This is a genomic window from Mesorhizobium sp. P2_E6 (assembly GCF_056403835.1).
The window spans coordinates 111038-221297 of the sequence record NZ_JBFUEQ010000008.1 but is presented as its reverse complement, the minus strand read 5'-3'; the positions used below and the strand labels follow the sequence as shown (position 1 = coordinate 221297).

Annotated in this window: 115 protein-coding genes (2 of these 115 cut by a window edge); 45 read left to right on the top strand and 70 right to left on the bottom strand. The window is 62.9% G+C overall.

Annotated features, from left to right (window positions below):
- From AC1D08_RS21465 to AC1D08_RS21445, 5 genes are all read left to right on the top strand, one after another.
- On the top strand, positions 1-996 hold the 3' portion of the coding sequence (locus AC1D08_RS21465; RefSeq protein ID WP_477228218.1) for a cytochrome b. It extends 306 nt beyond the left edge of the window; only the last 996 of its 1302 coding nucleotides appear in the window; the start codon falls outside the window, past its left edge; the stop codon is at positions 994-996.
- 28 nt (positions 997-1024) lie between these two features.
- Positions 1025-1882, top strand: coding sequence for a cytochrome c1 (locus AC1D08_RS21460; protein WP_477228217.1), 858 nt, complete (start codon positions 1025-1027; stop codon positions 1880-1882).
- A 130-nt stretch (positions 1883-2012) separates the two neighbouring features.
- On the top strand, positions 2013-2708 hold the full coding sequence (locus AC1D08_RS21455; protein ID WP_477228216.1) for an acid phosphatase: 696 nt from the start codon (positions 2013-2015) through the stop codon (positions 2706-2708).
- Between the two features lie 181 nt (positions 2709-2889).
- A complete protein-coding gene (locus AC1D08_RS21450) occupies positions 2890-4035 on the top strand; it encodes an alpha-hydroxy acid oxidase (RefSeq protein ID WP_477418812.1) in 1146 nt (381 codons plus the stop codon).
- A 9-nt stretch (positions 4036-4044) separates the two neighbouring features.
- The gene (locus AC1D08_RS21445; protein ID WP_095090850.1) at positions 4045-4590 is read left to right on the top strand and encodes an adenine phosphoribosyltransferase; all 546 of its coding nucleotides are present in this window, start codon (positions 4045-4047) and stop codon (positions 4588-4590) included.
- 121 nt (positions 4591-4711) lie between these two features.
- Here AC1D08_RS21445 and AC1D08_RS21440 read toward each other — a convergent pair whose 3' ends face one another.
- The 7 genes from AC1D08_RS21440 to AC1D08_RS21410 form a co-directional block, all read right to left on the bottom strand.
- Entirely contained in the window at positions 4712-5182 is a 471-nt protein-coding gene (locus AC1D08_RS21440; protein ID WP_477289521.1) for a MaoC family dehydratase, read from the bottom strand.
- Entirely contained in the window at positions 5179-5649 is a 471-nt protein-coding gene (locus tag AC1D08_RS21435) for a MaoC family dehydratase (protein WP_477228213.1), read from the bottom strand. Before AC1D08_RS21435 ends, AC1D08_RS21440 begins: the two co-directional genes overlap by 4 nt.
- Positions 5650-5773: 124 nt before the next feature.
- A complete protein-coding gene (gene corA / locus AC1D08_RS21430) occupies positions 5774-6748 on the bottom strand; it encodes a magnesium/cobalt transporter CorA (protein WP_457153933.1) in 975 nt (324 codons plus the stop codon).
- Between the two features lie 213 nt (positions 6749-6961).
- Positions 6962-8065 (bottom strand): redox-regulated ATPase YchF, encoded by a 1104-nt coding sequence (gene ychF / locus AC1D08_RS21425; protein WP_095090854.1) that lies wholly within the window; start codon positions 8063-8065, stop codon positions 6962-6964.
- 98 nt (positions 8066-8163) lie between these two features.
- Complete coding sequence (pth, locus tag AC1D08_RS21420; RefSeq protein ID WP_477423922.1) at positions 8164-8886, bottom strand: aminoacyl-tRNA hydrolase; 723 nt, start codon at positions 8884-8886, stop codon at positions 8164-8166.
- A gap of 23 nt (positions 8887-8909) precedes the next feature.
- A complete protein-coding gene (locus tag AC1D08_RS21415; protein ID WP_184874668.1) occupies positions 8910-9551 on the bottom strand; it encodes a 50S ribosomal protein L25/general stress protein Ctc in 642 nt (213 codons plus the stop codon).
- Positions 9552-9716: 165 nt separating this feature from the next.
- The gene (locus tag AC1D08_RS21410) at positions 9717-10751 is read right to left on the bottom strand and encodes a class I SAM-dependent methyltransferase (RefSeq protein WP_477423920.1); all 1035 of its coding nucleotides are present in this window, start codon (positions 10749-10751) and stop codon (positions 9717-9719) included.
- A 292-nt stretch (positions 10752-11043) separates the two neighbouring features.
- On the opposite strand from AC1D08_RS21410, the gene AC1D08_RS21405 reads away from it, so the two are divergent.
- On the top strand, positions 11044-13050 hold the full coding sequence (locus tag AC1D08_RS21405) for a putative bifunctional diguanylate cyclase/phosphodiesterase (protein WP_095090858.1): 2007 nt from the start codon (positions 11044-11046) through the stop codon (positions 13048-13050).
- A 56-nt stretch (positions 13051-13106) separates the two neighbouring features.
- On the opposite strand, the gene AC1D08_RS21400 is transcribed toward AC1D08_RS21405, so the two are convergent.
- Positions 13107-13535 carry a MarR family winged helix-turn-helix transcriptional regulator gene (locus AC1D08_RS21400; RefSeq protein WP_457155356.1) on the bottom strand — a complete coding sequence of 143 codons (429 nt, stop codon included), beginning with the start codon at positions 13533-13535 and terminating at the stop codon, positions 13107-13109.
- A gap of 153 nt (positions 13536-13688) precedes the next feature.
- On the opposite strand from AC1D08_RS21400, the gene AC1D08_RS21395 reads away from it, so the two are divergent.
- On the top strand, positions 13689-14552 hold the full coding sequence (locus tag AC1D08_RS21395) for an alpha/beta fold hydrolase (protein WP_477423918.1): 864 nt from the start codon (positions 13689-13691) through the stop codon (positions 14550-14552).
- 62 nt (positions 14553-14614) lie between these two features.
- On the opposite strand, the gene AC1D08_RS21390 is transcribed toward AC1D08_RS21395, so the two are convergent.
- Together AC1D08_RS21390 and AC1D08_RS21385 are read right to left on the bottom strand one after the other, a co-directional pair.
- Positions 14615-15364: an SDR family oxidoreductase gene (locus AC1D08_RS21390; RefSeq protein ID WP_457151550.1), complete on the bottom strand. Its 750-nt coding sequence runs from the start codon at positions 15362-15364 to the stop codon at positions 14615-14617.
- Between the two features lie 227 nt (positions 15365-15591).
- Positions 15592-16836 carry an MFS transporter gene (locus AC1D08_RS21385; RefSeq protein ID WP_457151549.1) on the bottom strand — a complete coding sequence of 415 codons (1245 nt, stop codon included), beginning with the start codon at positions 16834-16836 and terminating at the stop codon, positions 15592-15594.
- Positions 16837-16988: 152 nt separating this feature from the next.
- On the opposite strand from AC1D08_RS21385, the gene AC1D08_RS21380 reads away from it, so the two are divergent.
- A complete protein-coding gene (locus AC1D08_RS21380) occupies positions 16989-17867 on the top strand; it encodes an AraC family transcriptional regulator (protein ID WP_457151548.1) in 879 nt (292 codons plus the stop codon).
- Between the two features lie 22 nt (positions 17868-17889).
- On the opposite strand, the gene AC1D08_RS21375 is transcribed toward AC1D08_RS21380, so the two are convergent.
- A complete protein-coding gene (locus tag AC1D08_RS21375; protein WP_457151547.1) occupies positions 17890-18864 on the bottom strand; it encodes an AraC family transcriptional regulator in 975 nt (324 codons plus the stop codon).
- Between the two features lie 125 nt (positions 18865-18989).
- On the opposite strand from AC1D08_RS21375, the gene AC1D08_RS21370 reads away from it, so the two are divergent.
- The gene (locus tag AC1D08_RS21370) at positions 18990-19886 is read left to right on the top strand and encodes an SDR family oxidoreductase (RefSeq protein WP_457151546.1); all 897 of its coding nucleotides are present in this window, start codon (positions 18990-18992) and stop codon (positions 19884-19886) included.
- 18 nt (positions 19887-19904) lie between these two features.
- On the opposite strand, the gene AC1D08_RS21365 is transcribed toward AC1D08_RS21370, so the two are convergent.
- The 8 genes from AC1D08_RS21365 to AC1D08_RS21330 all read right to left on the bottom strand — a co-directional run bounded on the left by AC1D08_RS21365 (position 19905) and on the right by AC1D08_RS21330 (position 26330).
- Positions 19905-20840 (bottom strand): ribose-phosphate pyrophosphokinase, encoded by a 936-nt coding sequence (locus AC1D08_RS21365; RefSeq protein WP_019860650.1) that lies wholly within the window; start codon positions 20838-20840, stop codon positions 19905-19907.
- Positions 20841-20995: 155 nt separating this feature from the next.
- On the bottom strand, positions 20996-21595 hold the full coding sequence (locus AC1D08_RS21360) for a hypothetical protein (protein WP_457151545.1): 600 nt from the start codon (positions 21593-21595) through the stop codon (positions 20996-20998).
- A 43-nt stretch (positions 21596-21638) separates the two neighbouring features.
- Positions 21639-22790 carry a M24 family metallopeptidase gene (locus tag AC1D08_RS21355; protein WP_378982130.1) on the bottom strand — a complete coding sequence of 384 codons (1152 nt, stop codon included), beginning with the start codon at positions 22788-22790 and terminating at the stop codon, positions 21639-21641.
- On the bottom strand, positions 22790-23584 hold the full coding sequence (pgeF, locus tag AC1D08_RS21350; RefSeq protein ID WP_457151544.1) for a peptidoglycan editing factor PgeF: 795 nt from the start codon (positions 23582-23584) through the stop codon (positions 22790-22792). Before pgeF ends, AC1D08_RS21355 begins: the two co-directional genes overlap by 1 nt.
- Positions 23585-23716: 132 nt before the next feature.
- Entirely contained in the window at positions 23717-24805 is a 1089-nt protein-coding gene (locus AC1D08_RS21345; RefSeq protein ID WP_457151543.1) for a class I SAM-dependent methyltransferase, read from the bottom strand.
- The gene (gene lgt, locus AC1D08_RS21340) at positions 24802-25689 is read right to left on the bottom strand and encodes a prolipoprotein diacylglyceryl transferase (RefSeq protein WP_457151542.1); all 888 of its coding nucleotides are present in this window, start codon (positions 25687-25689) and stop codon (positions 24802-24804) included. The genes AC1D08_RS21345 and lgt overlap by 4 nt, the downstream gene beginning before the upstream one ends.
- Positions 25690-25770: 81 nt before the next feature.
- On the bottom strand, positions 25771-26073 hold the full coding sequence (locus tag AC1D08_RS21335) for a type II toxin-antitoxin system RelE/ParE family toxin (protein WP_457151541.1): 303 nt from the start codon (positions 26071-26073) through the stop codon (positions 25771-25773).
- Positions 26070-26330, bottom strand: a complete 261-nt coding sequence (locus AC1D08_RS21330) for a type II toxin-antitoxin system ParD family antitoxin (protein WP_457151540.1) — start codon at positions 26328-26330, stop codon at positions 26070-26072. The genes AC1D08_RS21335 and AC1D08_RS21330 overlap by 4 nt, the downstream gene beginning before the upstream one ends.
- 161 nt (positions 26331-26491) lie before the next feature.
- Here AC1D08_RS21330 and AC1D08_RS21325 point away from each other — a divergent pair, with 161 nt between their 5' ends.
- The 3 genes from AC1D08_RS21325 to AC1D08_RS21315 all read left to right on the top strand — a co-directional run bounded on the left by AC1D08_RS21325 (position 26492) and on the right by AC1D08_RS21315 (position 28129).
- Positions 26492-26794: an accessory factor UbiK family protein gene (locus AC1D08_RS21325; RefSeq protein WP_184874869.1), complete on the top strand. Its 303-nt coding sequence runs from the start codon at positions 26492-26494 to the stop codon at positions 26792-26794.
- Between the two features lie 324 nt (positions 26795-27118).
- The gene (locus AC1D08_RS21320) at positions 27119-27619 is read left to right on the top strand and encodes a type III secretion system chaperone family protein (protein WP_477423914.1); all 501 of its coding nucleotides are present in this window, start codon (positions 27119-27121) and stop codon (positions 27617-27619) included.
- Positions 27620-27769: 150 nt separating this feature from the next.
- Positions 27770-28129 (top strand): tRNA-binding protein, encoded by a 360-nt coding sequence (locus tag AC1D08_RS21315; RefSeq protein WP_457151538.1) that lies wholly within the window; start codon positions 27770-27772, stop codon positions 28127-28129.
- Positions 28130-28273: 144 nt separating this feature from the next.
- On the opposite strand, the gene AC1D08_RS21310 is transcribed toward AC1D08_RS21315, so the two are convergent.
- The 4 genes from AC1D08_RS21310 to AC1D08_RS21295 all read right to left on the bottom strand — a co-directional run bounded on the left by AC1D08_RS21310 (position 28274) and on the right by AC1D08_RS21295 (position 32279).
- Entirely contained in the window at positions 28274-29296 is a 1023-nt protein-coding gene (locus AC1D08_RS21310; protein WP_457151537.1) for a glycosyltransferase family 4 protein, read from the bottom strand.
- A gap of 278 nt (positions 29297-29574) precedes the next feature.
- Complete coding sequence (locus AC1D08_RS21305; RefSeq protein ID WP_095090872.1) at positions 29575-30990, bottom strand: ATP-binding protein; 1416 nt, start codon at positions 30988-30990, stop codon at positions 29575-29577.
- A gap of 49 nt (positions 30991-31039) precedes the next feature.
- Positions 31040-31759, bottom strand: coding sequence for a response regulator (locus AC1D08_RS21300; protein ID WP_457151536.1), 720 nt, complete (start codon positions 31757-31759; stop codon positions 31040-31042).
- A complete protein-coding gene (locus AC1D08_RS21295) occupies positions 31746-32279 on the bottom strand; it encodes a MarR family winged helix-turn-helix transcriptional regulator (protein WP_167392346.1) in 534 nt (177 codons plus the stop codon). The genes AC1D08_RS21300 and AC1D08_RS21295 overlap by 14 nt, the downstream gene beginning before the upstream one ends.
- Positions 32280-32527: 248 nt before the next feature.
- Between AC1D08_RS21295 and AC1D08_RS21290 the strand changes: the two genes are divergently transcribed.
- From AC1D08_RS21290 to AC1D08_RS21280, 3 genes are all read left to right on the top strand, one after another.
- On the top strand, positions 32528-33421 hold the full coding sequence (locus AC1D08_RS21290) for a branched-chain amino acid aminotransferase (RefSeq protein WP_095090875.1): 894 nt from the start codon (positions 32528-32530) through the stop codon (positions 33419-33421).
- A gap of 145 nt (positions 33422-33566) precedes the next feature.
- Positions 33567-33884: a hypothetical protein gene (locus AC1D08_RS21285; protein WP_095091700.1), complete on the top strand. Its 318-nt coding sequence runs from the start codon at positions 33567-33569 to the stop codon at positions 33882-33884.
- A gap of 139 nt (positions 33885-34023) precedes the next feature.
- Positions 34024-34662, top strand: coding sequence for an MBL fold metallo-hydrolase (locus AC1D08_RS21280; protein WP_457154591.1), 639 nt, complete (start codon positions 34024-34026; stop codon positions 34660-34662).
- Positions 34663-34832: 170 nt separating this feature from the next.
- Here AC1D08_RS21280 and AC1D08_RS21275 read toward each other — a convergent pair whose 3' ends face one another.
- From AC1D08_RS21275 to AC1D08_RS21265, 3 genes are all read right to left on the bottom strand, one after another.
- A complete protein-coding gene (locus tag AC1D08_RS21275) occupies positions 34833-35261 on the bottom strand; it encodes a BA14K family protein (RefSeq protein ID WP_457154592.1) in 429 nt (142 codons plus the stop codon).
- 188 nt (positions 35262-35449) lie between these two features.
- Complete coding sequence (locus AC1D08_RS21270) at positions 35450-35662, bottom strand: cold-shock protein (RefSeq protein WP_013530020.1); 213 nt, start codon at positions 35660-35662, stop codon at positions 35450-35452.
- Between the two features lie 343 nt (positions 35663-36005).
- Positions 36006-36218: a cold-shock protein gene (locus AC1D08_RS21265; protein WP_006202520.1), complete on the bottom strand. Its 213-nt coding sequence runs from the start codon at positions 36216-36218 to the stop codon at positions 36006-36008.
- Positions 36219-36727: 509 nt separating this feature from the next.
- Here AC1D08_RS21265 and AC1D08_RS21260 point away from each other — a divergent pair.
- Complete coding sequence (locus tag AC1D08_RS21260; protein WP_457153414.1) at positions 36728-37138, top strand: Kazal-type serine protease inhibitor family protein; 411 nt, start codon at positions 36728-36730, stop codon at positions 37136-37138.
- Positions 37139-37197: 59 nt separating this feature from the next.
- Here the strand turns inward: AC1D08_RS21260 and AC1D08_RS21255 are convergent, their stop codons facing one another.
- The 5 genes from AC1D08_RS21255 to AC1D08_RS21235 all read right to left on the bottom strand — a co-directional run bounded on the left by AC1D08_RS21255 (position 37198) and on the right by AC1D08_RS21235 (position 38588).
- Complete coding sequence (locus tag AC1D08_RS21255; RefSeq protein WP_095091701.1) at positions 37198-37422, bottom strand: hypothetical protein; 225 nt, start codon at positions 37420-37422, stop codon at positions 37198-37200.
- A 99-nt stretch (positions 37423-37521) separates the two neighbouring features.
- Entirely contained in the window at positions 37522-37659 is a 138-nt protein-coding gene (locus AC1D08_RS21250; protein ID WP_164482279.1) for a hypothetical protein, read from the bottom strand.
- 41 nt (positions 37660-37700) lie between these two features.
- Positions 37701-37967 (bottom strand): hypothetical protein, encoded by a 267-nt coding sequence (locus AC1D08_RS21245; RefSeq protein WP_457153413.1) that lies wholly within the window; start codon positions 37965-37967, stop codon positions 37701-37703.
- Positions 37964-38233 carry a hypothetical protein gene (locus AC1D08_RS21240; RefSeq protein ID WP_095090880.1) on the bottom strand — a complete coding sequence of 90 codons (270 nt, stop codon included), beginning with the start codon at positions 38231-38233 and terminating at the stop codon, positions 37964-37966. The genes AC1D08_RS21245 and AC1D08_RS21240 overlap by 4 nt, the downstream gene beginning before the upstream one ends.
- 148 nt (positions 38234-38381) lie before the next feature.
- On the bottom strand, positions 38382-38588 hold the full coding sequence (locus AC1D08_RS21235; protein ID WP_023809797.1) for a cold-shock protein: 207 nt from the start codon (positions 38586-38588) through the stop codon (positions 38382-38384).
- 784 nt (positions 38589-39372) lie between these two features.
- Here AC1D08_RS21235 and AC1D08_RS21230 point away from each other — a divergent pair.
- Positions 39373-41007 carry a tetratricopeptide repeat-containing sulfotransferase family protein gene (locus AC1D08_RS21230; RefSeq protein ID WP_477228195.1) on the top strand — a complete coding sequence of 545 codons (1635 nt, stop codon included), beginning with the start codon at positions 39373-39375 and terminating at the stop codon, positions 41005-41007.
- A gap of 232 nt (positions 41008-41239) precedes the next feature.
- Here AC1D08_RS21230 and AC1D08_RS21225 read toward each other — a convergent pair whose 3' ends face one another.
- From AC1D08_RS21225 to AC1D08_RS21175, 11 genes are all read right to left on the bottom strand, one after another.
- A complete protein-coding gene (locus AC1D08_RS21225) occupies positions 41240-41593 on the bottom strand; it encodes a DUF1428 domain-containing protein (RefSeq protein ID WP_457153411.1) in 354 nt (117 codons plus the stop codon).
- 103 nt (positions 41594-41696) lie between these two features.
- Positions 41697-42119, bottom strand: a complete 423-nt coding sequence (locus AC1D08_RS21220) for a VOC family protein (RefSeq protein ID WP_457153410.1) — start codon at positions 42117-42119, stop codon at positions 41697-41699.
- Positions 42120-42276: 157 nt separating this feature from the next.
- On the bottom strand, positions 42277-42459 hold the full coding sequence (locus tag AC1D08_RS21215; protein WP_095091704.1) for a hypothetical protein: 183 nt from the start codon (positions 42457-42459) through the stop codon (positions 42277-42279).
- Positions 42460-42592: 133 nt separating this feature from the next.
- Complete coding sequence (locus tag AC1D08_RS21210) at positions 42593-42892, bottom strand: HigA family addiction module antitoxin (protein ID WP_457153409.1); 300 nt, start codon at positions 42890-42892, stop codon at positions 42593-42595.
- Positions 42893-42900: 8 nt separating this feature from the next.
- Complete coding sequence (locus AC1D08_RS21205; protein ID WP_095090884.1) at positions 42901-43182, bottom strand: type II toxin-antitoxin system RelE/ParE family toxin; 282 nt, start codon at positions 43180-43182, stop codon at positions 42901-42903.
- Positions 43183-43282: 100 nt separating this feature from the next.
- On the bottom strand, positions 43283-44809 hold the full coding sequence (locus AC1D08_RS21200; RefSeq protein ID WP_457152797.1) for an ABC-F family ATP-binding cassette domain-containing protein: 1527 nt from the start codon (positions 44807-44809) through the stop codon (positions 43283-43285).
- A 253-nt stretch (positions 44810-45062) separates the two neighbouring features.
- Positions 45063-45968, bottom strand: coding sequence for a DMT family transporter (locus tag AC1D08_RS21195; RefSeq protein WP_457152798.1), 906 nt, complete (start codon positions 45966-45968; stop codon positions 45063-45065).
- A gap of 122 nt (positions 45969-46090) precedes the next feature.
- Positions 46091-46426: a hypothetical protein gene (locus tag AC1D08_RS21190; RefSeq protein ID WP_457152799.1), complete on the bottom strand. Its 336-nt coding sequence runs from the start codon at positions 46424-46426 to the stop codon at positions 46091-46093.
- A gap of 72 nt (positions 46427-46498) precedes the next feature.
- Complete coding sequence (gene uvrB, locus AC1D08_RS21185) at positions 46499-49522, bottom strand: excinuclease ABC subunit UvrB (protein ID WP_457152800.1); 3024 nt, start codon at positions 49520-49522, stop codon at positions 46499-46501.
- A gap of 128 nt (positions 49523-49650) precedes the next feature.
- On the bottom strand, positions 49651-51297 hold the full coding sequence (locus AC1D08_RS21180; RefSeq protein WP_457152801.1) for a DUF2778 domain-containing protein: 1647 nt from the start codon (positions 51295-51297) through the stop codon (positions 49651-49653).
- 213 nt (positions 51298-51510) lie between these two features.
- Complete coding sequence (locus AC1D08_RS21175) at positions 51511-51864, bottom strand: hypothetical protein (RefSeq protein ID WP_457152802.1); 354 nt, start codon at positions 51862-51864, stop codon at positions 51511-51513.
- Positions 51865-51895: 31 nt separating this feature from the next.
- On the opposite strand from AC1D08_RS21175, the gene AC1D08_RS21170 reads away from it, so the two are divergent.
- The 3 genes from AC1D08_RS21170 to AC1D08_RS21160 are packed head-to-tail and all read left to right on the top strand — an operon-like array spanning position 51896 to position 56365.
- Positions 51896-52681 carry a protein-L-isoaspartate O-methyltransferase family protein gene (locus AC1D08_RS21170; protein ID WP_457152803.1) on the top strand — a complete coding sequence of 262 codons (786 nt, stop codon included), beginning with the start codon at positions 51896-51898 and terminating at the stop codon, positions 52679-52681.
- Positions 52682-52730: 49 nt separating this feature from the next.
- Positions 52731-55433 carry a spermidine synthase family protein gene (locus AC1D08_RS21165; RefSeq protein WP_477415970.1) on the top strand — a complete coding sequence of 901 codons (2703 nt, stop codon included), beginning with the start codon at positions 52731-52733 and terminating at the stop codon, positions 55431-55433.
- Positions 55433-56365 (top strand): hypothetical protein, encoded by a 933-nt coding sequence (locus AC1D08_RS21160; RefSeq protein ID WP_457152968.1) that lies wholly within the window; start codon positions 55433-55435, stop codon positions 56363-56365. Before AC1D08_RS21165 ends, AC1D08_RS21160 begins: the two co-directional genes overlap by 1 nt.
- 7 nt (positions 56366-56372) lie before the next feature.
- On the opposite strand, the gene AC1D08_RS21155 is transcribed toward AC1D08_RS21160, so the two are convergent.
- Entirely contained in the window at positions 56373-57299 is a 927-nt protein-coding gene (locus tag AC1D08_RS21155; RefSeq protein ID WP_477415974.1) for a LysR substrate-binding domain-containing protein, read from the bottom strand.
- A 101-nt stretch (positions 57300-57400) separates the two neighbouring features.
- Here AC1D08_RS21155 and AC1D08_RS21150 point away from each other — a divergent pair, with 101 nt between their 5' ends.
- Complete coding sequence (locus tag AC1D08_RS21150) at positions 57401-58606, top strand: clavaminate synthase family protein (protein ID WP_457152970.1); 1206 nt, start codon at positions 57401-57403, stop codon at positions 58604-58606.
- A 16-nt stretch (positions 58607-58622) separates the two neighbouring features.
- Here AC1D08_RS21150 and AC1D08_RS21145 read toward each other — a convergent pair whose 3' ends face one another.
- Positions 58623-59879, bottom strand: a complete 1257-nt coding sequence (locus AC1D08_RS21145) for a hypothetical protein (protein WP_477228187.1) — start codon at positions 59877-59879, stop codon at positions 58623-58625.
- 152 nt (positions 59880-60031) lie between these two features.
- Here AC1D08_RS21145 and AC1D08_RS21140 point away from each other — a divergent pair, with 152 nt between their 5' ends.
- Both AC1D08_RS21140 and AC1D08_RS21135 read left to right on the top strand, forming a co-directional pair.
- A complete protein-coding gene (locus tag AC1D08_RS21140) occupies positions 60032-61090 on the top strand; it encodes a CapA family protein (RefSeq protein WP_457152972.1) in 1059 nt (352 codons plus the stop codon).
- Positions 61091-61157: 67 nt separating this feature from the next.
- Positions 61158-62129, top strand: coding sequence for a hypothetical protein (locus AC1D08_RS21135; protein WP_477423911.1), 972 nt, complete (start codon positions 61158-61160; stop codon positions 62127-62129).
- Between the two features lie 14 nt (positions 62130-62143).
- Here AC1D08_RS21135 and AC1D08_RS21130 read toward each other — a convergent pair whose 3' ends face one another.
- Positions 62144-62638: a YegJ family protein gene (locus AC1D08_RS21130; RefSeq protein WP_477423909.1), complete on the bottom strand. Its 495-nt coding sequence runs from the start codon at positions 62636-62638 to the stop codon at positions 62144-62146.
- Between the two features lie 446 nt (positions 62639-63084).
- On the opposite strand from AC1D08_RS21130, the gene AC1D08_RS21125 reads away from it, so the two are divergent.
- From AC1D08_RS21125 to AC1D08_RS21115, 3 genes are all read left to right on the top strand, one after another.
- Complete coding sequence (locus AC1D08_RS21125; protein WP_095090895.1) at positions 63085-63327, top strand: DUF1344 domain-containing protein; 243 nt, start codon at positions 63085-63087, stop codon at positions 63325-63327.
- A gap of 201 nt (positions 63328-63528) precedes the next feature.
- Positions 63529-65151, top strand: coding sequence for an FAD-binding oxidoreductase (locus AC1D08_RS21120; protein WP_457153640.1), 1623 nt, complete (start codon positions 63529-63531; stop codon positions 65149-65151).
- A gap of 18 nt (positions 65152-65169) precedes the next feature.
- Positions 65170-65793, top strand: coding sequence for a hypothetical protein (locus AC1D08_RS21115; protein WP_477415984.1), 624 nt, complete (start codon positions 65170-65172; stop codon positions 65791-65793).
- Positions 65794-65878: 85 nt separating this feature from the next.
- On the opposite strand, the gene AC1D08_RS21110 is transcribed toward AC1D08_RS21115, so the two are convergent.
- From AC1D08_RS21110 to AC1D08_RS21095, 4 genes are all read right to left on the bottom strand, one after another.
- Positions 65879-66400, bottom strand: coding sequence for a hypothetical protein (locus AC1D08_RS21110; RefSeq protein ID WP_457153642.1), 522 nt, complete (start codon positions 66398-66400; stop codon positions 65879-65881).
- Positions 66401-66566: 166 nt separating this feature from the next.
- Positions 66567-67565 (bottom strand): alpha/beta fold hydrolase, encoded by a 999-nt coding sequence (locus AC1D08_RS21105; protein ID WP_457153643.1) that lies wholly within the window; start codon positions 67563-67565, stop codon positions 66567-66569.
- Between the two features lie 15 nt (positions 67566-67580).
- Positions 67581-68711, bottom strand: coding sequence for a hypothetical protein (locus tag AC1D08_RS21100; protein ID WP_477423907.1), 1131 nt, complete (start codon positions 68709-68711; stop codon positions 67581-67583).
- Positions 68712-68718: 7 nt separating this feature from the next.
- Entirely contained in the window at positions 68719-69153 is a 435-nt protein-coding gene (locus tag AC1D08_RS21095) for a DUF4383 domain-containing protein (protein ID WP_095792823.1), read from the bottom strand.
- Positions 69154-69996: 843 nt separating this feature from the next.
- On the opposite strand from AC1D08_RS21095, the gene AC1D08_RS21090 reads away from it, so the two are divergent.
- Positions 69997-70935: a YegS/Rv2252/BmrU family lipid kinase gene (locus AC1D08_RS21090; RefSeq protein WP_095090902.1), complete on the top strand. Its 939-nt coding sequence runs from the start codon at positions 69997-69999 to the stop codon at positions 70933-70935.
- Positions 70936-71015: 80 nt separating this feature from the next.
- Here the strand turns inward: AC1D08_RS21090 and AC1D08_RS21085 are convergent, their stop codons facing one another.
- From AC1D08_RS21085 to AC1D08_RS21075, 3 genes are read right to left on the bottom strand one after another with little or no spacing between them, the layout of a single operon-like run.
- Entirely contained in the window at positions 71016-71933 is a 918-nt protein-coding gene (locus tag AC1D08_RS21085) for an NAD(P)-dependent oxidoreductase (protein ID WP_477423905.1), read from the bottom strand.
- Positions 71930-73141 (bottom strand): mandelate racemase/muconate lactonizing enzyme family protein, encoded by a 1212-nt coding sequence (locus AC1D08_RS21080; protein WP_457153759.1) that lies wholly within the window; start codon positions 73139-73141, stop codon positions 71930-71932. Before AC1D08_RS21080 ends, AC1D08_RS21085 begins: the two co-directional genes overlap by 4 nt.
- Positions 73138-74754 carry a GMC family oxidoreductase gene (locus AC1D08_RS21075; RefSeq protein ID WP_477423903.1) on the bottom strand — a complete coding sequence of 539 codons (1617 nt, stop codon included), beginning with the start codon at positions 74752-74754 and terminating at the stop codon, positions 73138-73140. The genes AC1D08_RS21080 and AC1D08_RS21075 overlap by 4 nt, the downstream gene beginning before the upstream one ends.
- Positions 74755-74956: 202 nt before the next feature.
- Here AC1D08_RS21075 and AC1D08_RS21070 point away from each other — a divergent pair, with 202 nt between their 5' ends.
- Both AC1D08_RS21070 and AC1D08_RS21065 read left to right on the top strand, forming a co-directional pair.
- Positions 74957-75898, top strand: a complete 942-nt coding sequence (locus tag AC1D08_RS21070) for a phosphoribosylaminoimidazolesuccinocarboxamide synthase (RefSeq protein WP_477423901.1) — start codon at positions 74957-74959, stop codon at positions 75896-75898.
- Between the two features lie 91 nt (positions 75899-75989).
- Entirely contained in the window at positions 75990-76385 is a 396-nt protein-coding gene (locus tag AC1D08_RS21065) for an acyl-CoA thioesterase (RefSeq protein ID WP_095090906.1), read from the top strand.
- Positions 76386-76641: 256 nt separating this feature from the next.
- Here AC1D08_RS21065 and AC1D08_RS21060 read toward each other — a convergent pair whose 3' ends face one another.
- Positions 76642-77010, bottom strand: a complete 369-nt coding sequence (locus tag AC1D08_RS21060) for a winged helix-turn-helix transcriptional regulator (protein WP_167392347.1) — start codon at positions 77008-77010, stop codon at positions 76642-76644.
- Between the two features lie 89 nt (positions 77011-77099).
- Between AC1D08_RS21060 and AC1D08_RS21055 the strand changes: the two genes are divergently transcribed.
- Positions 77100-77705, top strand: a complete 606-nt coding sequence (locus tag AC1D08_RS21055; RefSeq protein ID WP_095090908.1) for an NADPH-dependent FMN reductase — start codon at positions 77100-77102, stop codon at positions 77703-77705.
- A 55-nt stretch (positions 77706-77760) separates the two neighbouring features.
- Here the strand turns inward: AC1D08_RS21055 and AC1D08_RS21050 are convergent, their stop codons facing one another.
- On the bottom strand, positions 77761-78174 hold the full coding sequence (locus AC1D08_RS21050; RefSeq protein WP_457153637.1) for a winged helix-turn-helix transcriptional regulator: 414 nt from the start codon (positions 78172-78174) through the stop codon (positions 77761-77763).
- A 97-nt stretch (positions 78175-78271) separates the two neighbouring features.
- Between AC1D08_RS21050 and AC1D08_RS21045 the strand changes: the two genes are divergently transcribed.
- Positions 78272-79252, top strand: coding sequence for a quinone oxidoreductase family protein (locus tag AC1D08_RS21045; protein WP_457153638.1), 981 nt, complete (start codon positions 78272-78274; stop codon positions 79250-79252).
- 42 nt (positions 79253-79294) lie between these two features.
- On the opposite strand, the gene AC1D08_RS21040 is transcribed toward AC1D08_RS21045, so the two are convergent.
- Complete coding sequence (locus tag AC1D08_RS21040) at positions 79295-81328, bottom strand: ABC transporter ATP-binding protein/permease (protein WP_457153639.1); 2034 nt, start codon at positions 81326-81328, stop codon at positions 79295-79297.
- Between the two features lie 425 nt (positions 81329-81753).
- Between AC1D08_RS21040 and AC1D08_RS21035 the strand changes: the two genes are divergently transcribed.
- From AC1D08_RS21035 to AC1D08_RS21025, 3 genes are read left to right on the top strand one after another with little or no spacing between them, the layout of a single operon-like run.
- Positions 81754-82308 (top strand): winged helix-turn-helix transcriptional regulator, encoded by a 555-nt coding sequence (locus tag AC1D08_RS21035; protein WP_095090912.1) that lies wholly within the window; start codon positions 81754-81756, stop codon positions 82306-82308.
- The gene (locus tag AC1D08_RS21030; RefSeq protein ID WP_457154050.1) at positions 82305-83429 is read left to right on the top strand and encodes an HlyD family secretion protein; all 1125 of its coding nucleotides are present in this window, start codon (positions 82305-82307) and stop codon (positions 83427-83429) included. Before AC1D08_RS21035 ends, AC1D08_RS21030 begins: the two co-directional genes overlap by 4 nt.
- A gap of 7 nt (positions 83430-83436) precedes the next feature.
- On the top strand, positions 83437-84999 hold the full coding sequence (locus AC1D08_RS21025) for a DHA2 family efflux MFS transporter permease subunit (RefSeq protein ID WP_457154051.1): 1563 nt from the start codon (positions 83437-83439) through the stop codon (positions 84997-84999).
- A gap of 50 nt (positions 85000-85049) precedes the next feature.
- Here AC1D08_RS21025 and AC1D08_RS21020 read toward each other — a convergent pair whose 3' ends face one another.
- From AC1D08_RS21020 to AC1D08_RS21000, 5 genes are all read right to left on the bottom strand, one after another.
- Positions 85050-86360 (bottom strand): hemolysin family protein, encoded by a 1311-nt coding sequence (locus tag AC1D08_RS21020; RefSeq protein WP_457154052.1) that lies wholly within the window; start codon positions 86358-86360, stop codon positions 85050-85052.
- A 157-nt stretch (positions 86361-86517) separates the two neighbouring features.
- Positions 86518-87225, bottom strand: coding sequence for an LssY C-terminal domain-containing protein (locus AC1D08_RS21015; RefSeq protein ID WP_477423898.1), 708 nt, complete (start codon positions 87223-87225; stop codon positions 86518-86520).
- 85 nt (positions 87226-87310) lie between these two features.
- A complete protein-coding gene (locus tag AC1D08_RS21010) occupies positions 87311-88117 on the bottom strand; it encodes an extensin-like domain-containing protein (protein WP_457154807.1) in 807 nt (268 codons plus the stop codon).
- A gap of 117 nt (positions 88118-88234) precedes the next feature.
- On the bottom strand, positions 88235-89254 hold the full coding sequence (locus AC1D08_RS21005) for an extensin-like domain-containing protein (protein WP_457154808.1): 1020 nt from the start codon (positions 89252-89254) through the stop codon (positions 88235-88237).
- 189 nt (positions 89255-89443) lie between these two features.
- Entirely contained in the window at positions 89444-89869 is a 426-nt protein-coding gene (locus AC1D08_RS21000; protein WP_184874603.1) for a DUF3775 domain-containing protein, read from the bottom strand.
- Positions 89870-90014: 145 nt separating this feature from the next.
- Here AC1D08_RS21000 and AC1D08_RS20995 point away from each other — a divergent pair, with 145 nt between their 5' ends.
- Positions 90015-90551 carry a tetratricopeptide repeat protein gene (locus tag AC1D08_RS20995; protein ID WP_095090919.1) on the top strand — a complete coding sequence of 179 codons (537 nt, stop codon included), beginning with the start codon at positions 90015-90017 and terminating at the stop codon, positions 90549-90551.
- Between the two features lie 306 nt (positions 90552-90857).
- Positions 90858-91331, top strand: a complete 474-nt coding sequence (greA, locus tag AC1D08_RS20990) for a transcription elongation factor GreA (RefSeq protein ID WP_095090920.1) — start codon at positions 90858-90860, stop codon at positions 91329-91331.
- 49 nt (positions 91332-91380) lie between these two features.
- On the opposite strand, the gene AC1D08_RS20985 is transcribed toward greA, so the two are convergent.
- Genes AC1D08_RS20985 through rfaD form a run of 4 tightly spaced genes read right to left on the bottom strand, consistent with a single transcriptional unit; the run spans position 91381 to position 94490 of the window.
- A complete protein-coding gene (locus AC1D08_RS20985; RefSeq protein WP_477300443.1) occupies positions 91381-91602 on the bottom strand; it encodes a hypothetical protein in 222 nt (73 codons plus the stop codon).
- Positions 91580-92563: a lipopolysaccharide heptosyltransferase I gene (gene waaC / locus AC1D08_RS20980; protein ID WP_457153560.1), complete on the bottom strand. Its 984-nt coding sequence runs from the start codon at positions 92561-92563 to the stop codon at positions 91580-91582. Before waaC ends, AC1D08_RS20985 begins: the two co-directional genes overlap by 23 nt.
- Positions 92560-93567, bottom strand: coding sequence for a lipopolysaccharide heptosyltransferase II (waaF, locus tag AC1D08_RS20975; protein WP_457153559.1), 1008 nt, complete (start codon positions 93565-93567; stop codon positions 92560-92562). Before waaF ends, waaC begins: the two co-directional genes overlap by 4 nt.
- On the bottom strand, positions 93540-94490 hold the full coding sequence (rfaD, locus tag AC1D08_RS20970) for an ADP-glyceromanno-heptose 6-epimerase (RefSeq protein WP_095090923.1): 951 nt from the start codon (positions 94488-94490) through the stop codon (positions 93540-93542). Before rfaD ends, waaF begins: the two co-directional genes overlap by 28 nt.
- Positions 94491-94654: 164 nt before the next feature.
- Between rfaD and AC1D08_RS20965 the strand changes: the two genes are divergently transcribed.
- The 4 genes from AC1D08_RS20965 (at position 94655) to AC1D08_RS20950 (ending at position 98155) form a co-directional block, all read left to right on the top strand.
- On the top strand, positions 94655-95287 hold the full coding sequence (locus AC1D08_RS20965; protein ID WP_457153558.1) for a LysE family translocator: 633 nt from the start codon (positions 94655-94657) through the stop codon (positions 95285-95287).
- Between the two features lie 140 nt (positions 95288-95427).
- Positions 95428-96921, top strand: coding sequence for a D-glycero-beta-D-manno-heptose-7-phosphate kinase (gene rfaE1, locus AC1D08_RS20960; RefSeq protein WP_457153557.1), 1494 nt, complete (start codon positions 95428-95430; stop codon positions 96919-96921).
- Positions 96922-96928: 7 nt separating this feature from the next.
- Positions 96929-97501 carry a D-sedoheptulose-7-phosphate isomerase gene (locus AC1D08_RS20955; protein WP_457153556.1) on the top strand — a complete coding sequence of 191 codons (573 nt, stop codon included), beginning with the start codon at positions 96929-96931 and terminating at the stop codon, positions 97499-97501.
- Positions 97502-97513: 12 nt separating this feature from the next.
- Positions 97514-98155: an HAD-IIIA family hydrolase gene (locus tag AC1D08_RS20950; protein ID WP_457153555.1), complete on the top strand. Its 642-nt coding sequence runs from the start codon at positions 97514-97516 to the stop codon at positions 98153-98155.
- Positions 98156-98242: 87 nt separating this feature from the next.
- Here AC1D08_RS20950 and AC1D08_RS20945 read toward each other — a convergent pair whose 3' ends face one another.
- Together AC1D08_RS20945 and AC1D08_RS20940 are read right to left on the bottom strand one after the other, a co-directional pair.
- Positions 98243-99037, bottom strand: coding sequence for a glycosyltransferase family 2 protein (locus tag AC1D08_RS20945; RefSeq protein ID WP_477423895.1), 795 nt, complete (start codon positions 99035-99037; stop codon positions 98243-98245).
- A 247-nt stretch (positions 99038-99284) separates the two neighbouring features.
- Positions 99285-99764, bottom strand: coding sequence for an Lrp/AsnC family transcriptional regulator (locus tag AC1D08_RS20940; RefSeq protein ID WP_095090929.1), 480 nt, complete (start codon positions 99762-99764; stop codon positions 99285-99287).
- 251 nt (positions 99765-100015) lie between these two features.
- Here AC1D08_RS20940 and trxB point away from each other — a divergent pair, with 251 nt between their 5' ends.
- A complete protein-coding gene (trxB, locus tag AC1D08_RS20935; protein WP_457152230.1) occupies positions 100016-100990 on the top strand; it encodes a thioredoxin-disulfide reductase in 975 nt (324 codons plus the stop codon).
- Between the two features lie 79 nt (positions 100991-101069).
- A complete protein-coding gene (locus AC1D08_RS20930; protein WP_184874593.1) occupies positions 101070-101966 on the top strand; it encodes a LysR family transcriptional regulator in 897 nt (298 codons plus the stop codon).
- 45 nt (positions 101967-102011) lie between these two features.
- Here AC1D08_RS20930 and AC1D08_RS20925 read toward each other — a convergent pair whose 3' ends face one another.
- From AC1D08_RS20925 to AC1D08_RS20915, 3 genes are all read right to left on the bottom strand, one after another.
- Positions 102012-102509 carry a methyltransferase family protein gene (locus AC1D08_RS20925; RefSeq protein ID WP_457152231.1) on the bottom strand — a complete coding sequence of 166 codons (498 nt, stop codon included), beginning with the start codon at positions 102507-102509 and terminating at the stop codon, positions 102012-102014.
- Positions 102510-103230: 721 nt separating this feature from the next.
- Complete coding sequence (locus AC1D08_RS20920; protein WP_457152232.1) at positions 103231-105282, bottom strand: elongation factor G; 2052 nt, start codon at positions 105280-105282, stop codon at positions 103231-103233.
- Positions 105283-105477: 195 nt separating this feature from the next.
- Entirely contained in the window at positions 105478-107007 is a 1530-nt protein-coding gene (locus AC1D08_RS20915) for a putative bifunctional diguanylate cyclase/phosphodiesterase (protein WP_457152233.1), read from the bottom strand.
- 262 nt (positions 107008-107269) lie between these two features.
- Between AC1D08_RS20915 and AC1D08_RS20910 the strand changes: the two genes are divergently transcribed.
- Positions 107270-107665, top strand: a complete 396-nt coding sequence (locus AC1D08_RS20910) for a (R)-mandelonitrile lyase (protein WP_457152234.1) — start codon at positions 107270-107272, stop codon at positions 107663-107665.
- Positions 107666-107746: 81 nt separating this feature from the next.
- Here AC1D08_RS20910 and AC1D08_RS20905 read toward each other — a convergent pair whose 3' ends face one another.
- Positions 107747-108949, bottom strand: a complete 1203-nt coding sequence (locus AC1D08_RS20905; protein WP_477396078.1) for a pyridoxal phosphate-dependent aminotransferase — start codon at positions 108947-108949, stop codon at positions 107747-107749.
- A 203-nt stretch (positions 108950-109152) separates the two neighbouring features.
- On the opposite strand from AC1D08_RS20905, the gene AC1D08_RS20900 reads away from it, so the two are divergent.
- Both AC1D08_RS20900 and AC1D08_RS20895 read left to right on the top strand, forming a co-directional pair.
- Positions 109153-110049, top strand: a complete 897-nt coding sequence (locus AC1D08_RS20900) for an EAL domain-containing protein (RefSeq protein WP_457152236.1) — start codon at positions 109153-109155, stop codon at positions 110047-110049.
- Positions 110046-110260 carry the 5' portion of an EAL domain-containing protein gene (locus AC1D08_RS20895; RefSeq protein WP_457152237.1) on the top strand. It continues 634 nt past the right edge of the window, so only the first 215 of its 849 coding nucleotides appear in the window; its start codon is at positions 110046-110048; the stop codon falls past the right edge of the window. Before AC1D08_RS20900 ends, AC1D08_RS20895 begins: the two co-directional genes overlap by 4 nt.

The following is a 110260-nucleotide window of genomic DNA, read 5'->3' as shown; positions in this document are numbered from 1 at the left end:
TTCTTCTTTATGGCCGTTTATATCCACATCTTCCGTGGCCTTTATTACGGCTCCTACAAGGCGCCGCGCGAGCTGCTGTGGATCCTCGGCTGTATCATCTACCTCCTGATGATGGCGACGGCCTTCATGGGCTATGTGCTGCCGTGGGGCCAGATGAGCTTCTGGGGCGCCACCGTCATCACCGGCTTCTTCAGCGCAATCCCGCTGGTCGGCGAATGGATCCAGCAACTGCTGCTCGGCGGTTTCGCCGTCGACAACCCGACACTGAACCGCTTCTTTGCGCTGCACTACCTCTTGCCGTTCATGATCGCCGGCGTCGTCGTGCTGCATGTCTGGGCGCTGCATGTCGTCGGCCAGTCGAATCCGACCGGCATCGAGGTCAAGTCGAAGACCGACACCGTCGCCTTCACCCCTTACGCGACCATCAAGGACGCGTTCGGCATGATCGTGTTCCTGTTCTTCTTCGCCTATTTCGTCTTCTACATTCCGAATTTCCTTATGGCGCCCGACAATTACATCGTGGCCAATCCGCTGAAGACACCGGCGCATATCGTGCCTGAATGGTACTTCCTGCCGTTCTACGCGATCCTGCGCGCCATCACTTTCAACATCGGGCCGATCAATTCCAAGCTCGGCGGCGTGATCTGCATGTTCGGCGCCATCGTCATGCTGTTCCTGGTGCCGTGGCTTGACACCTCGAAGGTGCGGTCGGCGGTGTACCGGCCCTGGTACAAGCTGTTCTTCTGGCTGTTCGTGGCCGATGCCATCCTGCTCGGCTGGCTGGGCTCGCAGCCGGCGGAAGGCAGCTACGTGTTCATGGCGCAGATGGCGACACTGTTCTACTTCGCCTTCTTCCTGGTCGCGCTGCCGGTGCTCGGCCTGATCGAGACGCCGCGGCGGCTGCCGAATTCGATCACCGAAGCGGTGCTCGAGAAGAACAAGGGTGGCGGTCATCATCCTGCGGGGGCTACGGCCGCGCCGGAAACCAAGGGCTGAGCGGGTAGAGAATCTAAGGGGATTTGGCATGAAGAAGATTCTCACCTCGCTGGCGTTGCTCGGCCTCGTGGTTGTTGGCACCGGGGCGATCGCCGCCGAGGAGGCACACAACGCGGCCGCACCGACGCATTTCCCGATCAACGAGCCGAAGGAGATGGACTGGAGCTTCGCCGGGCCGTTCGGCACCTACGACAAGGCGCAGCTGCAGCGCGGCCTGAAGGTCTACAAGGAAGTCTGTTCGGCCTGCCATTCGATGAATTTGGTGGCGTTCCGCACGCTGTCGGACCTCGGCTATTCGGACGCGCAGATCAAGACGCTGGCGGCCGAGTACACCATCCATGACGGCCCGAACGACGCCGGCGACATGTTCGACCGCCCTGGCAAGCCGTCCGACCACTTCCCGCCGCCATTCGCCAACGAGGAAGCCGCCGCTGCCTCGAATGGCGGCGCTGCCCCGCCCGACATGTCGCTGCTGGCCAAGGCGCGCGGCGTCGAGCGCGGCTTCCCGCGCTTCGTCTTCGATATCTTCACGCAGTATGCCGCGGGCGGCCCCGACTACATCCATTCGCTGCTGACGGGCTACGACCAGACGCCGCCGGCCGGAATGGTCATCCCGGAAGGCACCCACTACAATCCGTACTTCATGTCGGGCGTGTCGCTGAAGATGCCCAAGCCGCTGTCCGACGGCCAGGTGACCTATGACGACGGCGCGCCGCAGACCATCGACCAGTATTCCCGCGACGTCTCTGCCTTCCTGATGTGGGCGGCCGAGCCGCATATGGAAGACCGCAAGAAGACCGGCTTCCGCGTGCTGGTGTTCCTGCTTTTGTTCGGTGCGCTGGTCTATCTCACCAAGCGCAAGGTGTGGGAAGGCGTGGCGCACTAAACCGCGCACAGCCATACGATCAAAAAAGGGCGCCGAAAGGCGCCCTTTGCATTTGGGGAGGCCTGTGGTGTCACATGGCCGTCACCGCATCCGGCGATCCTGTGCCGCTCTCACCAAAGGATCGCCCCCCATGAAAAGATACGCATCGCTCGCGGCAGGCTTGCTGCTGCTCATCCTCGGCTCGGCCGCGCAAGCAGAAGACGCCCAGCCCTTCATCACCAACAAGGATGTCGACCTGACGATGATCCTGCCGCCGCCGCCGGCAAACGATTCGGCGCAGACCAAGGCCGAACTTGGCGAGGTGCTGACGCTGCAGGTGACGCGCACGCCCGAAATGGTGGCCAGCGCTGTTGCCGACGCCGAGGAGAATGTCTGGCGCTTCGCCAATGTGATGGGGCCGAAGTTCAACAAGGAAACACTGCCGAAATTCAGTGCTTTCTTCGATCGCGTGGTGGCCACCGAAGGCGCCGTCGTCGATCCGGCCAAGGATGTCTGGAAGCGCCCGCGTCCGCACCAGCTCAGCGACCTCGTCAAGCCCGCGGTCAAGCTGTCCAGCTCCGGTTCGTGGCCTTCCGGCCACGCCACCGTCGGCACCATGATGGGCATCATCCTGTCTGACATGGTTCCGGAAAAGCGCGCCGAGATCATGGCGCGTGCGGCTGAATACGCCCACAATCGCGAGGTTGGCGGTATCCATTACGCGTCCGATGTTGAAATGGGCAAGATTTCCGGCAGCGTGATCGCCGCCGTCTTGCTCAACCGGGACGACTTCAAGGCCGAATACGACGTGGCCAAGGCCGAGCTTCGTTCCGATCTCGGCATGTAATTTTTCGCTAGCTGCCGGTTTCCGACGAAAGGGGCGCTTCGGGCGCCCCTTTTTGTGCTGGCGATTGTAGCTCGTGGGACGGCTCGGCAATTAGGCCGTTGGCACGGAGACAACAGGTTGATATTCGACGCACCAAACGGTGGCGAAGCGATTGCCACGATATGACGTCTGGAAATCAATGATGCGGCTCAGCGACTGTCACAATTTTTCCGATTTCCGCCGCATGGCGCAACGGCGGCTGCCGGGGCCGATCTTCGACTATATCGACGGCGCGGCGGACGACGAGGTCACCTATCGCCGCAACACCGAAAGCTTCGATGCCTGCGATCTGGTTCCCAACGTCCTGCGCGGCGTCAGCGAGATCGACATGTCGGTGACGGTGATGGGTCAAAAGCTGGCGATGCCGGTCTATTGTTCGCCGACCGCCTTGCAGCGGCTGTTCCATCATCAGGGCGAGCGCGCGGTCGCCAAGGCCGCGGCCAAATACGGCACGATGTTCGGCGTCTCCTCGCTTGGCACCGTCAGCCTCGAGGAGGCGCGCGGGATCAGCAGCGGCCCGCAGGTCTACCAGTTCTATTTCCATCGGGATCGCGGCCTCAACCGGGCGATGATGCAGCGAGCAAAGGAGGTTGGCGTCGAAGTGATGATGCTGACCGTCGACAGCATCACCGGGGGAAACCGCGAACGCGACAAACGCACCGGCTTTGCCATCCCCTTCAAGCTCAACCTGGCCGGGATGCTGCAGTTCGCGATCAAGCCGGCCTGGGCGATCAATTATTTCACCCATGAGGGGTTCAAGCTGCCGCAGCTGGACGAGCATGTCGACATGGGCGGCGGCACCATGTCGATCAGCCGTTACTTCACCGAAATGCTCGACCCGTCGATGACGTGGGACGATGTCGCAGAGATGGTCAGGCTGTGGTCGGGTCCGTTCTGCCTCAAGGGCGTCATGTCGGTGGAGGACGCCAAACGCGCCGTCGAGATCGGATGCAGCGGCATCGTGCTGTCGAACCATGGCGGCCGGCAGCTGGATGGCTCGCGAGCGGCGTTCGACCAGCTTGCCGAGATCGTCGACGCGGTCGGCGACAAGATCGACGTCATCATGGATGGCGGCGTGCAGCGCGGCACGCATGTGCTGAAGGCGCTGTCGCTCGGCGCCAAGGCGGTCGGCGTCGGCCGCTACTATCTGTTCCCGCTCGCGGCGGCCGGCCAGCCGGGCGTCGAACGGGCGCTCGAACAGATGCGGGTCGAGATCGAGCGCGGCATGAAGCTGATGGGCTGCAGTTCGATCGAACAATTGTCGCGCAAGAATCTCCGTTTCAGGTAATCTCGACCCATGAAATCCTCCCTCGAAGACTCACTGCTTGCCGCGATCCGTACCATTCCGGATTATCCCAAGCCCGGCATCCTGTTTCGCGACATCACCACGCTGCTCGGCAATGCGCGCGCCTTCCGCCGCGCCATTGACGAGCTGGTGCATCCCTATGCCGGCCAGAAGATCGACAAGATCGCCGGCATCGAGGCGCGTGGTTTCATCCTTGGCGGCGCCGTCGCCCATCAGCTCTCGGCCGGTTTCGTGCCGATCCGCAAGAAGGGCAAGCTGCCTTTCGAGACCGTGCGCGTCGCCTACAGCCTTGAATACGGGCTCGACGAGATGGAGATGCACAAGGACGGCGTTTCTCCTGGCGAGAAGGTGATCCTCGTCGACGATCTGATCGCCACGGGCGGCACCGCGGAAGCGGCGGTCAAACTGCTGCGGCAGATCGGCGCCGACATCCTTGCAGCCTGCTTCGTCATCGACCTGCCGGATCTCGGCGGCCGCGCCAAGCTCGAAGCGCTCGGCGTGCCGGTGAGGACGCTGATCGGATTCGAGGGGCATTGAGGGGACCTCTTGCCTTCTCCCCTTGTGGGAGAAGGTGGCCGAGCGAAGCCCGGTCGGATGAGGGGTGTTCCAGGGAGCACCGACGTCTTCTCCCACAAGGGAGAAGGGAGAAGCGCCGGGCTTACTCCACCTTCACCAGCACTGCGCTTTCGAACTCCAGCACCTTGTCGCCGGTCGAATCGAAGGCCTCGCAACGCAACGCCAGCAGCCGCCAGCCGGGGCGTGAGGCGATCGGCCGGTGGGAAAGTGCCGTACGCGTGAAGGTGATCGTTTGCCCGGCATAGACCGGCTTCAGCCATTTCAGGTTCTTAAAGCCAGGCGAGGGGCCGAATTCCGGCACCGGGCCGGGCCCGCTCCACGCAGCGATCTCGGCGTCCATGCTGCTTGCCAAATTGAGTTTCATCCAGGTCGCGGCCGTGTGCCAGCCCGACGCGCAGAGCCCGCCGAGCACGCTCTTCTTGGCTGCTTCCTCGTCGATATGAAAAATTTGCGGGTCGTATTTCCTGGCGAACGCCTTGATCGCCTCTGGCTCGAATGTGTGCGAGCCGAGCGTAACGGTAGTGCCGATGCGGAAGAATTCGTCCAGTGTCATGCTGCGCTCCCGGTAGCGTCTCGCGTGAGGAACATGACGGAGTTTTCGAGCTCGAAGACGCTTTCGCCGCGCTGGTTGAGCAGTTCGCTGCGCATGGTGACGAAGCCGAGCTGCGGCTTCGACCGCGACAGGCGCTTGGTGAGAACCACCAGGCTTCCTGTCAGCGTGTCACCGGCCAGCACCGGCTTCTTCCATTTCACCTGATCGACCCCGGGCGATCCCTGGCAGGTGGAGTCGAGCAGGAAAGCATCGCACAGCATGCGCATGAACATGGCTGAGGTATGCCAGCCCGAAGCGGAGAGGCCGCCGAGGATGCTCGCCTTGCCGGCTTCCTCATCGAGATGCATGGGCTGCGCGTCGAATTCGCTGGCGAATTCGATGATTTCGGCGGCGCTCACTTGCTTGCTGCCGAGGTCGAACAAGGCGCCCTCGACAAAGTCCTCATAGGCCCAGGTTTTTGCAGTCATGGTCTGGAATCCGGTTCATAGACCCACGATTTCGGATCGGGGTTTCCGGATGCAGGCAGGCCGCCGTTTGGTCAAGAGATTTCTATAGCGCCACGTCACGGCCACGTGGCCTTTGGCGGACGGGTCAAAGCCAGCCGCGGCGGCGGAAATACCAGAAGGGCAGGATCGCCGACAAGATCATCAGGCCGATCGCGAAGGGATAGCCGAGCTGCCATTTGAGCTCGGGGATGATGTCGAAATTCATGCCATAGATCGAAGCCACCAGCGTCGGCGGCAGGAAGATGACGGCGGCGACCGAGAAGATCTTGATGATGGCGTTCTGCTCGATCGAGATCATGCCGAGCGTGGCATCGAGCAGGAAGCTGATCTTCTGCGACAGGAAGGTGGCGTGGTCGGCTAGCGACAGCACGTCGCGCAACAGCGTCTTGATGCGCGCCTTGGTGTCCTTGCTCATCTTGGTCCGGGTCGAGGCGTGGGCGAAGAAACCGGCCAAGCGCTGCAGCGAGATCAGGCTGTCGCGGATCGAGGAGGCGATGTCCTCCTTGCGGCCGATGGCTTTCAGGAGTTCCTGGAAATCGCGATTGCGCTTGGAAACCTTGGTCGACCGCGCCTCGAAGATATCGCGCGAAATCGCCTCGATGTCGCGGCCGGCGCGCTCCAGGATGTCGGCGAGGCGATCGACGATCGCCTCCAGCAACCCGATCAGAATGGTGTCGCCGCTGGTGCAGCCGGTTGCCACTTTTTCGGCGCGTTGCGGAAAGGTCTTGAATGCCTTCGGTTCGTGATAGCGCACGGTGATCAGCCGGGAGCCGGCGAGCACAAAGGTGACCGGCGACATCAGGGGATCGTCAACCTCGGTCTGGGCGGGCAGGGTGGCGGTCATGAAGTAGGCGCCGTCCTCGACATAGAGGCGGCTCGAAATCTCGATCTCCTCCATCTCCTCGCGCGTCGGAATGGCGACGCCGAGCCAGCTTTCGATCGCCACTTCCTCTTCCCTGGTCGGGTTGAGCAGGTCGGCCCAGACGACGTTCTCGCCGTTTGCCAGGAGATCGTCGATGACGCGCAGGCGGTCATTGTCCACGACGAAGGCCTTGATCATCGCCGGGTCTCCCTTGTTGGGGCCAAAGGGTGCGTTCGGATTGAAGCTCGTGTCGGATGGCACGGCGGTCCGGCGCGTGCACCTGCCGCTTAGTCCTGTGGCGTGACAAAATCAAGACAAGCAACTGGCGGGCGAATGACTCCGGCGGCTCGGAAGAACTCTTAGAGCTGCCGGTACCGGAAGGGCTTGCCGCCAAGCGTGATCTTCACAAAATCAGGTGTTGAACTTGAACAGCAGGACGTCGCCGTCCTGGACGACATATTCCTTGCCTTCGTCGCGCGCCTTGCCGGCTTCCTTGGCCGCCACTTCGCCGCCCAGCGTGATGAAGTCGTTGTAGGCGATGGTCTGGGCGCGGATGAAGCCGCGCTCGAAATCGGTGTGGATGACGCCTGCGGCCTGCGGTGCCTTGGCGCCCTTGTGCACGGTCCAGGCGCGCGTTTCCTTGGGGCCGGCGGTGAAATAGGTGATCAGCTGCAACAGCTCGTAGCCGGCGCGGATGACCTTGTTCAGGCCGGGCTCGTCGAGGCCGAGCGAGGACAGGAATTCCATCTCCTCCTCGTCCGACAACTGGGCGACTTCCGCTTCGATCGCGGCCGAGATCACCACGGTGCTGGCGCCTTGCGCTGTGGCCATCTTTTCCACGGCCCTTGTGTGCTCGTTGCCGGTGGCGGCGTCCGCTTCGGCGACGTTGCAGACATAGAGCACGGGATGCGAGGTCAGAAGGTTCAGCCCCTGCAGGATGCGCAGGTCGTCCGCCGAAATACCCTTGAGCAGGATGCGGGTCGGCTTGCCGGCCTGCAGCAGCTCCAACGCCGCCTCCATCAGCGGCAGCACGGTCGTCGCTTCCTTGTCCTTGCTGCCGGCGCGCTTGCGGATCTGCACGATGCGCCGCTCGAGGCTGTCGAGATCGGCGAGCATCAGCTCGGTCTCGACCGTCTCGGCGTCGGCGACGGGGTCGATGCGGCCCTCGACATGGGTGATGTCGTCATCCTCGAAGCAGCGCAGCACGTGCACGATTGCGTCGACCTCGCGGATGTTGGCGAGGAACTGGTTGCCCAGGCCTTCGCCCTTCGAGGCGCCGCGCACCAGGCCGGCAATGTCGACGAAGGAGATGCGGGTCGGGATGATCTCCTTCGACTTGGCGATCGCCGCGATCTTCTGCAGGCGCGGATCGGGCACCGCCACCTCGCCGGTGTTCGGTTCGATGGTGCAGAACGGATAGTTGGCGGCCTGCGCCGCCGCCGTCCTGGTCAGCGCGTTGAAAAGCGTCGACTTGCCGACATTGGGCAAGCCAACGATGCCGCATTTGAAACCCATTTTGTCCGGTCCTATCGGGAAATCGAAATTTGATCAGGGCTATGGGCGATAGGGGTGATCAACGTCAAGCCCTGTAACGCCGCACGCTCCTGCTGCGTTCACTCCTTGCCGAAGAGTTTCTTCAGCATCGCGGCCATCGGGCCGCTTTCCGGCAGCTTGACTGCCGGCTGCTGCGGGCGAGCCTGGCGGACGTGACTTTGCTGCTTGGGCGCCGGCTGCTTTGGCGCCTGCTTTTCCGGCTCCGGCGCGGCCTTACCCTGGACGGCGAGGCTGGCCTTGTTCATGAAGCCGGATTCGTCGCCCTTGACGAGCATGGCGGCGTTGTCGGCGATCGCGTCGAGCAGCGGTTCCAGCCATTCGCGGTCGACCTTGGCGAAATCGCCAAGCACGTGATACTGGACCATTTCCTTGACGCCGGGATGGCCGACGCCGATGCGCACGCGGCGATAGGCGTTGCCGACATGGCCGTCGATCGAGCGGATGCCGTTATGGCCGCCGGCGCCGCCGCCGGTCTTGATGCGCAGCTTGCCCTCGGCAAGGTCGATCTCGTCGTAGAAGACGGTGAGCGCGGAAAGCTTGAGCTTGTAGAAGCGCAGCGCTTCGCCGACCGACTGGCCGGACAGGTTCATGAAGGTCTGCGGCTTGATCAGGACGATCTTTTCGCCGCCAAGCGTGCCTTCGCTAATCAGGCCCTGGAATTTCTTCGACCAGGGCGAAAAGGAATGGCGGCGGACGATTGCGTCCGCCGCCATGAAGCCGACATTGTGCCGGTTGTTGGCGTATTTCGCACCCGGATTGCCGAGACCTGCAAACAGCAGCATCGCCTGCTCCGGGCGTGAAAGAGTTACTTCTCTTCGGCGGCAGGGGCCGCTTCAGGGGTCGCCACTTCAGCCGTAACTTCCGTCTCCGGCTTCATCGCCGACGAACCGGCAATGGTCGCGATGGTGAAGTCGCGGTCGGAGATGACAGGCTTCACACCGGCCGGCAGCTTGACCGCCGAGATGTGGATCGAGTCGCCGATGTCGGCGCCGGTGAGATCGACGGTGATGAATTCCGGGATCGCATTGGCCGGGCAGTGGAACTCGACTTCGTGACGCACGATGTTGAGCACGCCGCCGCGCTTGATGCCGGGCGACTTGTCCTCGTTGATGAAGTGGACAGGCACGTCGACATTGACCTCGGTGTCCTTGCCGATGCGCAGGAAGTCGACATGGACAGGGAAATCCTTGACCGGGTCGAGCTGAAAGTCCTTCGGCAGGACCTGGATCTTCTTGCCGTCGACATCGATCGTGGCGATCGTGGTCAGAAACCCGCCGCCATGGATCTTGTAGTAGATGTCCTTGTAGGTGAGCGCGATGGCCAGGGGAGGCTGCTTGTCACCATAAATTACTGCAGGCACTTTACCGTTGCGGCGAACTGCACGGGCGGACCCCTTACCGACCTGTTCGCGTGCTTCGGCCTTGAGCTCGTAAGTGTCGTGGCTCATGGCATTTCCTTTCGGTTTGTTCTGGAGCGTTCGCGGCCGGCAACGTGCTTGGCCGTAAACGTCGAAAGCCGCCGGGTGAGGCGGCTTTCCGCCGCGTTGCCTCCAAGGGTGTCTACGCGGGTGGCGGCTCTATAGCGGAAGGTGGCCGGAGGTGCAAGCCAAAGGCTAGCCGCGCTTTTCGATGACGGCGTACAGCACGTTGCGGTTCTCGCCAAAGAACACCTTGGCCTCGACGGTGTTGCGGTCGACGCTGGCATTGACGATGTTCCACATGTCGACTTCCGAGCGCAGCAGCAACACCCAGTCCATGAACGTCTCACGGTACCCGGCGTCAGGATTGCCCTCCGCGTAGTTCGCGAACAGGAACGTCCCGTTCGGCTTCAACATCTGCAGGCAGGTCTTCGTGAGTTTCACGGCAACGTTGTGCGCAAGGTAGTCGTAAAGGCCTGAGGCGTAGATCAAGTCGAACTGGCCCAGCTTGTGGCCCCTCGTGAGCACGGTGCGCACCGAGCCGTCGATGGCTTCGATCGCGGTGCCCTGGAAGTCGCGCGAAATCAATCCGACGCTCTGGGGATCCTGATCGAGCGCAACCCAGCGCTTGAGACGGCCCTCCGCCAGGGCGACTGAGCGATTGGCCTCACGCAAATGGCCGGCCGCGATCGCCAGGACCTCGGTTTGCGGTCCGTTCTTGGCCGCAGACTCGTCGACATATCGGGTCAAAAGATCGCGTCGTTCCCGTGCCGCGACGCACGACGGCACGTCCTGGGTATGGGTATAGAGCGCCTTGCCGGTCTCCGAGGCGTTTGCCACGCTCTCGGCCACGTGCGGATCACAATAGATGTAGTCGAGCAACTCCGCGTCGCCAGAATACCCCCTGGGCTTGCTGAAGGACCACCGTGTCAGGGGATCCTCGAGAAAATACTCCAGGACCGGGTGGCCCTGCACCACCGGTATCAATGCTTGCCAAACGTCGGGATGCATCTTGGAACGCGTCGCGTTGAGGTGCGACATCAGGCGACGAATGATCTCGGCAGGGTCTTTTCGTTGTTCGATTTGCTGCTGTGTCGCGCTGAGAATGAGCGCCAGCTCCGCGCGAGCGTTTTCGAACTCTTCGCCATGATGCTCGATCGTTCCTCGACGGAGACTGCTGGCGATCATCTTGGCAGTAATCAGGCTTTTGCCATCAAACACGGTTTGCAACCCATCACTCCATAGTTAACAGTCAGTTAACTTATTGCGTAGAATGCTCCATTTGCCAATGGCGGGTCGGGCGCATTTTATCGGTATGATTAATTTCCCGCAAACCATGTTCATTCGTTAGGCCGCTTCTGGGGCCGATTCCTCGTTCGAGTTAACGGAAACTTGTCTTGCTCGATTGCATTTGTTGGCCCGGCGTCGCAATCGCGTCGCGTCCAAGGAGCCGGCCTGCGTGAGGGCAGAAGCTAGAGATGAGTTCGGCATACAAGATCCCCTTCAAACGGGGTTCGTTGTGATGGACGAACGCGTGGCATCCGTATTTGCCGATGCGGCTGATGCGGAACCGTACGAACCGCGTTACGAACTGGCGTCCGACGAGCTTCGCAGCCTTTACCGGACGGAAGCCCAGGTGACGCGAAGAGGGGAAGCCAGGCCCGGGCTTTGGATGGCCGTTGCCATCTATGTGCTGTTTTCGGCAACTGACCTGCTGCTGATCCCGGATGTGGCCGCCTACACGATCACGGCGCGCTTCGCGGTCGGACTGACCGCGCTTTTGATCCTGGAAATGCAGCTTCGCCATGGCGTCGGGACGGAATGGCTCGACATCACTTGCGCCGGGGCCATTATCTTTGGCTATGTCGGCTGGTTGTCCCCAGCGGTTATGGGTGCGGACAAGGAAAGCGTCTCTTATTATATGGTCTTCGGCACCATCTTCATGATGAGTGCCAATCTCTTCTTTACGTTCAGATTCAAAGTTTCTATTATAACGTCAACTATAATCCTATGCATATTGTATGTCGTAAACTACTTTGTGCCTTCCACGCTAACATACAAGTTGGTGTTTGGAACGTTCTACATTTCCTGCTTCACATTCACCTCATATGTGAACTGGAAACTGAATGAGGAGCGCTACAACGTCTTCCTGAACGCGCTGGAAGCCAAAATTCAGCACAACGAGGCGACCGAACGAGGCAAGGCTCTGCTGAGACTGTCGCGGACCGATCCGCTTACGGGTCTCGAAAATCGGCGGGCGATCGACGAAAAGCTGCGGGATTACTGGAGCGACTGGCAACGGGTTGGCACCAGTTTTGGGGCGATCCTCATCGACGTGGACTTCTTCAAAAAGTTCAATGACTGCTACGGCCATCAGGAAGGCGACCGCTGCCTGATCCATGTCGCCAATGCCCTTAGCGAAATGATCAAGCAGTATAGTGGCTCGATCGGTCGCTATGGCGGGGAGGAATTCATTGTCCTGGCTCGAGTGGAGAGAAAAGAACAGATCATGGATCTGGCCGAAGCCATTTGCAGTACGGTGGAGGGCTTGGCGCTTACCCACGAGCTGCGGCGAGACGGCGTCTCGATTGTGACAGTGAGCGTTGGCGCTGCATTCACCAGGACGCAGACTGGCGCCAAGCTGGAGAAAATCATCCACGAAGCCGACCGCGCGCTCTATCTGGCAAAAGCCGGTGGTCGAAATTGCGCTCGGCTGTTCGATCCGACCGATCCCCAGAGCAGCGACGAAAGTGAGAACATCGCGGCCTTGCTGAAGATCGCGATTGGCCAGAATCTCGTTTCGCTCGTTTATCAACCTATCCAGGATGTCAAATCGGGCCGGGTCGAAGCCGTAGAGGCTCTGATGCGCCTCAGAATGCTGGACGGTACGTCGGTTCCGCCGAGCCTGTTCATTCCCGTTGCGGAACGAACCGGCGCGATCCTGGAACTCGGGCGCTGGGCAATAAGGACAGTGTGCTCCGAGCTTCTGGCGGACGACCACGTCCGTGTCGTCAGTGTCAACGTCTCTCCAATTCAGCTCAAGACACCTGGCTTCGCAACGTCCGTCGCGACCATTTTGGGCGAGACCGGCGTCGCCGGCAGCAGGCTGGCCTTCGAAATCACCGAAGGACTGGAAATGGAGATGCACTCGGACATTCTTCGCTGCATCAGCGACCTGAAGCTGCTCGGCATCAAGATATGGCTCGATGATTTTGGGACCGGCTTTGCCGGCCTGTCGTGGCTTCGTCTCATCGATTTCGACACGGTGAAGATCGACCGCTCGTTTCTGCACGACTGCAGCGCCCCGAACGGCAAGGCAATGCTCCAGGACATTATTACCCTGGTCCGAAATCGCGGCCACAAAATCCTGGTCGAAGGGGTGGAAACGGACGAGCAGATGGCCCTTATGCGCGAATTTGGCATAGACAAGGTCCAGGGCTTCCATGTCGGCCGTCCCGCTCCCGCCGCAAGTTTCCAGGCAAAGCGGACCCTGCGCAAACGCCCATTCACCGTGCTTAAATCCGCATGATAGCCGTGCCGGCGCCGGCACTGTGGTTTTTGGCCTAGACTGTTGTTGGCGGCTGGCTATTGGTCGCCGGTCAACGCGTCACGCAGCGCCTGAATCTGCCGGTTCAAGGCGTCAAGCTGTGCCAACGTCATGCCCGAGCGCTCGATCAAGGTCTCATTCAGGCAGTTGCACTGGACAAGCAGCGCGCGCCCGGTTGCGGTCAGATCGACCTGCACCTGGCGCTCGTCGACCTGGCTGCGCTGTCGCCTCACCAGCCCAGCCTGTTCCATCCTCTTCACCAGCGGTGTGACGGTGCTCGATTCCAAGGCGAGCCGGTGTGCGATGGTGCCGACCGACATGCCGTCGGCCTCTGCCAGCGCGTTGAGTACGAGATATTGCGGATAGGTGATGCCCATCTCGTCCAGCATCGGCTTGTAGGTGCGATTGATCGCCATGCTGGTGGCGTAGAGCGTGAAACAGAGCTGATTTTCCAACGGGAGAGGCACGGCGGATTCCTTCTTGCCAATACAGGCACCAAAGTCTGTACCACGAAAAATGATATCGCGATACATATTTCCATGGACAAGCGGTTTGGGCTACGCTAGGCATGTGGACATCGCGATATTGTTTATCGCGACAACAATCGAAGGAAGATTGAGATGAACCAGGCCTTGCAATCCAAGCCCAGCACCGGCAGCGGCACGATCACCACCAAGGACGGAACGCAGATCTACTACAAGGACTGGGGAACCGGTCAGCCCATCGTCTTCCATCACGGCTGGCCGTTGAGCAGCGACGACTGGGACGCCCAGATGCTGTTCTTCCTGTCCAAGGGCTACCGCGTCATTGCCCATGATCGCCGCGGCCATGGCCGCTCGACCCAGACGGATATCGGCAACGAGATGGACACCTATGCCGCCGATGTCGCAGCACTGGCGGCGCATCTGGACCTCAAGGACGCCATCCATGTCGGCCACTCGACCGGCGGCGGCGAGGTGGCACGGTACGTCGCCCAGTATGGTTCGGGAGGTCGTGTCGCCAAGGCGGTGCTGATCGGCGCGGTGCCGCCGATCATGCTCAAGACCCCGGCCAATCCCGGCGGCCTGCCGATCGAGGTTTTCGATGGTTTCCGCTCCGCCCAGGCAGCCAACCGCGCCCAGTTCTTCCGCGACGTTCCGGCTGGCCCGTTCTACGGGTTCAACCGTCCGGGCGCGGAAGTCTCGCAAGGTGTCATCGACAATTGGTGGCGCCAGGGCATGATGGGCGGCACCAAGGCACACTATGATTGCATCAAGGCCTTCTCGGAGACCGACTTTACCGAGGACCTGAAGACAATCGACGTGCCGGTGCTGGTCATGCACGGTGACGACGACCAGATCGTCCCAATCGCCGACTCGGCACTGCTGAGCATCAAGCTGCTGAAGAAGGGCGAGCTCAAGGTCTACAAGGGCTTCCCGCATGGCATGGCCACGACCCATGCCGACATCATCAACGCCGACCTGCTGGCCTTCTTCAAGGCGTAGGATATTTCGACGTCACAGACAAAAGCACCCGCCATCTGGCGGGTGCTAAGGCCCTGCCGATCTCAGGCGATGCTCAAGCCGCCGTCGATCAGCATTTCCGCACCGACCATGAACGGGCATTCGTCCGAAGCCAGAAACACCACCGCATTGGCAATTTCCTCGGCGGTTCCGAAACGGCCCGCGGGGACCAGGCCGACCACCGCTTTCGCACGGGCCTTCGCCGCTGCCGGATCCAACCCAAGTTTGTCATTGAGCGGCGTGTCGATCGGGCCCGGGCTGATTACATTGGCGCGAATGCCGCGCCCTATCAGTTCGCCCGACAGCGTCCGCGCCAGCGAAATCATGCCAGCCTTGGCCAGCGAATAGACATGCGTTCCTGCCATTCCCATATGCGCGTTGACCGAGCCGCTGAGGATGATCGATGACGGGTTCGAAAACAGGGGAACGAGCGCCTTGACCAGGAAGTACGGTCCCTTGAGGTCGACATTGATGCTCCTGTCGAACGCTGCCTCGGTCCAGTCGCCAAGCGGCCGCAGATCGGCGATGCCGGCGTTGAGGAAGAGAGCGTCGAGCTTGCCGAAGGTTTCGCCGATCCGCCCGGCAATGTCGCTTTGGGCGGCGGCATCTCCGGCGTCGGAGGCGATGACAAGCACATCGCTGCCCAAGATGTTGCGCGCCTCCTCGAGACGGCCCGCATTGGTGCCGGTAATGGCGACGCGCGCGCCTTCCTCAATGAAACGTTGCGCCGTCACCAGGCCGATGCCGCTGGTGCCACCCGTAATCAGCGCGACCTTGTCTTTAAGCCTGGACATAACAGATTGCCTTTCCTGACGCGGAGCGCTGCGCACTGATCAGTCGCGCCGAGCCCGGTACTTTACTTTCAACGTGAAAGCGTCCGCTGACCCAGCCTTGCCGTCGGCGCCATTTGTTGCACGTGTTTCGAACAACAACAGGCCTATATCCCGCGAATGACGAAAGAATCATTGAGGGCGTGGCAGCTGCCACGCCCTCACGTCAAAATCCTGAAGACTGGCTGATATCAGCTGATCGCCGCCTCCGCCTTCCTGGCTTCCCGCATGTTCGGCAGGAACACCGTCAGCAGGCCGAGCAGTGGCAGATACGAGCAGATCTGGAAGACGAACTCGATGCCCTTCATGTCGGCGACAACGCCAAGCACGGCGGCCGCGATGCCGCCCATGCCGAAGGCGAAGCCGAAGAAGATGCCGGCAATCATGCCGACACGTCCCGGCACCAGCTCCTGCGCAAAGACGACGATGTTGGAGAAGGCCGACGACAGGATCAGGCCGATCAGCACCGTCAGCACCATCGTCCATTCGAGGTTGGCGTAGGGCAGGGCCAGCGTGAAGGGCAGCACGCCGACGATCGAGAACCAGATCATCGCCTTCTGCCCGTAGCGGTCGCCGAACGGGCCGCCAAGCAGGATGCCGAGTGCCGAGGAGCCGAGGAACAGGAACAGCATGACCTGCGACATCTGCACGGAAACGCCGAATTTATGGATGGAATAGAAGGTGTAGTAGCTGGCGAGGCTGGCGATGTAGGCGTTCTTGCTCAACACCAGCAGGGTCAGCACGATCAATGCATTCATCACCTTGCGGCGCGGGAAAGGCGAGACGAAGGTTGCCGTCTTGCGGTTGCCCTGTGCGGCACGCAGGCGGCTGTACCAGCCGCCGACCTGCCACAGCACGATGATGCCGATCAGCGAGCCGACGGCGAACCATGAGATGCTGGTCTGGCCGAACGGCACGACGATGAAGGCAGCCAGCAGCGGTCCCATCGACTGGCCGAAATTGCCGCCGACCTGGAACAGCGACTGCGCGAGGCCGAAGCGGCCGCCGGACGCGAAGCGGGCGATGCGCGAGGATTCCGGATGGAAGATCGCCGAGCCGATGCCGATCAGCGAGGCGCCGATCAGCAGCAGAGAATAGTGCCCGGCATAGGCGAGCACGACCAGGCCGATCAACGACGACGCCATGCCATAGGGCAGCGAATAGGGCATCGGCCGCTTGTCGGTGACCATGCCAATCACTGGCTGCAGCAGCGATGCGGTCACCTGGAAGGTGAAGGTCAGGAGGCCGATCTGCCAGAAGTCGAGGCCGTAATTCTCTTTCAGCAAGGGATAGATGGCCGATAGCAGCGACTGCATGATGTCGTTGATGCAGTGGCAGAAGCTTACCGCCAGGATGACGGTGAAGGCCGTTGCCTGGGCTGAAGCGTGACTGACGGTCGCTGGTGGCGCGACGCTGGCGGCTGTTGTATCGGTCAAGGTAGGCTCCGTGGTCTTTTTGGCGGGCACGCCCGCAGGCAGTTCTGGCGGACGCTCCTGCAGACCGCCTTAGGACGGTTGCCTTATAAGCTGCTTGCGGCGCGACTTCTTTCGTGGTTTGGTCCAATAGTTTCGCAAGTGGGCCATACCCAATGCCGCACGGCAGGGAAATCTTTCACGCGGGCAATGCCAACCTCGAGCAATTGCACGAGCGCCGCTGGCTGTGGCTGGAGCAAGCAGTCGGGCCGGCGGTGGCGCTGCCGACCGAATATCCCGACGGCTACCATGTGCCGCAACATCGCCACAGCCGTAACCAGCTGCTGCACGCGCTGGTCGGCGTCGTGCTGGTGACGACGCGGCATGGGCGCTGGATGGTGCCGCCCGATCACGCGATGTGGATTCCGGCCGGCACCGAGCATTCGGTCGAGATGCTGGGCGATGTCTCGATGCGTTCGGTTTATGTCATGCCCCAGGCTATTCCGGGGCTGCCGGAAGGCTTGCGTGTGGTCGGTGTCACCGACCTGATGCACAGCCTGATCGTGGAGTCCGAGAAGCTGCCGCAGGGCGGCGTGCTGGAAGGCCGTGGCGGGCTGATCATGAATCTCCTGCTGCATGAAATCCCGACCCTGCCGGAACGGCCGCTCGGCCTGCCGTTCCCGTCCGATCCCAGGCTGGCGGCACTCTGCCGGCGCTTCGTGGCGGCCCCTTCGCCGCATGCGACGATCGACGAATGGGCTGACGCCGCCGGCATGAGCCGCCGTTCCTTCACCCGCGCCTTCCAGCGTCAGACCGGCCTGTCGCTGTCGACGTGGCGGCAGCAGGCCTGCCTGTTCGCAGCACTGCCACGGCTGGCCGATGGGGAACCAATCACCAGGGTGGCACTCGATCTCGGCTATGACAGCGTGCCGGCCTTCATCACCATGTTCAAGCGCATGCTGGGCGCGTCGCCGCGCGGCTACATGCGCGGTGCGCGTGACAGCGGCGAAGGCATACGTCGGCCAAGCGCTGCGCTTCGATTGGAAAGTCCATGATCTCGGCGTTATGCGCGGCCCTTCAGCCCGCGACCGGCTCGGGCAGGCTGGTGCGGATGATCTCTTCGCCATGCGGGGCGGAAGTCGGTGGCCGGCCACGGCTGTGTTGGCGCGGCGAACAGCCCATCACCCGCTTGAAGGCGGTGCTGAAGGCGCTTTCCGATTCGTAGCCGAGCGACAGTGCAATGACGGAAACAGGATCGCTGGAACTCGCCAGCCTGTCGCCGGCCAAGAGCATGCGCCAGCGCGTCAGGTAGTCCATGGGGGAAGCGCCGACCATCGCCTTGAATTTCAGCGCAAAGGTCGACCGCGACATGCCGGCGCGCTCGGCCAGCGCCTGCAGTGTCCAGCCATGCGCCGGGTCTTCATGCATGGCGCCGATCGCCGCGCTGATCTGTTTGTCGGCCAGCGCAAACAGCCAGCCGACGCCGCCCCTCAAGCCCTCGGCCATATGCAGGCGCAAGGCCTCGATCAGGATCATGTGGGCCAGATGCTCGACGATGAGAAAGCCACCCGGCCGCCGCTCGCGCAATTCCTGCATCATCCGCTCCACCGGCCAGCGCAGCGCCGAATGATCGGAGTCGCTGCGGATGTGGACGATCGGCGGCAGCATCCGCAACAGGATGCCGGCATGGTTCCCGGATAGGGCAAAGCGGCTGCTGACGAGAAGGAAATCGCCGCCGCCATTATGCAAGGTGATGCCACCGGTGCGGGCGGGGGAAAAGATGGTGCGGGCATCGACCGATGGCAGCTCCATGTCGCTGGCAAGGCGGAAAGGACGCCCGCGCGGCAGTAGGAAACAGTCACCCGTCTCCAGCCGCACCGCATCCGCGACGCTGTCCACGGACAGCCAGCATCGGCCCGACACCACGGCACCGCATTTGATGGCTGCCTGCTGGTCTGGGAACTGGATCGACCAGTCGCCACCGGCCTCCAGCCCGGCGGACAGGTAATTGCGCGGCTTCAGCAGCGACAGCACGTCTGAGAGCGGATCCATAAGCATTCCGGACGATTGCAAAGATAATACGGACTTTACAGCATAGATCGTATTTTCTCAATCCCGTATCTCCATCGGCAACGGGCTGTCCATACGGCCCTTGAGCAAACAAAGGAGAAATCGCGATGCGTGTATTTGTCACCGGTGCCACCGGTTTTGTCGGTTCAGCGGTTGTGCGGGAGCTCGTTGGAGCGGGCCATCAGGTGCTTGGCCTCGCCCGCTCGGATCCAGGCGCTAGGTCGGTTATCGCTGCGGGCGCCGAGGCGCATCGTGGCGATATCGAGGACCTGGAGAGCCTGCGCAGTGGAGCGGCCCTTTCGGATGGCGTCATCCACACCGCCTTCAACCATGACTTCTCGAAATTCGCGGCGAATTGCGAGGCGGACCGGCGCGCCATCGAGACGCTCGGGGCGGAACTCGAAGGCTCAGAGCGGCCCTTGCTTGTCACCTCCGGACTGGCGCTGCTGACGCCGGCCGGTCACGTGGCGAGTGAGAACGACGCGCCTGTTCCTCCATCCGCTTCCTATTCCCGTGCTTCGGAAGTGACGGCCGAAACGCTTGCGGCACGCGGAGTGCGCGCCTCGACCGTGCGTCTTTCGCCCTCGGTCCACGGCGACGGCGATCATGGCTTCGTTCCGATGCTGATCGCGATCGCGCGTCAAAAAGGCGTTTCGGCCTATCTTGGCGATGGGGCGAACCGCTGGCCTGCAGTGCACCGGCTCGATGCAGCCACCCTCTTCAGGCTGGCGCTCGAGAAGGGGGCCGGAGGAGCCAGGTACCACGGCGTTGCCGATCAGGGTGTGCCGACACGGGAGATCGCCGAGATCATCGGCCGCCGGCTGAATCTGCCGGTGGTCTCCAAAACCCACGAGGAAGCAGCCGACCATTTCGGCTTCCTCGGCCACTTCTTCGGCATGGATTGGCCTGCTTCCAGCGAACAGACCAGGCAGGCGCTGGGATGGCAGCCGACGCAGCCGGGGTTGATTACCGACCTCGAAGGCCCGAGTTATTTCGAGGTTTGAAGCTGTTTCGAGACAGGCCTAGTCGAACAGGCTCGACACCGATTCCTCGGTCGCCGTGCGCGAGATGGCTTCACCCATCAGGTCGGCGATCGAGATGACGCGGATGTTGGGAGCGTCGAGCACGCCTTGCGTCGGCTGGATGGAATCGGTGATCACCAGTTCCTGCAGCTTCGAGCCGCTGATGCGGGCGACGGCGCCGCCCGACAGGACACCGTGGGTGATGTAGGCGGTGACGCTGGTGGCGCCGTTGGCCAGCAGCGCATCGGCGGCATTGCACAGCGTGCCGCCGGAATCGACGATGTCGTCGATCAGCAGGCAATCCTTGCCGGCAACGGCGCCGATGATGTTCATCACTTCCGATTCGCCCGGACGTTCGCGGCGCTTGTCGACGATGGCCAGCTGCGCGTCGAAGCGCTTGGCCAGCGCACGGGCGCGCACCACGCCGCCGATATCGGGCGACACCACCACGACATTGCCGAGCTGCTTGTACTTCGCCTTCACGTCGCGGGCCATGACCGGCACCGAAAACAGATTGTCGGTCGGGATGTCGAAAAAGCCCTGGATCTGGCCGGCATGCAGGTCGAGCGTCAGAACACGGTCGACGCCGGCGCGGGTGATCATGTTGGCGACCAGCTTGGCCGAGATCGGCGTACGGCCGGAGGCGCGGCGATCCTGCCTGGCGTAGCCGAAATAGGGAATCACCGCCGTGATGCGCTTGGCCGATGAGCGCATGAAGGCATCGATCATGATGAGCAGTTCCATCAGGTGATCATTGGTCGGGAACGAGGTCGACTGCAGGATGAAGACATCCTCGCCGCGCACATTTTCCTGGATTTCGACGAAGATTTCCTGGTCGGCGAAGCGCCTGACACTGGCCTTGCCCAGCGGGATGTTGAGATAGCGGGCGACCGCTTCGGCCAGCACCCTGTTGGAATTGCCCGCGAAGAGTTTCATACACCGTTCCTGGTGGAGGATGGAGAGATCAGACAGACTCTCCTGCACCTTTTAACCGGGCTTTTAGCGGCCCGCGCCGGTATTGCAAGCGCCGAGATCGGGAATCCGCCGGCTAATCTCAAGAAAGCCTCGCGCCATCGCCAGCGGGCAACACCTCAGCCCGCCTTGCCGCCGAGCCAGGCCGCGAACTGGTCGATGGTCTGGTCGGCGATTGCCTGCATAGTCGCCGGTGAGACCCCTTTCCAGCTATCGCCGCCCCCGCTGTCGCCGGATTTTGTCGAAGCTGCCTTCTGCTGGCCGTTGATGCGGTGCAGCCGGTTGCCGGCCGGGTCGTAGACGTCCCAGACATAGATGACGGTGGTGTCCTTGCCTTCCGATATCGCCGAGAAATAACCCTTCAGCACATGGGTCGCGGTCTGGTCGGTGCTGCCGGCAAGCGTGATGCCACGTTGCCTGGCGCGCGTCTGCAATTCCGCCGTCAGCGGCGTGGCGGCCTCCACCGAAGCACCGACGATCGGCGCGATCTGCAGGCGGGTCTTCGACAGGATGGCAGCACTTTGGGCTGGTGTGACCGGCGTGGTGGTGGTTGCGGGATTGCCCGCAATGGCGGTGGCGGGGTCGGCGCCGGGCGTCGACGGCGTCGAGGTCGCCGGCGGGGTGATGGCTGACGGTTCGAGAACGTCCTTTGCGTTGGTGCAGGCGGCAAGAGCCAATGCCACAAGCAATGACACGGTCGTCACATGCGATCGTCTCATTTGCCTTCTAACTCCTTGGCGAAGCACGCCTCCCATTGTGGATTCACTGTACGATCAAGTCGAGATCATGGCGGGACAGCGGCTTCGGCTGGGATTCGGTGGTCAGGTAGGTGCGGCCAAGCGTCATCGCCGTCTCGGTGTCGGAATCCATGATGATCATGTGGGCGAACAGCGTCATGTTCGGCGCGATCGGCTCGGGGTTGCCCTGGTAGAACATCGGCATGTCCATCCAGGACGGTGTGAAGCGGGCGCCGACCGAATAGCCGCAGGCGTTCAGCCGGTGCTTGGTCAGGCCGTGCGCCTCCATGGTGCGGGCATGGGCGTCGAACACGTCGCCGAAGCTGTTGCCAGGCGTCATCGCCTTCTCGACGGCCAGAAGTGCTGCGCGGGCGGCGTCGAACAGCTCCTGATGGCGCTTCGAGACCTTGCCGGTGAGCACCGTGCGCATCATCGGCGCATGGTAGTGGTTGAAGACGCCGGCCCATTCGAGCGTCAGCTGGTCGTTCTTGGTGAGCTTGCGGCGGCCGGACTTGTAGCGGCACAGCAGCGCATCGACGCCGGAGCCGATGATGAACTCGTTGGCCGGATAGTCGCCGCCACCGGCAAAGATCGCCCCCTGCATGGCTGCCAGGATCAGCGCTTCGTCGCCGCCCTGCTTGATCAGCGGCAAGGCTGCGTCGAGCGCGTCGTCGGAAAGGTTGGCGGCCTTCTCGGCCTTGGCGATTTCGGCCGGGCTCTTGAACAGGCGCAGCCGGCCGACGATGCCGGACGCGTCGGCGATCTGGCCAAAGGTCTGTAGCTGTTCGTCCAGTCGCCGGCCATTGTAGGCGGTCAGCCCGTGGGTGTCGTATTCGACGCCGATGCGGGCGCCGAGCAGGTCGAGCTCGTTGAGCAGATTGCGCAGGTCGACCGCCGGATTGGCGCCGTTGCGATCGGTCCACAAGACGATGTTGTCGATGATCGAGGTCTGGCGCGCCTGGCGCAGGTCGGCCGACCGGGTCAACAGCACCATCGAACCATCGGCCTTGACCACCAGGCACTGGAAGAAGCAGAAGCCGAACGTGTCGTAGCCGGTCAGCCAGTACATGCTTTCCTGCGCGAACAGCAGGATAGCGTCGAGCTTCTTCTCGGCCATCTCGATCATCAGCCGGTCGCGCCGCGCATCAAATTCCGAACGTTCAAAATGCAGCGCCATTATTGCTTCTCCAAAACGATTGCCGAAACCTGCCGGCCGTAATCGGGCTCCTTGCGGTGCGTGGTGCGCCGGTAGGAGTAAAACAGATCTTCCTCGGCATAAGTGCAGCGGCCGAGGCCCTCGGCCGTCACGCCGGCCTTAGCCAGCCGGTCGACCGTGTAGCGATTGAGGTCGAACATCGCATGGCCGGCGTTGGCGGAGGGCACGAAATAGCGGATGGTCTCAGCGTCGGCCTCGACGAAACGGGCGACGAATTCCGGCCCGACCTCATAGTTTTCAGGGCCGATCGAAGGGCCGAGCACGGCAACGATGTTTTCGCGGCTGGCGCCGAGGCTTTCCATGGCGAGGATGGTGTTTTCCAGCACGCCGGTGAAGGCGCCTTTCCAGCCGGCATGCGCGGCGCCGATGATGCGCGCCCGCGCATCGGCGAACAGCACCGGGCCGCAATCGGCGGTCGAGGCACCGATGGCAATGCCCGGCCGGTCGGTGACGATGGCGTCGGCCTTGGGCCGCTCGCCGGCAAAGGGCTCGCGCACGATGATGACATCGGGCGAATGGACCTGCCAGGCAGTCAGCAGATGGCTCGCCGGCACGCCCATCCAGGCGGCGACACGGCTGCGGTTCTCGGCGACCAGCGCCTGGTCGTCATTCGATCCGGTGCCGATGTTGAGGCCCTGGTAGATGCCGCTGGAAACACCGCCGACGCGGGTGAAATAGCCGTGGCGGATGCCATGCGCCTGCGCCTTGTCCAGCAGGGCCGACCGAACGGGATCCGGTTTGGTCTGATTCAGCATGCGGGCGTTGTTGTCCGTGTGGGCGGTTTCGTCAAGGAGAAGTGCTTTTCGACAAGAAGGCGGGGCAGAGTTCGGCTGGCGGTTCGAACGCTGTTTGCCGGACGGGAGATTGGGAGAGGCGGCAGTGAAAAGTCAATCCGCCGTGGCAAAGGGCCGGACGGCCATGTCGCGCGGCAGCACGGCAAGCACCTTGAACAGCTCGCCCATGGCTTGCGCGCCGGCGAGGCGTTCGACGTCGTCGGCGATCTTGTCGCGCGCCGTCTGGTCGGCATCGGCGCCGAGCCGGCCGGCACGCTCGAGAATGCCCATGCCGAGCAGGAAGCCGCCTTGCGTCGACAGATGGGCGTCGAGCCCATGCGCGCGGACGGTTGCGGCAAGAGCGGCGAAATCGACATGGGTCGTCAGGTCGGCCTCGCCGGGATTGGCCAGCACATCTTCGTGATCGTGCCTGCGCAGAGCCTGCAGCGTGTCGCCGACACCTGGCCGGAGGTGGCCATAGTCCACGAACAGGCCGGCTCCGCCATGCGTAATTATGCGTTCGGCAATGGTCGCCATCAGGGCCGCGCGTGCCGGCGCGACCTCGACGATCGCGCCTTGCGGCGCGTCGGTGGCGTCGTCAGGCAGCAGCGTCGGGTCGACCGAGCCGGCGCCGGCGAAGAAGCGCAGCTCACTGGTCTCGTCCAGACCGACCACGCGTTCGCGCCAGCCGGCGCCGGCGCGGACGAACTGGCGGATGGGCACGGCATCGAACAATTCGTTGCCGACGATGAACAGCGGCTGTTGCGGCAGCGTGTCGATGGTTTCGTGCCAATCGATCGCGGACGGCGTCGTGCCAAGCGTCTGTTTCTGGACCTCTGTCAGGCGTGGGCTGGTTTCGATCATCGCAAAGCCGGCTCCTTTGGCCAGATCAGGATCAAGTCGCGACAGCGTGCGCAGCATGTCCTTCATCAGCGTGCCGCGGCCAGGACCGATCTCGGCGATGGTGACCGGCAGCGGCCGGCCGCTGGCAAGCCAGGCCTGGTAGAGCCAGATGGCAACGAGTTCGCCGAACATCTGGCTGATCTCCGGCGCGGTGACGAAGTCGCCGGCCGCGCCAAAGGGTTCGCGCGTCGTGTAGTAGCCGTCCACGGGGTCGAACAGGCACATCGCCATGTATTCGTTGACGGGAAGCGGCCCCGACGCCTCGATAAGGCCGACGATGCGGGTCTTCAGCCGTGTCATGCCGGCTGCGGTTGTGGCACCGACTTGGCGGTAACCATCGCCCAGATGCCGACCAGCACCATCGGCGACGACAGGATCATGCCCATGGTCAGCCAGTTGGTGCCAAGGAGATAGCCGAGCTGCTGGTCGGGCTCGCGGAAGAATTCGACGAAGATGCGCGACAGGCCGTAGCCGCAGATGAAGGCGCCGCCGACGAAGCGCGGCGTCTTCAGCTTGAGGCGCGAATGGGTGAGGATGCGCAGGACGAGGAACAGCACCAGACCTTCGAGAAGGGCTTCGTAGAGCTGACTCGGATGGCGTGGATCCAAGCCAGCTGGACAAACTGCCAGCGCCTGCTGAATTCGGTCGTTGCAAAAGACAACGCCCCATGGAACGTCGGTCGCCCGTCCCCAGAGCTCCGCATTGATGAAATTGGCGACGCGCACCAGGCCAAGGCCGACCGGCACGCCGGCCGCCACCACGTCGAACAGCGACCAGGTGCGGATGCCGCGCTTGATGGAAAACAGCGTCATGGCGAGGATGACGCCGAGCAGGCCGCCATGGAACGACATGCCGCCCTGCCAGACCGCGAAGATGTCGAGCGGGTGGGCGATGTAGCGCGGCAGGTCGTAGAACAGCACGTAGCCGGTGCGGCCGCCCAGCACGACGCCGATGGCCGCCCAGACGATGAAGTCGTCGAGGTCCTCCGGCTTCATCGGCAGGACGCCGTTCGGCCACAGCCTCGCATTGGCGGCGAGCCGCTTGGCGTACCACCAGGCGAACAGGATGCCGACGATGTAGCCGACGCCGTACCAATGTACCGCCAGCGGCCCGATCTGGATGAGGATCGGGTTGATGTTGGGGAAGGGCAGGGAGGCCAGCGGCAGCAGGAAATTGTCGTTCAACAGGGAACTCTCGGTTGCGATCGTATTTGGGCGCGGACCATGCGGCAGGGTTTTGGCAGGGTCAAGGCAAGGCGGACGTCGTCAATTATCTGGGAACAGGATCGCCCCAAGGTCCATCGCGCCGTGCAGGATATGCAGTATCTCTACTGTGTCTGAGCCGACGCGATAGAAAATCAGATAGTTGCCATGGACGCGCCGACGAATGCCTGTGGATCGATGGGGCTCAAGAAGTGGATATCGCTCCGGCATTGCGCGCAATTCCATGCAATCGCGGCGCAATTCTTGAATGAATGTTATGGCACGAAACGGGTTGTCGAGTGCGATGTGGTCGCCAATGGCTTCAAGGTCTGCCTCAGCCTGGCTGGTGAAGACCAGCCGTTTCACTTGCTCTTCTCTACCATTGCCCTGTATTTGGCCTCCAGTCGATCAAGCACTTCGTCGGCCGGCTTTATCCGTCCGGCATCGGCATCCGAAATGCCTTTGGCGAGGGCTGCGTCGAGGGCGGCAAGGCGCTTCTCCCGCTCTTCGACGAGGCGAACACCCTCACGCAGCACTTCACTCTTCGAATTGTAGCGACCGGTGCTGACAAGCTGGTTCACGATCTCTTCGAGACGGTTGCCCAAGTCTGCGCTAATGGCCATGACGGTACTCCTGCAAAACCATTGGAATAATAATAGTTATTGATCGGGCTTGCCAGTAATTTTGGATAAGGTGTGTCCGACTTGATGCCTCACCAGGCCTCAACGTTCTTGCATTCCGCGCGCAGCACCACTACGTCAATTCGAGCAAGCGAGGATTTGCCATGTCGACCGGACCGAACCGCATTCTCGATGAATTCGCCAAGCTGATGACCGATGCCGCAGGGGCCGCCCAAGGCGTGCGCCGCGAGGTCGAGACCGCCTTCAAGGGCCAGGCCGAACGCATCCTCAACACCATGGATGTGGTGCAGCGCGAAGAGTTCGAGGCGGCGCGCGAGATGGCCGCCAAGGCCCGGGAAGAAAACACCCGCCTTGCAGAGCGTATCGAGGCGCTCGAGGCCAAGCTTGCCGAATTGAGCGGACAGGCCGCACCGGCGGCGGCGGCAAAGCCCCGCGCAAAAAAATAATCATTAAACTTTTCCACATAGCCCGATCCTGAAAAGCGCTTTGCCGTGAATCGCTTAACGGCGTTGCATGAATCTTTGTGACAGCGGCTTTCCACATGCGAATGACGCAGTGCGAAAAATTGGGCTGTTCACGCGACTCCCGATCAATAGACTGAATTTGTTGCATGATTCGGAGCAGGGTCATGTGGCCGGGCGGTGGGGTCCGGTCTGGGGGTCTTTGCGTCGAGAAGTCCTGGCCGTCCGAGTTCTAGACAAGATTGTTCGTTGTGTGTGCCCTCCCGCGGAGCGTGTGGCGGCGCTCCTCAGAACGACAGGAAGCATTCCATGGAACTTCTCGAACTCGAATTCTCCCGCGAAATCCATCCGGTGGATGTTATCGAGCAGGTGGCCCACAACAACGACTGGTCCTTTGAGCGGGCCGGTGATGACGAGATTTCGATCTCGGTTGCCGGCAGCTGGACCGACTATCACGTCTCCTTCTCGTGGATGGAGGATTTCGAGGCGCTGCACCTGGCCTGCGCCTTCGACATCAAGGTGCCGGAGGCCCGCGCACTGGAAGTGATGCGGCTGCTGTCGCTCATCAACGAACAGATGCTGTTCGGCCATTTCGACCTCTGGGAGCAGGAAGGCGCGATCATGTTCCGCCAGTCGCTGCTCCTGGCCGGCGGTGTCGAGCCGTCGAGCCAGCAGGTCGAGGTGCTGCTGTCGTCGGCGCTGGAAGCCTGCGAATGCTATTTCCAGGCGTTCCAGTTCGTCGTCTGGTCGGAAACCTCGGCTAAGGACGCGCTGGCTGGCGTGCTGTTCGAGACCTACGGCAACGCCTAGAGCCCGTTCCACCCCGATGGAATCGGGATGGGGCTCTATCTCATTGTTTGAGCATCATCTCTGGACAAACGGCTTCCGTTTGTCCGAGAAAACTGGGGTCCACTTTTCGGGATCATGCTCTAGAGCGACGGCAAGGCAGACAAGACAGAGATGAGTTCGAGCAGCGAGCGCAAGCCCGACATCAGTTTTGCCGACTTCGATCGTGTCGACATTCGCGCCGGCACGATCGTCGAGGCCGAGCCGTTTCCCGAAGCGCGCAAGCCGGCATTCAAGCTTAAGATCGATTTCGGCGCCGACATCGGCATCAAGAAATCCTCGGCCCAGATCACCAAATACTATACGCCCGAGACGCTGATCGGCCGGCAGGTGTTCGCGGTGGTCAATTTCCCGCCACGCCAGATAGGCCCGTTCATGTCGGAAGTGCTGACGCTCGGCTTTCCCGACGAAGAGGGTGCCGTGGTGCTCGGCGCCATCGAGCGCCGGGTGCCGGATGGCGGGCGGCTTTTTTAGGGCGTGCTGATATTCAGGTGAGGCCGGCTTGCGAACGGCGGTCTCCAGCGCTTCCGGTGCTCACGCACCAAACGGCTCTCGGAGCCCGCCATTCTCAGCTCGGCCTGATCTGAATCTCGACACATCCTGAGGCCGCGATACTTCTCAGGCAGCCAGTTTCCGCGGCATGCCCAGCGCTTCCTCGACCGTGTCGAGAAACAGTTCGGCGCAGGCTTTCCAGCTGTAGCGCATGGCGCGTTCGCGCGCCTCGGCGCGGTCGACGTTGAGGGCGGCGAGTGCTGCCTCGCGCAGGTCGGTCGACACCGCGCCGCCAAAGCCGTCGCCGACGATGTCGATCGGACCGGTCACCGGATAGGCGGCGACCGGCGTGCCGCTGGCCAGCGCCTCGATGATGACATTGCCGAACGTGTCGGTGCGGCTGGGGAAGACGAAGACGTCGGCCGAGGCGTAGATCTCGGCCAGTTCGTCATTGGGACGATGGCCAAGGAAATGCGCTTGCGGATATTTTGCCTTCAGCTTGGCCAGTTCCGGACCCTCGCCGACGATCACCTTGCTGCCGGGCAGATCGAGGTCGAGAAAGGCCGAGAGGTTCTTTTCGATGGCGACACGGCCGACGCAAAGGAAGATCGGGCCGGGAAAGCCGAGATCCTTCTTCTTGTCCGGTCGGAAATGGCCGGTGTCGACGCCACGTGTCCAGGGGCGAAGCTTGTTGAAGCCACGCGAGGCAAGATCGTCGGCGAGCGACTGCGTGGCGACCAGCGTGCCCTGGCCGGAATTGTGGAAATCGCGCAGCCAGCGATAGGCCCAGCTTTCTGGCACCGGCAGGCGGGCGCTGAGATATTCCGGAAAACGGGTGTGATAGCTGGTGGTGAACGGCCGGCCGGCATTGCGGCAATAGCGTCGCGCCATGATGCCCAGTGGTCCCTCGGTGACGAGGTGGATATGGTCTGCCTTGCCGGCTTCGATCAGGCGCGCGACATGGCCGGGCGTGGTCAGCGCCAGCCGGATGTCGGGGTAGGTCGGCAAGGGCAACGTGCGAAAGATGTTGGGTGTCAGGAAATCCACCGCGACATCGAAGGATTTCAGCGTCTCGGTCAGCCGTTCCAACGTGTGGACGACGCCATTGACCTGTGGGCGCCAGGCGTCGGTGACCATCAATATGCGCATGGCGGCCCTTTGCTCGAAAGGTCGACGGTTGCCTTGAGACGATGCCGGAACGGCGACCAGCCTGCGGCTCTCGCTTCGCTCCAGCGCACCCGGGCGGGCACGGGATCGAAGTGAGGCGGCAAGGCCGAATCAAGTGAAGTCGCGCGCTTCATGCGCGCTCTTCACCATGGTTTCATGACGGGCGGATGAAGCAGTCGTCTAGCTAAGCATGATATCTCGATAAACAGTTTCCGTTTGTCCGAGAAAGCCGGTTTCCATTTTTCGAGATCATGCCCCGATCAGGCCGGAACCTTGATGACGGCGCGCAGGCCGCCGAGCGGGCTGTCGTCGAGGGTGATGTCGCCGCCATGGCTGCGGGCGATATCGCGGGCAATCGACAGGCCGAGCCCCGTGCCGCTGGCATCGAGGTTGCGAGCTTCGTCGAGCCGCACGAAGGGCTTGAAGACGTCTTCGCGCCTGTCGAGCGGGATACCAGGGCCATCGTCGTCGATGGTGACCAGCAGCGAGCCGCGGCCATGGTTGGCGTTGACCTCCACCGTCCTGGCATAGCGGAAGGCGTTGCCGATGACGTTGGACAGCAGCCGGGCAAAGGCGTTCGGCCGCACATGCACATCACGGTCGCCAACTAGCGTCGTCGACAGCTTGCGCTTGCGCAATCCGGCTTCCTCGTCGAGCTTCTGGAAATAGGCCTCGAGATCGAACCGCCCGGCATCCTCGGAAGCTTCGCCACGGGCAAAGGCGAGGTAGCCTTCGAGCATCGACTGCATATCGTCGATGTCCTGGTCGAGCGCCGCCTTGGTCTCGGCCTTGCCGCCGGCCAACGCCAGTTGCAGCTTGAAGCGGGTGAGAATGGTTCGCAGGTCATGGCTGACGCCGGTCAGCATGGCGGTGCGTTGCTCGATCTGGCGTTCGATGCGCTCGCGCATCTGAATGAAGGCAAAGCCGGCGCGGCGAACCTCCTCGGCGCCGCGCGGCCGGAAATCGCGCGGCATCGGCCGGCCCTTGCCGAAGCTTTCGGCCGCCTCGGCGAGCGTCAGGATGGGCCGGATCTGGTTGCGCAGGAAGGGGATGGCGATCATCAACAGCACCAGCGAGGTGCCGACCATCCAGATCAGGAAGATGTGAGTGTTCGAGGCATAGGCCTGACTGCGGCGCACGAAGACGCGCAGCACCTTGCCCTCAAGCTGGACGCGCACCTCGACGATGTTGGAATTGCCGACCGTGTCGATCCAGAACGGGCGGTTGATCTGGCGGGTGATTTCGGCCGAGAGAACATCGTCGAGGATCGAGAAGAAGGGTTTGGGCCCGGGCGCGGGCAGCGGGTCGGGCGGCAAGAGGTCGACCTTCAACTGCATGCGGTCCTGGGCGATCCGGATGATGTTGGCGTAGTCGGCGTCGTGCGGATAGGTTTCGATCATGTCGATGATGGCGGCGATGTCGCGTACGGTGGCCTGCGATAGACGCTGCGTCACGGTTGCCCAATGGCGTTCCATGAAGACGAAGGCGACCACCGATTGCAGCAGGATCATCGGCGCGATGACGATGATCAGCGAGCGGGCATAGAGCCGCTTCGGCATATACAGCGAAACGAGGCGCCAGAACCGGTTCCAGGCACGCGGCACCGCCTTGAGCGTGCGCGCGGCGCGTGCGCTCAAGCCGTTATTGCCCGGCTGTTGCAGTTCCGTGGTTGCCATTCGCTCTTTTCGCTTGCCCGCAACCGTTCGACCGGCCGCAGGCGGCATTCTATTCCACGCTGAGCCGATACCCAATACCGCGCACGGTCTGCAGCCACACCGGATTGGACGGATCGCGCTCGATCTTGCGGCGCAGCCGGTTGATCTGGACGTCGATGGTGCGCTCGCCGACTTCCGAATCGTCGCCGACAAGCTCGTGGCGGGGGATCGTCTCGCCTGCTCGCGCGGCGAAGATCGCCAGGATCTCCTGCTCGCGGTCGGTCAGCTTCAGCGCCTCGCCGCCGCGCTTCAATTCGCGCCTGGCTATCTGGAACGTGTAAGGGCCGAAGACCAGTTGCTCGACCTTCGGCGTTGTCGCCGGACCGCCGCGGCGCAGGATGTTGTTGATGCGCAGGATCAGCTCGCGCGGATCGAAAGGTTTCGGCAGATAGTCGTCGGCGCCGGCTTCGAGGCCGGTGATGCGGCTGTCGGTTTCCGACAGCGCTGTCAGCATCAGGATCGGCACGTTCTTTTCGGCGCGCAGCGACTTGGTCAGGTCGACGCCCGTTTCACCGGGCATCATCACGTCGAGGATCAGAAGATCGAAGTCGAGGCCGGCAAGCTTGCGCCTGGCTTCGCCGGCATTGCCGGCGACGGTGACGCGAAAGCCGTTTTCGGTCAGATACTGCTTGAGAAGATTGCGGATGCGGGTGTCGTCGTCGACGACGAGCAAATGCGGCGCGTCGTCGTCCGGTGCGGCCGCCTGATCGACCCTTTCAGTGCTCTCCATGGCTTTTCCCTGACATTTTTGCGGACCCAACGTCGATCTGCGCTCTCAGTTCCGGATTGACCATCGCTTCGAGGAACCGTTCAACCAGGGTCCGTTCGGTTATCCCGGAATCTCCCAATGCAGCATGGATGCGGCGCGACTGTGGCCGCGCCAGCGCCAGCGCCAGCGCGCGGCCCTTGGCGGTCGGATAAAGCTCGCGCTGCCGGCGGTCGCGCGGACCTTGCAACTGCACGACATGGTCGGTGTCGATCAACTGCTTGAGCACTCGCGCCAAGCTCTGCTTGGTGATCTTCAGCACGTCGAGCAGTTCGGCAACCGTCAGGCCCGGCCTGCGGTTGACGAAATGCAGCACCCGGTGGTGGGCGCGGCCGAAGCCGTAATCGGCCAGGATCTGATCCGGATCGGAGGTGAAGTCCCGATAGGCGAAGAAGAGCAGTTCGATGATGGCGAAATCGATGCCGTCCTCGTCGGTGATTGCCGTCCTGATCGGTTTCCCGGCTGCGTGGCTTCGATCCGTCATCATTTCTCCGCTTGAAAGAGAGATTATGTCAGTACTATTGACGTAATTTCCCTGCAATGGTAATTTTTGACAAGCTTTTGGGCGGATTGCGAACGAAAAGGCAAGAGAGGCCGGTTTTTCCGGAACTTCCTGAGTTTGCCAGAGCGCAATTATCCGCCTACGCTCCAGCATAAAGGCCGCCTTGCGCGACCGACACGAAACACACAACGATACAACACTATGCGGGCTGCCGCCCGCGGGAGGTTACCATGGCATCCGTTCCCTTCGATCAACTGGACGGCTTCATCTGGATGAATGGCGCGTTCGTCCAATGGGGTGACGCCAAGATCCACGTCCTGACCCATGGCCTGCACTACGCCAGCGCCGTGTTCGAAGGCGAGCGCGCCTATGGCGGCGAGATCTTCAAGCTCAACGAACACACCGAGCGCCTGCATGAATCGGCGCGCCTGCTCGGCTTCAAGATTCCCTATTCGGTGGCCGAGCTCAACGACGCTTCCACCACGCTTTTGAAGAAGCAAGGTTTCCAGGACGCCTATGTCCGGCCGATCGCCTGGCGCGGCAGTGAACAGATGGGCGTTTCAGCGCAGAACAACCGCATCAACTGCGCCATCGCCATCTGGCAGTGGCCGAGCTATTTCGATCCGGCGCAGAAGCTGAAAGGCATCCGCCTCGACGTGGCGGAATGGCGCCGGCCCGACCCGCGCACGGCGCCGTCCAAGTCGAAGGCCGCCGGCCTCTACATGATCTGCACCATGTCCAAGCACGCCGCCGAGGCCAAGGGCTACGCCGATGCCATGATGCTCGACTGGCGTGGCCAGGTCGCGGAAGCGACCGGCGCCAACATCTTCTTCGTCAAGGACGGCAAGATCCACACGCCCAAGCCCGACTGCTTCCTCGACGGCATCACCCGCCGCACGGTCATCGGACTGGCCAAGGATCGCGGTCTGGAAGTGATCGAACGCGCCATCATGCCGGAAGAACTCGAGGGCTTCGAGCAATGCTTCCTGACCGGGACAGCAGCGGAAGTAACGCCGGTTTCGGAGATCGGACCTTACCGATTCGAGGTCGGTGAAATCGCCAAGAACCTTATGAATGACTATTCTGCAGCGGTTCAGCCCAAGCACGCGATCGCAGCAGAATAACGAAAGTCACAGCTTTTCGAGCAAGCAGGGGCGGTTTTGAGGCCGCCCCTTTTATTTAAGCGTTTGTGCATTTGACTTTCGTCCATTTCGGCGTCTCATGATGGTGTCGGCCCGGAAGGCTGGCAGCTATGGAGGGACTAATCATATGGACATGAACACGCTTCTTCCGATCATTGTACAGGTGATTACGGGTATCATCGGTGGTCAGGCGGTCGGTGCGGCGCTCAAGACGGCGGCGTTGGGTCAGCTTCCCAAAATCCTGGGCGGAGCCATTGGCGGCGTCGGCGGTGCGGCGATCCTCGGCAGCCTGCTTGGTGGCGGCGCGGTCGATCCGGCGGCCGCGGCAGCAGCAACGAGCGGTCTCGGCAGCGCGCTGAATCTCAACAACATCGTCGGCGGTGCCGGCGGCGGCGCGATCCTGACCGGCATTCTCGGCGCAGTCATGGGTGCCATGAAGAAGTAAGCTATTCGGTCTAGGCGTTCTAAGTGGGCGGCTTCGGCCGCCCATTTTCGTTTTCGGAGCGACCGACCGTTCGTCTGTCGAGGGGTGGACGCCCTTCGCCCGCGCCGTTACATCACGCTGGAGTAGCGAAAGGACGATCATGGGTCAGCTCAATGCCGGCATCGTGCCGGTCACACCGTTCCAGCAGAATTGCACCATCCTGTTCGACATGGACGACAAGCAGGGTGTCGTCGTCGATCCGGGCGGTGACATCGACAAGGTGCTGGCGGCGCTGAAGGACAACGCGATATCAGCCGGGGCGATCTGGATAACGCATGGCCATATCGACCATGCCGGCGGCGCCATGGAGTTGAAGGAGGCGCTCGGCGTCGAGATCATCGGCCCGCATGAGGCCGACAAGCCGTTGCTCGACAATCTGGAAAACCAGGGCAGGCGGTACGGCATCGCCGGCGCGCGCAACTGCGTGCCCGACCGGTTCCTGACCGAAGGCGAGACCGTGTCATTCGGCTCGCATGTGTTCGAGGTGTTGCATTGCCCTGGCCACGCGCCTGGCCATGTCGTCTACTACAACCGCGCGGCCAAGTTCGCCCATGTCGGCGATGTGTTGTTTCGCGGCTCGGTCGGCCGCACCGACCTGCCGGGCGGCGACCACGCGGCGCTGATCGCCTCGATTAAGGACAAGCTCCTGCCGCTCGGCGACGACATCGGCTTCATCTGCGGCCATGGTCCCGGCGGACGCTTCGGCGAGGAGCGGCGGACCAACCCTTTTCTGACCTAAGAGCGCCTGTGCTGCAGCCAATGGCTTCTCCCCGTACTTCACTGGAAAGGTGCCGGCAGGCTGATGAGGGGCGGCGCCGATCTCAAGAGAAATCCGGGACGATCAAACCAACAACAAAAAGCGCCGACCTTGCGGTCAGCGCTTTCGTTGGGGCAGGGATGCCTTAGGTCTTAGTTCGCCGTGCAGAAATGCTGTTCGCCGTCATTGCCGGTGAACGTGCCGGTGCGGGCGTTGAAGGTACGGTAGCGATCCGAGCAATAGTCGTACCAGTCGCGCGTCCAGGGCTGAGCGTAGCCTTCATTGTAGACGACCCTCGGCTCTGCATAGTAGCGGCGCACCGGTGCCGGGCGGACCACGACGTCACGCTCGTAGTAACCGTCATCGTAGTAGCGGTCAGCATAGGGCGGGGGCCCGTCATTGGCCAACGCACCACCGATCAGCGCGCCGGCCGCGAGTCCGAGGACGCCGGCGGCGATTGCATCGCCGTTGCCGTGATGGCCGTGATGGCGCCACTCATCCGCGTAGGCAGCGGGCAAGGTCGCGAGCGTGGTGGCGACCACGGCAGCGGACAGGACAGCGGTCTTGAAAATTCGATTCATGTCGGTCTCCTTCGTGCCGGCCCGCGCAAGTTTCGGGGGATGCGGTCCGGCTTTACCAAAGACTAATATACGACCATGGCTGAACGGGGGCTGAACGGATTTCGACGCACAATATCCAAAACAGGCGTCAAAGACCCCTGCAGGGAACGGGGCTATTCAGCCGGAGCCGTCGCCGGTCTGGGGCCGGTTCAGCCAACCGATAGGTTGACGGCCTTCGGGCCCTTGCCACGCTTGTCCGGTTCCGTGTCGAAGGACACTTTCTGGCCATCCTCAAGACCAGGAAGGCCCGACGCCTGCACGGCTGAAATATGGACGAAAACATCCTTCGCGCCATCATCGGGCGTGATGAAGCCGAAGCCTTTGGCATGGTTGAAGAATTTGACGGTGCCGGTCTGCGGCATGGGAAGCTCCTTTGGTCCCATAAAGTCCAGTCTCGGGCCGGCAAATGCCCGAGTGGAAATTTGTCCTTTATTTTAGCGCTATCGGCAAGAGAAAGTTTTTGGGGCTGCTAAAGTGCGTCGCGTTTGAAGGGATTCAGACGACGCTCGTTTAAGTCTTTGTTTTTATGAATGTCGTTTGCCTCAAGACCACCGCGCACTTTGAGCGACATGCATCTGGCAGAACTCGCGGCATGAAAAAGGCGCGACGAAAACCGCCGCGCCTTTCAAATTCAAATCCCTCTCCAAGCCAGGTCCAGGCATTGGAGCCTCCGTCATGCGTCAGGGACGCACGGCGCCCGATGGTTCAGGCAGCGCGGAGGTTGACCGCCTTGGGGCCCTTGCCCATGCGATCCGGCTCGACGTCGAAGGTGACCTTCTGGCCGTCGACGAGCGTGCGCAGGCCGGAGGCCTCGATCGCGGAAATATGGACGAACACATCCTTGGCGCCGCCATCGGGCGTGATGAAACCGAAGCCTTTGGTCGCGTTGAAGAATTTAACGGTGCCGGTCTGGGCCATTGGGGAAACTCCTTCACCCGTTCAGTCTGGTGGTCCTGCCCGCCGCCTGGCGCAATGGGCAAGTCCCGGTGGTTGCTTCGGCAGTCATGCATTGGCGCATGGTCAAACCCCCCGCCGAAAACGGGGCCGTCAGAGATTCACAGTATCGGGGAAAGGTCGTCCAAAACGTTCCGCTCTCCGGGTCGCAAATGCCCGAACACGGAATTTATCGCACGGAAACGTGAAGGTTGCAAGATAGCGCCGCGGGCCGCCACAATGGGCGCATCCCGACGCATGGATCGACTGACCTGAGCATCGATGCGGCTCGACATAGGCTTGGTTGCCGGCCGGGTCATCGGCCCAGAGCGCGGCCACGAATGGGCCAGATGTCGTGGCCATCAGCGGGATGGGGCTGATGGGTGCCATGGCTCCGCGCATCGTTTCCGGCGGGAGGCTGCAAACGGGGGTTGCATTTGGCAATGGAATGGCAAGGATCGTCTTCCCGGGACGGGATCGAGGGAGAGATCAACATGAAGTTTCTGGCGACAGTCTTTTCGCGGCAAGGTTTTGCCATCCTGTTCCTGTCGGCAATTCTTGCCGCCTGCACTGTCGTCGTCGATGAGGGACCAGGGCCGCGTCCGCGTCCGCCACGGCCCGAACCACAGTATTGCAGCAGGCAGTACGAGCCCGTCTGCGCCCGGCGCGGCGGCGACCGGCAGACCTTTGCCAATGCCTGCCTTGCCGACCGGGCCGGCTACCGCATCGTGCGCGACGGTCCGTGCCGCGACGGCGGTGGGGGCGGCGGCGGCGAAGAGCAGACGTTCTGCACCCGCGAATATGCTCCGGTGTGCGCGCGCCGCCACGGCGAACTGCGCACCTTCCCCAATGCCTGCGAAGCCCGCGCCGCGGACTATCGCGTCATCGACGGCGGACCGTGCTGACGGGAACTGGGCGTGTTTAGCGTTTTCCCACAAAGGGAAGGGAAAACCGAGGCGTTCGCTCACACCTCCGCTGGATACGCCCCGTCGGCCGGGCCAGCGTAAAGCTCGCTGCCGTCCTCGTCGGAAATGCGCAGGCGATCGGGGATTTGCGGCATGGCCAGCGTGTGGAACAGCGCGGTTGCGCCCTGCAGGGCGGCGCGCAGGTTCGGCGCTTCCAGCGATACCTTGTCGAGCGTGGCTTCGTCGGCGTCGCGCGACCGGTAGAACTCGATGACGAAGTTCAAGCGCGCCTCCGTGTGCGGGGTGTTGCGCAAACGTGTCGTGTCAGTCCGTCGCCTCACAAAGTGGGCGACGGGGGGACGCACGAGGCGCCCCTGGGCTGGTCAGCCCTTCGACTTCGGCTTCAGGCTACTCTCTGCCTGCTTGACCGACGAGCCGAACGGGGAGGCTGGCTTGGCCACGACCTTGTCCTTCTTCGGCTTGCGCGTTTCGCGATTGCTTCGCTGTTGACCTTTGGACATGTCGTGCTCCTGTTGTGTGTTGGCGTGGCTTTGCTGGGCGCTCAGACGACCGGGTTGTCAGTAACGACCGGGTTGTCGGCCGGTTCGAGATTGTCTTCCGTGGTGACCCGCTCATGGGTCTCCTGCTCGCTGCGGATGCGGTATTGCGGCGAGCCGTCCTTGACCGGCAGCCTGCTCTTGATCTGGAACAGTTCCGCGGTTTTCTGGACGAGGCCGGTGCGGCTCTTCATGCGGACAGTCTGACCGATCGCAAACTGGTGCGAGGGCGTGTCGGTGCGCGGGCGCGCATTCTGCTGGAAACGGATCATGCTGCATTCTCCCTGTCGCGCTTCAGCGCTGTTTCGAGTTCGAGGTAATCGATGGCGACAAGCTGGCTGGTGGTCGGGTTTTTCACGGCCCTTGCCGGCAGATGGATGAAGGTGGCGACGCGTCGCCAGGCAAGCCGCGACATGCCCTCGATCACCTCTTCGTCGTGATCAATGTCGTAGTCGCCGGCCGGCAGCTGTCCTTCCAGTCCGCCGAGCACGAAGGGTGCCGCGAAATGGGCGATGGAGTGGGTGGTGCGATCGGTCATTGTCTTGCCTTGATGCTTCCGCAGCGGCCCTGAAAAGCAAAAAAGCGGGGACGAGCCCCGCTTTCCTATTTCCGGCAATTGCTGAAAATAAGCCGCTTTCGAGAGCTGCCAGTACATCCGTGGTCAGCGTTCATCGAATTCGGCCGGATCAGATCAGTTGCAAATTGGCGGCCGATTCGCGGCCCTTGGTGTCACGCTCCAACTCGAACTGCAGCTTCTGGCCTTCGGCGAGGCCAGGAAAGCCGGCGCGCTCCAGCGCGCTGACATGGACGAAAACGTCCTTGCCGCCATCGGTCGGCTGAATGAAGCCGAAGCCCTTCTGGCCATTGTAGAACTTTACGGTCCCGGTGTTCATGTGGGTCTTTCGAGGGGTGAGATGAGGTCGCGGAACGCGGCCAGTATCGGTGATTTGGAATGAGATTGGCGGGTCGAGAACCTCTGACGCCGCGAGGTGCCAATTCTACCCAAAGCGATCCTGTACATATAGGCCTTTGCCGCAATTTAATCAAGGCGATTTAAAATAAAAATCGGGCTTCGCTCAGAAAATTGCTTTCTGTAACTTTCAGGAAAACGATGATACAAGCCCATAGATATCAAAAATTATTTGAAGTCTGGCGGGAACATTTCTCCCGGTATTTTTGTTTTATTTACGTATGAAAGGACGAGATTTCATGATTAACGAAACAACATCGGCAGGAGCTACAGTCGCGATCGGCCCATTGGCTAAACAAGCGACGGCAACGCCCATCCTGTCGCCGCGGCTGACCGTCAGGAGTGACGAAGCGGCAAAGCGAAGGGTCGCCGATACCGACGGAACGCTCCGGCGTGCCAGGCAAGTTGCGGAGGCCAACCGGCTGATTTGATCGCTTCTGCGCTGACGGATACCAAGCGAGCCTTGAACCTGAAGCGCCGATGGCCTAGATCGGTTCATCGTTTCACTGAAACGCCGAACCGATCTATCTCCTTGTTTGGCGCAATTCCGGACGGAAAACCGTTTCATACCTTTCCCGGAATTGCTTAGATCGCGGCCGGCGGAAAAACACGGCAGGTTTCCCATTAACAGAGATCAGAGAAGAGCGGCGGGCGCGGGAGCCAGATCTGGCGCTGGAGGACAGCCACCGCTGGGGCTGGACCAGTATGTGCAGCAGGCCCTGCAGCTGCACCAGGCCGGGCGACGGCAGGAAGCCGAGGCGCTTTACCGCCAGGTACTGGCGCGCAAGCCCAATCATGCGGCCGCGGCGCATTTCCTCGGCCTGCTGCTTCACCAGACCGGGCGCAGCGAAGAGGGGCTCGATCTCATCGAACAGTCGGTGAGCCTGCAGCCCACAAATCCTGATTTCCTCAACAATTTCGGCACGGTGATGCGCGATCTCGGCCGCATCGCAGCCGCCATCGATTTCTTTCGCGGTGCGGTGGATATCCGGCCGGACCAGCTCGCGGCGCGCGACAATCTTGGCTCGTCGCTGAAGCAGCTCGGCCAGTTCGAGGAGGCCGAAGCGATCTATCGCGGCACGGTCAGTCGCAATCCCTTCCATGTCCGCGCCCGCATCGGACTTGCCGAAACGCTGCAAGAAGCCGGACGTCTGGACGAGGCGCTCGCCGTCTTCCGCGAGGCGCTGACGATCCGGCCGAAGGACGCGGACCTGTTGCACGGGCTGGGCGTCGGGCTGATGGAAAAGGGCAAGCTCGATGAAGCCGCCGACCTGTTTCGGCAGGCGCTGGCGGTCGACCCCGGCATGGCCAGAGCCTGGCTGATGCTGACGCAGGTCAAGCGCCAGAAGGAGCGCGACAGCGAATTGACCGGCATGGAGGCTCAGCATGCCAAGGCGCCGCAGGATAGCCTGGCGCGCATGCAGTTGTCCTTCGGCCTCGGCAAGGCCAATGACGATCTGAAGGATTACGGCAGGGCCTTCGATTATTTCGCCGAAGGCAACGCGATCCGCCGCAAGGGCATCGACTACGATGCGGCCAGGACGCGCGCCGAATTCGAGGCCATGAAAGCAACCTTCGATGCCGGCTTCTTCGAGAAACACAAGCCCAGCTCGATTGCCGACGACACGCCGATCTTCGTCGTCGGCATGCCGCGCTCCGGCACGACGCTGATCGAGCAGATCATCGCCAGCCATCCCCAGGTCTATGGCGCCGGCGAGCTCAACATCCTGAAGATGGCGGTAGGCAAGCAGTTTCCGTTGACCATGAAGGGCGGCTTTCCGGCCGGGATCGCCGACATGCCCGACAAGGCTTTTGCCGAGGCTGGCGAAGCCTATCTCGACATGCTGCACGCCCGCTTTCCCGGCTTCAAGCATGTCACCGACAAGATGCCGGGCAATTTCCTGCTCGTCGGCTTCCTCCATCTGATGTTGCCGAAAGCCAAGATCGTCCATTGCGCCCGCGACGCGGCGGCGACGTGCCTGTCGATCTACAAGGTGCATTTCCGCGGCGACAGCCATCGCTACGGCTACGACCTCGGCGAACTCGCCGATTTCCACAACCTCTACACCGACATCATGGCGCATTGGCATGCCGTGCTGCCTGGGGTGGTGCATGATGTGCGCTATGAGGATTTCGTCGCCGACCAGGAAGGGCAGACGCGGGCGCTTATCGCCCATCTCGGCCTGCCGTGGAACGATGCGGTGCTGTCGTTCCACGAGACCGACCGGCCGGTGCGCACGGCATCCGCCGCGCAGGTGCGCCAGCCAATGTATCAGGGCTCGGTCGATCTATGGAAGCGCTATGGCGATCGGCTCAAGCCGCTGCTGGATAGGCTGGATTAGCGCGCGGGTGGCAGATTAACCCCAGCTTCGTCATGCACGGGCGGAGCAGCCGCGAAGCGGCGTCGCGCAGACCCGAGGATCCATTCCGGGACCTCGATCGAAGGATGCGGCGGAACGGAATTCTTCACCGTTTTCAATGCTTTAACGTGACGGCATGGATCCCATGGTCTGCGCCGCGTCGCTTCGCTCCTTGCTCCGCCATAGGATGACGAAGCGATGGGGGCTCAGTTGCTCAAAGCTCGATGAAGGGCTGGAAGCCGCCGAAGATCATGCGCTTCATATCGAACGGCATGGGGCCCCAATCGGGTGTCAAACGCGGGTCGGCCATCACCTTGGCCATCACCGTGTCTCGGCTTTGCCTGGATTCATAGACCGCCCAGGCGAAGACGACGATCTCGTCGTCAGTTGCCTGAACGGCACGCGGAAACGAGGTGACCTCGCCATAGGGCACGTCGTCGCCGATACATTCGACATAGGCGAGCGCGCCGTGTTCCATCCATATGGGGCCTGCGAGGTTGGCCAGCCTCTTGTAGTCTTCGAGTTTGGCCTTTGGCACGGCAAGCACGAAACCATCGACATAGGACATGGCATATTCCTCTTGCTGAAAATCGGGCGCCGGGCCGGCAGGGATGCGACCCGGCGCAGATGAGCGCATCACTCCTGGGGAAAGAGGTGCTGTTGCTCGCCTATTACTTCACCGGGGCGTTCATCGCCCAGGCAACACCAAAGGGGTCACGCAGTTGGCCCCAGCGGTCGCCCCAGAACATCACCTGCAGCGGCACCACTTCTTCGCAGCCGGCGTCGATGGCGCGCTGCCACCAGCTTTCGATGGTGTCGTCCTGGAGATGCAGCTGCATGGTGTAGCCCTGCGGGTTCTGATGCGGGTGGCCGTGCTCGGGGTAGGCGTCGCCCAGCATCAGCGTCGAGCCATTGATGTAGAGATGGATGTGCATGGTGCGGCCTTTTTCGTCCGGCGGATAGGCAAACACCTGCTCGGCGCCGAAGGCCTTCTTGTAGAATTCAGCGGCCTTGAAGGCTCCGTCCACCTGCAGATAGGGGGTTAATCCGCCGAGCACTTTCGGCGCGGGCTGAACGGGGGTCTGGTCAGTCATGTCTTGCTCCTCTTTGCGTTTGGCTTGGCCTTGCCAACCATAGGACGCATGAGGTGACGGCAATCCTACAGGGCCGCGAAATTTTTCTCGGCCGGGCCCGGACAGACCGGGCAACCGGCGGGATTGAGCGACAGAGGCAGAGGCAGGCTGATCGCGGTCATATGACCTTGGCCGAGAAGGTGGCCGCGCGGCGGCTGTTCTGCGCGTCGAAGAGTTCCGGAAAGCCGATGTCCTTGCGCAATTCGGCGGGCAGCGAGAGCAGGATGCGTTCGCTGCGATGGCGGGCACGTGCCGCCGCATATTGGGTTGCGATGCGACCGATGGATGAAAGAACCGACATGACATGATCTCCCTGGGTTGGCGCCGACATCATCGTGTCGGCATCCCAAGGACGCGGCAGGCTGAGGCGATCCGACAGATCGTCGGAACCTTTTTTCGCTGCACCGTCGGTGGCTCGAGGCGGGCCGCCTGCCTCAAGCCGCAGTCTCCAGGCTTTCGATCGTTTCAATATCTGCCTTCTTGGCCTCTCCCTCGACAGCAAGGTCGTAGCTCGCCTGCATGTTCATCCAGAACTGCGGCGTGGTTCCAAAGAACTTCGCGAGGCGCAGAGCGGTGTCGGGCGTTACCGGTGTCGTCTCGCTGGCCAGGCGCTCGATGCGCGTGCGCGGCACATGCAGCTTCTTGGCCAATGTGTAAGGCCTCAGGCCAAGCGGTACGAGATATTCCTCGCGGAGGATTTCTCCGGGATGGATAAATGGATTGATGTTCAGCATTTGAAACCTCAATGGTAGTCGGTTATTTCCACATCCTCGGCCTGCCCGTCCACCCAGCGAAAGCAGATGCGAAATTGATCGTTGATGCGGATCGAGTGCTGACCCGCACGGTTGCCTCTCAGCGGCTCAAGCCTGTTGCCTGGAGGCGTCTTCAGGTCTGATAGTTCGGCGGCATTGTCGATCATGAACAGCTTCCGCTGGGCTGATCGGACTAGGTCCGACGGGAAACCCTTCGGAGCCTTGCCGTTTGATACGGCCTCGCTGGTCTTGTCCTTGAACGAGCGTATCATCTGCCGTATCCGATATACGTATCTTTGCATGATACGTCTCGGAAGTCAAGAGAACGTCTCATGCCATGATACGATTGGCGTTTCATCCTGCCGCCAACCCTCAGCCACCCGCTTCGGCCACCGAGCGGAAGAAGTCCTCGGGATCCTCGACTTCGGTCAGCCGCCGCTTCTCGATCAGCCAGAAGCGGTTGCCGATGGCGCGGATGAAGGAGCGGTCATGCGAGGCGAGCACGCAACTTGCCTGATGCTCCAGCAGCTCCGCTTCCAGCGCTTCCTGGCCGTCTATGTCGAGATGGTTGGTCGGCTCGTCGAGCAGATAGAAATTGGGGTTGGCGAGCCTGAGCGCCAGCATCATCAGCCGCGTCTTCTGACCGCCGGACAGCACGCGGATCCGTCGCTCCTGCATATCGATGCCGACGCCGGCGCCGGCGAGCAGCGAGCGGGCGCGCTGTTCGCCAACATCGTAGCGGCGCGAGACCATCGCCAGCGGCGTGTCGTCGCCGCCGATGCCCGACAGCGCCTGGTCGCTATAGCCAAGCACGGTCGACGGCGTCACCTTCACGTTCTGCACCGCCTCTGGCTCGAGGATGGCGTTGCGGATCAGGGTGACGAAGCGCGACTTGCCGACGCCATTGCAGCCGAGCAGGACAATGCGATCGCCCTGGCAGATGTGGCGCTTGCCGGTCCTGAACAGCAGCGTTCCATCAGGGGTTTCCACTGCGGCGTCCTCGAGCGTGATTAGCACCTTTGCGTGGGTGCCCCGATTGGCGAGCTTGATCGCGCCAGCCGATTTCTCGCGATGCGCCGGGGCAGCCGCCTCTTCCAGGCGCTCGGCGCGTTGATTGAGCTGCTTGGTCTTGACCGTCAGCAAGTCACTGCCCGAATTGATGCCGATGTTGTTGAGCTTGGCGGCCTGCCGGCGCAATTGCTGCGCTACCTTCATGTCGCGCTGGAACTTGCGCTCGGTCGAGGCGTCGACGTCGTCGAGAGCCTGCCTTGCCCTGGAGTAGGGCAGGGCAAACACCGGCGACTGTTCCGGGCGTAGGAAGAGGGTCCGGTTGGTGGTGGCGTCGAGGAAGGCGCGGTCGTGGCTGGCGACGACGACGGGCACCTCGCGCGGCAGCGTGTTCAGCCAGGTTTCGAGCTGGCTGATCCTGGCCAGGTCGAGATGGTTGGTCGGCTCGTCGAGCAGCAGCACATCCGGATCGGTGACCCAGACGCGGGCGATCAGCGCAAGCCGCTGCCAGCCGCCGCTCAGCGCCTGCATTTGCCGTTCGCGCATCGGCTCGGGCACGTCGAGCGAATCGAGAACGACGTCGACGCGCCACATCTCGCTTTCGGCCTGCTCAGGCGGCAAGGCATCGGCCACCACCTGGTGGAACGTACGGTCGAGAAGGGCCGATGCAACGGACTGTTCGACATGGCCGACGCACAGGCCGCGCGTGCGGCTGATGTCGCCAAAGGTCGGCTCCATCTCGCCAGTCAAGCATTTCAGCAAGGTCGACTTGCCGCGGCCATTGGCGGCAACGATGCCGAGCCGGTCGCCGGTGCCGATGGTGAGGTCGAGATTGGCAAAGAGCGGCGCGCTCATGGTGACGCCGAGGGATTTGAGGCTGATCAGGGCCATTTTGATTTCTCTGGTCTTGCCGGAGCCAAGTCCGGTTCAATGCACTTTGACGGTGCGCGTGCAGGCCATCAGAACAGGCGTTGCAACACCACGAAGGGCAGACCAATAAAATCGAAGCGGGAAAAACCCGGACCGTCCCTGGTCAGCCCTGCAAGCTAGCTCGCAGGGCAGAAATCGGGCCACGCTGACGATGGTGACGAAAAAACGTAAACACGTGAGCCCTCCTTTCAAGACGTTCGAGTACGGGAGATGACTACACCAAGGGCGAGGCCGATGGCAAGGCTGCCGCTTTCATCCGGCGCGGGAATGGGTCGAGCACCAGCACGCAGCCGGCGATGATCGCCACCGCGCCGAAGGCCTGGACGAGGGTCAGCGACTCGCCGAGCATGACCGTGCCGACCAGCACGGCGATCACGGTCACGGCAAATTCGACGCTGATCGTCCTGGTGGCGCCGATGCTGGCGACCAAGCGGAAATAGACGACATAGGTCATTGCGCTCATGACGCAGGCAAGGATGGCGAGATAGAGGAAGTCGATGGCGCGCGGCATCGCCGGCACCGGCACGGCCAGCAGGAGCGGCAGCGTCATCAGTCCGCCGAAGAGGAAGGCGGCGCTGGTGAGTTCGAGCGAGCCGGCCGAGCGCAGATGGCGGTTGGCATAGTTGCTGCCGAAGGCCGCCGAGAAGGAACTGAACAGCGATGCGGCACAACCTAGCGCGAAGGATGTCGTGACGGGCACTGCCGGGAAGCCAACGAGAATGATGATACCGGCGGCACCGAGCAGCAGCCCGGCCAGCCCGTGGACGGTGATGCGCTCAAGCCCCCACAACTGGCCGATGATCATCGAGAACAGCGGGATGGCGGCAACGAGGATGGCCGCCATCGCCGTGCCGATGCGCGGGGTGGCATAGGACAGGCCGATCAACTGTGCCGCGACCGTCGTCGCGCCGACCACGGCGAAGTGCGACCAGCCGGCGCTGAAGTCGAGCCGGCGCCTCGTTGCTCCTGCCAGCAGCAGAAGCGTGATGCCGGCGATCAGGGAACGCAAGGTCACCGCACCGATCCAGCCGAAGGCATGCACCACCTTGAGCAGCACCAGGAACGACAGCCCCCAGGTGACGGCCAGGAAGACGTAGGCAGCGATGTCCTTGGGCTTCATTGTGTGGAGGGCCGTGGGGCTTGCAGGTGGAAGGAGAGAAGCTGCCACGGCCCGTATCGTTTCGACCGGCAACTGACAAGGGCTGGCGCATGGTCCAGCCGGCCGACCGTGCGGCTCCGAGATCAGACAGGTCTCAAGTGACCGCCACTCAATCCATGTTCTTTGTTGAGGTCGAGAAGGAAATGGCCGAATACCGTGCTGTTGCCAAGATCAACAACGATCACCAGAAGGGCGTTGAACCGGCCGGTGCCAATCAAGACTTGATCAAACCGATTTTGGGCGTCTCGGTAAACATAGTGAACGTCGTTCAGATAGGGCACGCCGATTTCGTCGAGATTTAGTGCGTCGACATAAGGCCATATGTCCACGATGGCATTCGCGGTAGCGGTGACATTCGTCATCGGCTCAGTGAAGCAAGCCTTGAACTCCTTTTCATCAAGTCTGCGAACGACGAGCATCACCTATTCTAGGTGATGGCTTTGGAAGTCCGCAACTAGCCGAAATCTACCGTTCAAGCCGGCATGCAAGCCTTACCGTCCCGGCCTGCCCGTCTTGCCTGGCCGGCGCTTTTCGCGGCGGGCGTCGCCGGGATCCTCATAGGAGCCAATGCCGGCGCGCTCGCGCTTGACCGGTTTGTCGCCCTCGATGGGTGTCTCGGTCCGCCGCACCGTCATCTCATCCAGCGAGTTCTTCTTGAACAGCGGTTTGGTGGCGTCGCCGGGGATGCCGAAATCGGAACCGTGCGCCTCTTCGGCCGACTGCTTCTTGAACAGCGAACGGGACACCGCGCCTGCGGGCGTGGGCATGTCGGTGCCCGGTCCCATGGCGTCGAGCGACGGCTTGCGGAAGAGGTTGGGCCGGGCAGCCTTGGCCGCCTCTTCGGCGGCACGTGCTGCGTCGAGCTTGCGGAAACGCTCCTGTTCCTCCGTCGTACGATGTTTGGCCACGCCCTTGTTGTGCTTGCCCTTTTCGCGGCCCGAGGCGGGACTTTGGCCTTCCATCTCGCGCGCCAGCGGGTCTTCGGAGATCGACAGTTCCATCTCGCGCAGCCGCTTGATCTCGTCGCGGATGCGGGCTGCCTTCTCGAAATCGAGATTGGCGGCGGCGTCGCGCATCTGCTTGTCCATGGCGTCGAGATGGGCCTTCAGATTGTTGCCCATCATGGCGCCGGCGCTGTCGGTGAACTGCGAGATGTCGGCGCGGACATGGTCCTTCTCGTAGACCGAGTCCAGGATGTCCGAGATGCGCGACTTGACCGATTCCGGCGTGATGCCGTTGGCCGCGTTCCATTCCATCTGCTTTTCGCGGCGGCGGCCGGTTTCGGCCATCGCCCGTTCCATCGAGCCGGTGACCTGGTCGGCATAGAGGATGACCTTGCCGTCGACGTTTCTGGCGGCGCGGCCGATGGTCTGGATCAGCGAGGTTTCCGAACGCAGGAAACCTTCCTTGTCGGCATCGAGAATGGCGACGAAGCCGCATTCGGGAATGTCGAGGCCCTCGCGCAACAGGTTGATGCCGACCAGCACGTCGAAGGCGCCGAGCCGCAGGTCGCGCAGGATCTCGATGCGCTCCAGCGTGTCGATGTCGGAGTGCATGTAGCGCACGCGGATGCCTTGCTCGTGCAGATATTCGGTGAGGTCTTCGGCCATGCGCTTGGTCAGCACGGTCACCAGCGTGCGGTAGCCGGCCTTGGTGGTGTCGCGGATCTCGCCGACGACATCGTCGACCTGGGTCTTGGCCGGGCGCACTTCGACCGGCGGATCGATCAGCCCGGTCGGGCGGATGACCTGCTCGGCGAAGACGCCGCCGGCCTGTTCCATCTCCCAGCCACCCGGCGTTGCCGAGACGGCGACGGAGAGCGGGCGCATGGCATCCCACTCCTCGAAGCGCAGCGGCCGGTTGTCCATGCAGGACGGCAGGCGGAAGCCATACTCTGCCAGCGTCGCCTTGCGCCTGAAGTCGCCGCGATACATGCCGCCGATCTGCGGCACGGTGACGTGACTTTCGTCGATGAAGACCAGCGCATTGTCGGGAATGTACTCGAACAGCGTCGGCGGCGGATCGCCCGGCTGGCGGCCGGTGAGATAGCGCGAATAGTTCTCGATGCCGGCGCAGGAGCCGGTGGCTTCGAGCATCTCCAGATCGAAGCGGCAGCGCTGTTCCAGCCGTTGTGCTTCGAGCAGCCGGCCGGCGCGCTCAAGTTCCACTAGCCGGTGCTTGAGCTCTTCCTTGATCGACTTGATCGCCTGGTTGAGGGTCGGGCGCGGTGTCACATAGTGCGAGTTGGCGTAGATCTTGACGCTCTTCAACTCGCCGGTCTTCTGCCCGGTCAGCGGGTCGAACTCGGTGATCTGCTCGATCTCGTCGCCGAACATCGAGATGCGCCAGGCGCGATCCTCAAGGTGGGCCGGAAAGATCTCGATCGTGTCGCCGCGCACGCGGAACGAGCCACGCACGAAGTTGACGTCCTGGCGCTTATACTGCTGCGCGACGAGGTCGGCGAGCAGCGCGCGCTGGTCGAGCCGGTCGCCGATCTGCATCTGGAAGGTCATTGCCGTGTAGGTCTCGACCGAACCGATACCGTAGATGCAAGACACCGAGGCAACGATGATGACGTCGTCGCGCTCGAGCAGCGAGCGCGTCGCCGAATGGCGCATGCGGTCGATCTGCTCGTTGATCGAGGACTCCTTCTCGATGAAGGTGTCGGTGCGCGGAACGTAGGCCTCCGGCTGGTAATAGTCGTAGTAGGAGACGAAATACTCGACGGCGTTTTCGGGGAAGAATTTCTTGAACTCGGAATAGAGCTGTGCGGCCAGCGTCTTGTTCGGCGCCAGGATCAGTGCAGGGCGCTGCGTCTCCTCGATCACCTTGGCCATGGTGAAGGTTTTTCCGGAGCCGGTGACGCCGAGCAGCACCTGGGTGCGATCGCTGTTGTCGACGCCTTCGACAAGGTCCTTGATCGCCGTCGGCTGGTCGCCGGCAGGTTCGAAATCCGACACCATCTTGATGGCGATGCCGCCTTCGGATTTTTCCGGGCGGGCAGGGCGGTGCGGCGTCCACAACACGCCATCCTTGTGCAGGGGATTGCCGGATTCGATCAGCGCCGACAGCGCGGCCACCGTAGCGGTGACGCCGCTCGAGGTCATCGTCTCGGCTTCTTCCAGCGAAATGTCGAGGCCGGCGACCGGGTTGAGGCCGGCTGCGGTGCGCTCCCTGGCTGTCGCTGCACCGCCCATCGAGGTGCCGCGCGCGGTGCGGCCGGGCGACGACGAACGCTCGGGGATCTTTTTCGATGGCTTCGGCGATTTGCCGCCGTCGCTCCTGCTGCCGAGGCGCCCCTCTTTCTCGGCTTCCTGCTCGATCTGCTCGGCCCAATCGGCGATCGAACCAGCCAGCGGCGTGCCCGACAGTTCGGCCTGCGGCATCTCGGCGAAGCCGCCCTTGTGCAGCGGCTCCGAGGCGTCGAGGAAATCGGTCAGCGGGCTGCGCCGCTTCGGGGCGGCGCGGTCGTCACTCGCCGTCGGCGGCGTTTTTTTGTCGGGGGATTTGGCCATGTCCCGAATATGGGATTTCCCGGCCAAAATGGAAAGAGCGCGATGGGGAGAGGCGTATCGGACAACGCTGCTCCTGACAGTAGGCTGTCAGGAGCAGGGCAGAAAGTGCGGCCGAATGCTTCTTGGTATTACGCGCCCCTGGCGGCGGATGCGACCTGCGTCGGCGAAGACGACAGGCGCGGCACCACAACGAGGCGCTTGATTTTGCCCTTCTTGAAGGCGGCGAGGAAGCGCGCATAGTCCTTGAAGGCGACGCAACCGCTCGACTGGGCGTAGCGGCCCCGAAGCAGGTAGGTATGGGCCAGCAGGCCGTCGCGATTGTATTTGTTGCGGCCATCGACCGGTGTCAGGCGCAAAGCCTCCACACCATGAAAGCGCGACTCGCGCAGCGACAGATTGTAGGTGTTGGGCGGTGTCGGTCCGCGGTTCTTCTGATCGGCATAGCGCGGCTGGTCCGCCATGGCGCCGACGCCCGAATGCGCCTCGAGCCTCGAGCCGTCAGGCATGTAGACGGTCTTGGCGCTGATGTCGTAGACGGCGACGCCATTGCCGGGTCCACTGCTGGAGCCCGGCGAGTTGAACAGGTTCTTGAATGCCTGGCCAAGGCCGCCGGAAGGTGTGTCGGGCTTGGCATAGGCCAGCACGTCGCCCTCGCCCGGCCTGCCTTGCCGCGCCGGCCTGGAGGGCTGGGCCCGTTGAACCGTCTCACGGGCGGGCTTCTGCTGCTGGACGGGCTTCGACGGTTGCTGGATGGGCTTCGACTGTTGCTGGATGGGTTTCGTCGACTGCTGTACGACCTTGGGCTGCTGCGGCGCGTCGAATTGCGGGCGCCGGGTCGGCAACGGCACGTCGTCGGTCAGCGCATCCGGCAGCGAGGCGGCATCGCCAGGCTGTGCCTGCTGGGTTTCGACAGGCGAAACCGCGACATCGGCCGAGGACTCGGTCATAGGCAGCGGCGAGGCGAACGCCTCGTCGTCGACCTGCAGCGACTGGACGAGGGCAAGCGCCAACTGCGCGCTGTCTGGCGTCTGTGCGTCCGACTGGGCAAAGCCCATCGGCTGCGGCGCCGTCTGCACGACGACGGAGCCGGTATCCATCCGGGCGAAGCGTTCGGCCGCTGGAGCCGGCATGTCATCCGACAGGCTGGCCATGACCTTGACGGACGGGACTAGGGACGCTTCAGCAATTTGCGGCGCAACGGTGGAAATGACCGGGCGCGCGGATGCGTCGGCCGCGACGACAGGTTTTCCGGCGCCGGCAAAGGCAGCGGCGAGTTTGGCCGGCGACAGCGACGCCTCCATGCGCTCGAAACGCTCTTGCGATTTCGACTTTACAACCATCGGGGCTGGCTTTGCCTGCACCACGAGGCGAGCGGATTTCTCAGCCTGCGGGTTTAACGCAGCCAGCTTGAAGCAACTCGCGCCGCATTGCACGGAATGATCGTGCAGCGCCTGCGTGCCGCCATGGGCACTGGCCAGCACGAACGGCGCCGAAGATCTCAGAAAGCGCTGCTTCAACGGATCGGCAAGGGCAAGCGCCCCCGGCATCGAAAGCGTCTGCGGCAGGCCGCCTGATGTCGCCGACAGCGAGGCGCCGACGGAACTCAGGCCAGCCATGGTACCGACCAGCCACAGGCCAATGGCCGCGCTAACACCGGGCACCGCGACCCAGCGGACGATCCGTTCAGGGTTGAAGGAAGAGGACCGTGGCGCGTCGCAGGCGGTCTCGCCGTCCCAACGCTCGTCCCCGCCAATTTTTTTACTCAAGAACGCCATGCACCAATCTTGCTCCAATCGGCTCCCACGTCCGCGGCTGTCATAGCCGCGACGACCATTCTGTGAGTGATCCCAGGTGGTCCCCGACGCGTTTATCGCGCCTGTCGTTAGTTGCCGATTGCTTCAAAATATGGACAAAGTTGGTTAATCAATCCCTCTCAAAACCAAACGAACGACGTGGACTTTTTGCCTCAAAAGGCTTGTCCACGACCATCAACGCGGCATTGGAGCCCCTCCAATCCTGTTTTGCTGCCTGTTTTTGCCGCCCAAGTCAAGCAAAACAGCCTTTGCTAATTTACCAAAAAGGCCGTTCAGCGAGTCATGCGACAATGTCGCGCGCCATTGAGTGCTGCTGAACAGGCCGTCGGCATCGGCAAAACTGTTGCCCGCCTGCCACAAATTCATCGCCCGGACGGTCGCCCCTCGACGGCCATTGACTCGTTTTGGGAGGCAGTGCAATCGGATTGAAATGCTTGGGTTTGAGGTGGCAAAGGCCACTTTTGGAGGCTTTTTAATGAAGCGTCGGGACTTCTTGACGCTGTCGGCGGGGGCGGCGGCATTTTCCATTCTTCCTGGCGCCGCTAGGGCTAGTGTGCCGGTGCCGTATGATCGCAACGCCGAAGTGCCGGTGAACGACAAGAAGGCGTTCATCGAGTGGATGGTGGCCAATCGAGGCGAGGACCCGAAGTTGCTGGCCGAGCGCTTCGATCGCTTCCAGATCATGGTCTACAACAAGGACGTGCTGGACGACCGCAACAAGCGCGCCTTCCTGTTGACGCCGCGCGAGGAGTTCGTCCTGCCGCAGAATCTGGCGCGTGCCTATGATCACGCCTTCCTCGACATCGGCTATGGCGTGACCATTTCCGGCCCGCATCTGGTCGGACGCATGACGACGGCCATCGACGTCAAGCTCGGCGAATCCGTGCTCGAGATCGGCACCGGCTCCGGCTACCAGTCGGCCTATCTGGCCAATTTGACCGACAAGGTGCACACGATCGAGATCATCAATCCGCTGGCGCAGCGCACCCGCCGCACCTATGACGCGCTGATCGAGCGCGGCTACAGCGAGTTCGGCTCGGTCACCAGCCGCAACGCCGATGGCTATTACGGCTGGGAAAGCGTTGGGGCGTTCGACAAGATCATCGTCACCTGCGGCATCGACCACATTCCGCCGTCGCTGTTGCAGCAGCTCAAGCCGAATGGCGTCATGGTCATCCCGGTCGGTCCGCCAGGCGCCCAGCATGTGCTCAAGGTGATCAAAGAAGAGCTCGCCGACGGCACGTTCAACATCGTCCGCTCGGACATCTATAATGGCAAGGTGGTGCCTTTCGTGCCCTTCACCAAGATGGAAGGCGACCAGATCGTCGGCACGCACAACAGCTGAGCCGGCCGTTTGGTAAGGCCTTGCTGAACCGCCAGATAAAAAGGCCCGCATGGCAGCCGTCGCACCGATCTCCCGACCAAGCATCGCCTCACTGGAGGCGCCTGGTCTCGCGCATTACCTCGCAATCGGCCTGATTGCCGGCGCCATCATCGCGCTGCAGATATCGGTCATGCGGGTGTTCGCCGTCGGCAGCTGGTCGCATTTCGGTTCCCTGGTGGTCAGCCTCGCCATGCTTGGCTTCTCGCTGTCCAGCGTCGTGATCTTCGCCGGCAAGGACTGGTTCGACAGGCACTGGCAAGGGGCCGCCACGGCGGCGCTGCTGCTGGTCGGCCCGCTTGTCGTCGCCTCCAACCTCGCTGCCCAGACGGTGCCGTTCAACGCCATCTTCCTGGTCTCCGATCCCGAGCAGAAATGGCGGCTGCTGGCCAATTTCCTGCTCTATCTCCTGCCGTTCCTGGCCGGCGCGTTCTTCCTCGGCATCGTCTTCCTGAAAAGCCGCACCGCCTTCAGTCGCGTCTATTTCGCCGACCTCACCGGCTCCGGGCTCGCCGGCCTCGTCGTGCTGGTGTCGATGTATCTGTTTTCGCCTGAAACCATCATCGTCGTGCCGCTGCTGTTGTGGGCCGCCGGTTCGCTGCTGTGGTTCTTCGCCTTCGGCGCCTGGAAGCGTGTTGTCGCCGGCGCGGTTGTCGCGGCGCTGTCGATCGCCGGCTACCTGATGCTGCCCGGCCTGCTCGTCATACCCGACATCGCGGTGTCGCAATACAAGGGCGTCGCCTATGCCCGCAACTTTCCGGACGGCAAGCGCATCTACCGCAGCGTCTCGCCGTTCGGCGACCTGCAGGTCTATGCCAGTTCCTACATGCATTTCGCGCCGGGCCTGAGCGACAATGCCGCCTTCGGCATGCCGGAAGTTCCGGCCAACACCTATGTCGGCATGTATCGCGACGGTGACGGGCCGGAAGGCATCATGCGCAATCTGGCGCCGGCCGAGCAGGTCTATTTCCGCTATCTGCCGATGCACTATCCCTATGTCATCAAGGCGAAGCCCAGGACGTTCGTCGTGCAGTTCGGTGGCGGCATCTCCACCCAGGCCGCGCTCAACGCCGGATCGACCTCGGTGACCGTCGCCGAGAGCAACCCGATGACATTGCGGGCGTTCCGCGACCCGGTGCTGAAGGATGTCACAGGCGACATCCTGGCCGAGCCGCGCATCAAGGTGATCGACTATGACGGGCGTCTGTTTCTCGCCAACACCGGCGAGCGCTACGACGTCATCGATCTCAGCCTAGCCGACAGTGTCGGCCTGTCCAATCCGGGCGGTTTCGCCATCTCGGAGAAATACGCCTACACGCACGAGGCAATGCTGAGCTACATGCATGCGCTGGCCGACGGCGGCGTGCTGTCGGTGACCCTGTGGAACAAGGAAGAGCCGCCGAAATCGGTGCTGAAGCTCTATTCCACCATCGCCGAGGCGGCCCGGACGTTCGACCGCCAAGGTGCGGCCAACGATATCTTCGCCGTGTCGAGCTATCTCTCGACAACCACGGTGCTGTTCAAGCGTGGCGGTTTCAGCGCGGCGGAAATCAAGACGCTGCGCGACTACACCAAGTCGATGTCGTGGGAAGAGGTCTACTACCCCGGCATGCCTTATGACGGCTCGACGGCGCAGAAAATCCTCGACGACTATCGCGCCTCGATCTTTGGCAGCGGACAGGATGCGACGCTGACCCAACCCGCCGCCGATGCGACGGCGCCGGCCGACCCGACCGCTCCCAACGCAGCCTGCGACCCGACCGCGCCGGCCGATCCGACCCTCGATGCCTGCGCCGATGCTGGCGGCGATGCCGGCCCCGACGTGCTGCCGGCCACCGCGCTGCAGCGCATGACCTGGCACGCGCTTTTGACGGGCGGCTGGGCGAAGCTTGCCAGCGATTATGTGTTCGACGTGCGTCCGCTGAGCAACGACCAGCCCTACTTCGCCGCTTATGTAAAGGTCGCCGACCTGCCGCTGACACTGGACCGGCTCGACCTGTTCCAGGACGACTGGGGCTATCTGCTGATCTGGGCGACGCTCGGCATCGCCTGCATCACGGCGGCGTCGCTGGTGCTGCTGCCAGTCATCTTCGGCTGGCGCATCGTGTTCTCGCGCTCGCGTGGCAAGCTAGGCACCATCCTTTACTTCGCTTGCCTCGGCCTCGGCTACATCATGGTCGAGGTCGGGCTGATCAGCCGCTTCACCGTGGCGCTCGCCAATCCGACCGTGTCGGCCTCGGTGCTGATCTCATCGATGCTGGTGTTTTCCGGTCTCGGCAGCCTGTTTGCCGAGCGCATCTTCAACCGCGCCCGGACACTGTTGCCTGTCCTGCTGCTCGCGATCTGCCTGCTGCTGCTGGCTTACGGCTTCACTCTGTCGCCGGTCCTCGACTGGATCGGCGCCTATCCTTATGCCGTCCGGCTGCTGCTCTGCTTCCTTCTGGTGTCGCCGCCGGCCTTCCTGATGGGCATGCCGATGGCAACCGCCATGACCTGGCTGGCGCGGCTGGGCAAGGAGCATCTGTTCGTCTGGGCCTGGGGCATCAACGGCTGCTTTTCGGTGATTGGCTCGGCCGCCGTGCCGATCGTCGCTACCAGCTTCGGCCTCAGCGCCGTGCTGCAATGGGCGGCGATCGCCTATCTCGTCGCCATCCCGGCCTTCTTTGCCGTGCTGTTGCCGTCGAAGGCACCAGCCATCCGGCTGGTGACGGCCTGATGCCCGACCGGCGCGCCATCGTCGCAGGACTGCTGGCCGCGGCGGCGTTCCCGGTAGCGGGCGAGGGCGCGCGCTTGCGCAAGGCCTTGTCGGCCATCGTGCCGTTCAAGACATCACCCTTTCCCTATCGGGGAAAGCTGCCCGATGGATCCGGGCCTTTTCTCGACGTGACATCAAACGGCCGGCGCGGCCACACCTCGCCGCGTGGTGGCATCTACTGGGAAGACGAGACCTATTCCGACCGCAGCACGCTGCTGGCGGCGCCACGAGGGTTCGATCCGGCCAGGCCGGCGGTCATCGTGGTGTTCTTCCATGGCAATGGCGCCACCTTGCAGCGCGATGTCGTCGGCCGCCAGCGGGTTGTCGCGCAGGTCGAAGCGTCCGGCCTCAACGCCGTGCTGGTGGCGCCGCAATTCGCCAGCAACGCGCAAGACTCGAGCGCCGGCAATCTCTGGACGCCCGGTCACTTCGCGATGTTCATGGCCGAGGCAGCGCAAGGCCTGGGCAAGTTGACCGGCGCCAAGGCGGCTAAATTCGACGCTATGCCGGTGGTGCTCGTCGCCTATAGCGGCGGCTACAATCCCGCCGCCTTCGTCCTAGGGAATGGCGACATAGACGGCCGCCTGCTCGGCGTCATCCTGCTCGACGCCGTGTTCGACGAGGCCGACATTTTCGCCAACTGGGCCGCGCGCCACAGGAAGAGCTTCTTCGTCAGCGCCTATGGAAAATCTTCCGCCTCCGGCAATGTGCAAATCAGACAGTTGCTGGCGGGCCAGGGCATCGACGCCAGTTCGGATCCGCCGCGCCGCCTCGAAGCCGGTACCGTCGCCTTGCTTGCCTCTGACGCCGCCCACGACAGTTTCGTCACCCGCGCCTTCGTCGCCAATCCATTGCAATGGTTGCTCGGCCGGCTGCACGGATTTGCGCTTTAAGTCGGGCTCACGCGGGCAGGGCGCCATCGATGCCGATATCGGCAATTGCTGCCAGTTCGGCGGCGACGGCTGCGGCGCGGCGCGCCTTCGGGCTATGCTGTGGCCAGACGAGGCGGCGCCTGATCATCAACGCCGGCACATCCCTTGCAATCTCGATGAGATGGCCGGGATCGAGATGACGCCGTAGCACCAATTCGCTGGCCAGCAATGCTCCCATGCCGGCAATCGCCGCCTGTGCCGCGACGATCGTTAGCCCAAAACGTGGGCCCTGGTCGATGTCTTTCCGTTGCCGGCCGGCGGCAGTGAACCAGTCGCGCCAGGCCGGGTAGACGTCGTCGCCCATCGTCGGATCGATGTGCAGCAGCGGCATGCTGTCCAGCACCTCGGCCACATCCGACCTGATTTGGCCGCGAACCAATGCAGGCGCGCAGGCTGGGATCACCCGTTCGGTGAACAGGTCGAGCGATGCGAGATCCGGTGTTGCGCCCTTGCGATAGCTGATGGCGAGGTCGACACCTTCCTCCAGCATGGTATCGAGCGCAACGGACGCAACGATGCGCACGTCGAGCTTGCCCAGCGCCGCGCGCACTCTGCTGAGGCGGGGCGCGAGCCAGAGCGAGGCGAAGGACGGATCGGCTGAGATGGTGAAGGTCTCGGCCCGTCGTTCGAAGCGCAGCCGCCGCATGCCGGAAGCCAGCGCGTCAAAACCGCGGTCGATGTCGGGCAGGGCGGCCTCGGCGGCGCGGGTCAGCACGATGCCATTGCCTTCGCGCCGCACCAGTTTGACGCCCAGCCGCTCCTCCAGCTGCCGGATCTGATGGCCGATGGCGCCTGGAGTGACGCCCAGCTCCTCGGCAGCGCGCGTCAGGCTACCAGCCCTGGCGGCGGCGAGTAGCGCCCGCAAGGCGGATAGGGGAAGATCCCGGAGTGTCATGGATTGAGTTTAACTCAAAAGTTGGCGAAGGGAACTCGTTTGAATCACCGTTTTCAGGGATCTAAGATCGTTTAAGAAATTCAATCGTAGGGACCGCTGCAATGCTTGACACGCCAAAGCACCCATCAAGGCATTCGACTTCGACCACGCCGATCCGCGCCATGCGTGCCGAAGGCCAGCGCGTCGTCGTCGACCTGGCGGACGGCCGAACTGGAAAGCTTTCGACGCGCTGGCTGCGGCTGGCTTGCGAATGCGATGCCTGTGGCGACACTGTCTCCGGCAAGAGATGGCTGACACCGGCCGATATTGGCGCAAGCGTTCGAGCCAGCTCAATCAATGTCACGGCGGGCGAGGTGGGTGTCGTCTGGGATGATGGCCATGTCTCGCACTTCGGAGCTGAATTCCTGGCAGACCATGCCGGCGCTGGCTCAGGCCCGGCCCGGTTCCAGCCGCAATTGTGGAGCAGCGACCTGACCGCGCGGCTTGGCCGCTTTTCATTCGACGCGGTTGTCGAGGACGACGAGATGCTGTTCCATTCGCTGCGGGCGTTACGCGATCACGGCATCGCGATGCTGACCGGGGTTCCCGCAGAAACGGAAGCGACGGCGCGGGTCGCCGGCCGCTACGGGCCGATCCGCGAGACCAGCTACGGCAAGGTGTTCGACCTGATCTCGCGGCCGGATGCGCGGGTGGCGGGAGAGACGGCTCGGGCGCAGATCCCGCATACGGACGAGCCGTTCCGTTATGCGCCGCCGGGCTTCATCTTCTTCCACGCCATCCGCACCGGTGCGGGCAGCGGCGGCACCTCCCTGATGGTTGACGGCTTCCATGTTGCCGCGCTGATGCGGACGCAGACGCCGGAACTGTTCGATCTGTTGACGCGGCACGGCGTCACCTTTCATCGCGAGCATGCGGGCGAGGTGTTCTTCAGTGCCGAGGCACATGTCATCAGCCTCGATGCAACCGGGGTCGTCACCGGCGTCCGCTACAACGACCGCTGCCTGGCGCCACAGACGGCCTCAGAGGATGAAATCGATGGCGTGATCGAGGCGCTGGCCGAACTGACGCGGCTGATCTGCGATCCGCAAAACCAGTTCCAGCACCAGCTGCAGCCGGGCGAGGTGCTGGTCTTCGACAATCAGCGTGTCATGCATGGCCGCAGCGCCTTCGATCCGATGCTGGCGGTGCGGCATCTCAGAAGCTGCAACATCGACCGCGACGGCGTGCACAGCGCGTTTCGCACGCTGGCCCGCCGGTTTACGCCTGAAGAGGCCGAGACGGTGCTCTATCAGGGCGCGATTTTCTAGCGTCCTGCCGTTGCCCTTAGTTGAACCACAGGGCAAAAGTCAGAAAACCGCTACCGCCGAACTGGCGCTGGATCTGGTTGAATTCGTCGCTGGTCAGGATCTTGCCGCTTTCGAGATAGGGCGCGATGGCCGGGCCGGTGATCGACAGCACCAGGTCGAAGGGTTTTGGCTCGTCGAAGAAGCGCTTCATGTTGATGCCCTTGCCGGTGATGCGGAAATGCGGCAGCAGCAAGCGGCCTTCCAGGAGATCCTCGGCCATGGTCAAGGTGGCGAGCCAGGCCTCGACCTGTTCTTCGCCGACTTCAAGGCCGGTGAGCGGGTTCTCACCCTTCTGCTGCGGTCCCGGCAGCCATTCGCGGTCGTTGTCGGTCTCGGCGCGGATCGCCTTCCAGTCCTCGCGCGACAGCCGGATCATTTCGAGCAGGTGGCGACGCGCCGCTTGCCGGCGCTCGGGTTCGACAACCGGCCAGTTGACCAGATGCACCAGCGAGATGAAATCGGCGATGCGCCATTCCGACGTGAAGATGCTGCTGCCCATGTCGCTGCTCGGCGGCACGAGAATGTCCTGCAACGGCAGTTTGGCGCGCGGGAACAGCATGTGGAATGAGCCGTCGAAGGTGCTCCTGAAATCATGCGCCAGCCAGAAATCGGCCTGCGCCATCAGGAATTCGGCATAGCCCTGCAGCCAATAGCCGTCGGCGCGGTCGAAGCGGAAGGTGAGCGCGGGTACTGCTCCGTCCGGTGCGCTGCCGCCGCGCGACAGCGAGGCCATGATTGCGGCCATGCTCTCATCCGGCGTGATCGCGCCGTCCTCGTTGAGGTCGATGCCGACATGGGTGAGATCAAGCACCATGCCGATATCGGCATCGGCCGGGACCGAGCCCAGCGTTGCGGCGGATTTTTCCAGCCGGTCGCGGAAGCCGACCAGAATGGCGCGGAACTGCTCATAGGTCAGCGGCTCTGGGTTGGGATTGTCCGGCACCGGCAGCCGCATCAATGGCAGCATGAAGGATTGCGGGCTTTCGAAACCATGGCGGTGCAGGCCGCTGGCCAGCAGCTCCAGCGCGGTGAAGAACTCGCCGGCGCCGGCCGCGTAGGCTGACGCCGGATCTTTTGGAGCGGCGGCCTCCAGCGTCGACAGGGCGGTGTCGCGCGCGGCCACGGTCTTGGCCTCGAACAAGGCGGTTGCCGCTTCGGGCATGGCGGCGCGCGCGGACGACAAGGGCACCAGCAGAATGAAAGCGGATGCCAGCAGGCTTGCTGTTCGTGTCATCTTTTCCCCCATGCGTTGGTCGCGTCGGCGAACATACACGCATTTGCAGTGCCGCGCCTCTCAGCGCCGAGGCGCAGACGCACGATTGTCGACGGATGCGCTTCAACCCTCGAGCCCGACGGTCTACACAGGGCAAACGATTGGGCATGGGCGTGTCGAACTATCCGCTTTCCTACAAACTGTCGTGGCTGCCGCGCTTTCTGAAGCCCTCGCTCGGCGGTGATGCCAGTGGGTTCTCGCCGATGGCCGCGACGATGATGACACCACCGCCGAAGCGGGCGGTGCGGCTCGCCTTCATCGGCGACATCTCGGCGGTGGCCAACCGCGGCGCGCCGGACTGCGATCCGGCGATCAAGGCGTTGCTCGGCGCTGCCGACCTGGTGATCGGCAATTGCGAAAGCCCGATCGTGGACGGACCAAGTGCGGTGCTGGGGACAAGACTCGGCACGCACCATGCGATGAGCGAGCGCTTTCTGGTCGAGACGTTGGCGGCCGTTGGCATCGCACACGAAAGGCTCGTGCTGTCACTGGCCAACAATCATGTACTCGACCAGGGCGTCGCCGGTTTCGACGCGACGGTGGCGGCGCTGAAGCGGCTCGGCATCCGCAGCATCGGCCTGGCAGCCAATGGTGCGTTAGTGCCTGTCACCGTCGGCCCGCTGACATTCGGCTTCGCGGCCTTCACGCTGTGGCGCAACGCCGATGAAGACCTGTTTGCCGGCCGCGTGTCGATGGAAAGCGATCCAGCGCACTGGCCGCGCGAAGCCGTCGATCTTCTCTGCGCGGTGCCGCACTGGGATTGGGAGTTCCGGCATTTTCCGCGCGCCAAGACGCAGGCGCTGGCCAGGCGGCTGGCCGGGCAGGGCGTCGGGCTGATCGCCGGCCATCATGCCCATGTCATACAACCGGTGGACCGCATCGACCGGACGCTTGTCGCCTATGGGCTCGGTGATTTCCTCGGCACAGCCCTTGCCCGCCAGCCATGGCCGGGGCGCATTGGAGGAATGTTCATCGTCGATGTCAGTGCCGATGCCGGCACGCGCGGCGCGATCGCGTCTTACCAGTTGCATCCCTTTGTGCGGCTGCGCGCCGGTGATCATGAGCGGCTGCTGCCGGTCGAAGGGTTGACGGGGCGGATGCGCGGCAAGGTCAAGGGCCGGCTGGAGGCGATTTTCCCTTCCCCTAGAAGCGAGGAAGGGGTCACCGCCTAACCGTCTGGCGGCCTCGGCAAAACCGACTATCATGCGCCGGCAGCGGCAGGCTTGCGGGGGGATGGCGATGGAAACAGCGGATTTCATGCCGAGCGAGGCGGTCACGGCCGGCATCCGGAAAGACATCGAGACCCATGAGGCGGCGAGGGCTTCGGCGGTCCGGCAGGTGCGCTGGCGGGTGCCGCTGTTCGTCGGCCTGGTGCTGGTGTTCGTGGTGCTGGTCGCCTGGCTGTTCAACAAGGTCGCCGACCCCAACGAGCAATGGTTCTCGACGCCGCATGTGTTTCTTTATGTCATCGGCTTCGCGGCTTCGATCCTGCTCTACTTCCAGGCCATGAAACCGGCGACGCGGCTGCAGCAATCGTTCCGCGAGACGCTGCTGCCGATCATCTTCGGCTTCATCGCGGACATGCGTTACCAGCATGGAGGCAGGCCGAACTCCTTCGACCGGCTGCCGCGCGAGGCGGTCGGGCCTTTCAACCGGCAGTCGTTCGACGATGTCGTTTCGGGGCGCTACGAGGAGTTTCCGTTCGAGCTTTACGAAGCAGAACTACGGGAAGGGTCGGGCAAGGGGTCATCGACAGCCTTCAAGGGTGTCATCGTCGCTTTCGAAGCGATCGAACCGTTCCCGGGAATATTGGTGGCGACGCGGCGGACCAATGCGGTCGTCGGCTTCTTCCGCGGCATGTTCGCCAGCAAGATGCAGGACTTGTCGTCCGGTGTGCCCGAACTCGACGCCGCCTATGAATTCCGCACCGACAACACCGAGGCTGCACGGCCGTTGGTGACCGGCCGGCTGGCGCAGGCGCTGAAATGGCTGGGCGAAACCTGGCCGGACGATCCGGCCCGCGTCGCGCTCAACGGCAGCGACGGTTTCCTGCTGCTGCCGCAGACGAAGAATTTCTTCGAGCTGCCGGCTATCGCGGTGCCGCTCGACTACACCAGGCATGTTGCGCCGATGATCGCCGACATGGGCGCCATGCTGGCGACGGCAGCGCTGGTGCGCAAGATTGGCGCGAAGGATGGGGAGACGGGTTAGTCAGGTGACGCGCGTCAGCAGTCGAAGCCATAGTTCTGGCGGTAATAGTCGACGTCTTCCTTCGACATGGTCTTAAACAACACACAGACGGTGAAGCTGCCGACTTGACGGCCGTTTCTGGTGTAGCCCCAGTCGGAAATATCTCCCCGGGTGAATTCGAGTTCCTGGCCGGCTACGACGTTGTGCACGCTCTGTGGCTCGTTCGCCAACGTACCTGCAAATCCGGTTGCGGTGCGGTGGAAGGGGATGATCCAGAAATGTTCCGCGGCGTCTCCGTCCCTGACCTCGACCTTCAATTTGAAGTCTGATGTCAAAGGTGGGGGAGCCTCCGACAATGTCAGGAATTCATCCAGCCCTGCGCGAGCCTGCGCTATGGCCGCCGCCATATCCGGATCGTCCCTGGCGACGCTGACAACCTTGTCGCCGCCCTGATTAGAATTTTGCGCCTCGGCCAATCCCGGAGCAAGCGCCAGCATCAGGGATATCATGGTCCGGACTGCAAGCTTCATGGACGGTCCCCTTCATCGCGACGGTCGACACCATCTTGCATCCGTTCCCGGTCTGCAACCAGGGCGCGAGTTTCATCCCGCATTTGGGGGCGGTTTGAACTGATCCATGAAACAAATTTTGTACCGATGATCGGCCAGCAGTCTGTTTCGTGATGCCGCCCGAGGTGGATTGCGGCTGCCGCGTGGTGATTGAAAGCTGCCCGCCACAATCGGCCAAGTGACTCTTTTCGTGGAAAGAAGTGCACTTGCTGGAGGGAACCGAAGCGGCCGGCAGTTGTATCGACGGCAGGCAATGTGTCGGAATTAAGCCTATGATATTGTTTGCGAAAATTCACTCAACGTGATTTGCGGAGGAGGAGTTTTCCGTTTCAGTTTCAGGCCGTTCGGTGCTGTCGTTTCTCGAAATGGCAGCCCCGGAAAACCGAAACAGCACGGAGTGCTTACCGATGAAGAAGACCCTCGCAACCACCGCCGCCCTGCTCGCCTTCCTCGGCACGGCCTATGCCGCGACCGTTCAGGGCACCATCCAGTCGGTCGATCCGACGACCAAGTCGATCACCCTCGACGACGGCAAGATCTACCAGCTGTCGCCGGAAGCGGCGGTCGGCAAACTGAAGGTCGGCGCCAAGGTGGCGGTGACGGTCGATGACAAGACCGGCATGGTGACGTCGATCAAGAAGTCTTCGTAAGCCCGATCTTTGATAGTAGGGCGCTGTCCCTCATCGCCAGGCAGGCGGATGAGGGGCAGCGCAACTCTTCGAGATCACCTTTGTGACGCCTGAACCTCATTGCTGGCCGCCTTGATGCCGTAACGGCGCCTCGGCTCCGCCATGCACCGCTATGGTTTTTGTCAAAGAGCCGCGCTATCCCTTGGCCAACGGGGGATATCCATGGCCGAGGAACAAAAAGGGTTTCGCCTGTCGCGGCGATTGCTGCTGGGTGCGGCCGTCTTCGGCGGCGCGGTGCTGTGGGGCGGCACCACTGTGGCGCGGCTGGCACGAGGGCCTTCGGGACCGAAGAACGCCGGACGCATCGCCGATGTCGACGGCATCGCACTGCCGCTGAAGCCGATTGCCAGCCCGCCGGCCTTCGATCCTTCGCTGCCCTGGTCGGCAAAAGGCGGCGACATCAACGATGCCAGCGGCCTGTCGAAGACGCCGGTCTATGGCGTGGTCGAGGTCAGCGAGGAAGACCACATCGCCAAGGCGCTGGCCTTCGCGCGCGCCAACGGGCTGAAAATCTCGCTGGCCGCCATCCGCCACTCGATGGGCGGGCACGCCTTCGACGACAACGCGCTGGTGCTCGATCTCAGAAAGTTCAACAAGGTCACCGTCGATGCCGCGGCCAAGACCATGACCCTGCAGCCGGGCGCGCGCTGGCACGATATCCAGAACCTTTTGCATCCGCGCTTCGCGGTGAAGGCGATGCAGTCGACCGACATCTTCTCGGTCGGCGGCTCGCTGTCGGTCAACGCGCATGGCATGGACCATCAGGCCGGTTCGGTTGCCGGCTCGATCCGCTCGATGCGGGTGATGTTGGCCGATGGTTCGGTGACGACCTGCTCGCCAACCGAGAACATGGAGCTGTTCCGCCACGTCGTCGGCGGCTACGGCCTGTTCGGCGTGGTGCTGGAGGCGACGCTCGATATCGTCGACAACACGGTCTACCGCACCTCACGCGAGATCATCAAATCGGACGATTTCCCGAAATTCTTTGCCGACGTGCTGGAGCCGAACAAGGAGATCGGCCTGTTCTACGGCCATCTGTCGACGGCGCCGGGCAATTTCCTCGAGGATATGATCGTCTATCGCTACGACAAGGTGGCCGACCAGCCGCCGGCCGACCAGCCTGAGATCGGCGAGCCGGGTTCGGTGGGGCTGAAGCGGGTGCTCATCAATCTGGCGAAATGGGGCAGCCTGTTCCAGGAGCTGAAATGGTTCACCGAAAAGACACTGGAACCGAAATTCGAAAGCTGCACGGTGGCGCGCACTTCAGCCATAGCCGAAGGCGAGGCCTGTCTCGTCACACGCAATAACCCGATGCACGATTCGGTGCCCTATTTGTTCAACGACCTGATGGATGAGACCGACATCCTGCACGAATATTTCATCCCGCGCGCCGCCTACATCGAGTTCATTTCGGAAGCGCGCGAAATCCTGCGCAACCAGCCGCTGCCGGTGCTCAATGCCTCGGTGCGCATCGTCCACAAGGAAGATGTCGCTCTGACCTATGCACCGGAGCCGGCCTATTCGCTGGTGCTCTACATCAACCAGCCGACCGATGCCGACGGCAATGCGAAAATGCGGGCGCTGACACGGGCGCTGATCGACGTGACGATCAAGCATGGCGGGCGGTTCTTCCTGCCCTATCAGCTGCATTACACCGCCAGGGAATTGCTGGCCTCCTATCCCGAATTGCCGGCCTTCCTGGCTAAGAAGCGGCAATATGACCCGACGGAACTGTTTTCCTCGACCTTCTACCGTGCCATCAAGGCTTTGAGCGGGGTGGTATAGACGTCAGGAGAACAACCAATGCGGATGGTATCAGCGGCGGCACTCACTCTCATCGCGCTGTGCGCTGGACCGGCCGGAGCCGAGGATCTCAAGGCTTTCAAGCTGACGATCGACGGCGTGACGGTCGATATCGATCCGGGCGAGAGCACAAATGTGACGCTGCCCGGCGGCAAACAGAGCAAGGTGACGCTCGAGCGCAACGACTTCGCCACCTTTTCCGGCGGCAGTTTCTCCTTCGTCCATCCGAGCGACATCTCGGTGACCAAGACCGATCTCGGCGAGAACATCACGCAGTATCTGATGGCGTCGGCGCTGGGCACGATCGTCGTCGTGCAGGAATATGGCAAGATGAATCCGGTGTCGCTCAACCAGCTGATGCTGCAGGAGATGACCAAGGAATCGGTGCAGGCTGGTGCGAAGCTGACGCAGGAGCCGACAACGCGCAAGCTCGCCGACGGCAAGGAACTGACCGGCATTCTCGCCAAGGTGAAGACACGCACCGACACCGCCGATTTCGAGATCGTCGGCTTCGGACTTGCCGATCAGGGGTTGTTGTTCATCACCCGCGTCGCCGGCGAGGATGCGGCCACCGAAAAGCCGCTGATCGACAAGTTCTGGCAGAGCCTGAAGGTCAAGCTGTAGGGGCGTTGTTTCGGCGCGATCCCCTGAGGGAAAGCGCCATGCGCTCTTCCCGGGAAAACCGCTTCACACTAGCCCTGGAGTTGCTCTACAGGCCCTTCGGCACCAGTCCGGCCAGCCAGTTGGCCGACCGCTTCGCCGCATCGGCGGTCGCCGACACGGCGCGGCCAAGATCGGTCTTGACCACGGCGTAGCCGTTCTTCGTGCGATAGAGCACGCCGGTTCCGCCATCGACCACTTGTTCATAGGCGACGGGCCGGGCGGCCTCCGCTTCCACGGCCGTCGTCGGCGCGCCGACAGGAACGCTCGGTCGGCGGCTCAATTCCGGCGGCAGCGGGCTTTCGGTTTCAACGACCCTGCTGGCGGGCGTCAGGTCCGGGCGCGACGCGGTCGCGGCCAGTTGCGAGGAGGACGACGAGCCTTTCGCGCGGCAGATGCCGGAGATGAGCGGATAGTTGAAATTGCGCTCGTGCAGCATCTGGCTCTTCATCGCCGCTTCGCATTCGGCGATCGTCGACCACTTGGCCGGCGTCTCGCCGATATATTCGCAAAGCTTGGCGTCGCAGTCGCAGCCGACAATGGTCATGGCGACAAGGGCGGTCTTGATCACGGTCTTGTCCCTTCCAGATGCCCCCGGCAGCCCATTTCGGTGCATGTCGCGGTCCCAAACCCGGTTTCCGCTTTTTTGGGCGAGGTGCAACAATCCATCGCGCGTGAACAAGGCGGGATTTGGCCTCGATTGTGGAATGAGCGTGGCGGAGCGCCGAACGGTCGATCTATCGAGCGGCCGGCGCGATTCGTTTGAGGAAGTTCGCGATCAGCCGCACCACATCGTGCGGACGTTCGACCTGCGGGATGTGGTTGACGCCATCGAGAACCGCCAGTTCGGCGTGCGGAAACAACGCGGCAATCTCTTCACCCTGTGCCAGGGGCGTGGTCGTATCGTCTCGCCCCCAGACGACGAGGACGGGCGGCGTGAAGGCGCGATAGTTCGCGGGGTTGGCGGCAAGGGATTTTCGTTCGTCGTTGAACAGGCCGTTGAACAGCCAATGGCCGACTGCATCGGTGGTGCCTTCGACATTGAGGGGCCGCGCGTAGATCGCGATGCGTTCAGCCGTGACCACGTCGTCGTTCTCGATGAACGAGCGCAGACCCGGTCCGACCATGAGCGGATTGGTGAAGGTCGAGGCAGTGAGCAGTTCGCGAGGCCATCGCAGGTTCAGGAGAGCGGCAAACGGGATTGTCGGCGCCTCGGTCCGGCCGAGGCCGATTGCCACGTCGAGCAGGATCAGAGCGTCGATGCGATCTGGAGCCTCGAAGGCGGCTTCAATCACGCCACCGCCGCCATAGGAGTGGACGCCGACACTGAAATGGCGCAGGCCGAGCGCGTCGGCGAAACCGAGGACGCGTTTTGCGTGGGCAGCACGCGAATAGTCCTGGTCGGCCGGTCTTTGCGAATAGCCAAAGGGAGGCATGTCGGGCGCTACAACGCGAAAGCCCTGTTCTCCCAATGGCGCGGCGATATCGCGGTAGGTCTCCGCCCAGGAGGCCGTGCCGTGGAACAGAATAAGCGGCGGCCCGTCCTGCGGTCCCCAGACCTGGTAGTGGATCTTCAGGCCATCGACGGTGGCAAACAGCGCTCCCGCCGGAGCTGCCTCCTCGGGTGACAGGTTCTCTCGCAGCGCCGCCGCGCCGCGAAAGCCGACAAGCACGACCACAATGAGCGCGACCAGCGTGAGCGCAAGCCAGCCGACGATGCGGATCAGTCTGCGCATTGCCTGGCTATCGTTTCAATAATCATAGACGTGTTCGAGCCTGGCGCCTGACTTGATCAGAGCTGGCAGCACGAGATGCAATTTGCGCACGGCGACGGTCAGCCCGGTGCGGCGCGTCGCCGGGTCGGCCGGCAGCGGGTAGCTGAACAGGATGCGGATGCCTTCGGGTACAGCGATCGAGTCGGTCGAAAGCACGGTGACCATGATCTCGTCATTGCCGCCGATTTCGACGAAGGAGACGCCTTTGTCGATCAGGCGCGGAATCATGTCGGTAAAGACCTGGTAGCGCTTGGTGACGAAGACAGCGCCGTCGGCGCCGTAGTCGCGCTCGAGCAATGTATCGGGCTCGTTGCGCGTCGCTTCTCCGACCGGCCCTTTGGCCCAGACATGGATGTCGAGGAAGGCTGGTGGGGATGTGGCTGCGAGTGCCTGCTTGATCAGGTCGGCGTAGCCCTGCTTGATGGTGTCGGCAAGGCCGAAGGCAAGCTTGCGTTCGCTGGTGCGGATGGAGCTGTCGCCTGGCGCCGGCTGCACGGCAAACAGGCCGGCGCGCTTCTCGGCATAGGGAAATTGATACCACGGCACCTGGTCGAGGAAAGCGGCATAGTCGGCCGCCACCTTGGCCTGATAGATGTCGGCGGCGGTGCGCTTGCCAGCGGTCGCCTCGGTGATGCGGCCGACCGTGTTCTCATAGGCCCATTGCAGGATATGTTCGATGCTGTGGCTGGTGCCGATGATGACCAGCATCTGGTGGTTGGCGAAGTTGAAATTGTAGGGAGAGCTGGCGCGGATCACCATGGCGTAGTCCTGCCAGAAGCGACCGACATAGGACCAATAGGGAAAGCCGCTCGGCTGGTTCTTGTCGACGAAGCCGGCATATTCGCGGGCGGCGTAGACGATCGCCCATTCCGGGTAGGTGAGGAAGGTCGATTCTTCCGGCCGCTGATAGCCGGGGATTTCGGCGCGAACCTTGTCGGCCAGCGCCTTGGGCGGAGCGCCGTCGGCAATGCCGGGCAGCGGCGCCTTGTCCAGTGACGACGTTGTCAGGAAGCCATAGCTCAGCCCGACGACCGGGATCAGGACGACGATGACGATCAGCCACAGGATCGCCTTGACGATGCGCTTCAGCCAGCGAAACAGGAACATTGCCGGATCAGGCCGTGGCGAAGTGGTCGTGTATGCGCTTCGACAGCCAGAAGCCGACATAGACGGCGAAGCCGCCAATGACGATATGGGGCAGGTTGGCGAAGAAGCGGGCGGGGAATTCGATATCGTTCAGGGAGCGGAAGCCGTTGATGAAGATGCCGGCATCGAGGCAGCCCGAACCGGTGATCAGGCCAAGCACGCCGTCGAACAGATAGACCGACCCGAACAGCTTGAAATAGAACACCGCCTGGCGGTGCGAGATGAAGGCGGCGGCCAGCGCCCAGACGCCGGAGAAGGCGTGCAGCAGGTCGTCGTACCATTGCAGCGAGAACAGGCCGAACAGATTGCCGTTGGCATCGTTGAACGCCGGTATGTAGCCGATGGCAACGACGGCGAAGAACAGGAACGCATAGGCAACGGCGAGCTTCTGGATCAACGTCATGAAGTATCCCCCTTCAGGGAGCCCATTCGCTAACGCTACTCTGCCGGACGCCTGACGCGGTTTTCTGCGCTTCCGATGCTCACGGACCCAAATGTCCGCTGCGCTTCGGTTCTCGAAACCCACGCCATGCGCCTCTGCAGAGCGCGATATCAAACGGACTCCGACGACGCCGGACGTTAGCTGATTTTAGAGCCGGTTGCAGCCATATCCGGAAACAGCGTAAAAATTGTAGGGGATAGCCAAAAAGACAGTCGGCGCCGGGATCTCTCCCAGCGCCTCCCTGTCAGATCAGGACACGGTCGCGGCAGCAACTTCCGTAAAGTCGTCGCGCCATGCCGGCCTTGATTTTGACGGTCCTGCCAGCCCGCCACCCGAGAGCAGCGCCCGTTCGGGACCACGCCGGTCTCCGCCCTTGCGGGCTTTGCCCTGCGCACCATCGAAGGTTTTTGCCGTCCTTCATGGCAGCATCGGTCCGCCGTCGGCGTTGGCACGCTTTCCGCGGCCCCGTAGGTCTCGGCATCCGTCCCTCCAACAGGCAAGCCTGCTCTCGCTCAGGGCCGTACGGGCCTCAGGAAATCCGCCTATCACTTCGCCTTTCGGCTGGGCGATCGGTAGCCGCCTGAGATGGGTTCAATGTACGCCGGGTAAGTGGTCGGCGACACTGCGGCAGGCCTGTGGATAATGGGATTATCGGGGATCAAGCAAGGACAACGGATCTTCCGGTCCGCCATGACGGGCGGCAGCAGTGGACATTCGCCCTTGCCCTGTCGGCGGGCGCGGGTTTCAATGCCGGCAAAGGATTCGAGGCGCCGGGCGCCTTGATGTCCTTGCGGGAGGGTGTGCTTGAAAGTCGGAGTGGTCCTCAATCCGATTGCCGGCGGCGGCCGGTTGAAACGGCATTGGCCGGAGGTCGCCGCGTCGCTGAAAAAGCATTTCGGCGAATTCGAGCTGCGTGAGACGCAGGCCGAAGGTGACGCCGAAAGACTGGCACTCGATCTCGCGGCAAACGGTTTCGACCTGGTGATCGCGGCCGGCGGTGACGGCACTGCCAGCGAGGTGGCCGACGGGCTGCTGCAGGCGTCCAAGGAAGGCCGCAGGACAACCGAGCTTGGCCTCTTGCCGTGCGGGACCGGCATCGATTTCGCGCGCGGGCTCGGCCTGCCGCGCGAGGTTGATGCGGTGCTGAAGCGGCTCGCCGAGACCAAGCCTCGGAAAGTCGATGCCGGGCGCATTTGCTACATCGACGACCATGGCGCGCTGGCCAGCCGGCATTTCATCAACATCGCCAGCCTCGGCCTGTCGGGCGCCACCGACCGCGCCGTCAACGCCGACAAGCGCAAGGGCAAGATGTCGGCCAAGACGCTGTTCCTGTGGCGCACCGTGGTCGAATTCATCCGCTACCGCTTCCAGCATGTCAGGATCACGGTCGACGACGGCACGCCGGTCGAGGCGCGCATGGCGCTGGTGGCGGTCGCCAACGGCAAGTTCTTCGGCGGTGGCATGATGATCGCGCCGGATGCTGAACTGGCCGACGGGCAGTTCGACATCGTCATCCTGCGCGCCGCCGGCAAGCTGAAGCTGATCTGGGATATCCGGCTGCTCTATGGCGGCCGGCACCGCAACCATCCCGCGATCACCATCCTGCGCGGCCGGAAAGTGGTGGTCGAGCCGCTCGGCGATGTCGAGACGAACGGCGCGATGGTCGACATCGATGGCGAGTCGCCAGGACGCATACCGGCGACCTTCGAGATCCTGCCCGGCGCGCTGACGCTCAGATATTGAATCAAGTCGTTAACAGATCGATTCAGGTGAGTCCGGAGATGGGTCCAACCAACTGAAATCGCTTGATTTCTTGCCTGGTGTCAGACTTCGAGCTTGGGTGGAAAACCGGGCGCGCGCAGGTCAGTGCCAACGGCATCTTCCAGCAGTTTGACGATCTGGGTCGACCAGGCGCCGCCGCCATAGGCTTCCTTGCCTTGTTCAAAAATCGCGTTGACGCGCGATGCCAGCTCGAGCGGCACGCCAGACTGTTCGCCCATGGCGAGCGCGAAGCCGAGATCCTTCAGCGCCAGGTCCATGGTGAAGCCGATGTCGTAGGAGCCGTTGAGAATGAGCTGGCTTTCGGTCTCATGGACGAAGCTGTTGCCGGAGGAGGCGACGATGGCGTGGTAGGATTGGGCGAGGTCGAGCCCGCCTTGCCTGGCCAGCATCAAGGCCTCGCCGGCGGCGACGAGATGGATGAAGGCGAGCATGTTGGTGATCACCTTGATCACCGCCGCCGAGCCGACCGGACCCATCAGGAACGACTTCGCGCACATCGCTTCGATGGCCGGGCGATGGCGCGCATAAAGTGCCGCATCGCCACCGACCAGTGCGGTGATCTTTCCGACCGCCGCCAGATGCACGCCGCCGGTGACCGGGCATTCCAACGTTTCGATGCCCTTGGCCGAGGCGAGGGCGGCCAGACGCACGATCTCGTCGCGGCCGTTGGTCGACATCTCGATCCAGGTGCCGCCCTCTGGCAGGCCCTCAAGCAAACCGCCGGGGCCGGCCAATACCGCTTCACTGACCTTTGGCGAGGGCAGGCAGGTTACCGCATTGCCGGCTCGCGCGGCGGCCTCGGCGGGACTGTTGGCGGCGGTGGCGCCGAGCGCGACGAGGCGCTCGACAGCAGCGGGCTCGCGGTCGAAGACGGTGACCGCGAAGCCGTCGCGGATCAGGCTGGCGGCAAGATTGCCGCCGAGATGGCCAAGGCCGATGAAGGCATAGCTTTCGCTCACGGCATCAACGGCGTCTGCATCATCTGCAGATGCAGTTCCTTGCCGGTGTAGGGATGCGCATCGCAGACCGCTTCGTTGAGCTCGACGCCGAGGCCGGGCTCCTTCGAGGGGATCACGTTGCCGTCCTGCCACTCGATCTTCTTCGTAAGCAGCGTCGCGTGGAAACCGTCCCACTGCTTCAGCGATTCCAGGATGAGGAAATTGGGCAGCGTCACGGCCACCTGGATGTTGGCAGCACCGACGATCGGCCCGCAATAGCAGTGCGGGGCGACCTGGATGTGGTAAGCCTCGGCCATGGCGGCGATCTTCTTGGTTTCGAGGATGCCGCCCGAGCGGCCGAGGTCGGGCTGCAGGATGGTCGCGGCGCGGTTCTCGATGACGCGGGCGAATTCGAACTTGGTCGTCAGCCGCTCGCCGGTGGCGATCGGGATCGACGTGCCTCGCGCCACCTGCGCCATCACTTCAGGCATGTCGGGCGGCACCGGCTCCTCGAACCACAGCGGGTCATAAGGTTCGATGGCGCGGGCCATGCGCAGCGCGCCGGAGGCGGTGAACTGGCCGTGGGTGCCGAACAGGATGTCGGCGCGGGTGCCGACCGCCTCGCGGATCGCCTTGATCATGCGGGTGGAGAGATCGATGTCGACGAGGCGCGGCTGGTGGCCGTCGAAGGCGGTGTAGGGGCCGGCCGGGTCGAGCTTGACGGCATTGAAGCCCTGCTCGACATATTCGAGCGCGCAGGCGGCGGCGAGATCGGGGTCGTTGTAGACGTTCTTGCCGCGCGCATCCTCGGAGTGGACGCTGCCGGTGTGCGGGTAGAGATAGGTGTAGGAGCGCAGCGTCTCGTGCACCTGGCCGCCGAGCAATTTGTAGACCGGCTTGTTGGCTTCCTTGCCGACAATGTCCCAGCAGGCCATTTCCAGCGCCGAGAAGCAGCCCATGCCGGACACGTCCGGGCGCTGGGTGAAGCCCGAGGAATAGGCGCGGCGGAAGAAATTCTCGATGTCGTGCGGATCGCGGCCGATCAAATAGCGCTCGGCCATGTCCTCGACCATCTTCGCCGTGACATGGGCGGAGAAGGTGGCGTTGTAAGCCTCACCATAGCCGACGACACCGCCATCGGTGGTCAGCTTGACGAAGATGAAATACTTGCCGCCGATGCCGGGCGGCGGGTTGCCGACAACCCAGGTCTTGACGTCGGTGATTTTCATTTTTGGTCCTCCAGAACCAGTTCGGCGCCCTTCCAACCGGTCATGATCGAGGCGGCGTTGGTGTTGCCGGTGATGTTGTCGGGAAAGATCGAGGCGTCGATGACACGCAAGGCCTCGATACCGTGCACCTTGAGGCGCGGATCGACGACGGCGCGCGTGGGATCGGGACCCATGCGGCAGGTCGACACCGGATGATAGACGGTGCCCGAACGCTTCCGGAAATCCTGGATCAGATCGACGTCTGATGTGATCGACGGCCCCGGCAGCACCTCTTCCTCGATGATCTCGGCCATTGCCGGCATCGAGGCGATCTTGCGCACGAACTTCACCGCGTCGAGCATCTCGGCGACGTCGGCCTCGGTCGAATACGCATTGGCCGATATCCTGGGATAGTCGCGCGGATTGCTGGAACGGATCATGATCTCGCCGCGGCTCGACGGGCGGCAATTGGACAGTCCGATGGAAAAGCCCGGCCACGGGTCGGGTGTCAGGATCGGACGCTCGCCGCTTTTGGGAATGACGGTCGAGAAGGCCTGGAAATAGAGCTGCATGTTGGGGCGGGTCGCCGCAGGGTCGGTGCGGAAGAAGCCACCGGCATTGTTCATCGACAGCGACAGCGGCCCGGACCGCGTCAGGATGTATTGCATGCCGACCAGGAGCTTGCCCCACCACGGACGCAGTGTCTGGTTGAGCGTCGGCAGCCTGCCTTTGAAGGTGTAGTTGATGCCGACATGGTCCTGCAGATGCGCGCCGACGTTCTCGTTGGCGTGGACGACGGGGATGCCAAGCTCCTTGAGCAGCGCCGAGGGGCCGACGCCGGACAGCTGCAGCAATTGCGGCGAGTTGACCGAGCCGCCCGACAGGATGACCTCGCGCCCGGCACGTGCCGTCTTGGTCTCGCCGTTCTGCAGATATTCGACGCCGACGGCGCGGCTACCTTCGAACAGCACCCGGGTCGCCAGCGCGTTCATCTCGACGCGGACGTTGGCGCGCTTCATCGCCGGGCGCAGGAAGGCACGCGCCGCCGACATGCGGCGGCCGTTCCTGGTCGAGATCTGGTAGACGCCAACGCCTTCCTGGGTAGCACCGTTGAAATCCGGGTTGAGCGGCAGACCGGCCTGCTGGCCGGCGGCGAGATAGCGCTTGGTCAGCGGGTGGACCGCGTCCGAACAATCGGTGACATGCAGCGGGCCGCCGACACCGCGCCATGCGTCGGCGCCGGCCTGATTGTCCTCCAGCGCCTTGAAGGCGGGCAAGATATCGTCATAGCCCCAGCCTGGGTTGCCGGCGGCTGCCCAGGCATCGAAATCCTCGCGCGCGCCCCGGATCCAGACCATGGCATTGATCGAGCTCGAGCCGCCGAGCAGCTTGCCGCGCGGCCAGTGGTCGGCGTTGCCGGCGAGCCCCGGGTCGGGCTCGGCCTTGTAGTTCCAGTTCACCGCCGGATCGAAGAAGGTCTTGCCGTAGCCGAGCGGCATCTGCACGTAGAAGCGGCGGTCGGTGCCGCCGGCCTCCAGCACCAGCACGGAAAAGCGTCCGGAGGCCGACAGTTTGTCGGCCAGGACCGAGCCGGCCGAGCCGGAGCCGACGATGATGAAGTCATAGGTCTGCATGATTGGTGGGCGGCTCCGGAAATCTGGCCACAGCCTAGACGCGGCGGGTCGGCCGCGTCGCCGCGCCTTCCGGCATCGGTTGTGAAAAAAGCGACCGGGATGCCAGGTCGAGTTGCGGGGAATCCCGACAATCGCGCTTGATATGCATGGGGTCGACAGCTTATGCGATGATATCAGCCAATCTGCGGAAGGCAGGAATCATATGCGCACCTTGCCTGATGCTTTCATTTCCGAATTGCCGGGCCACTACAGCGGCAAGGTCCGCGAAAACTACGACCTGCCGGACGGCAGGCGCATCATCATCGCCACCGACCGTCTCAGTGCCTTCGACACCATCCTGACCTCGATCCCGTTCAAGGGGGAGATCCTCACCCAGACGGCGCGGTACTGGTTCGAGGAAACCGCCGATATCTGCCCGAACCATGTTCTCGAATATCCCGACCCGAACGTCGTCGTCGGCACAAGGCTCGACATCCTGCCGGTCGAAATCGTCGTGCGTGGCTATCTGGCGGGAACCACCAGCACCTCGATCCTGACAAGGTACCGGCGCGGTGACCGGGACATGTATGGAATGACCCTGCCGAACGGCCTGCGCGACAATGAAAAACTGGCCGAGCCAATCATCACGCCGACCAGCAAAGCCCAGCACGGTGGCCATGACGAGCCGCTGTCCAAGGCCGAGATCCTTGACCAGGGCCTTCTCACCCAGGCGCAGTGGGATACCGTGTCGGGCTATGCCTTGCGGCTGTTCGCCCGTGGACAGCAGCGCGCCGCCGAACGCGGCCTCATCCTCGCCGATACGAAGTACGAATTCGGCACCGACAGGAACGGGACCATAATCCTTGCCGACGAAATCCACACGCCGGACAGCAGCCGGTACTGGATCGCCAAGAGCTATGAGGAAGCCCTCGCCAGCGGCAGCCGGCCGGAGAGTTTCGACAAGGATTTCATCCGGTCGTGGGTCTCTGCGCGATGCGATCCTTACAGCCAACCGATACCTGACATACCCGACGAGATTGTCGAACAGGCATCCCGGGTCTATGCACAGGCTTACGAGGCAATCACGGGCAGAGAATTCTCTCCCGACCTTTCTGGGCATAACGTCCTGGATCGCATTCGCTCAAACCTCGCGCGTTACTTCTAGCGGCCAAGCGAGACTTCGGTGGGTGGCGCGTTGACCTCTCGGCGCCATGACGCTACGGGATCGAGGGCATTGACCTCGAAGGATTTCCCCCATGGTGCACTACGCTGAAGGACGGCCGCTCGGCGATCTGACGCTGCGCACGCTGGCCATGCCTTCGGATGCCAATGCGGCCGGCGACATCTTCGGCGGCTGGGTGATGGCGCAGATGGACCTTGCCTGCGGCATCCGTGCTGCCGAGCGCGCCAAGGGCCGCGTGGTGACGGCGGCGGTCAAGGAGATGTCGTTCGCCAAGCCGATGAAGATCGGCGACACGCTGTGCATCTACACCCATGTCGAGCGTGTCGGCCGCACCTCGATGACGCTCAAGGTCGAGGCCTGGGCGCAGCGCTATCTCTCAGACCTGATGGAGAAGGTCACCCATGCCGATTTCGTCATGGTGGCGCTGGATGGCGAGGGCAAGCCAAAGGCGGTTCCGGCAGAAGCCTGACCGGGGCTTCGGCGCGCAGCCATGCCGGGGTGAACACGCGGCAGATGCGAAACGGGCCGCGCGCACGGTCTGTTGATGAACGAAGACAATCAGTCAACGATTGCTGAACGCCGCGCTGGCAGGTACCGCCGCGGCTTTGTCCTTGTCCGCTGACGGCGTTCGTCTGAAAGGCAGACCCGAACCCGGTCAACTGCCGCCGACGGAATGCAATGTCGCTAGCGCAGCCATCGGCGAAAACCATTCCAATACAAAGGCTTCAGGCATGCGTCGCGTCGAATTTCTCGCGTGCTGCCCGCACGCGCGTGGTGTTGACGCGAGCCCATTCACCGAGTGCGCTGACCGGGATCAGCAACTCATGGCCGAGTTCTGTCAGCTCGTAATCGACGCGTGGCGGAATGGTCGGGAACACCGTGCGGGTGACGAAGCCGTCTCGCTCCAATCCGCGCAAGGTGGTGGTCAGCATCTTCTGCGAGATGCCGCCGACAGCAGCGCGTAACTCATTGAATCGCAACGGTCCTTGGCCGAGCTTTCCGACCACGAGAACGGTCCATTTATCGCCGACGCGCTGCAGGATTTCCGAAACGGCGCGGCAATCTTCGGTGTTGAGCGGGTTCCTCAGTAACAAAAAGGTGCCTCCTTGCGCCGCGAGTTGACAGTATCTCATATAGCGCCGGTATCCAAACGATACCAGCTTTACTTGCAAGGAAGAGCCCCATGTCAAAACCCAAGATCGCCATCGTTGTCGGTTCCACGCGCGCCGCGCGCTTCGCCGACGTACCAACCCAGTGGATCGCCAAGATCGCCAAATCGCATGCCGATATCGACGTCGAGATCGTCGACCTGCGCGACTTCCCGCTGCCGTTCTTCGACGAGGTCGCATCCTCCGCCTGGGCACCGTCGCAGAATGAAGTGGCGAAGCGCTGGCAGAAGAAGGTCGCCGAATTCGACGGCTTCATCTTCACCGCCGCCGAATACAATCATGGTCCGACGGCCGTGCTGAAGAACGCCATCGACTACGCTGCCAACGAATGGAACAAGAAGCCGGCCGGCTTCGTCGGCTATGGCAGCGTCGGCGGCTCCCGCGCCGTCGAGCAGCTGCGCCTTCATGCGGTCGAATTGCAGATGGCGCCGGTCAAGTCGGCCGTCCATATCGCCTGGGGCGACTTCCTCGCCGTCCGCCAGGGCGAGAAGAAGCTCGAAGAGCTCGAGCACCTGAACCAGGCCGCCACGGCGCTGGTCAACGACGTCGCGTGGTGGGCCAAGGTGCTGAAGGCAGCACGTCAGGCCGACGCCGTCGCCGAGGAAGTCAAGGCGGCCTGACCGTCGGTTCGAATTTTCCTCCCAAGGATCCGGGGCGGCGCTTGCGCCGCCCTTTTCAATTGTGGGAGGCGTGCGTCTCCCGCGCCGGCCTTGGGCGGATGATGCAATCGGTGAGGCGATGCATTTCGTTGAGCTCGTCGGCGTGGTGCTGGCCCCATTGGCAAAGCGCCAGCAGGATCGGCTCGAGGCTGAGGCCGAGACTTGTCGCGGAATATTCGACGCGCGAGGGGACTTCGGCAAAGATCTCGCGGCTGACGAGGCCGTGCTCCTCCATTTCGCGCAGCTGCTGGATCAGCACCTTCTGGGTGATGCCAGGCATCATCGCCTTCAGCGCCGACAGCCGTCGCGGGCCATCAAAGAGATGGTAGAGGATGACCGCCTTCCAGCGCCCAGCGATCACTTTCAGGGCGCGTTCCGCCGGCAGCATCGGCAATCGCTTGATGGGCGGTCTCTTGCTGGGATTGGCCATGGTCACCTCCTGGTCAGCAGGGGACAAATGAGTGTGTAGTCGAGGCTGCGCAGATAGTGGCAAACCGTGGCCGATGCCATAGCGATCGGAGTTTGCCATGAAAGCCATTCAACTCAGCCGCTTCGGCGGTCCCGACGTGCTGGAGGCGGTCGACCTACCGTCGCCAGTGCCGCAGGCCGGCGAGGTGCTGATCCGCGTCCATGCCGCCGGGATAAATTTCTTCGAAGTGCTGATGCGCAGGGATGGCTACGCGGTGACGCCGCAACTGCCGATGATCCTTGGCGTCGAGGCCGCGGGCTTCGTCGAGGCTGTTGGACACGGGGTGGATGCGTCGCTACTGGGAGCCCGTGTCGCCGCGCCCTTGTTCGTTTCAAAGCATCCTCACGGCGGTTATGCGGAGGAGGTGACGATCGACGCCGATCTCGTCGTGCGGCTGCCGGATGCCCTGTCGTTCGAGGATGCCACGGCGTTGATGGTACAGGGGTTGACGGCCCTTCACCTGCTGCGGCAAAGCCCGCCCGGCGGCAAGTCGGTGCTGGTGCCGGCCGCTTCGGGTGGCGTCGGGTCGCTGCTTGTCCAGCTGGCCAGGCTAAAGGGCGCACGCAAGGTGATCGCGGCCGCCGGCGGCAAGGCCAAGCTCGATCTCGCTTTGTCGCTCGGCGCCGATGCCGCCGTCGACTATCTCAAGCCGGATTGGCCCGCTCACCTCCGTGACATCACGGACGGGCAGGGCGCCGATATCATCTACGACACGGTCGGCGGCGCACTGACGGCTGCGTTGCTGCAGGCTCTGGCACCCGGCGGCGAACTGGTGTTCGCCGCACTTGGCCGCTACACGCTTGCGGCTTCCGACCTGGAAGCGATGATCGGCCGCAACCAGTCTTTGAGAGGTTTCGCGCTGCTGCCGCTGCTGTCCACGGACGTACTGAAAGCCAGCCTGTCCGAGCTGTTCCAACTGGCGGCAAGCGGTCGGCTCCAGGTTGCGATCGGCGGCCGCTTCCCGCTCGACCAGGCTGGCGAAGCGCACCGCTTGCTGGACGAGCGCCGCTCGACGGGGAAGGTGGTGCTGATCCCCTAGTTTTGGTCGATCAATCGCCTGCAGAGACCGCTTTACCCATGGTCACGCTGCCTTTCGGCCAGAGCCCCACAAGGCGCGCCCGATCAAGTTGCGTCTGCCCTTGCGTGGGACAAGATCGACATCGCTGACGAGCTTTGCGCCGTCCTCGCGCCGCTCCAGCGTGATCTTGCGGCTATGGAAGGCTTCCAACTCGGCGCGATGCGCCACGCTTATGATGGTGACCTTGGGCAATTCTTGGATGAGCACCTCCATCATCCTGCCCTGGCTTTTCTCATCGAGCGCCGCGGTTGCTTCATCCAGCACGATGATGTCGGGGCTGTGCAGCAGCAGACGCGCGAAGGCGAGCCGCTGTTTTTCGCCACCCGACAAGGTCTGGTCCCATGGCGCGTCGTCCTCGATCCTGTCTGCGAGATAGGCGAGGCCCACTCTATCGAGCGCAGCCTTGATCTCTTTGATCGTCCAGTTGTCGGCGGCGGCGGGATAGGCGACTGCGCGGCGAAGCGTGCCTGAGGGGATGTAGGGTCGTTGCGGCAACATGAACAGCCGCCTGTCGGCGTGGAAATTGACGCTGCCGCCACCCCATGGCCAGAGACCCGCGACGGCCCGCACCAGCGTGCTCTTGCCTGAACCGGATTCACCGGCCACCAGCACCCGCTCGCCTGGTTCGATCACGACCTTGGTTTCCTTGACCACGGACGTGCCGTCGTCGAGCGTCACGGAGAGATTGTCGATGCTGAGCATCGCACCGTCTTCGGTTTCGCCGCGCTGGATGCGTCCCAGGGCGTCGCTCTGCTCGGCGCGCTCGAGCCCATCGAGCGACATCATCAGCGAGGCGATGCGCCTTGCGGAGGCGTTCCAGTCGGCGAGACGGGGGTAGTTGTCGACCAGCCATCCGAATGCGCCCTGCACGATGGCAAAGGCGGAGGCAGCTTGCATGACCTGTCCAAGTGTCATGCTGCCTTCGAGAAACTTTGGAGCGCAAAGCAAAACCGGCACGACCGGCGCAAACAGGCTCGACCCTTGCGACACCAGTGCGGTGCGCATGTGCTGGCCCGTGAGGAGCGCCCATTGTCTGAGCACATGGGCGAACCTCTTGTCGATGCCGCTGCGCTCCTCCTCCTCGCCGCCGAGCAACGCGATACTCTCGCCGTTCTCGCGCACGCGCGTCAGCGTGTAGCGGAATTCGGCTTCCGCCTGGTTCTTTTCCTCGGAGAGGTGGACGAAATGGCGGCCAATCACCGCCATCGAAGTGGACGTCATCGCGGCATAGACGATCGCCGTGATGACGAGGAAGCCGGGAACCGTGATGGTCGAACCCGAGATTGTGAAGCTCAGGGCTCCGCCGATCGTCCACAGCACCACGATGAAGGTCGAGGCCGACAGAAACGCGTTGATGACACCGGCGGTGAAGTCGACCGGGGATTCGGTGGCAATCCGCAAATCCTCCGAAACGCGAGCTTCGGGGTTCTGGTGGTCGCCGCCGACGAGGTTCAACTGATAGTAGCGGCCGTTCGCAAGCCAGCGCGCGATGACCGCGGTGGTGAGCCAGGAACGCCAGCGGCGCTGAATCGTCATGCGAAGAAAGACTTGCGTAACGACAAGGCTTCCGCTTCCGAGCACCAGCGGCACGAAAACGGCGCTCAGGAAGTACACGGTGTGGGCATCGCGTTGCTCAAGGGCGTCGAAAATCGCCCGGTTCCAGCGATTGATCCCATACTGGAAGCCGACGTTCACGCATATCAGGATCAACAGCCCGATCGTGAACGGCCAGGCGAGCCTGTCACCGCCGCGGCCCCAGTAGCCGCGCGCGCCGATCCAGAAGCGCTTCAACAAGTATTTCTTGCGCGCCTGCTCGGCCTCCTCGGGCGTCAGTTCCGGATCGGGTTCGATGACATCGGGCGGCGGCGCGGCCTGGCCGTTGACCTCGGGCGCGGCATGCCCGTCGACCTCGTGCGCGGCATGCCCGTCGACCTCGGGCGCGGCTTCGACGGTCGATGCCTTTTCCTGGCGCGACTTTTCAGCTCCGCGTGGTTTGGCACCGTTGACAGATTTCAGCTTGGATTTGACCCCGGACATAGGCCGACAACGGCTTAAAAATCAAAAGGTTTCATGGATGTCAGCGCTTCTCGACAATTATCAGCGCGGCTCGGCAGGTGGGTGGCGAGGAGCTTGTCGATGAAACGCACGCGGGCCGGCATGGGGCCGGCCCGCCGCGGCCATTCAGGCTACCGCCGGGATGTGACGTGGGCCGGTGAGCATGCCGAGGCCAAGGCCTTTGGTCGAGCACATGACCCATATCATTTTGACGTGACGTCGTCGCGATCCATATCCACAGCGTAGCGCACGGCGCCGCCGTCCATCCGATGGGCGGAATCGACGTCTTGGTGTTTTAGCCGATCTCCGTTGAAAACCGGGTTCCAGCCCTCGATCCTCACAAGTCACTTGCATAATGCAATCCACTAGGCTATGAGTCACTTTCATTTTGAAAGAGACCAGCGACAATGGTTGCCAAAACAAGCTTCGAAACCCGCCCATGCCCCATCGCGCGCAGCCTCGACGATGTGGGTGAGTGGTGGAGCATTCTTCTGCTGCGGGATGCGTTCCAGGGCCTGACGCGCTTCGACCAGTTTCAGAAGAGCCTGGAGATTGCGCCCAACATTCTGACGCGGCGGCTGAACAGCCTGGTCGAGCGCGGCCTGTTCGAGAAGCGCGTCTACTGCGAACGGCCGCTTCGCCATGAATATGTGCTGACCTCCAAGGCGCGCGATTTCCGCCCGGTCCTGCTTTCCTTGCTCGCTTGGGGCAACAAGCATCTGGCGCCGGAGGGCCCCAGCCTCGTCGTTGTGGACAAGGCTGACGGGCGCTGGGCCGAGCCGGTGCTGGTCGATCGCCAGACCGGCAAGGAACTCGACAGCGAGGACTTCGCGATGGCAACGGCACCCAAGGCCACCGATCGCATGCGGCGGCGATATCGCTTCAGCAGCGAAGGCTCAGGCCTTCCGCTGGTCGACAACGCATTGCTTCAGCACAGCCAGGACGAGGGGCGCGGCAGATGAACAAGGTTCTCTCGCCGGCCGAATTGCAGCCATCGGTCGCCCAAAATCTCACGCCTGCCATTTCCGTTGTCGCCACTCCCATGCCCGCCAGGAAGCGTCGCAGGCCGCTGCTGATGTTGGCGGGCCTTGTCGTGATTGGCGTCGCCGGCTGGTACGGCGTCCAGTGGTGGCAGGCCGGCCGCTTTCTCGTCTCGACCGATGACGCCTATGTCGGCGGCAACGTCACGCCGCTGGCGCCACGGGTCGCCGGTTATATCGACCAGATCCTTGTCGAGGACAACCAGCATGTCGCGGCGGGTCAGCTCGTGATCCGCATCGACGACCGGTCCTTCAAGGCCGCGCTGGAGCATGCGCAGGCATCTGTCCAGCAGCAGCAATCGGGTCTCGACAACCTTCATGCCCAAATCTCGCTGCAGAATTCGGTGATCGAGCAGGCCGAGGCCGATCTCGAGGCCAAGAGCGCGGCCGCCGTTTTCACCGCTCAGGACGCGAAGCGCTATGAGGTGCTGGCCAGCACCAGGGCCGGTTCCCAGCAGGACGCCGAGAGAAGCTTTGCCGCCGATGGCCAGGCCAAGGCGTCGGTCGCCGCTTCCCGTGCGGGACTTGCGGCGGCGAAGCAACAGCTCGACGTCCTCAACACCCAGATCTCGGAAGCAACCGCCGCGGTCGCGGCAGCCAAGGCCGATGTCGACACCGCGCAGCTCGATCTCGGCTTTGCCGAAATCCGCTCGCCCATCGATGGGATCATCGGCAACAGGCTGGCGCAGGTCGGCACCTATGTTTCACCCGGCAGCTATCTCCTGACGATCGTTCCGGCATCGGGGTTGTGGGTCGACGCCAATTTCAAGGAAGACCAGTTGCGCCACATGGCCGACGGGCAAGCGGCGACGGTCTATACCGACATTGCACCCGACGAGCCGCTCAAAGGTCACGTCACCAGCCTGGGGCCGGCAACCGGGGCCATCTTCAGTGTGATCCCGCCGCAGAACGCGACCGGCAATTTCACCAAGATCGTCCAGCGTGTTCCCGTCAGGATCACGATCGACCAGGACCAGGCGCAGAAAGTTGCGCTCAGGCCGGGTCTGTCGACCGCCGTGACGGTCGACACCGCGTCGGACTGAGAACGCCATGTCAGAGCGTGCCGTCCCGCAGTCCTTCTTCGCGAGCATCCTGCCGTTCATGGTGATGTGCGTGGGGATGTTCATCGCGCTTCTCGACATCCAGATCGTCGCGTCCTCGCTCCAGGATATCGGTGGCGGCCTGTCGGCTGCCCAGGATCAGATCGGCTGGGTGCAGACATCCTACCTGGTGGCGGAAATCATCGTGATCCCGCTGTCGGGCTGGCTGACGCGCGTGTTCTCGACCCGATGGCTTTTCACCATCTCGGCGGCCGGCTTCACCCTGGCAAGCATGCTTTGCGGATTGGCCTGGAACATCGAAAGCATGATCGCTTTCCGCGCGCTGCAGGGGCTGCTCGGCGCGTCGATGATCCCGACGGTCTTCACCTCGTCGTTCCACTATTTCCAGGGTCCGAGGCGTGTCTATGCGGCCGCGGTGGTTGGCAGCATCGCTTCGATCGCGCCGACGCTCGGCCCCGTCATCGGCGGCTGGATCACCGATACGCTGAGCTGGCATTGGCTTTTCTATGTCAACGTCATTCCCGGCACCATCATCACGATCCTCGTTGCCGTCCTGGTCAAGATCGACGAACCCGATCCGTCCCTTTTGAAGGGCGCCGACTACATCGGCATCGTCCTGATGGCGGTCAGTCTGGGCACACTTGAATATGTTCTCGAGGAGGGTTCGCGCTGGAACTGGTTCGATGATGCGACAATCCGCAATGGCGCCATCCTCGCCGGGATCACCGGGGTTCTGTTCGTCGTCCGTAGCCTCACCTATTCGCAGCCGGTGGTCGATTTCCGCGCCTTCGGCAACCGCAATTTCGCGATCGGCTGTTTTCTCTCGTTCATCACCGGCGTCGGCATCTTTGCCACGATCTTCCTGACGCCGCTGTTTCTCGGTTACGTGCGCGGCTACGACGCCCTGCAGACCGGGCTGGCGGTCTTTTCCACAGGTGTCGCTTCGATGGTCGGCGTCCCCGTCTACATCTTTCTCGCCAAGCGCTTCGACACGCGCTGGCTGATGATGTTCGGGCTTGCCTCCTTCGGCGCGTCGATGTGGAGCTTCAGCGCGATCACCAGCGAATGGGGCGCCGCGCAGCTGCTTCTGCCGCAAATCTTTCGTGGCTTCCCGCAGGTCTTCGCGGTCGCGCCGAGCGTCAATCTCGGCCTCGGCAGCCTGCCGCCCGAACGGCTGAAATATGCCAGTGGCCTGTTCAACACGATGCGCAATCTCGGCGGCGCGGTCGGCATCGCCGTTTGCGGCGCCATCCTGAACGACCGCACCAACTTCCATTTCCTGATGATCGCATCGCACCTGACGCCACAGAATGAGGCCGCCATGCGCCTCGTCGACGGCGTCGCGCTGCGCTATGGCCAGATCCCGGGCGCAGTGGCCGACGGTCACACTGCTTCGCTGAAACAGCTGTGGCAGCTGGCTTATCGCGAGGCATCCACGATGGCTTACGCGGATGCGTTCCTGGTGATCATGAGCGCGTTCGTCATCGCGACGGCTCTCGTACCGTTCCTGCGCAACGTCACACCTAAGGCGCCGCCTCCGGACGCACATTGAGGCGGATCGAAGCGAGAACGAATCTGACAGGAGCCAGCAGTGCCTGACGGTCAGCGCACGGCTTCTCGGTGCGAGCCGGGCAGGCGGGTTGCGATCAGCTTGTCGATGCGGCGGCCGTCGAGATCGACCACCTCGAAGCGCCAGCCCTGCGCGTCGACGCATTCGCCGGTCGCCGGCAGATGGTGCATGTGCGCCAGCACGTAGCCGGCGACGGTCTCGTAGTCGCGGTTTTCCGGCAGGTCGAAGCCCAGAATCTCGGCCATTTCGTCGGCCTGCATGTAGCCGGCGAGCAGCCATGAGCCGTCCTCGCGCTTGACGGCGTTTTCCTCGTCGCCGGCATCGATGTCCGCCCTGAAGACGCCGGTGATGGCTTCGAGAATATCGGCCGGGGTGACGATGCCTTCGAAGTGGCCGTACTCGTCATGCACCAGCGCCATCGGCACGTCGGATTCCTTGAGCTTCTGCAACACGTCCAGCGCGTCGGCCTGGTCATAGACGATGGGGGCGGCGCGCGCATGCCTGCGCGGGTCGAGCACATGGCCGGCAAGCAGCGCGGCGAGCACGTCGCGCGTCTGGACGACGCCGACCATGACGTCGACGCCACCGTCGCCCGCAGGCAGGCGCGAATGCTGGGTCTCCATCAAAAGCTTGCGGATGGTACTCTCGTCGGACTGCAGATTGATCCAGTCGACCTCGGTGCGCGGCGTCATCACAGCGCGTACGGCGCGGTCGCCAAGCCGCATGACACCGGCGATCATGCGCCGCTCGTCGGATTCGATGGTGCCGTGGTGCTCGGCCTCGGCGACCAGCATCTTGATCTCCTCGTCGGTAACCTTCTCCTCGCTTTCGCCGCGCTGGCCGAGCAGCCACAATATGGCACGGCCGGAAATGTCGAGCAGGAAGACCAGAGGAGCCGAGACGGTGGCCAAGATGGTCATTGCCGGGGCCGCCCGCGCGGCCACGCGCTCGGGATCGCGCAAGGCGATCTGCTTGGGCACCAGCTCGCCGACGATCAGCGAGAAATAGGTGATGACGGCGACGACGATGCCGACGCCGACCGGATCGGCGACGTTTTCGCGCATGCCGGTCGAGGCCAGGAAGGTGGCCAGCCGGTCGCCTAGCGTGGCGCCGGAAAACGCGCCGGAGAGAACGCCGACCAAAGTGATGCCGATCTGCACCGAGGACAGGAACTTGCCGGGATTGGAGCCAAGCTCAAGGGCCCGGCCGGCGCCGTTGACGCCGCGGTCGATCATCGCCTTGAGCCTGGCCGGGCGCGACGAGACGATGGCGAGTTCGGACATAGACAAAAGGCCGTTCACACAGATGAGGACGACCACGATAGCGATTTCGACGTATAGCATGAGCGGTCAATAGCATTGCGGCGCGGCTTTCGAAAATAGTCCGCCAAGATTTTTAGAAGATGACAGTGACAGCTCTCAACCGATGTCGTCTGCGGCATCGGGCTCACAGCCAATTTTCAGGTCGATCCCGGACCATCTGGTCTCAGAACACATGATCTCACGGCAGTTGCTTCAACACGCCGACAACGGCCTCGCCGTCGGTGAAATAGGGATCGCCGCCGCCATTGCGCCCGCTGCTGGTGGCGCCGATGCCGGCCATGTCCCTGGTCGAGATCAGTGTGCCGGCGGTGGCCAGATCGCGCATCAGGAAATTGCGTTCGGCATCGATGTCGCGGCCAATGTGATGGGTGATGGCGCCGGTATCGTGGCTCAGCCCCACGCCGCGATCGAAGCTGGCCGAACCGAGCCACAGCGGCCGGCCGTCGTCGCCGCTCGCGCCTGTCTGCCAGAGGCGGACATGATGACGCCGGTCGGCGCTGGCTCCCACCGGCTTTTCGAACGCAAGATCCTGGGCTCGGCCGTCGAACAGCAGCCGGCTGACCGGCGCATCGGGATAGGGATGGTCGAAGAGCACGCTTTCACCGATCTCGATCGCGGTCGTCAAGGTCACCGCGTCGGCAGTGTCCCAGCCGGCGACGGCGAAGGCATGGACCACTTCCTTCTTGGTGCCGACAAGGCCGACATTGATCGGATCACCCGGAATGCCCTGCGGCGTGTGCGTCACCATCTCGAAGCGCTGGGTGCGAAAGCCGCGATCCCGGAATGTCCAGAATTCCGGCGCGGCGAAATAGGCGAGCGCCAGATAGGCGGCCAGGAAGGCCGCCACCCAGATTGCAATGCGTCGCCGAAAACTTCGCTGGCTCATCACCGTCGCCCGAACGTTCCGGCATCACTCTATGCGATGTCGTGTTTCGCCGGCAAAGGGCGTCGACATGCTGTTGTCCGACGCTCTAGCGGCAGGCGCGATAACCGTTCCTGCGGTTCTTGATGTCGAAGTGGAAGTGGTTGCGGTGGTCGTAATTGTAGCCGGGGCCGAGCACGGTGGTGAAATACTGGCAGCCGTCGGCGCGCACATTGTTGAGGAAACCGCGAGTGCGGAAGGCGAACAGGCCGGGCTTGCGCACGTCGATGTCGTCGCCATTGTTGAGCTCGATGCTCATCACATCGAGCGCGTTGCCCTTACCGTGCTCCGACAGCACACCTTCGCCGGCAATGTTGCGGCAGGAATAGCTGGAACCCTGGTGGATGGTCTTGACGCCGGAGAAATAGCGCCAGCGGGCGGAGGGAACGAGTTCGTTCTTCGTCCAGCCGGCGAAGGTCGCTGCCATGTCGCAGGTCAGCGTGGCGGCGGGCTTCATCTGGATGCTGCCGATGGCCGAGACCTTGACCGGATAATCGATGCCGCACTGACCTTCATGGATCGGCGCCAGGTCGGTGTAGGCGACATCGAGGCGCTTCAACTGCTGGCGGCAGTCGGTTTCGCTGGCCGGCATCTGCTCGACAGGCGACATCGGCTCATCCATGCGCGGATAGGCGGCGCTCGTCATATAGGGATTGGACGGAACAAGCTTCTGCATGCCCGTGTATTGCGGCACGGCAGCGGTCTGCGAGCCGACATCGACGGCCGGTTCAAGTGACAGCACGCTGCCGGTGTTGCAGGCCGAAACCGCCGCGAGGGCAAGGCCGGCGGCGACCATCGCAGCACTTTTCGATTGGCGCGCGGCGGTGGAAAACACGACGCGAAATTTGCCGACCATTGGCGGAAATCCCATTCACGGATATCCGGCATTTTAACGATCAAGGGTAAAGGAAAACTCAGCGCCCGTGTTCATGCCTGCGGCCGAATTGCGGCATGCAGTGTCGGCCCACCAGGCTCACTGGCAGAAGGTGCCGCCATGCCGGCGCGGTTCGAGATCGAGATGGAAATGCAAGGCATGGTCGGGGTCGGCGCCTGGTCCGAGCACGGTCTTGAACGGTCCGCACGCGGCCTTGCGCACGGCGTTGAGGAATTTCGCGTCCTTTTCCGGCGGCGCCGGGCCGACTTCGATCTTCTTGCCGTCCGACAGCGTGAAGCTGGCGATGTCGAGCGCGTTGCCGAAGGCGTGTTCCGACAGTTTTCTCGTGCCGTGGCGCGGCCGGCAGACAAAGGCCGATGCCTGGCCGATCGATTGCAGATCCGCGCCGAATTCGGCTTTCGCCGCCGGCTGGATGACGCTAGCGGCGAAACGCGCCGCCGCTTCGGCCATCGGGCAATTGAGCTCGGTGCCGGGGCCAATGGCGATCGACTTGCCGAGTGTCTTCAGCACGATCGGATAGGGGATCGAGCAGCCGATGTCGGGATTGCTTTCTGCCTTGTGTTCCTCGAATTCGACACCGAGCGTCTTCAGCCGCTCGCGGCAAGCGACTTCCTCGTCGGGCATCTTCTCGTCGGGGAAATCGGCCGAGCGCGGGTCGGGCAGCATTTTCTCGTCGCTTGCATCCGCCGGCTTTTGCGGCGGCTGCGGGGTGACGGCCGGCGGCTCAACCTCGGGCTCCACGGTCCCAGCCTTTGGTGGTGGCGTCGGCGCCACGGAAGGCGGCTCCGGTTCGTTTTCCGTATCGGCCGATGGTTCGGGGCGCGCCGGCTTTTTTTGATGCGACTTTTCTTCATTGAGCCGGTCAGCCGCTCCGCCGGTCTTTGGAGCTTGCGTCTTCAGCTCGTCCTTCTTTGAAACGTCGGCCTTCTGCGCGTCTAGGGGACGTGGCTCCGGCACCGGAACGTCAGCTGGTGATGTCAACGGATCCTGCGTTTTCTGCTGTATCTTTGTCGGGCCCGGCGTGACGTGCTGAGAGCCCCGGCGTTTCAGCCGATGCTTGCCCCGCGGTTCCAGCGGCTGGTCGGCACGCAGCGACATCGACTGCTCCACCTGGGGCTTGTGGTGCCGGTGCCGATGTCTCGCGTCGGCGGGCGTAACAAGCACAGCCGCGATGGCTACGACCAGTGCAATCCTGCAGGTTTGGGAAAAGACAATCGACCCCATGGCCGTCAACGGCGCGGACGCAAGGAGGTTGCCTTGGCCCCATCACGAACGGTAACCGCGATGTTACGCGCCGATCGCTTCCAGCCCTTCCTCCAGCCAGTCGGCAAGCAGCGGCATGCCAAGCAGATACTTCGCCGTGCGTTTGTTGGCGCGTTCGCGCGCCGCGGCAAGCGCATCCGCCCATTCGGTGCCATCGTAGTCGCCGCGACCGATCCAGGCCAAGGCGATGAGTTCGGCTGCCTCATCGACATTGAGGTCGTTGATCAACTCACGCAGTTCTTCCTCGGTGAGGTTTTCGGAACTTTCCTCGGCGAGGCCGTCATGATGGTGGTTGGCATGGGCCTCGCCGTCGAGTTCGACCTCATGCTCGGCGCCACCGGCATAGTCTTCATTGACGGCCGCACTCAATGCCTTGGCCTTGAGGATGAACAGGCGCACGGTGTCGGGGCCGATCGAAAGCTCCCAATCCTTTTCAAGGCGCCGCTGCACATTCCGTCTCCGTCAGGTCGTTTGCTTGAATGATAGCGGATTTGCAGCATCCGTCACCTGATGTTCTCCGATATGCTTTTTTTCCGGGATGAAACCGAGGGCGTCCGGCGTTAGTGTTGCATTCTCACCCCTCAAGGAGGCTTCGATGCATAAAAGAATGCTGATCCAGGCGGCGACTGCCCTTGTCGCACTGCAGTTCCTTGCCGTTCCGGTGTACGCCGCCGGCAGTAGCGGCGGCAGCGACCAGACCGTGACCCAGTGCAAGAAGGGCCAGGTCTGGGACAAGAAGAAGAAAAAGTGCGTCGCACCCCAGGAAGGCATGCTGGATGACGACAGCATCTATGATGCCGGGCATTCGCTGGCGCTGGCCGGGCGCTATGACGAGGCGATCGCCGTGCTCAGCCTCGCTGCCAACAAGCAGGATCCGCGCATCCTCAATTATCTCGGCTATTCGCACCGCCATTCCGGCCGCGTCACCGTCGGCCTCGGCTATTATGAGGAAGCGCTGCGCATCGACCCCAACTACACGCTGGTGCGCGAATATCTCGGCGAAGCGCATCTGCAGATCGGCGATCTGGCCGGTGCCCAGCAGCAGTTGATGGAAATCGAGAAGCGGACCGGCAAGGGTTCGCGCGAATACGGTATGCTGTCCGAGCAGATCGACCATTTCATGCGGAGCTGATTTCGGCGCCCAATATTTCTCAATCCGGCCGCGAGCGATCGCGGCCGGATTTTTTGTTGCCGGCCATCGCCGGTTCGCATCTGCCGCGACAGCATTTGCGAAAGCAGCGACGGCATTTGTGAAAGCCGGAGAACATTTTCGCAAAACCGATTTTTGGGCGTGAAAAACCCGCGAAGATTGCTATATTCAGGGAAATTGCGGTGAAACGGTTCCGTTAGCCCGAGGCTCTCGGACCGTTTTCTTTTTGTACCCATCGACAAGGCTTTCCCCGAAACGCGGGGGTGGCAGCAGGAAAGGTCAGGCATCATGAACAAGGTCCCGATGACAGGCGAGGGGTTCGCGTCATTGAAGGAAGAGCTGCGCTGGCGTCAGCAGGAAGAGCGGCCGCGCATCATCGAGGCGATCTCCGAGGCGCGCTCGCACGGCGACCTTTCCGAAAATGCCGAATACCATGCCGCAAAAGAGGCGCAGAGCCTCAATGAGGGCCGGGTCAACGAGCTTGAGGATTATATCGCGCGCGCCGAAGTGATCGATGTCAGCAAGCTCAGCGGCGACAAGGTCAAGTTCGGCGCCACCGTGGTGCTGGTCGACGAGGACACCGAGGAAAAGAAGACCTACCGGATCGTCGGCGACCAGGAAGCCGACGTGAAGTCTGGCCGCATCTCGATCTCCTCGCCGATCGCGCGCGCGCTCATCGGCAAGGAAGTCGGCGACGCCATCGAGGTCAACGCGCCAGGCGGCGCAAGGGGTTACGAGATCGTCCAGGTGCAGTTTATCTAGGGGTCCGAAGCGAGGGCCTTTGTATCAATCCCAAACGCCCCGCTGCCCCTCATCTGGCCGCCGCCATCTTCTCCCCGTGAACGGGGAGAAGGACGCCTTCATCAATGATTTCGCCAATTTCTAACGTTGCAAGGAAGGCGTCGGGCGTTGCGGCCGGCTTCTTTCTCCCCGTCACTATACGGGGAGAAACGCCCGGCAGGGCAATGAGGGGCAGCGTCAGCGTTTCCGATTGAATTGATTGAATAAAATCAATCTGCGTTAACTTGACCAAGCGCCTGGCGCTCCAGCAGCCTCTCTGCCTCCGCTACCGCTTGCCCCGGCGTTACATGTTCCCCGGGTGCGGCCAAAAGCGTTGACGCGTATGGCCCGCGCGGCCCGGTCAAACCCGGCTCGGTGGCAAGAAAAACCGCAACCGTCGGCAGGCCGAAGGCGCTGGCGAGATGGGTTAGCCCGGTGTCGGCGCCAATGACGAGCGTCGAGCGGCCGATGATCGCGGCGATGTCGGAGAGCGGCGATTTGGGCACCACGACCGTTGACGGAATGGCTCCAGCGATCGCTTCGGCGACGGCCTTCTCGCGCTCGTTCGACCATGTCGTGACCGGCGTCGTTTCCCTTTCAACCAGCAGACGGGCGGTTTCGATCCAGTCTTGAACCGGCCATTTCTTGTCTTCGCGGCTCGTGCCGTGCAGCAGGAAGGCGATTCTGCCACTGATGCCGGCCAGATTGCCGGGTGGCGGGACGATGCCGGAGGCCAGCCTCGAAAGATCGGGCTGGTAGCCTAGCGCCAGCCCGAACAGCCGCCGCGTGCGTTCGATGGCGTGCAGGTCGCGCGGCACGGCGTAGGTGACGTCGTAGACCAGCGACGCAGAAGGTTCGCGCGCGCTCGACCGGTCGAAGCCGGCGATCGGCGCACCGGCCTGCCTGGCCACCAGGGCTGATTTCAGCAGTCCCTGCGCATCGATGACGAGGTCGTAGCGGCAATCGCGCAAGGTGCGGCGCAAGGCGGCCGCTTCGCGCCATGTGCCGCCGTCGAGCAATGTCTTGCGCCAGCGCCGGATCGCCACCGTGTGGATCCTGTCGATCGCCGGATGCAGCGCCACGATGCCGGCGAATGCCTCTTCCACGCACCAGTCGAAGGATATGTCGGGCCTGACAAGGCGGGCATCCTCGACGGCCGGAAAGGTGTGGATGACGTCGCCCATCGACGACGTCTTGACGATGAGGACCTTCATGCGGCTGCCGGGATTTCCAGCAGGCGTTTCGCCGCCGCCACGACCTGCTCGACTTCAAGCGTCTTCAGGCAGTTGAGGTGGCCGAGCGGACAGACCTTCTGGTGGCAAGGCGAACAGGGCAGGCCGAGCCAGACCAGTTCGCACCGTTCCGCCAGCGGCGGCGTATTCTGTGGCGAGGTCGAGCCGAAGACGGCAACGATCGGCGTGCCGACTCCCGCCGCGACATGCATCAGCCCGCTGTCGTTGGACACCGCCAGCCTTGCCGCCGAGATCAGGTCGATGGCGTCCTCCAGCCGGGTCTGGCCAGCGAGGTCGACAACGCCGGGGGCGAGGGCGGCGATCTCCGCCGCCACGTCGCGGTCGTTCTTCGAACCGAACAGCGCGACCTTCAAACCCTTCGCCATGAGATCACGGGCAAGCCCGGCATAGCTTTCGCTCGGCCAGCGCTTGGCCGGGCCGAACTCGGCGCCGGGCATCAGCGCTGCGAATCTCTGGGGCGCGAGCCCGAAGCGGTCGAGCAGAGCGGCTTGGTTCTTCGCGTCAACGGTCAGGCGTGGCGGCCGGAAATGGCCGCCCTGGGCGAGGCCGAAATAAGCCTGCGCCGTGCGTCGTTTGACGCTGTCGGGCAGCGGCACGATGTCGGTCAGCAGGCCGTAGCGCATTTCGCGCAAATAGCCGAAACGCCGCGGAATGCGGGCAAAGAACGGGATCAGCGCCGATTTCCAGCTGCCCGGCAGGACATAGGCCATGTCGTAGCGGCCGCGCAGCAGTCGGCCAAAACGCCGGCGAATGGTGAATTCCAGCGCGCCGGGCTTCAGCGGAAAGTCGATCTGCTGGCGGATTTCGGGCATGCGCTTGACCAGCGGCGCGGCCCAGGCCGGCGCCAGCACATCGATCGCGGCGTTGGGATGAAGCTCTTTCAGCGCCGAAAACAGGCACTGCGCCATCACCATGTCGCCCACCCAGCGTGGGCCGATCACGAGGATCGTTGGGCTTTCAGCCATTCGACATAGTCTCTGACACCGGTTTCCACTGTCCGGAATTGGCCATTGTAACCGACCGCGCGCAAACGGGACATATCAGCTTGCGTAAAGCTCTGGTAGCTGCCCTTGAGATGGTCGGGGAATTCGATGAATTCGATCTCGCCCTTGCCCAGCGTGTCGATGACGGTTTCGGCAATGGCACGGAAGGGCTGGGCGCGACCGGTGCCGCAGTTGAAGATGCCGCTCGATCCGCGCTTCCACAGCCACAGATTGACGTCGGCGACGTCGCCGACATGGATGAAATCGCGGCTTTGCTCGCCCGGTCCGAAGCCATCATAGGCGCCGAACAGTTTCGGGTTCTCGCCCCGCTCGACCTGGTTGAATAGGTGGAAGGCGACCGAGGCCATGGCGCCCTTGTGCGCCTCGCGCGGACCGTAGACGTTGAAGTAGCGCAAGCCCACAACCTGCGCATGATCGGTGTCGAAGACGGTGCGCCTGACATAGTCGTCGAACAGCTTCTTGGAATAGGCATACACATTGAGCGGTCGCTCGAGCGCCGGGTCTTCGCGAAATTCGGCGCCGCCGCCATAGACGGAAGCCGAGGAGGCGTAGAGGAAGGGCACGCGCAGCGCCTGGCAGGCATGCAGCAACCGTTTCGAGAAGGCGTAGTTCACCTCCATCATGAACTTGCCGTTCCACTCGGTGGTGGTCGAGCAGGCGCCCTGGTGGAACACGGCCTCGATGCGGCCGAACGAGCCAGCCTCCATACGGCCCAGGAAATCGTCCTTGTCGAGATAGTCGGCGATGCGCAGATCGGCGAGATTGGCGATCTTGTGGCCATCGGTGAGGTCGTCGACGACGAGGATGTCGTCATGGCCTTCGGCATTCAGCGCCGCGACGATGTTGGAGCCGATCATGCCGGCGCCGCCCGTGACGATGATCATGTTGTTGGCCCTGATACGCGTTTCACTTGCCGATTCCGGCCCTTATAAGGGAGGCAGGGTGGGCTGTCGATAAAGCAGGCAGCGAAGCGGATGTCACAGTGGCGCCGCAAAGCTTCCGCTTCAGTCGGTTTGTGCCACCCGGGACGATCGTGAGGGACAGAAGAATGCCGTCGACCGAACTGCTCATCGCGTTTTTCGCCACCACGGCGATCTTCGCCTACATTCCCGGCCCGGCCATGCTCTACGCCGCCGCGCAGACGATGGCGCGCGGCCGCTGGTCCGGCCTGACGGCAGCACTTGGCATTCATCTGGGCGGCTATGTGCATGTCTTTGCCGCTGCCGCGGGCCTGTCGGTGCTGTTTCACGCCGTGCCGCCGCTCTATCTGGCGGTCAAGCTGGTCGGCGCGCTCTACCTGATCTGGCTCGGCGTTTCGCTGTTCCGCAAGCGCGTCGAGGGCGACATGGCGCTGCCCGCGATCGAGCGGAAATCGGCGCGGCGCGCCTTTTTCGAGAGCGTCACCGTCGAGGTGCTCAATCCCAAGACGGCGATCTTCTTCATGGCCTTCCTGCCGCAGTTCATCGATACCTCGGCGGCGCTACCGGTCTGGCTGCAGTTCGTCGTGTTGGGCACCATCGTCAATCTGATGTTCTCTTCGGCCGATATCGTCTGCGTGTTCTTGGCCGGTGCCGTGATCGGCTGCTTGCGGCGTTCGAGCCGTGCACAGCGCCTGATGCAGCGGGCCGGCGGGGCGGTGCTGGTCGGGCTGGGTGTCCATGTCGCCCTGCAGAAGACCTGACCGCCCGGCCATCGTGGTCATGGCCAGCCGTTGCGCTGCGTGGATTTGCGGTATATCGGCTTCGCCATGAACGAACCGGCCCTTCAATTGATGATTACCCGCAAGGTTGAAATCGGCCATTTCCACGCGTTGCCAGTGACATGATCAAGCACAATCCGCCTTCTCCCGAACCCCTGCACCGCGCCATCGCACGGTTTGGCCAGGCCACCGTGCTGGTGGTCGGCGACTTCATCCTCGACCGGTTCGTCAACGGCGTCATCGAGCGGATCTCGCCGGAAGCGCCGATCCCGGTGCTGCACCGGCGCGGCGAAACCTCGACTATGGGCGGCGCCGGCAATGTCGTCGCCAACATCGTCTCGCTCGGCGCATCCGCTGTTCCCGTGTCGGTGATCGGCACTGATGCTGCCGGTGACAATCTCGTGCGCATGCTGCGCGAACTCGGCGCTGACACAGCGGGCCTCGCGCAGGCGCGTGGCCGCATGACCTCGTCGAAGAGCCGCTTCAGCGCGCTCAACCAGCAGGTGCTGCGCTTCGACGAAGAGGAGATCAAGCCGCTCGATGTTGCGGAGCGCGACGGTCTGATCCGGCATTTCCGCGCGGCGCTGACGCGCGCCGACATCGTCGTCCTGTCCGACTATGGCAAGGGCATATTGCTCGACGGCGTCGCCGGCGACTTGATCGCCATCTGCCGTGAGGCGGGAAAGCCGGTGCTTGTCGATCCGAAGGGCCGCGACTATGCGCGCTATGCCGGAGCGACCGCCATCACCCCCAACCGCAAGGAGCTTGGGGAAGCTGTCGGCCATGCGGTGTTCGCCGATGACGAGATCGTGGCGGCGGCACGCCAGCTGATTTCAGCGCATGGCTTCGATTTCGTCGTGGCGACGCGCAGCGAAAAGGGCATGAGCGTGGTCGACCCGACCGAGGCGCGCCATATCGCCACCCAGGCGCGCGAAGTGTTCGACGTTTCGGGCGCCGGCGACACGGTGATCGCGAGCTTTGCATTGGCGCTGGCGGCCGGTGCCGACCCTGTCTCGGCGGCATCGATCGCCAATGCTGCCGGCGGCGTCGTGGTGGGCAAGCGCGGCACCGCGCGGCTGACGGTCGAGGAACTCACCGGTGCGCTGTTCCGTTCGCACGGGCCGACCGCCCACAAGGATGCCATCCTCGACGCTACGTCGGCCGCGCGCATGGTCGCGGCGTGGAAGGAGGAGGGCTTGAGCGTCGGCTTCACCAATGGCTGCTTCGACATCCTGCATGCCGGCCACGTCAGTCTCTTGCACGCGGCGCGCAGCCAGTGCGACCGGCTGGTGCTTGGCCTCAACAGCGATGCTTCGGTGCGACGGCTAAAGGGCGTCGGGCGGCCGGTCAACGACCAGCATGACCGCGCCTGCGTGCTCGCCGCCCTTGCCTCGGTCGATGCGGTCGTGGTGTTCGAGGAGGACACGCCCTTGGCGCTGATCGAAGCGCTGCTGCCCGACATACTGGTCAAGGGCGCCGATTACACGATCGACACCGTGGTCGGTGCCGAAGTGGTGCAGAAGTCGGGCGGCCGCGTCGTGCTGATCGATCTCCTCGCCGGCAAAAGCACCACCAACACCATCGGCAAATTGCGTGCCGGTGGCACCACAAGCTGAGGAATTCATGTCTGACCTGAACGACTACCTGGTCCGCTCGGCGGCCGCGATTTCCGCCATGGTCGAGCGCGACCTGACGAGCGAGATGGAGCGGGCGGTGAGCGCCATCGTGACGGCTCTTTCACAGAGCAAAGCCTTGCTGATCTGCGGCAATGGCGGCTCGGCCAGCGATGCCATCCACATCGCCGGCGAACTGGTCGGCCGCTTCCTCAAGGAGCGCAAGGCCTACAATGTCATCGCACTCCCGGCCAATGCCGCTGTGCTGACCGCCTGGGGCAATGACTATGGCTTCGACACGGTGTTTTCGCGCCAGGTCGAGGCGCATGGCTCGGCGGGCGGCGTGCTGCTGGCAATCTCGACCAGCGGCAATTCGCCGAGCATTCTCGCCGCTGCCGAGCAGGCGCGGATGATGGACATGACGGTGATCAGCCTGACCGGCGACACCGGTGGCAAGCTCAAGCCGCTATCGGACATCCTGCTCAACGTGCCCTCGACCTCGACCCCGATCATCCAGCAGGGGCATCTGTGCCTCTATCATCATCTGTGCGAAGTGGTCGAAGCGCGTCTCAGCAATGGCTGACGGGACCTGATCGTGAAGCCCGAACCCTATCCGCTCCAGGAGCCCGGACTATGGGTCGAGCGGATCGATAGCAGGTTTTTTCCGACCGGTACGCCTGCGCTGTTTCTCGACCGCGACGGCACCATCAATTTCGACACCGGCTATCCCGATGACCCGGCCGAAATGGTGCTGCGCGAGGATATCGCCGCTGCGATCGGTGCCGCCAATCGGGCCGGCATTCCCGTCATCATCGTCACCAACCAGTCGGGCATCGCGCGCGGCTACTACGGCTGGAGCGATTTCGCCGCCGTCAATGGCCGCGTGCTCGACCTGCTGCGCGCCGACAACGCGTTCGTGGATATGGTCCTTGCCTGCGCCTATCACGAGGCGGGCGAGGGGCCGCTTGCGATCGCCGATCATCCGATGCGCAAGCCCAATCCGGGCATGTTGCTGGAGGCGGCCAAATGTCTCGGGCTCGATCTGCAGCGATCGCTGATCGTCGGCGACAAGCCGGCGGACATGGAGGCGGGACAACGCGCCGGACTTTTGCAGGGCTGGCTGGTCGACGGCGAAGCGGCCGTTCAATCGGGCTTTACAGTCCAGCCCTGGCGCGACCACGAGGATCTGGGTGGCCTGCTCGCCGCAATAGCGGCACTCGGCGCTATGTCGGGCTAGAGCAACTCCGGGAAAAGTGTGAAACGGCTTTCCGTCCGGAATTGCATCAAAGCAAGGTGGGCATAATTCCGAAAGTGGAATTTGGCCTCAAGTCCGATCGTTGTCTCGCGAAGCTTCGTAAAGCTTGGCCTCGGTGGCGAACGAATACACCATCACCATCATCGAATAGACGAAGCCATGCCGGCCGCAAAGGAAATAGCGCTTGGCCAGGTAGAATTTCAGGAAGTTGCCGAGCGGCGACAGGACCAGCCTTATCAAGCCTGGCTTCTTGCCTCTCTCGACCAGCGTGGCAACCTTGAGGCTGGAGTAGGTGTTGGCCCTTGCCAGATCCTCCGCGACAGTCATTTCGCGGCGATGCAGCAACACGCCATTTTCAATCGTACCGGTTTCGCCCGGCACCTCGAACGATTCATGGACCCGCAGGTCAATGTCCATGGTGGCCTTGTCGCGGCGGAACAGACGCAGCAGCCTGTTGTGCAGCACCCAGCGGTGCGCATAGCCATAGCCTTTCAGCTTGTCGCGGCGTCTTACGAACCATCCGTCGATGGCCTCGTTCTGAGGCTGCGTCACGGTCACGATCGACCGCCTGAGCAGGTCGTCGACGGCCTCATCGGCTTCAATCGAAAGGCACCATGGCTGCGTGGCTTGATCAAGCGCGAATTGCCGCTGACGTGGGAAACCCGGCCAATCGTTGTGAAACAGCCTTATCGGGTAGCCCTTGGCGATAAACTCCTGAATGACGACCAGGGTGTTATCCGTCGAACCTGAATCGACGACGACGATGTCGGCGCAAAAGTCGACGCTCTCCAGGCAGGGGCCGATCATGTCGGCTTCGTTCATGCAGATGATGAGCGCCGAAACCGGGCTAGAAAATCGAGTCATGATCCCACTCTACAGCACACTGTTCTGTGAAATTACGCTGCTTGCGCCATCAGTTGTTACGCAATCGCTGTCGAAAAACCCGTCACACTTTCCTGAAATTGCCTTAGGAAACCAACAAAGCGGCCACGTCCGGCAGAACGCTCCGGCTTTCTACACCAGAGCCTGTCGAATGCGAAAGCGGCCCTGGTATGGCGAAGCCGGGAATTCGCATCGAGCGGGGACGATGTGGTGCTGCCGTCGACCAGCCTCAAGGCTGTGCAAACGAGACCAGCCCCTCGTCCTTTACCCGGCGGATGGTGAGCGCGGTGCGCACCGTGTCGACATTCGGGGTCGAAGTCAGCTCCTCGATGACGAAGGTTTGGAAGGCCCCCAGGTCGCTCGCCACGCAGTGCAGCAGGAAATCGGATTCCCCCGATACCATCCAGGCGTCGCGCACGATCGGCCAGCCGCGGGTGCGCTCTGCAAAGGTGCGCAGTTCGGCGTCGGCCTGGTGATGCAGGCCGATCAGGCAGAAGGCAACGACATCGAGGCCGAGCGCCGGCGCGTTGAGCAAGGCGCGGTAGCCGCGGATGATGCCGGCTTCCTCCAGCCGCTTGACGCGGCGCAGGCACGGCGGCGCCGAAATGCCAACGCGGTTCGACAGTTCGACATTGGTCATGCGCCCATCGGCCTGAAGCTCGCGCAGGATCTTCCAGTCGATGGCGTCGAGATCGGCCTTGAGCGGCATGAGGGCTCTCGATAAGTCAGGGCAATACGCAAGAATCTTGCGTGATCTTGTAATTAAACGACTTCGCTGTCCATTCCATCCCTCGCTCGGAATATTTCGGCCGATCAAAGTGGCGACAGGGGTGCGACAAAGCTTTCCGGGGACGAATGCCAACCTGCCTTGCTGGCGCCGTGGGCAACACTTACATTACGCGCGATATCGACGAGTTTTCCATGCCGCAATTGCCGGCAGCCCTCCGCAGAGGCTTCCAGATGACCACCAAGCACGCGCCCGTTCTCATTATCGGTTCCGGCCCCGCCGGCTATACGGCAGCGGTCTACGCCGCCCGCGCCATGCTGAAGCCGATGCTGGTCGCCGGCCTGCAACAGGGCGGCCAGCTGATGATCACCACCGATGTCGAGAACTATCCCGGCTTCGCCGACCCCATCCAGGGGCCGTGGCTGATGGAGCAGATGCTGAAGCAGGCCGAACATGTCGGCACTGACATCATCAACGACATCATCACCGAGGTCGACCTCAATGTGCGGCCGTTCCGCGCCAAGGGCGATTCCGGCACCACATACACCGCTGACGCGCTGATCATTGCCACAGGTGCGCAGGCCAAATGGCTGGGCATTCCGACCGAACAGACCTTCATGGGGTTTGGCGTCTCGGCCTGCGCCACCTGCGACGGCTTCTTCTACCGCGGCAAGGATGTCGCGGTGGTCGGCGGTGGCAATTCGGCGGTGGAAGAGGCACTCTACCTGTCGAACCTCGCCAAGAGTGTGACGGTCATCCACAGGCGCAGCGATTTCCGCGCCGAGCGCATCCTGCGCGAGCGGCTCCTGAAGAAGGACAATGTCCGCGTCATCTGGGACACGGTCGTCGACGAGATCACCGGCCGTCCCGGCAAGGCGCCCTTGCCGCCTTCGGTCGAAGGGCTGAAGCTCAAGCATGCGGTGACCGGCCAGGAAACGCATCTCAAGGTCGACGGCGTGTTCGTGGCCATCGGCCACGCGCCGGCGGTCGAACTGTTTGCGGGCAAGCTGAAGCAGAAGCCGAACGGCTATCTGTGGACAGCGCCGGATTCGACCCGCACCGACGTTCCCGGCGTGTTCGCGGCGGGTGACGTGACCGACGACATCTACCGCCAGGCGGTGACTGCGGCGGGGCTCGGCTGCATGGCTGCTCTCGAGGCGGAGAAGTATCTGGCCGGCATCGAAGTGCACCGCGAAGCGGCGGAATAAAGAGTTCAGAAGGCGACTTAGAAACGCCGTGTAAAAGCCTGATTTTTCATTCAGACGCCAAAACAGAACGAGGGGTAGCATGGCGTTGGACTGGGACAAGCTACGCGTGTTTCACGCTGCGGCGGAGGCAGGGTCGTTTACCCATGCGGCCGAGACATTGCATCTGTCGCAATCGGCGATTTCGCGGCAGGTCAGCGCGCTCGAACATGATGTCGGCGTGCCGCTGTTCAACCGCCACGCCCGCGGGCTGGTGCTGACTGAGCAGGGCGAAATGCTGTTCCGCACGGCGCATGACGTGCTGATGAAGCTAGAAACCATCAAGTCGCGGCTGACCGAGACCAAGGATCGCCCGTCCGGCGTGCTCAGGGTGACGACCACCGTCGGGCTGGGCGCCGGCTGGCTGACCGAGCGGGTGCAGGAGTTCATCGAGCTCTATCCCGAAATCAGCCTGCAGCTGATCCTCGCCAACGAGGAACTCGACCTCACCATGCGCCAGGCAGATTGCGCCATCCGGCTGCGCCAGCCGCAGCAGCCTGACCTGATCCAGCGCCGCCTCTTCACCGTGCACTTCCACCTCTATGCTTCGCCCACCTATGTCGCCAAGCACGGCAAGCCGGCTTCGGTGGCCGAGCTTAAGAGCCATCGCATCGTCACCTTCGGCGTGCCGGTGCCATCGCATCTGTCGGAGCTGAACTGGCTGGAAACGATTGGCGATTTCGAAGGCGGACAAAGGGTGCCGACGCTGCAGATCAACGACATTTTGTCGATCAAGCGCGCGGTGCAGGGTGGCGCTGGCATCGCCATGCTGCCGGACTATGTGATCAGCAAGGACTCCGACCTGGTGCAATTGCTGCCGGAGACCGAGGTGCCGTCCTTCGACACCTATTTCGCTTATCCGGACGCGATGAAGAACCAGGCCAAGCTGCATGTCTTTCGCGATTTCATCATCGCCAAGGCGCGTAGCTGGTCTTTCTGATCCACCCCTGGCGTTCGACTTTCTGGTCTTCATCCAGTTCTAGAATCACCCCCGCCAGGGCGTCAGCCGCGGCAGCCAGCCGGGCACGGCGCGGCGATAGGCCTCGTATTGCGCGCCATAGCGGCGGGCCAATGTCGGCTCCTCGTAGAGCCGGACGAACGACACCATGGCGATCGCGCCGATGATCGCGTAGGCGGTAAGCGTCCAGCTCGAGAACAGCAGCGCCTGGCCTAGGATGATCGACAGCACCGCGACATACATCGGGTTACGGACATGGCGGTAGATGCCGCCGACCACCAGTCTCTCGGTCGGTGCAACCGGAGCGGGCGTGCCGAGCCCCTCGAGCGCAAAGCGGCCGAAGGCATGCAGCAGTGCAGCGATCGCAGCGACGATCAGGAGCCCGCCAACAGGCACAAAGCCCGGCAGGCTCGACCATGGCAAGCCCCAGCGATCGGTCAACAGCCAGGGCACCAGCCCGGCAACCACGCCGGGTGCGGCGATGAAGAACGCCGCGCTGCCGGCGATCGCCGAAAACGTCCGCATTGGGTGCTTCCTCCCTGACTGCCTGATAAATGAACGGCTGCTGCCTGCTTCCACATCATTGCGCGGTTTTGGCATTTGGGCACAGAAATCGATCGCAATTGGCGATTCTGTAGTGAGAATCGCGCCTCCGTACGCTCCGTTTTGCTGATTTTGCTGGTCCTATTGGTCTCGGATATGGGTTAGACCACAGCCTGCGTCTTTTTGCATGCGTGTGTTGCAAAATAGATGCTTGTTTCTTGGGCATGATGAGCACATATATAGATCATCTCCTGGGCGCGTTCTCCTCCCATTAGCGCCCTAGAGTGTTCCCCTCTGGAGGTTAGCCTTAACAGGCACTTCCAATCAAACTCAGCCGGATCTTCGTTGATCCGGCTTTTTTGTTGCCTGGGCCCTGCCGGAGCAACTCGAAAAGTCATCAGAATTGCCACGTAACAGTGACATGTAACCTGAGGTAACATGACATGGACGCCCGACACGTGCTATCCACACCATAGGACGCGGTGTGGTCGTGCGGGAGATGGGGGCATCACTCGAACGGCCTGGGCTCAGGCGGCTACCGCGTCCGAACCATTTCCGCCGCCGAAGCTCGGCGGCGCCAGATGCGGCGGACCTCCGTTTTACCTACCGGGAAACGGTTCGCGAACAAGACGACGTCCGGTCCCCGCCGGGCGTCGTTTTCATTTGGGCCCCCCTCGAACCGGGGTTCGAGGGGAAGACCGAATCAGGCAGCCTTGCCGTTGGCATTCATTGCCTCGTCGGCGAGACGCCCGGTGAGTTCGGCCATGTGGTCGAAGACGGCGCGGTAGCTGGCGACGCCAGCGGTCGCCGAGCGCAACTCGATGATCAGGTCGCCGATCTCGGCCTGCGGCATGGTTGCCTCGACAACATCCCATCCCGGCCAGTCAGGCCGCGCATCATAGCCAAGGATCTGGCCGCGCCGCTGCGGGATGAGCGCGATGATCTTCGAGGTCGCGTCGGAGGGCGTGACGATCTCGACCTTCATCACCGGTTCCAGAAGCACGGGCGAGCAGGCGGCCATACCTTCCTTCATCGCCAGTCTGGCCGCCATCTGGAAGGCCATGTCGGAGGAATCAACCGCGTGGTAGGAGCCGTCCGACAGGTTGACGGCTACATCGACGACGGGAAAGCCGAGCGGGCCCGACTTCAGATAGTCGCGCACGCCTGTTTCGACCGACTGGATATAGGTCTTCGGCACGACGCCGCCGGTGATGGTGTCGGTGAACTGGAAGCCGGAGCCGCGCGGCAGCGGCTTGATCTCGATCACCACGTCGCCAAACTGGCCATGGCCGCCAGACTGTTTCTTGTGACGGCCGCGCTGCTGCGCCGATTTGCGGATCGTCTCGCGATAGGGCACCGCCGGCGCATGACCTTCGACCGGGATCTGGTTCTTGCCTTCCAGCCGCTCGCGCACGACACGCAGATGCATCTCGCCATGGCCCGACAGCACGGTCTCGGCCGAGTCCTGGTTGTGGCGCAGGCTGAGCGAGGGGTCTTCCTCCGCCAGGCGCTGGATGGCGGCCGACATCTTCACTTCGTCCTTGCGCTCCTTGGGGCGCAGCGCGAAAGCGAAGACCGGCTGCGGCGGCTCGAACTCAAGCAGCGGCTTGATGCCGCCCTTGGCCGAACTCAGCGTCTGGCCGGTCTTGACCTCATCCAGCTTGCCCAGCGCCACCGTGTCGCCGGCCTTGGCGATGGTGAGCTTGAACTGATCCTTGCCGAGCATTCGGTAGATGCCGGAAACCTTCGCCGTGTTGCCGCCGGGCAGCCAGAGTTCGGAGCCGTCGACGACCTGGCCGGACAGGATGCGCGACACCGACAGCTTGCCGCCATGCGGCGTGTGGATGGTCTTCATCACCTGAGCCACGGTGGCCGCGCCGTCGGGCGCGCCCAGCCGCTTGCGGGTCGCTTCGATGTCCGGCGCGTCGTGGCGGATCGCCTTCAAGAGGCGCAGCACGCCGTTGCCTTTCTCGGCGGTGCCGATCAGCACCGGCGTCACCGCGCCATCGCGCAGATCGGCGGCGAGATCGTCGAAGATGGCGTCCTTGGGCGGCTCGATCTCCTCGAGCAGTTGTTCCATCAGTTGGTCGTCATGATCGGCCAGCGTCTCCAGCATGGAGAAGCGCGCCTCCAGTTCGCGCGCCTTGTCATCGCCAGGTATTTCGGCCACTTCGCTTTCGGCATATTCGCGATAGATGTAAGCGCGCTCCAGCGCCAGATCGATCGAGCCGATGACGACGCCATCCTTGCGCAGCGGAATCTGGCGCAGCAGCAGCGGCACGGCGCTGGCCGGCTGCAGCATCTTCAGCGTGTTGCGCACGCCGGCGATTGCCTTGTCGACCTTGTTGAGGAACAGGATGCGCGGCACGCCGAGATCGTCGAGCCTGCGCATGATCAGCTGCAGGGCAGGGATCTTCTTTTCGTCGGCCTCGGCAACGACCACAGCGAGGTCGCAGGCGGCCAGCACCGGCTCGGCCTCGAAAGAGAATTCGATGGAGCCGGGACAATCGACGAAAGTAAGCTGCTCGCCCATGAATTCAGTGGTGGCGAAGGTCGCCTCGACGCTCATCGCGTGGGCCCGCGCCTCTGGCGAATGATCTGAAACGGTGTTGCCCGATGAGACGGGGTTTTGTCGGGGGATTGAGCCCGTGCGGGCCAATATGGCTTCGAGAAGTGTCGTCTTACCGCTGGCGAAGGGACCGATTATGGCAATGCATTTCGGTCCCGTGCGTCGTCCTCCGGCGCGAGTACCCATGACTGACCTCCACTCAGGCGTTTCCCGTAGGACCGACTGGCATGCATGGTTCAGGCTTGGTCAATCGGTCCTGAGCGGCGGCCGGCCTGTTCGACCGTCGCGGGCGGGGTTCTTTTGGTTTGGCCACCTGCCCGAAGCCATCGTCCCACTTGTTTGCCGGCAGGGCAAGAAAAATAGAAATTCTTCGGTGTGGCCTCAGGCGCTCAGCGCCAGCGGCTCGGCATGGACGGCATGCAACGGACCAAGCTTGTCGCGCGGCGCCGGCCGGCCGAAGAAATAGCCCTGGAAACGATTGCAGCCGGCGGCATTGGCCAGGGCGAATTCCTCTTGCGTCTCGACGCCCTCGGCGACGATGGTGACTTCCTGGATGCGTGCGATCTGGGCGAGCGCCGAAACGAAAATCTGCGCCACCTGGTCATGGGCGAGGCTGCGGATGTAGGAGCGGTCGATCTTGATGCTGTCGACGGGCAAGGTCTTCAGATAGTTGAAGCCGCAATGGCCGGTGCCGAAGTCGTCGAGCGCGATGTGGAAGCCGAGGCCGCGCAACGCTTCGAGGCGTCGCAGGATTTCGGGCGTGGCGGCGGTCGCCACCGTCTCGGTGATCTCGATGACGAATTGCGCGGCGCAACGGCCGGTTTCCTTCAGCACGCGATCGCACATGGTGACGATCTCGTCGCGCTTCAGCTGTTCGCCGGAGACGTTGATCGAGATGCGGCGTCCCGGGAAATGGTTGATATCGGCGCAGGCCCGCTTGAACACCCACTCGCCGAGCATGTCGATTAGGGTCGAGCGTTCGGCGATCGGAATGAACTCGGCCGGCGAGATCAGACCACGAACCGGGTGGCGCCAGCGGATCAGCCCTTCGAAGCCACAGGTGGAACTGTCCGGATTGACGATCGGCTGGTAGTGCAGCTCAAGTTCGCCGAGATAGACCGCCGCGCGCAACTCCCGCTCGACCAGGCGACGATAGCGCTTGTCGGACAGCATCTCCTCGTCGAACACGGTGACGCGGCCACGACCCGCCGCCTTGCTTTCATAGAGCGCCAGGTCGGCGACCAGCATCAGTTCCGTCGTGTTCGAGGCATGTGCCGGCGCCAGCGCCACGCCGACGGAAATGGACAGCGGGATGGTCTTGCCCTCATGCGATTTCCCGGCTCGCATGGCATCCAGCAAGCGCCTGACTTTCTTGTTGATGATGGCGAGATCGTTGTGCGGGACGATGACGCCGAATTCGTCGCCGCCGAGCCGTCCGACCATGCCACCGGCAAAGATGCGCTCGGCCGTCTTGACCAGATGCGCCAGAGCGAGGTCGCCGAACTGATGTCCGAACGTGTCGTTGAGCTGCTTGAAGTGATCGACGTCGATCAACAGCAAGGTCGCATCGCGCCGGTCGCGCATGCTGCCGAGACTGTCGTGCAGCGCTTCGAGGAAATAGCGGCGGGTCATCGCCCCGGTCATCGCGTCCCTGGTCAGGAAATGATGCTTTTCCGCCTCTGCGGCGGCGGCCGACCGCAAGCGATGGACGACGCTGCTGCGCATATACATCAGGGCCAGCAGGGCCAGGCTGGTGGCGAGGATCGAGACCGCGAAGGCGTTGCTGGAGGGCTGGTCTTGCGACAGGTCGACCGCGCCAAGCACCGCGGCGCCGATGCTGATCAGAAGCAGCAACTGGATGCCGCGGTAGATTCGGCCGCTGTGGTCCTTGATCGTCGCCAGTATGCTCATCTCATCGCCCCTTGAAATGCGGGCTCAGGGCTAGTGCGCAGCTGTTAAGAAGACATTGAATTCGCCATCGTTCCGTCCAGCGACATGACGCGAGGAGCGTTCATGGTTAAGGAGAAAACCCGGACTTGCGGTGGTGCGCGAAACGGCCGGTTGCGCCTGGGACGATATCGGCCGACAATGGATTTTGCGTCAAATGCGGTTTTGCCTCGAATGTCTGGCGGCATTTGATGCCGATCGCTTCACCAGTTCCAGGATCACCCCGATGAAGATCATTGCTTGCGGCAGCGTGCCGACCATCATAGCGCCGGAGAAGTACTTCACCGGCCGCGTGTTGCAGACGCCGATCATCGAGAAGGAGGCGCCGGCGCGGCTGCGGGCCACGCTGGTCAGCTTCGAGCCGGGCGCGCGCACCCACTGGCACACGCATCCGCTCGGCCAGACACTCTACGTCACCTCAGGCGCCGGCCTTGCCCAGACATGGGGCGAACCGGTCCAGGAGATCAGGGCCGGCGACGTCATCTCGTTCGCGCCTGGCGAAAAGCACTGGCACGGTGCGGCGCCGAAGTCGGCGATGACGCATATCGCCATGCAGGAGGCGCTGGACGGTGTCCACGCCGACTGGTTGGAAGAGGTGACGTCAGCGCAATATGGCGGCTGAGTGCCGAGCCGGTGAGGAGGCGTCGTTGCCAACAAAAAACCCGGCGGTGAAGCCGGGTTTTCAGTTTCAAGACTGGCCTGATCAGGTCAGCGATGCCGTGAAACGCTGGATGCGCGTGCAGGCTTCCTCAAGCAGCGTCTCCGAAGTGGCGTAGGAGATGCGGAAGTTGGGGCCGAGGCCGAAGGCCGAGCCGAACACGACCGCGACCCCCTCGGCCTCGAGCAGTTCCGAGCAGAAAGTTTCGTCGGTGTCGATCACCTTGCCGGCTTTGGTCTTCTTGCCGATCAGCTGGGCGCAGGACGGATAGACGTAGAAGGCGCCTTCCGGCGACGGGCAGCTTATGCCGCGCGCCTGGTTGAGCATCGACACGACGAGATCGCGCCGGCCCTGGAAGATCGCCTTGTTCCTGGCGATGAAGTCCTGCGGGCCGTTGAGCGCCTCGACCGATGCCCATTGCGCGATGGTGCAGGCGCCCGAGGTCTGCTGGCCCTGGATCATGTCCATCGCCTTGATCAGCGCCACAGGACCTGCGGCATAGCCGATGCGCCAGCCGGTCATGGCATAGGCTTTCGACACGCCGTTCATGGTCAGCGTGCGCTCGTAGAGCTTCGGCTCGACTTCGGCGATGGTCTTGAAGACGAAGTCGCCATAGGTCAGGTGCTCGTACATGTCATCGGTCAGCGTCCAGACATGCGGATGCTTCAACAGCACGTCGGCCAGCGCGCGCAGTTCCGCCTCGGTATAGGCGGCGCCCGACGGGTTCGACGGCGAGTTCATCAGCAGCCATTTGGTGCGTGGCGTGATCGCCTTTTCCAGTACCGCGGCGGTCAGCTTGAAGCCGTTGTCGATCGAGGTGTCGGCAAACACGGAGGTGCCGCCGCAGATCGCCACCATCTCAGGATAACTGACCCAGTAGGGGCGCGGTATGATGACCTCGTCACCGGGGTTCAGTGTCGCCATGAAGGCGTTGAACAGGATCTGCTTGCCGCCGGTGCCGACAATGGTCTGCTCGGGCTTGTAGTCGAGATTGTTCTCGCGCTTGAACTTCTTCGCGATCGCCTCGCGCAGCGGCACGATGCCTGAAACCGGCGGATATTTGGTTTCGCCGCGGCGGATTGCCTCGATCGCCGCATTCTTGATGTTGTCGGGCGTATCGAAATCCGGTTCGCCGGCGCCGAGGCCGATAATGTCACGGCCGGCATTTTTCAGCTCGCGCGCTTTCTGCGTCACCGCAATGGTCGCGGAAGGCTTTACGCGGGAAAGGGCGTCGGCGAGAAAGGCCATGACCGGATATCTCCAAACAAGGTCGGCGCGGGCCGGGAGCGGCCGCGGCGCTTCTCATGTCGCATGATTTCGCGCAGTGCAAGCATTGTCGGCTGATCCAGGCCTCAAGGAGCCGTGATCGGCAACGATAAATTCATTAACGGGCGGTAGAGGCTTGCGTGACAGGATCACAGTTTGACCGCCAGTTTGCGGAGCGAGGAACCGTGTCGCGCAGCATCGGGCTTGCCCACATCATCCGTCAGGACGATGGCACCTCCACCGGTGTCTGGGGCATCTACACGCTGCAAAGCGCCTTCCAGCCGATCTTCGCCTTCAACGAAGGCAAGCTGTCGGTGGCCGCGTTCGAAGGGCTGATCCGGCCGTTCCGCGACGGCGAGCCGCAATCGCCGATGAGCTTTTTCAGCACCTGTCCGGCCGCCGACCGCCTGCATGTCGAGGCGCTGACCAGGACGCTGCATCTTCTGAACGCCGGCGCCTGCTTGCCGGAGGAGGCCTCGATCTTCGTCAATTTCGACCCGTCGGTGTTCACCGAGCGCACCGTTGCCGACAATGCCTTGCGCGAAATGCGGCTGGTGCTGCACGAGGCTGGCATCGATCCGCGCCGTGTGGTCTGCGAAGTGACCGAGCAGCGCTCGGCGTCGCAGGAGACCCTGCACAGTTTCGTCACCGCGCTGCGGGCCAACGGCTTTCGCATCGCCGTCGACGACTATGGCGCCGATGATTCCGACATCAACCGCATCAAGGAACTGAAGCCCGACATCGTCAAATTCGACGCCTTCTGGATCACGCAGCTGATGGAGTCCGGGGCCGGCTTCGCGTTGCTGACCACCATGGTGAAAAGTTTCGAGCAGCAAGGCATCCGAACGGTGTTCGAGGGCATCGAGGAGGGCTGGCAACTGGAACTGGCCGAGAAGTCGGGAGCGTCGATGGTGCAGGGTTTCGTGCTGGCGCGGCCCGAGCTTGCGCCGACAAGCTTTCGCGTCTTCGGCAAATCCACGCAGCAGGCCGCCTCCGCGGCCGTTGAAGCCGCGCCTGTCCAACCGGCACCACCGCATTCGACACGGCCAGCAAAAGCCTTCGGGCGCAAGGTGGCGCCATGAGGCGCGAGCGGCGGCGCGATGTCGGCAACGCGATCCAGGTCGACGAAGTCGGTATCGAATACGGTATCCATGGCGAGTTTCGGCTGCGCAGCGCCTATCAGCCGATTTTCGCGCCGCGCGGCCGCTTCCTTCACGCCGTCGCGGTCGAAGCCCTGATCGAGCCGCACCGTGCCGGCCGTCCCGGTGCGCCGAAGGTGTTTTTCGAAAGCAT

Excerpts from the sequence above, each read along its gene's own strand:
- AC1D08_RS21050 (WP_457153637.1), bottom strand. The coding sequence starts at position 78,174 with ATGGCCAATCCCAGCAAGAGACCGCCCATCAAGCGATTGCCGATGCTG.
- AC1D08_RS21310 (WP_457151537.1), bottom strand. The coding sequence starts at position 29,296 with ATGCGCATATTGATGGTCACCGACGCCTGGCGCCCACAGGTCAATGGC.
- ychF (WP_095090854.1), bottom strand. The coding sequence starts at position 8,065 with ATGGGTTTCAAATGCGGCATCGTTGGCTTGCCCAATGTCGGCAAGTCG.
- AC1D08_RS21105 (WP_457153643.1), bottom strand. The coding sequence starts at position 67,565 with ATGCGCAGACTGATCCGCATCGTCGGCTGGCTTGCGCTCACGCTGGTC.
- AC1D08_RS21265 (WP_006202520.1), bottom strand. The coding sequence starts at position 36,218 with ATGGCCCAGACCGGCACCGTTAAATTCTTCAACGCGACCAAAGGCTTC.
- AC1D08_RS21215 (WP_095091704.1), bottom strand. The coding sequence starts at position 42,459 with ATGTCGGTTCTTTCATCCATCGGTCGCATCGCAACCCAATATGCGGCG.
- waaC (WP_457153560.1), bottom strand. The coding sequence starts at position 92,563 with ATGAAGGTCCTCATCGTCAAGACGTCGTCGATGGGCGACGTCATCCAC.
- AC1D08_RS21120 (WP_457153640.1), top strand. The coding sequence starts at position 63,529 with ATGGCCGAGGAACAAAAAGGGTTTCGCCTGTCGCGGCGATTGCTGCTG.
- AC1D08_RS20930 (WP_184874593.1), top strand. The coding sequence starts at position 101,070 with ATGGCGTTGGACTGGGACAAGCTACGCGTGTTTCACGCTGCGGCGGAG.
- AC1D08_RS21035 (WP_095090912.1), top strand. The coding sequence starts at position 81,754 with ATGGTTGCCAAAACAAGCTTCGAAACCCGCCCATGCCCCATCGCGCGC.
- AC1D08_RS21295 (WP_167392346.1), bottom strand. The coding sequence starts at position 32,279 with ATGACGGATCGAAGCCACGCAGCCGGGAAACCGATCAGGACGGCAATC.
- AC1D08_RS21040 (WP_457153639.1), bottom strand. The coding sequence starts at position 81,328 with ATGTCCGGGGTCAAATCCAAGCTGAAATCTGTCAACGGTGCCAAACCA.
- AC1D08_RS21130 (WP_477423909.1), bottom strand. The coding sequence starts at position 62,638 with ATGAAGCTTGCAGTCCGGACCATGATATCCCTGATGCTGGCGCTTGCT.
- AC1D08_RS21020 (WP_457154052.1), bottom strand. The coding sequence starts at position 86,360 with ATGCTATACGTCGAAATCGCTATCGTGGTCGTCCTCATCTGTGTGAAC.
- greA (WP_095090920.1), top strand. The coding sequence starts at position 90,858 with ATGAACAAGGTCCCGATGACAGGCGAGGGGTTCGCGTCATTGAAGGAA.
- AC1D08_RS21115 (WP_477415984.1), top strand. The coding sequence starts at position 65,170 with ATGCGGATGGTATCAGCGGCGGCACTCACTCTCATCGCGCTGTGCGCT.
- AC1D08_RS21415 (WP_184874668.1), bottom strand. The coding sequence starts at position 9,551 with ATGAGCCACGACACTTACGAGCTCAAGGCCGAAGCACGCGAACAGGTC.
- AC1D08_RS21405 (WP_095090858.1), top strand. The coding sequence starts at position 11,044 with ATGGACGAACGCGTGGCATCCGTATTTGCCGATGCGGCTGATGCGGAA.
- AC1D08_RS21445 (WP_095090850.1), top strand. The coding sequence starts at position 4,045 with ATGAAATCCTCCCTCGAAGACTCACTGCTTGCCGCGATCCGTACCATT.
- AC1D08_RS21175 (WP_457152802.1), bottom strand. The coding sequence starts at position 51,864 with ATGGAAAATGCCGCCGCCCCCGCCGACAGCGTCAAGAAGTCCCGACGC.
- AC1D08_RS21370 (WP_457151546.1), top strand. The coding sequence starts at position 18,990 with ATGCGTGTATTTGTCACCGGTGCCACCGGTTTTGTCGGTTCAGCGGTT.
- AC1D08_RS21320 (WP_477423914.1), top strand. The coding sequence starts at position 27,119 with ATGGAACTTCTCGAACTCGAATTCTCCCGCGAAATCCATCCGGTGGAT.
- AC1D08_RS21315 (WP_457151538.1), top strand. The coding sequence starts at position 27,770 with ATGAGTTCGAGCAGCGAGCGCAAGCCCGACATCAGTTTTGCCGACTTC.
- AC1D08_RS21260 (WP_457153414.1), top strand. The coding sequence starts at position 36,728 with ATGAAGTTTCTGGCGACAGTCTTTTCGCGGCAAGGTTTTGCCATCCTG.
- AC1D08_RS21325 (WP_184874869.1), top strand. The coding sequence starts at position 26,492 with ATGTCGACCGGACCGAACCGCATTCTCGATGAATTCGCCAAGCTGATG.
- AC1D08_RS21165 (WP_477415970.1), top strand. The coding sequence starts at position 52,731 with ATGGCAGCCGTCGCACCGATCTCCCGACCAAGCATCGCCTCACTGGAG.
- corA (WP_457153933.1), bottom strand. The coding sequence starts at position 6,748 with ATGATCAAGGCCTTCGTCGTGGACAATGACCGCCTGCGCGTCATCGAC.
- AC1D08_RS20965 (WP_457153558.1), top strand. The coding sequence starts at position 94,655 with ATGCCGTCGACCGAACTGCTCATCGCGTTTTTCGCCACCACGGCGATC.
- AC1D08_RS21240 (WP_095090880.1), bottom strand. The coding sequence starts at position 38,233 with ATGACCGATCGCACCACCCACTCCATCGCCCATTTCGCGGCACCCTTC.
- AC1D08_RS21005 (WP_457154808.1), bottom strand. The coding sequence starts at position 89,254 with ATGTCGCTGCGTGCCGACCAGCCGCTGGAACCGCGGGGCAAGCATCGG.
- AC1D08_RS21150 (WP_457152970.1), top strand. The coding sequence starts at position 57,401 with ATGCTTGACACGCCAAAGCACCCATCAAGGCATTCGACTTCGACCACG.
- AC1D08_RS21290 (WP_095090875.1), top strand. The coding sequence starts at position 32,528 with ATGGCATCCGTTCCCTTCGATCAACTGGACGGCTTCATCTGGATGAAT.
- AC1D08_RS21055 (WP_095090908.1), top strand. The coding sequence starts at position 77,100 with ATGTCAAAACCCAAGATCGCCATCGTTGTCGGTTCCACGCGCGCCGCG.
- AC1D08_RS20940 (WP_095090929.1), bottom strand. The coding sequence starts at position 99,764 with ATGCCGCTCAAGGCCGATCTCGACGCCATCGACTGGAAGATCCTGCGC.
- trxB (WP_457152230.1), top strand. The coding sequence starts at position 100,016 with ATGACCACCAAGCACGCGCCCGTTCTCATTATCGGTTCCGGCCCCGCC.
- AC1D08_RS20925 (WP_457152231.1), bottom strand. The coding sequence starts at position 102,509 with ATGCGGACGTTTTCGGCGATCGCCGGCAGCGCGGCGTTCTTCATCGCC.
- AC1D08_RS21360 (WP_457151545.1), bottom strand. The coding sequence starts at position 21,595 with ATGAGACGATCGCATGTGACGACCGTGTCATTGCTTGTGGCATTGGCT.
- AC1D08_RS21270 (WP_013530020.1), bottom strand. The coding sequence starts at position 35,662 with ATGCCGCAGACCGGCACCGTCAAATTCTTCAACCATGCCAAAGGCTTC.
- AC1D08_RS21200 (WP_457152797.1), bottom strand. The coding sequence starts at position 44,809 with ATGGCCCTGATCAGCCTCAAATCCCTCGGCGTCACCATGAGCGCGCCG.
- AC1D08_RS21100 (WP_477423907.1), bottom strand. The coding sequence starts at position 68,711 with ATGTTCCTGTTTCGCTGGCTGAAGCGCATCGTCAAGGCGATCCTGTGG.
- AC1D08_RS21460 (WP_477228217.1), top strand. The coding sequence starts at position 1,025 with ATGAAGAAGATTCTCACCTCGCTGGCGTTGCTCGGCCTCGTGGTTGTT.
- AC1D08_RS21355 (WP_378982130.1), bottom strand. The coding sequence starts at position 22,790 with ATGGCGCTGCATTTTGAACGTTCGGAATTTGATGCGCGGCGCGACCGG.
- AC1D08_RS21440 (WP_477289521.1), bottom strand. The coding sequence starts at position 5,182 with ATGACACTGGACGAATTCTTCCGCATCGGCACTACCGTTACGCTCGGC.
- AC1D08_RS21160 (WP_457152968.1), top strand. The coding sequence starts at position 55,433 with ATGCCCGACCGGCGCGCCATCGTCGCAGGACTGCTGGCCGCGGCGGCG.
- AC1D08_RS21225 (WP_457153411.1), bottom strand. The coding sequence starts at position 41,593 with ATGTCCTATGTCGATGGTTTCGTGCTTGCCGTGCCAAAGGCCAAACTC.
- AC1D08_RS21070 (WP_477423901.1), top strand. The coding sequence starts at position 74,957 with ATGCGCACCTTGCCTGATGCTTTCATTTCCGAATTGCCGGGCCACTAC.
- AC1D08_RS21220 (WP_457153410.1), bottom strand. The coding sequence starts at position 42,119 with ATGACTGACCAGACCCCCGTTCAGCCCGCGCCGAAAGTGCTCGGCGGA.
- AC1D08_RS21210 (WP_457153409.1), bottom strand. The coding sequence starts at position 42,892 with ATGCTGAACATCAATCCATTTATCCATCCCGGAGAAATCCTCCGCGAG.
- AC1D08_RS21145 (WP_477228187.1), bottom strand. The coding sequence starts at position 59,879 with ATGACACGAACAGCAAGCCTGCTGGCATCCGCTTTCATTCTGCTGGTG.
- AC1D08_RS21155 (WP_477415974.1), bottom strand. The coding sequence starts at position 57,299 with ATGACACTCCGGGATCTTCCCCTATCCGCCTTGCGGGCGCTACTCGCC.
- AC1D08_RS21180 (WP_457152801.1), bottom strand. The coding sequence starts at position 51,297 with ATGGCGTTCTTGAGTAAAAAAATTGGCGGGGACGAGCGTTGGGACGGC.
- waaF (WP_457153559.1), bottom strand. The coding sequence starts at position 93,567 with ATGGCTGAAAGCCCAACGATCCTCGTGATCGGCCCACGCTGGGTGGGC.
- AC1D08_RS20910 (WP_457152234.1), top strand. The coding sequence starts at position 107,270 with ATGAAGATCATTGCTTGCGGCAGCGTGCCGACCATCATAGCGCCGGAG.
- AC1D08_RS21450 (WP_477418812.1), top strand. The coding sequence starts at position 2,890 with ATGCGGCTCAGCGACTGTCACAATTTTTCCGATTTCCGCCGCATGGCG.
- AC1D08_RS21300 (WP_457151536.1), bottom strand. The coding sequence starts at position 31,759 with ATGGAGAGCACTGAAAGGGTCGATCAGGCGGCCGCACCGGACGACGAC.
- AC1D08_RS21190 (WP_457152799.1), bottom strand. The coding sequence starts at position 46,426 with ATGCTCGTCGTTCGCAGACTTGATGAAAAGGAGTTCAAGGCTTGCTTC.
- pgeF (WP_457151544.1), bottom strand. The coding sequence starts at position 23,584 with ATGCTGAATCAGACCAAACCGGATCCCGTTCGGTCGGCCCTGCTGGAC.
- AC1D08_RS21435 (WP_477228213.1), bottom strand. The coding sequence starts at position 5,649 with ATGACTGCAAAAACCTGGGCCTATGAGGACTTTGTCGAGGGCGCCTTG.
- AC1D08_RS20915 (WP_457152233.1), bottom strand. The coding sequence starts at position 107,007 with ATGAGCATACTGGCGACGATCAAGGACCACAGCGGCCGAATCTACCGC.
- AC1D08_RS21030 (WP_457154050.1), top strand. The coding sequence starts at position 82,305 with ATGAACAAGGTTCTCTCGCCGGCCGAATTGCAGCCATCGGTCGCCCAA.
- AC1D08_RS20945 (WP_477423895.1), bottom strand. The coding sequence starts at position 99,037 with ATGACTCGATTTTCTAGCCCGGTTTCGGCGCTCATCATCTGCATGAAC.
- uvrB (WP_457152800.1), bottom strand. The coding sequence starts at position 49,522 with ATGGCCAAATCCCCCGACAAAAAAACGCCGCCGACGGCGAGTGACGAC.
- AC1D08_RS21275 (WP_457154592.1), bottom strand. The coding sequence starts at position 35,261 with ATGAATCGAATTTTCAAGACCGCTGTCCTGTCCGCTGCCGTGGTCGCC.
- AC1D08_RS21395 (WP_477423918.1), top strand. The coding sequence starts at position 13,689 with ATGAACCAGGCCTTGCAATCCAAGCCCAGCACCGGCAGCGGCACGATC.
- AC1D08_RS21135 (WP_477423911.1), top strand. The coding sequence starts at position 61,158 with ATGGAAACAGCGGATTTCATGCCGAGCGAGGCGGTCACGGCCGGCATC.
- AC1D08_RS21245 (WP_457153413.1), bottom strand. The coding sequence starts at position 37,967 with ATGATCCGTTTCCAGCAGAATGCGCGCCCGCGCACCGACACGCCCTCG.
- AC1D08_RS21280 (WP_457154591.1), top strand. The coding sequence starts at position 34,024 with ATGGGTCAGCTCAATGCCGGCATCGTGCCGGTCACACCGTTCCAGCAG.
- AC1D08_RS21455 (WP_477228216.1), top strand. The coding sequence starts at position 2,013 with ATGAAAAGATACGCATCGCTCGCGGCAGGCTTGCTGCTGCTCATCCTC.
- AC1D08_RS21065 (WP_095090906.1), top strand. The coding sequence starts at position 75,990 with ATGGTGCACTACGCTGAAGGACGGCCGCTCGGCGATCTGACGCTGCGC.
- AC1D08_RS21075 (WP_477423903.1), bottom strand. The coding sequence starts at position 74,754 with ATGCAGACCTATGACTTCATCATCGTCGGCTCCGGCTCGGCCGGCTCG.
- AC1D08_RS21195 (WP_457152798.1), bottom strand. The coding sequence starts at position 45,968 with ATGAAGCCCAAGGACATCGCTGCCTACGTCTTCCTGGCCGTCACCTGG.
- AC1D08_RS21095 (WP_095792823.1), bottom strand. The coding sequence starts at position 69,153 with ATGACGTTGATCCAGAAGCTCGCCGTTGCCTATGCGTTCCTGTTCTTC.
- AC1D08_RS21345 (WP_457151543.1), bottom strand. The coding sequence starts at position 24,805 with ATGACACGGCTGAAGACCCGCATCGTCGGCCTTATCGAGGCGTCGGGG.
- AC1D08_RS20920 (WP_457152232.1), bottom strand. The coding sequence starts at position 105,282 with ATGGGTACTCGCGCCGGAGGACGACGCACGGGACCGAAATGCATTGCC.
- AC1D08_RS21250 (WP_164482279.1), bottom strand. The coding sequence starts at position 37,659 with ATGTCCAAAGGTCAACAGCGAAGCAATCGCGAAACGCGCAAGCCGAAG.
- AC1D08_RS21025 (WP_457154051.1), top strand. The coding sequence starts at position 83,437 with ATGTCAGAGCGTGCCGTCCCGCAGTCCTTCTTCGCGAGCATCCTGCCG.
- AC1D08_RS20905 (WP_477396078.1), bottom strand. The coding sequence starts at position 108,949 with ATGGCCTTTCTCGCCGACGCCCTTTCCCGCGTAAAGCCTTCCGCGACC.
- AC1D08_RS21330 (WP_457151540.1), bottom strand. The coding sequence starts at position 26,330 with ATGGCCATTAGCGCAGACTTGGGCAACCGTCTCGAAGAGATCGTGAAC.
- AC1D08_RS20955 (WP_457153556.1), top strand. The coding sequence starts at position 96,929 with ATGTCTGACCTGAACGACTACCTGGTCCGCTCGGCGGCCGCGATTTCC.
- AC1D08_RS21390 (WP_457151550.1), bottom strand. The coding sequence starts at position 15,364 with ATGTCCAGGCTTAAAGACAAGGTCGCGCTGATTACGGGTGGCACCAGC.
- AC1D08_RS21125 (WP_095090895.1), top strand. The coding sequence starts at position 63,085 with ATGAAGAAGACCCTCGCAACCACCGCCGCCCTGCTCGCCTTCCTCGGC.
- pth (WP_477423922.1), bottom strand. The coding sequence starts at position 8,886 with ATGCTGCTGTTTGCAGGTCTCGGCAATCCGGGTGCGAAATACGCCAAC.
- AC1D08_RS21380 (WP_457151548.1), top strand. The coding sequence starts at position 16,989 with ATGCCGCACGGCAGGGAAATCTTTCACGCGGGCAATGCCAACCTCGAG.
- rfaE1 (WP_457153557.1), top strand. The coding sequence starts at position 95,428 with ATGATCAAGCACAATCCGCCTTCTCCCGAACCCCTGCACCGCGCCATC.
- AC1D08_RS20995 (WP_095090919.1), top strand. The coding sequence starts at position 90,015 with ATGCATAAAAGAATGCTGATCCAGGCGGCGACTGCCCTTGTCGCACTG.
- AC1D08_RS21235 (WP_023809797.1), bottom strand. The coding sequence starts at position 38,588 with ATGAACACCGGGACCGTAAAGTTCTACAATGGCCAGAAGGGCTTCGGC.
- AC1D08_RS21205 (WP_095090884.1), bottom strand. The coding sequence starts at position 43,182 with ATGATACGCTCGTTCAAGGACAAGACCAGCGAGGCCGTATCAAACGGC.
- AC1D08_RS21080 (WP_457153759.1), bottom strand. The coding sequence starts at position 73,141 with ATGAAAATCACCGACGTCAAGACCTGGGTTGTCGGCAACCCGCCGCCC.
- AC1D08_RS21365 (WP_019860650.1), bottom strand. The coding sequence starts at position 20,840 with ATGAAACTCTTCGCGGGCAATTCCAACAGGGTGCTGGCCGAAGCGGTC.
- AC1D08_RS21045 (WP_457153638.1), top strand. The coding sequence starts at position 78,272 with ATGAAAGCCATTCAACTCAGCCGCTTCGGCGGTCCCGACGTGCTGGAG.
- AC1D08_RS21015 (WP_477423898.1), bottom strand. The coding sequence starts at position 87,225 with ATGAGCCAGCGAAGTTTTCGGCGACGCATTGCAATCTGGGTGGCGGCC.
- AC1D08_RS21305 (WP_095090872.1), bottom strand. The coding sequence starts at position 30,990 with ATGGCAACCACGGAACTGCAACAGCCGGGCAATAACGGCTTGAGCGCA.
- AC1D08_RS21010 (WP_457154807.1), bottom strand. The coding sequence starts at position 88,117 with ATGGTCGGCAAATTTCGCGTCGTGTTTTCCACCGCCGCGCGCCAATCG.
- AC1D08_RS21285 (WP_095091700.1), top strand. The coding sequence starts at position 33,567 with ATGGACATGAACACGCTTCTTCCGATCATTGTACAGGTGATTACGGGT.
- rfaD (WP_095090923.1), bottom strand. The coding sequence starts at position 94,490 with ATGATCATCGTCACGGGCGGCGCCGGCATGATCGGCTCCAACATCGTC.
- AC1D08_RS21375 (WP_457151547.1), bottom strand. The coding sequence starts at position 18,864 with ATGGATCCGCTCTCAGACGTGCTGTCGCTGCTGAAGCCGCGCAATTAC.